Origin of the sequence: Pseudomonas sp. 57B-090624 (assembly GCF_003234055.1) — a bacterium.
Taxonomy (GTDB): domain Bacteria; phylum Pseudomonadota; class Gammaproteobacteria; order Pseudomonadales; family Pseudomonadaceae; genus Metapseudomonas; species Metapseudomonas tohonis.
Map to the genome: position 1 here is coordinate 1 of NZ_QKRU01000026.1, position 87652 is coordinate 87652.

At 65.4% G+C, this 87652-nt stretch carries 91 protein-coding genes; 45 read left to right on the top strand and 46 right to left on the bottom strand.

All coding sequences use genetic code 11. From position 1 onward, the window contains the following. The 3 genes from DMX10_RS13900 to DMX10_RS13910 form a co-directional block, all read right to left on the bottom strand. Positions 1-316, bottom strand: a 316-nt coding sequence (locus tag DMX10_RS13900; protein WP_146603012.1) for a helix-turn-helix domain-containing protein, incomplete at its 3' end; no start/stop codon positions are given. Continuing rightward, positions 316-738, bottom strand: coding sequence for a phage regulatory CII family protein (locus DMX10_RS13905; RefSeq protein ID WP_111261619.1), 423 nt, complete (start codon positions 736-738; stop codon positions 316-318). The genes DMX10_RS13900 and DMX10_RS13905, both read right to left, overlap by 1 nt. A gap of 73 nt (positions 739-811) precedes the next feature. Next, positions 812-1021: a Cro/CI family transcriptional regulator gene (locus DMX10_RS13910; protein WP_111261620.1), complete on the bottom strand. Its 210-nt coding sequence runs from the start codon at positions 1019-1021 to the stop codon at positions 812-814. 88 nt (positions 1022-1109) lie between these two features. On the opposite strand from DMX10_RS13910, the gene DMX10_RS13915 reads away from it, so the two are divergent. Both DMX10_RS13915 and DMX10_RS13920 read left to right on the top strand, forming a co-directional pair. Beyond that, the gene (locus DMX10_RS13915) at positions 1110-1955 is read left to right on the top strand and encodes a LexA family transcriptional regulator (protein WP_111261702.1); all 846 of its coding nucleotides are present in this window, start codon (positions 1110-1112) and stop codon (positions 1953-1955) included. 259 nt (positions 1956-2214) lie between these two features. After that, positions 2215-2784 carry a hypothetical protein gene (locus tag DMX10_RS13920; RefSeq protein ID WP_111261621.1) on the top strand — a complete coding sequence of 190 codons (570 nt, stop codon included), beginning with the start codon at positions 2215-2217 and terminating at the stop codon, positions 2782-2784. A 22-nt stretch (positions 2785-2806) separates the two neighbouring features. Here the strand turns inward: DMX10_RS13920 and DMX10_RS13925 are convergent, their stop codons facing one another. Beyond that, the gene (locus DMX10_RS13925; protein WP_111261622.1) at positions 2807-3151 is read right to left on the bottom strand and encodes a DUF1654 domain-containing protein; all 345 of its coding nucleotides are present in this window, start codon (positions 3149-3151) and stop codon (positions 2807-2809) included. 344 nt (positions 3152-3495) lie between these two features. On the opposite strand from DMX10_RS13925, the gene DMX10_RS13930 reads away from it, so the two are divergent. The 8 genes from DMX10_RS13930 (at position 3496) to DMX10_RS13960 (ending at position 7709) form a co-directional block, all read left to right on the top strand. Then, positions 3496-3978, top strand: a complete 483-nt coding sequence (locus DMX10_RS13930) for a hypothetical protein (protein ID WP_111261623.1) — start codon at positions 3496-3498, stop codon at positions 3976-3978. 30 nt (positions 3979-4008) lie between these two features. Further along, complete coding sequence (locus tag DMX10_RS13935; protein ID WP_256604802.1) at positions 4009-4581, top strand: DUF1566 domain-containing protein; 573 nt, start codon at positions 4009-4011, stop codon at positions 4579-4581. A 39-nt stretch (positions 4582-4620) separates the two neighbouring features. Next, on the top strand, positions 4621-4977 hold the full coding sequence (locus DMX10_RS13940; RefSeq protein ID WP_111261624.1) for a four helix bundle protein: 357 nt from the start codon (positions 4621-4623) through the stop codon (positions 4975-4977). A 269-nt stretch (positions 4978-5246) separates the two neighbouring features. Then, the gene (locus tag DMX10_RS13945; protein ID WP_218281322.1) at positions 5247-6362 is read left to right on the top strand and encodes an RNA-directed DNA polymerase; all 1116 of its coding nucleotides are present in this window, start codon (positions 5247-5249) and stop codon (positions 6360-6362) included. A 152-nt stretch (positions 6363-6514) separates the two neighbouring features. After that, the gene (locus DMX10_RS13950; protein WP_111261626.1) at positions 6515-6751 is read left to right on the top strand and encodes a hypothetical protein; all 237 of its coding nucleotides are present in this window, start codon (positions 6515-6517) and stop codon (positions 6749-6751) included. Between the two features lies 1 nt (position 6752). Then, complete coding sequence (locus tag DMX10_RS32955) at positions 6753-6926, top strand: hypothetical protein (protein ID WP_021217109.1); 174 nt, start codon at positions 6753-6755, stop codon at positions 6924-6926. A gap of 94 nt (positions 6927-7020) precedes the next feature. Further along, positions 7021-7389 (top strand): hypothetical protein, encoded by a 369-nt coding sequence (locus tag DMX10_RS13955; protein WP_146603013.1) that lies wholly within the window; start codon positions 7021-7023, stop codon positions 7387-7389. 2 nt (positions 7390-7391) lie between these two features. Then, complete coding sequence (locus DMX10_RS13960; protein ID WP_111261628.1) at positions 7392-7709, top strand: hypothetical protein; 318 nt, start codon at positions 7392-7394, stop codon at positions 7707-7709. A 1-nt stretch (position 7710) separates the two neighbouring features. Here DMX10_RS13960 and DMX10_RS13965 read toward each other — a convergent pair whose 3' ends face one another. Then, positions 7711-7941: a hypothetical protein gene (locus DMX10_RS13965; RefSeq protein ID WP_111261629.1), complete on the bottom strand. Its 231-nt coding sequence runs from the start codon at positions 7939-7941 to the stop codon at positions 7711-7713. 97 nt (positions 7942-8038) lie between these two features. On the opposite strand from DMX10_RS13965, the gene DMX10_RS13970 reads away from it, so the two are divergent. From DMX10_RS13970 to fdxA, 15 genes are all read left to right on the top strand, one after another. Next, positions 8039-9481, top strand: a complete 1443-nt coding sequence (locus DMX10_RS13970) for a DNA cytosine methyltransferase (RefSeq protein WP_111261630.1) — start codon at positions 8039-8041, stop codon at positions 9479-9481. Positions 9482-9531: 50 nt separating this feature from the next. Further along, on the top strand, positions 9532-9858 hold the full coding sequence (locus DMX10_RS13975; protein WP_111261631.1) for a DUF4406 domain-containing protein: 327 nt from the start codon (positions 9532-9534) through the stop codon (positions 9856-9858). Further along, positions 9855-10289 carry a hypothetical protein gene (locus tag DMX10_RS13980; protein WP_111261632.1) on the top strand — a complete coding sequence of 145 codons (435 nt, stop codon included), beginning with the start codon at positions 9855-9857 and terminating at the stop codon, positions 10287-10289. Before DMX10_RS13975 ends, DMX10_RS13980 begins: the two co-directional genes overlap by 4 nt. Then, the gene (locus tag DMX10_RS13985; protein ID WP_256604803.1) at positions 10286-10660 is read left to right on the top strand and encodes a phage protein NinX family protein; all 375 of its coding nucleotides are present in this window, start codon (positions 10286-10288) and stop codon (positions 10658-10660) included. Before DMX10_RS13980 ends, DMX10_RS13985 begins: the two co-directional genes overlap by 4 nt. Then, positions 10657-11334 (top strand): hypothetical protein, encoded by a 678-nt coding sequence (locus DMX10_RS13990; RefSeq protein WP_111261633.1) that lies wholly within the window; start codon positions 10657-10659, stop codon positions 11332-11334. The genes DMX10_RS13985 and DMX10_RS13990 overlap by 4 nt, the downstream gene beginning before the upstream one ends. Next, positions 11331-11513, top strand: a complete 183-nt coding sequence (locus DMX10_RS13995) for a hypothetical protein (protein WP_111261634.1) — start codon at positions 11331-11333, stop codon at positions 11511-11513. The genes DMX10_RS13990 and DMX10_RS13995 overlap by 4 nt, the downstream gene beginning before the upstream one ends. A gap of 3 nt (positions 11514-11516) precedes the next feature. Further along, the gene (locus tag DMX10_RS14000) at positions 11517-11720 is read left to right on the top strand and encodes a hypothetical protein (RefSeq protein ID WP_111261635.1); all 204 of its coding nucleotides are present in this window, start codon (positions 11517-11519) and stop codon (positions 11718-11720) included. Beyond that, complete coding sequence (locus tag DMX10_RS14005) at positions 11717-12667, top strand: hypothetical protein (protein ID WP_111261636.1); 951 nt, start codon at positions 11717-11719, stop codon at positions 12665-12667. Before DMX10_RS14000 ends, DMX10_RS14005 begins: the two co-directional genes overlap by 4 nt. Next, positions 12664-12849: a hypothetical protein gene (locus DMX10_RS14010; protein WP_111261637.1), complete on the top strand. Its 186-nt coding sequence runs from the start codon at positions 12664-12666 to the stop codon at positions 12847-12849. Before DMX10_RS14005 ends, DMX10_RS14010 begins: the two co-directional genes overlap by 4 nt. Beyond that, complete coding sequence (locus tag DMX10_RS14015; RefSeq protein WP_111261638.1) at positions 12846-13595, top strand: hypothetical protein; 750 nt, start codon at positions 12846-12848, stop codon at positions 13593-13595. The genes DMX10_RS14010 and DMX10_RS14015 overlap by 4 nt, the downstream gene beginning before the upstream one ends. Beyond that, entirely contained in the window at positions 13595-13885 is a 291-nt protein-coding gene (locus DMX10_RS14020) for a hypothetical protein (RefSeq protein ID WP_111261639.1), read from the top strand. Before DMX10_RS14015 ends, DMX10_RS14020 begins: the two co-directional genes overlap by 1 nt. 51 nt (positions 13886-13936) lie before the next feature. After that, positions 13937-14140, top strand: coding sequence for a DUF4224 domain-containing protein (locus DMX10_RS14025; RefSeq protein WP_111261640.1), 204 nt, complete (start codon positions 13937-13939; stop codon positions 14138-14140). Between the two features lie 9 nt (positions 14141-14149). Next, positions 14150-15130 carry a tyrosine-type recombinase/integrase gene (locus DMX10_RS14030; RefSeq protein ID WP_111261641.1) on the top strand — a complete coding sequence of 327 codons (981 nt, stop codon included), beginning with the start codon at positions 14150-14152 and terminating at the stop codon, positions 15128-15130. Between the two features lie 19 nt (positions 15131-15149). Beyond that, entirely contained in the window at positions 15150-17750 is a 2601-nt protein-coding gene (gene mutS, locus DMX10_RS14035) for a DNA mismatch repair protein MutS (RefSeq protein WP_111261642.1), read from the top strand. Positions 17751-17888: 138 nt separating this feature from the next. Then, positions 17889-18212 (top strand): ferredoxin FdxA, encoded by a 324-nt coding sequence (fdxA, locus tag DMX10_RS14040; protein ID WP_111261643.1) that lies wholly within the window; start codon positions 17889-17891, stop codon positions 18210-18212. Between the two features lie 474 nt (positions 18213-18686). Here fdxA and rpoS read toward each other — a convergent pair whose 3' ends face one another. From rpoS to DMX10_RS14080, 8 genes are all read right to left on the bottom strand, one after another. Further along, positions 18687-19691, bottom strand: coding sequence for an RNA polymerase sigma factor RpoS (rpoS, locus tag DMX10_RS14045; RefSeq protein WP_111261644.1), 1005 nt, complete (start codon positions 19689-19691; stop codon positions 18687-18689). 103 nt (positions 19692-19794) lie between these two features. Continuing rightward, a complete protein-coding gene (locus DMX10_RS14050; RefSeq protein ID WP_111261645.1) occupies positions 19795-20661 on the bottom strand; it encodes a peptidoglycan DD-metalloendopeptidase family protein in 867 nt (288 codons plus the stop codon). 207 nt (positions 20662-20868) lie between these two features. Beyond that, a complete protein-coding gene (locus tag DMX10_RS14055) occupies positions 20869-21504 on the bottom strand; it encodes a protein-L-isoaspartate(D-aspartate) O-methyltransferase (protein WP_178082955.1) in 636 nt (211 codons plus the stop codon). A 41-nt stretch (positions 21505-21545) separates the two neighbouring features. Then, positions 21546-22295 carry a 5'/3'-nucleotidase SurE gene (surE, locus tag DMX10_RS14060; RefSeq protein ID WP_111261647.1) on the bottom strand — a complete coding sequence of 250 codons (750 nt, stop codon included), beginning with the start codon at positions 22293-22295 and terminating at the stop codon, positions 21546-21548. Beyond that, positions 22283-23341, bottom strand: coding sequence for a tRNA pseudouridine(13) synthase TruD (gene truD / locus DMX10_RS14065; protein WP_111261648.1), 1059 nt, complete (start codon positions 23339-23341; stop codon positions 22283-22285). Before truD ends, surE begins: the two co-directional genes overlap by 13 nt. Next, on the bottom strand, positions 23338-23811 hold the full coding sequence (gene ispF, locus DMX10_RS14070) for a 2-C-methyl-D-erythritol 2,4-cyclodiphosphate synthase (protein ID WP_111261649.1): 474 nt from the start codon (positions 23809-23811) through the stop codon (positions 23338-23340). The genes truD and ispF overlap by 4 nt, the downstream gene beginning before the upstream one ends. Positions 23812-23918: 107 nt before the next feature. Further along, positions 23919-24764 carry an S-formylglutathione hydrolase gene (gene fghA / locus DMX10_RS14075; RefSeq protein ID WP_111261650.1) on the bottom strand — a complete coding sequence of 282 codons (846 nt, stop codon included), beginning with the start codon at positions 24762-24764 and terminating at the stop codon, positions 23919-23921. A gap of 81 nt (positions 24765-24845) precedes the next feature. After that, positions 24846-25958 (bottom strand): S-(hydroxymethyl)glutathione dehydrogenase/class III alcohol dehydrogenase, encoded by a 1113-nt coding sequence (locus DMX10_RS14080; protein WP_111261651.1) that lies wholly within the window; start codon positions 25956-25958, stop codon positions 24846-24848. A gap of 104 nt (positions 25959-26062) precedes the next feature. On the opposite strand from DMX10_RS14080, the gene DMX10_RS14085 reads away from it, so the two are divergent. Further along, the gene (locus DMX10_RS14085; RefSeq protein WP_111261652.1) at positions 26063-26974 is read left to right on the top strand and encodes a LysR substrate-binding domain-containing protein; all 912 of its coding nucleotides are present in this window, start codon (positions 26063-26065) and stop codon (positions 26972-26974) included. On the opposite strand, the gene ispD is transcribed toward DMX10_RS14085, so the two are convergent. From ispD to rpsB, 23 genes are all read right to left on the bottom strand, one after another. Continuing rightward, positions 26950-27660 carry a 2-C-methyl-D-erythritol 4-phosphate cytidylyltransferase gene (gene ispD, locus DMX10_RS14090; protein ID WP_111261653.1) on the bottom strand — a complete coding sequence of 237 codons (711 nt, stop codon included), beginning with the start codon at positions 27658-27660 and terminating at the stop codon, positions 26950-26952. The genes DMX10_RS14085 and ispD overlap by 25 nt on opposite strands. Continuing rightward, positions 27657-27938: a cell division protein FtsB gene (gene ftsB / locus DMX10_RS14095; protein ID WP_111261654.1), complete on the bottom strand. Its 282-nt coding sequence runs from the start codon at positions 27936-27938 to the stop codon at positions 27657-27659. Before ftsB ends, ispD begins: the two co-directional genes overlap by 4 nt. Positions 27939-27998: 60 nt before the next feature. Continuing rightward, the gene (gene eno, locus DMX10_RS14100) at positions 27999-29288 is read right to left on the bottom strand and encodes a phosphopyruvate hydratase (protein ID WP_111261655.1); all 1290 of its coding nucleotides are present in this window, start codon (positions 29286-29288) and stop codon (positions 27999-28001) included. Between the two features lie 147 nt (positions 29289-29435). Then, complete coding sequence (gene kdsA, locus DMX10_RS14105) at positions 29436-30281, bottom strand: 3-deoxy-8-phosphooctulonate synthase (protein WP_111261656.1); 846 nt, start codon at positions 30279-30281, stop codon at positions 29436-29438. Between the two features lie 3 nt (positions 30282-30284). Next, positions 30285-31916 carry a CTP synthase gene (locus DMX10_RS14110; RefSeq protein WP_111261657.1) on the bottom strand — a complete coding sequence of 544 codons (1632 nt, stop codon included), beginning with the start codon at positions 31914-31916 and terminating at the stop codon, positions 30285-30287. Positions 31917-32081: 165 nt separating this feature from the next. Continuing rightward, the gene (gene tilS / locus DMX10_RS14115; protein WP_111261705.1) at positions 32082-33395 is read right to left on the bottom strand and encodes a tRNA lysidine(34) synthetase TilS; all 1314 of its coding nucleotides are present in this window, start codon (positions 33393-33395) and stop codon (positions 32082-32084) included. Positions 33396-33441: 46 nt separating this feature from the next. After that, positions 33442-34392, bottom strand: a complete 951-nt coding sequence (gene accA, locus DMX10_RS14120; RefSeq protein WP_111261658.1) for an acetyl-CoA carboxylase carboxyl transferase subunit alpha — start codon at positions 34390-34392, stop codon at positions 33442-33444. A 109-nt stretch (positions 34393-34501) separates the two neighbouring features. Then, entirely contained in the window at positions 34502-38026 is a 3525-nt protein-coding gene (gene dnaE / locus DMX10_RS14125; RefSeq protein ID WP_111261659.1) for a DNA polymerase III subunit alpha, read from the bottom strand. 141 nt (positions 38027-38167) lie between these two features. Then, a complete protein-coding gene (gene rnhB / locus DMX10_RS14130; RefSeq protein ID WP_111261660.1) occupies positions 38168-38770 on the bottom strand; it encodes a ribonuclease HII in 603 nt (200 codons plus the stop codon). Further along, positions 38770-39903 carry a lipid-A-disaccharide synthase gene (lpxB, locus tag DMX10_RS14135; protein WP_111261661.1) on the bottom strand — a complete coding sequence of 378 codons (1134 nt, stop codon included), beginning with the start codon at positions 39901-39903 and terminating at the stop codon, positions 38770-38772. The genes rnhB and lpxB overlap by 1 nt, the downstream gene beginning before the upstream one ends. Positions 39904-39907: 4 nt before the next feature. Then, complete coding sequence (lpxA, locus tag DMX10_RS14140; protein ID WP_111261662.1) at positions 39908-40684, bottom strand: acyl-ACP--UDP-N-acetylglucosamine O-acyltransferase; 777 nt, start codon at positions 40682-40684, stop codon at positions 39908-39910. Then, positions 40681-41121 carry a 3-hydroxyacyl-ACP dehydratase FabZ gene (gene fabZ, locus DMX10_RS14145; protein ID WP_031287666.1) on the bottom strand — a complete coding sequence of 147 codons (441 nt, stop codon included), beginning with the start codon at positions 41119-41121 and terminating at the stop codon, positions 40681-40683. The genes lpxA and fabZ overlap by 4 nt, the downstream gene beginning before the upstream one ends. A 48-nt stretch (positions 41122-41169) precedes the next feature. Then, positions 41170-42228 carry a UDP-3-O-(3-hydroxymyristoyl)glucosamine N-acyltransferase gene (gene lpxD, locus DMX10_RS14150; protein WP_111261663.1) on the bottom strand — a complete coding sequence of 353 codons (1059 nt, stop codon included), beginning with the start codon at positions 42226-42228 and terminating at the stop codon, positions 41170-41172. Position 42229: 1 nt separating this feature from the next. Continuing rightward, on the bottom strand, positions 42230-42733 hold the full coding sequence (locus DMX10_RS14155; RefSeq protein WP_031287668.1) for an OmpH family outer membrane protein: 504 nt from the start codon (positions 42731-42733) through the stop codon (positions 42230-42232). 43 nt (positions 42734-42776) lie between these two features. After that, a complete protein-coding gene (gene bamA, locus DMX10_RS14160; protein ID WP_111261664.1) occupies positions 42777-45128 on the bottom strand; it encodes an outer membrane protein assembly factor BamA in 2352 nt (783 codons plus the stop codon). 74 nt (positions 45129-45202) lie between these two features. Further along, the gene (rseP, locus tag DMX10_RS14165; RefSeq protein WP_111261665.1) at positions 45203-46552 is read right to left on the bottom strand and encodes an RIP metalloprotease RseP; all 1350 of its coding nucleotides are present in this window, start codon (positions 46550-46552) and stop codon (positions 45203-45205) included. A gap of 15 nt (positions 46553-46567) precedes the next feature. Then, complete coding sequence (gene ispC, locus DMX10_RS14170; RefSeq protein WP_111261666.1) at positions 46568-47758, bottom strand: 1-deoxy-D-xylulose-5-phosphate reductoisomerase; 1191 nt, start codon at positions 47756-47758, stop codon at positions 46568-46570. Beyond that, positions 47755-48570: a phosphatidate cytidylyltransferase gene (locus tag DMX10_RS14175; RefSeq protein ID WP_111261667.1), complete on the bottom strand. Its 816-nt coding sequence runs from the start codon at positions 48568-48570 to the stop codon at positions 47755-47757. Before DMX10_RS14175 ends, ispC begins: the two co-directional genes overlap by 4 nt. Before the next feature lie 2 nt (positions 48571-48572). Next, a complete protein-coding gene (gene uppS, locus DMX10_RS14180; RefSeq protein WP_111261668.1) occupies positions 48573-49319 on the bottom strand; it encodes a polyprenyl diphosphate synthase in 747 nt (248 codons plus the stop codon). A gap of 11 nt (positions 49320-49330) precedes the next feature. Further along, positions 49331-49888, bottom strand: coding sequence for a ribosome recycling factor (frr, locus tag DMX10_RS14185; protein WP_111261669.1), 558 nt, complete (start codon positions 49886-49888; stop codon positions 49331-49333). Further along, complete coding sequence (gene pyrH / locus DMX10_RS14190; RefSeq protein WP_111261670.1) at positions 49885-50628, bottom strand: UMP kinase; 744 nt, start codon at positions 50626-50628, stop codon at positions 49885-49887. The genes frr and pyrH overlap by 4 nt, the downstream gene beginning before the upstream one ends. A 201-nt stretch (positions 50629-50829) precedes the next feature. Beyond that, entirely contained in the window at positions 50830-51699 is an 870-nt protein-coding gene (tsf, locus tag DMX10_RS14195; RefSeq protein ID WP_111261671.1) for a translation elongation factor Ts, read from the bottom strand. A 126-nt stretch (positions 51700-51825) separates the two neighbouring features. Continuing rightward, complete coding sequence (gene rpsB, locus DMX10_RS14200) at positions 51826-52569, bottom strand: 30S ribosomal protein S2 (protein ID WP_111261672.1); 744 nt, start codon at positions 52567-52569, stop codon at positions 51826-51828. Positions 52570-52837: 268 nt separating this feature from the next. On the opposite strand from rpsB, the gene map reads away from it, so the two are divergent. The 7 genes from map (at position 52838) to DMX10_RS14235 (ending at position 60906) form a co-directional block, all read left to right on the top strand. Next, complete coding sequence (gene map, locus DMX10_RS14205) at positions 52838-53620, top strand: type I methionyl aminopeptidase (protein ID WP_111261673.1); 783 nt, start codon at positions 52838-52840, stop codon at positions 53618-53620. Between the two features lie 38 nt (positions 53621-53658). Continuing rightward, the gene (locus DMX10_RS14210; RefSeq protein ID WP_111261674.1) at positions 53659-56361 is read left to right on the top strand and encodes a [protein-PII] uridylyltransferase; all 2703 of its coding nucleotides are present in this window, start codon (positions 53659-53661) and stop codon (positions 56359-56361) included. Between the two features lie 40 nt (positions 56362-56401). Continuing rightward, entirely contained in the window at positions 56402-57595 is a 1194-nt protein-coding gene (gene dapC / locus DMX10_RS14215; protein ID WP_111261675.1) for a succinyldiaminopimelate transaminase, read from the top strand. A gap of 146 nt (positions 57596-57741) precedes the next feature. Beyond that, entirely contained in the window at positions 57742-58089 is a 348-nt protein-coding gene (locus tag DMX10_RS14220; RefSeq protein ID WP_111261676.1) for an ArsC family reductase, read from the top strand. Between the two features lie 78 nt (positions 58090-58167). Then, positions 58168-59202, top strand: coding sequence for a 2,3,4,5-tetrahydropyridine-2,6-dicarboxylate N-succinyltransferase (gene dapD, locus DMX10_RS14225; protein WP_111261677.1), 1035 nt, complete (start codon positions 58168-58170; stop codon positions 59200-59202). Between the two features lie 100 nt (positions 59203-59302). Continuing rightward, positions 59303-60505 (top strand): aminotransferase class V-fold PLP-dependent enzyme, encoded by a 1203-nt coding sequence (locus DMX10_RS14230; RefSeq protein WP_111261678.1) that lies wholly within the window; start codon positions 59303-59305, stop codon positions 60503-60505. Then, positions 60502-60906 carry a SufE family protein gene (locus DMX10_RS14235; RefSeq protein WP_111261679.1) on the top strand — a complete coding sequence of 135 codons (405 nt, stop codon included), beginning with the start codon at positions 60502-60504 and terminating at the stop codon, positions 60904-60906. Before DMX10_RS14230 ends, DMX10_RS14235 begins: the two co-directional genes overlap by 4 nt. A gap of 209 nt (positions 60907-61115) precedes the next feature. Here the strand turns inward: DMX10_RS14235 and tcdA are convergent, their stop codons facing one another. Beyond that, entirely contained in the window at positions 61116-61919 is an 804-nt protein-coding gene (gene tcdA, locus DMX10_RS14240; RefSeq protein ID WP_111261680.1) for a tRNA cyclic N6-threonylcarbamoyladenosine(37) synthase TcdA, read from the bottom strand. 153 nt (positions 61920-62072) lie between these two features. On the opposite strand from tcdA, the gene DMX10_RS14245 reads away from it, so the two are divergent. The 5 genes from DMX10_RS14245 (at position 62073) to DMX10_RS14265 (ending at position 68456) form a co-directional block, all read left to right on the top strand. After that, the gene (locus DMX10_RS14245; RefSeq protein ID WP_111261681.1) at positions 62073-63221 is read left to right on the top strand and encodes an iron-containing alcohol dehydrogenase; all 1149 of its coding nucleotides are present in this window, start codon (positions 62073-62075) and stop codon (positions 63219-63221) included. 222 nt (positions 63222-63443) lie between these two features. Next, a complete protein-coding gene (locus tag DMX10_RS14250) occupies positions 63444-66035 on the top strand; it encodes a glycosyltransferase (protein ID WP_111261682.1) in 2592 nt (863 codons plus the stop codon). Between the two features lie 94 nt (positions 66036-66129). After that, positions 66130-67269 carry a succinyl-diaminopimelate desuccinylase gene (gene dapE, locus DMX10_RS14255; RefSeq protein WP_111261683.1) on the top strand — a complete coding sequence of 380 codons (1140 nt, stop codon included), beginning with the start codon at positions 66130-66132 and terminating at the stop codon, positions 67267-67269. Between the two features lie 2 nt (positions 67270-67271). Further along, on the top strand, positions 67272-68075 hold the full coding sequence (locus DMX10_RS14260; protein ID WP_111261684.1) for a putative RNA methyltransferase: 804 nt from the start codon (positions 67272-67274) through the stop codon (positions 68073-68075). 9 nt (positions 68076-68084) lie between these two features. After that, entirely contained in the window at positions 68085-68456 is a 372-nt protein-coding gene (locus DMX10_RS14265) for a hypothetical protein (RefSeq protein WP_111261685.1), read from the top strand. Between the two features lie 69 nt (positions 68457-68525). Here the strand turns inward: DMX10_RS14265 and DMX10_RS14270 are convergent, their stop codons facing one another. From DMX10_RS14270 to DMX10_RS14290, 5 genes are all read right to left on the bottom strand, one after another. After that, a complete protein-coding gene (locus DMX10_RS14270) occupies positions 68526-68735 on the bottom strand; it encodes a cold-shock protein (protein ID WP_111261686.1) in 210 nt (69 codons plus the stop codon). Positions 68736-69064: 329 nt separating this feature from the next. Next, complete coding sequence (locus DMX10_RS14275; protein WP_111261687.1) at positions 69065-70045, bottom strand: DUF4340 domain-containing protein; 981 nt, start codon at positions 70043-70045, stop codon at positions 69065-69067. A gap of 13 nt (positions 70046-70058) precedes the next feature. Further along, complete coding sequence (locus DMX10_RS14280; RefSeq protein ID WP_111261688.1) at positions 70059-71894, bottom strand: Gldg family protein; 1836 nt, start codon at positions 71892-71894, stop codon at positions 70059-70061. Between the two features lies 1 nt (position 71895). Next, positions 71896-72630, bottom strand: coding sequence for an ABC transporter permease subunit (locus DMX10_RS14285; RefSeq protein WP_111261689.1), 735 nt, complete (start codon positions 72628-72630; stop codon positions 71896-71898). After that, positions 72627-73550, bottom strand: a complete 924-nt coding sequence (locus tag DMX10_RS14290; protein WP_111261690.1) for an ABC transporter ATP-binding protein — start codon at positions 73548-73550, stop codon at positions 72627-72629. Before DMX10_RS14290 ends, DMX10_RS14285 begins: the two co-directional genes overlap by 4 nt. 226 nt (positions 73551-73776) lie before the next feature. Here DMX10_RS14290 and plsB point away from each other — a divergent pair, with 226 nt between their 5' ends. From plsB to DMX10_RS14315, 5 genes are all read left to right on the top strand, one after another. Next, positions 73777-76275, top strand: a complete 2499-nt coding sequence (plsB, locus tag DMX10_RS14295) for a glycerol-3-phosphate 1-O-acyltransferase PlsB (RefSeq protein ID WP_111261691.1) — start codon at positions 73777-73779, stop codon at positions 76273-76275. A 161-nt stretch (positions 76276-76436) separates the two neighbouring features. Next, the gene (locus DMX10_RS14300) at positions 76437-76700 is read left to right on the top strand and encodes a hypothetical protein (RefSeq protein ID WP_146603014.1); all 264 of its coding nucleotides are present in this window, start codon (positions 76437-76439) and stop codon (positions 76698-76700) included. Then, complete coding sequence (locus DMX10_RS14305) at positions 76697-77203, top strand: hypothetical protein (RefSeq protein ID WP_111261693.1); 507 nt, start codon at positions 76697-76699, stop codon at positions 77201-77203. Before DMX10_RS14300 ends, DMX10_RS14305 begins: the two co-directional genes overlap by 4 nt. Before the next feature lie 84 nt (positions 77204-77287). Then, complete coding sequence (locus DMX10_RS14310) at positions 77288-77686, top strand: YbaY family lipoprotein (protein ID WP_111261694.1); 399 nt, start codon at positions 77288-77290, stop codon at positions 77684-77686. Between the two features lie 30 nt (positions 77687-77716). Continuing rightward, on the top strand, positions 77717-78394 hold the full coding sequence (locus tag DMX10_RS14315) for a DUF4197 domain-containing protein (protein WP_111261695.1): 678 nt from the start codon (positions 77717-77719) through the stop codon (positions 78392-78394). A 235-nt stretch (positions 78395-78629) separates the two neighbouring features. Here DMX10_RS14315 and DMX10_RS14320 read toward each other — a convergent pair whose 3' ends face one another. Then, positions 78630-79790 carry an aromatic ring-hydroxylating dioxygenase subunit alpha gene (locus DMX10_RS14320; RefSeq protein WP_111261696.1) on the bottom strand — a complete coding sequence of 387 codons (1161 nt, stop codon included), beginning with the start codon at positions 79788-79790 and terminating at the stop codon, positions 78630-78632. An 18-nt stretch (positions 79791-79808) separates the two neighbouring features. Beyond that, positions 79809-80411 (bottom strand): TetR/AcrR family transcriptional regulator, encoded by a 603-nt coding sequence (locus DMX10_RS14325; RefSeq protein ID WP_111261697.1) that lies wholly within the window; start codon positions 80409-80411, stop codon positions 79809-79811. A 102-nt stretch (positions 80412-80513) separates the two neighbouring features. Here DMX10_RS14325 and DMX10_RS14330 point away from each other — a divergent pair, with 102 nt between their 5' ends. Beyond that, positions 80514-81347, top strand: coding sequence for a crotonase/enoyl-CoA hydratase family protein (locus tag DMX10_RS14330; protein ID WP_111261698.1), 834 nt, complete (start codon positions 80514-80516; stop codon positions 81345-81347). Positions 81348-81387: 40 nt separating this feature from the next. After that, positions 81388-83160 carry a long-chain fatty acid--CoA ligase gene (locus DMX10_RS14335; protein WP_111261699.1) on the top strand — a complete coding sequence of 591 codons (1773 nt, stop codon included), beginning with the start codon at positions 81388-81390 and terminating at the stop codon, positions 83158-83160. A 148-nt stretch (positions 83161-83308) separates the two neighbouring features. Here DMX10_RS14335 and DMX10_RS14340 read toward each other — a convergent pair whose 3' ends face one another. Further along, the gene (locus DMX10_RS14340; RefSeq protein ID WP_111261700.1) at positions 83309-86380 is read right to left on the bottom strand and encodes an efflux RND transporter permease subunit; all 3072 of its coding nucleotides are present in this window, start codon (positions 86378-86380) and stop codon (positions 83309-83311) included. 6 nt (positions 86381-86386) lie between these two features. Beyond that, entirely contained in the window at positions 86387-87490 is a 1104-nt protein-coding gene (locus DMX10_RS14345) for an efflux RND transporter periplasmic adaptor subunit (RefSeq protein WP_111261701.1), read from the bottom strand. Positions 87491-87652 lie beyond the last annotated feature (162 nt).

Sequence of the window (87652 nt, forward strand, 5' to 3'; positions counted from 1 at the left end):
GACCCGCACCATCTGCGGGGGTGCATTTGCTGCGGGGGTGCAGCTCCTGCGGGGGTGCATATGCTTCGGGGGTCACCGTGTACACGGTGGAGCGACCGGTGCGGTCACTGGTGGCCAGGGCCCCAACACTGCACAGCCACTTGATAGCGCCCTGCACTGCACGCTCCGACAGGCAGGTGCGCAGCGAGATGTTCGATACCGACGGCCAGCACACGCCCTCGTCGTTGGCGTTGTCCGCCAGCGAGATCAACACGGCTTTCTGGGTGGCCGTCATTCCCTGGAGCGGCCAGCAGGCCGACATGATCACGGTGCTCATCAGGCCACCTTCACCGAGGCTTCCAAGACATCCAGCGCCTCACGGGCACCAGTGATCTCCCGGTGGATCATCTTCTTCTCCATCTCGGTCACACGGTTGTCGGCCAGAGCATCAGCCACGGCGCGAGTAACGTCCGCTACCTCGGCATGCATGCCCAGTACCGCGCTCGACAGCGCCTTAGCTTCGGCCTCCTCCTTCTGCACCAGCCGGAATCCGAACTCGTCGGCAAGCGCCGCCAGAGCCCGGAAGTCCTGCGTGTGCAGCAGCATCGTGTAGAGGTGGTTGATCGTGAGGCGGTGGGCGTCGTTGTCGGGGTTGGCGCGCTGCAGCAGGCTGACATGGGGCAGGCCCATCTGGGCCGCCAGCTGCTTCGCGTCGTTGTCCTTCACCGTGTCGTGGCAAGACCGCAGAAACCTGTCCATCGTAAAACCTCGCTCTTCTTTCCGTGGCGGCGCGCTACGTGGCACGCCATCCTGTATTCGTGGATGGCGCCAGTCAGGCGACCTTGGATGACTTCTCGCGAGCACAGAGCTCCTTGGCGGTCACAAGCCCTCCCGTAACCTCCTCAGCCTTGAACGCATGCTCGGCGCTGATGGAATGGATGCCAGACAGCCAGTACGAGACTGCTGCTTGAGAGACGCCCAGAGCCTGAGCTGTCTTGGTTTGGCCGCCGAAGTGATCGACCAGCCTTTGGATAGCGGTCATTCGCTGCCCCTCAAAATAAGCGTGCTTATAATGTATGAATAAGGAATCTTATTTGCAAGCGTATAAGTGCACTTATAGATTGGCGCGCATGAGCTATCTCAAAGATCGGATAAAACAGGCGCGCGAGTTCGGCGGCATGACTCAGAGGCAACTCGCGGAGCGGGTGGGCGTTTCTCAGCCCGTGATTTCCCAGCTCGAGCGCGGCGACAACCTACAGAGCGTGCACCTGCTGAAGATCGCGGAGGTGTGCGGCGTTGATCCGTCCTGGCTTTCTAGCGGAAGCGGAGAAGGCCCGGGGGCAGACATTGAGCGGGCGAACACTGCTGTAGCAGGAGCAGGAAAGACCCCTGCTGACCTGGTCCGAGCCATGCTCGCCACCAAGGCCGGCAAAGCTCTATCGAAGGAAGCCCGGGAGCGCCTGCTGGGCGCCGCCGAAGAGCCTGTGGACGGCGTGGTAGAACCGAGCGGTAACGTCATCAGGGCCGACTTCTCCAGGCGACCCATACGAGGCGACGAAATCAGCATCGCTCACTACGACGTCCGCGGCGCCATGGGTAGCGGCAAACTCGTGCGCGAATATCCCGAGATGCTCCGCGACGTCATCGTCAGCCAGGAGCACCTGCGCGAGCTTGGTGTGAAGTACCAGGACCCAGCGCACCTCAAAATGATCACCGGCGATGGGGAATCGATGGCGCCCACCATCAAGCACCTCGACCCTCTCATCGTCGACGCCAGCATCCGCGAATTCACCGGCGACGGCATCTACGCCTTCACCTACCAGGGCCTGTTCTACATCAAGCGACTACAGTTGAAGGGCGCCGAGCATTTCAAAATGCTCTCCGACAACCCGCTGCACCCTCCGGAGGACATCCGGATCGAGGAGACCTACATACAGGCTCGGGTGCTATTGGTGTGGAATGCTAGGCGGGTGTAGCAAAGCGAGTATGAAGAAGAATTTGGTGTTCCGCGGCTACCTGGATGTGCGTAACGGGGACCGCTTGGCGTAAAAATAGCAAGAAGGAGCTATGCTGATGAGCGACAAGAAAGATGCCCCAACCCCGCAGCCACCGACGCGACCTCAGCCGAATCGCGAAACCCCAACCCAAGACGGCTGGGGGGAGAAAAGACTACGGCGGGGGATCCTCCACCATCCAGGAGAGCAGGCCGGTTCCTAGGCCTCCGAGACCTAAGCCATGACCGAAGCCAACGATGTAGAGACGAAGCGCCACGAGATCTGCTTCTACTTGCAGCGAAACATTCGCTACAACGCCAGGAGAGCTGCTTTCTTCCTCAGATGGGGACGCTTCACCTCCTTCGTTGGCCTTTTCCTCGGCTCCAGTTCCGCAGTCAGCTTCATTTCCGGGCTTCCCTCAAGCGTCAGCGTCGCCTGCGGTATGACCGTTGCGTTTTTCTCGGCACTGGATCTCATCGTCGGCACTGGGCAGCGGTTCTCTCTTCATTGCGATTTGCGTAAGCGATTCCTTGAGCTTGAAGAGCGGCTCGAGCGAGAGGCACAACCCTCGGACAAGACCTTCCGAGAGATGTGGAGTGCAGTGCGCAGAATTGAAGCCGATGAGCCGCCTCATCTTCGTGCGCTGGAGCTGATGGTTCGTAATGAGGTTATGGCCTCGATGTACGACCGAGACGAGTTGCTCGAGCACTACATCCCATTGCCATGGCCGGTTCGAGCCACCGCTCAATGGATAGACTGGGATACAACATCCGCCCAGCCTGAACCGATGAAAGCCCAGCCCCTCACTTGAGGGGCTTTTCATTTAATGGTGCTCAGAATGGCGCCGGCTTCTCTGTCGAATCCCTCCACAGCACCTTCACCTCGTCATCCGCCCATCCATCGCTCGGCAACGGCTCACCCTCCTCCTCCTGCTGCGCCCACTGCAGCGTCACGGTGCCGTCGTCGTTGAAGGTCATCTCCAGGCCATCCGTTTCGCCGAGCAGCTCCAGCACCTCCTCCCACGCCTGATCCTCGTCCGTGTCCAGGCGGTGGATCGTCACGCGCCGGTTCAGCTGCGCGGAAGGCGAATTGATCATCTCCGACACCCTCAATCCCAGGCGCTCGCGGCTGGTCATCACGCGGCGTTCGGTCTGCTTCTGCTGGTTCTGCTTGGCCATTGGCTTACTCCTTTGTACTGGATATTCGTACAGTAATTCGGCCAATCGCCATCATCAACGGCATTTCAAAAATATAAGATTGCTTATTGACTGAATAAAATAAGCTGACTTATATTTGCTTCACGCCAGCAGAACACCGCCGGCCAGCCCGAAAGGGCGCCGCTCTTTAACAACCAGCAGAGATCCACAGGTGCCAGACGGCGTTTGAACCCTGTGGACGTCACCGAAATACGCAATGCGTCCGCCACCGGTTACCGGCGCGGAGGTTTGCGGGAAAGCATCACTGAGCAGCCTTCTTGCGAGGGCTGCTTGGGATGTAGACCACCACCGACAAGGAAACCGCAATGACCATCACCGCAATCAAAGCAGCAGACCTTCCCGCCATTGGCCAGAGCCTGGCTGACGGCATCTTCTACTCGCGCACCTGGCTCAACGGTGTGGAGTACGCCTATGTCGCCATGGGCAAGGAGCACGAGTTCACCGGCGAGTGGGGGAAGTACGGCCAGAACGTCTCCGGCGCCACCAGCTACCGCGACGGCGCTGCGAACACCACCGCCATGGCCGAGGCTGGCAGCCCCATCGCCGCTCGCGTCCTGGAGATCGCGGAGGGCGCGTTCATCCCGTCCGCCCTGGAGCTGGCCACCCTGTACGCCGCCAAGCAGGCCGGTGAGATCGATGGTTTCGAAGATGACTGGTATTGGTCGAGTTCGCAGTACTCGTCCGGCTACGCCTTCGACACGACCTTTACCGTCGGCTACACGGGCCTCAACGGCAAGTACGGCGAGTTTCGCGTCCGCGCCGTCCGCAAGATTCCCATCATTCAGTAATCCGCTCCTTCATTCCTTTTTGGAGTTGCCATGATCCTCATTACCATCAACGCAAACGGAACCACCATCACCACCAGCGACCATCAGTTCGCCACGTATGCGATGGCCCTTCTCGAAGACCAGCAAGACCAGTCCACTCCCTCCGATGTGCCGCCGCTCGGCGCCGAGTGGCCCGGACAAGGCGGGATCAACGGCGGCCTGTTCCGAGGGCGTGACGGTCATCCGGACTACTACCTCATCTGGGCCAAGGAAGACGCCAAGGACATCAAGTGGGGTGGCTACGGCGACGAGTCCAAGGCCACCAGCAAGTGGGATGGCCTGGCCAACACCAAGGCCTTGCTCGAAGAAGGTAGCCACTCCGCTGCCGAGTACGCGGCCTCCGTCGAGGCCGATGGGCATGCCGACTTCTACCTGCCCTCCCAAGCCGAACTGATGATGGCCTGGGCGAATGTGCCGGAGCTGTTCAGCGCTACGTGGTACTGGAGCAGCTCGCAGTTCTCGTCCCTCAGCGCCTTCCTCACGGGCTTTACCGACGGCGGCACGGACTACTACGCCAAGGACGTCGAGTTTCGCGTCCGCGCCGTCCGCAGATTCATTCGCTAATCCATTCATTTGGTCAGGAACGACCACGAGGAGGCCAGGATGGCCATGCACACCGAACTGCAGATCCACAAAGCGGCCGAAGAACTGCTCGGCCTTACCCTTGATCTCGTGCGCAACATCCCGCGAGACCTGAAACAGGTCATTGGCTCGAAGCTACGTGATGAGGCTCTGCAGATCATGGTGCTGATCGGGCGCGCCAACATGGCGAAGGACAAGGTGCCGCACCTGAACCAGTTGCTGGAGAGCATCTGTATGGTGAACTACCTGCTTCGCGCCTTGGCCAATCGGCGCTTCATCAGCCTCAAGCAGCACGCTGCAGCCATGCAGCTCACCGCGTCAATAGGAAAACAGGCCAACGCCTGGAAAGGGAAATTCGCAACCGCGCCCGCTGCGTGATGGCTACGGCCGCCAAGCCTGAGCGCTGAATCTGGTCTTGCCGCTGCCCATCGGGCACCGCCATGCGCATCACGGATACCGCCAGGCCGCCTGGTAGGTCCGGCGCAGTTTCTCGGCTGAGCAATCGGCTGGGCGACGTAGATAGCAAGGCATGTCGCAGTACTCGTCCAACAACGCCTTCAACACGAACTTTACCGACGGCAACACGAACAACAACGACAAGAACAACGAGTTTCGCGTCCGCGCCGTCCGCAGATGCAGGTGTTGCGATGTTTCCTTTCGAAGAATTGGTCCAGGCCTATTACGACTGCCGCCGGCACAAGAGCAACACCGCCAGCGCGCTGAAGTTCGCAGAAAGCCTGGAAGAGAACCTGCTGACCCTCTACGAGGATTTGCAGGTAGGCACCTACGCTCCCGGCAAGTCGATCTGCTTCGTTGTCGCCAGGCCAAAAGCCCGGGAGGTATGGGCAGCAGATTTCCGGGACCGCATCGTGCACCACCTGCTGTACAACCGCATCGGTCCCGGGATCGAACGCAGTTTCGTAGCGGACAGCTGTGCCTGCATACCCGGGCGCGGGACGCTCTACGCCGCAAAGCGCCTTGAGCAGAAGATCCGAAGTGCCACCCAGAACTGGTCGAAACCGGTTCACTACCTGAAGTGCGACCTGGCCAACTTCTTCGTCAGCATCGACAAGCGCGTGCTGGCCGGCCAGCTGGCGAAGAGGGTTGCTGATCCGTGGTGGAAACAACTCGCCCTGCAGGTGCTGATGCACGATCCGCGCGAGAACTACGAGGTGCGCAGCCCGCGCCACCTCTTCGCGAGGGTGCCGCAGCACAAGCGCCTGGTTACTCAGCCCGCTCACCTGGGGCTGCCCATCGGCAACCTGTCGTCACAGTTCTTCGCCAACGTCTTCCTGGATGCCCTCGACCAGTTCGCGAAGCACCAGCTCAAGGCTCGGCACTACATCCGCTACGTCGACGACTTCATCTTGCTGCACGAGTCACCACGGCAACTGAACGACTGGCTGGCGCAGATAGAAGCCTTCCTGCCCACCCTGGGCGTGAAGCTGAACCCGAAGAAAACCATCCTGCAGCCGGTAGATCGTGGCGTCGACTTCGTTGGGCACGTGATCAAGCCCTGGCGCAGAACCACGCGGAAGAAATCGGTTGCTCAAGCGTTGCGCCGAGTAGCACAGGCGCCAGAAGAAGAGCTGCTGGAAACCGCCAACAGCTACTTCGGATTGCTCAGGCAGGCCGGCAGCAGCAAGAAGGATCGAGCCGCCTTGGCGCGCATCCTGCTCAAGCGTGGCCGCGTCGTGGACGGCCACCTCACCAAGACGTACCGGAAAGCTTTCGCAGGCGAGTCCGGGGCCAGGAATGGCTAGTCCAGATGCAAGCAGGGAAGCGCCTGCCGCCTGCACCTAACCCCGAACCGACACGGGGCGCCACCGCGCAACGCATGACGCCGCGCGCGGCAACGACCGGCTGGCCACCGGGGCATCCGGCCTCCCAGTCAATCCACATCCAGGAGAGCGACGTGCTGACCGCAACCTCGATCATGAACCCCGTTTTCCTGGCCAAGGTGCGCGCCGCCATGGCCCAGGCATTCCGCGACAGGAAGCCGGTGCGCGTGCGCAACCGCCACGGCCTCACCGTGCTCTGCATCGAGTGGTCCGCCGGAACCTGGCGGGCCTGGGCCGACTTCGGCCGCGAGGTAACCAACTCCCTTCGCAACGCCTTCCACTTCACACACCTGCTTCGCCAAGGAGAATGACATGCAGCAGCGCCAGCACCCCGCCGCCGACATCGAAGAGTTCGCCGGCAAGAACATGCGCGACACCGCCGCCCTCGCCCGCCGCTTCGGCTACACCCAGCCCGAGCACATCTCGCTTCGCTCAGGACTGTGCGTCATGCGTTTCAAGCGCCATCCGGCGCAGCAGGTGGCGTGATGCTCTCCACCGGCTGCATCCGCAGCCACGAGCAGCAGGTGGCCATGCTGGGGAGCGCCGCCGGGATCGGTTCCCCAGGCGCTACGCCAAGCTGATGGCCCGAAAAGGAAAGACGCTCGACATCGAGATCATGAGCCGGCGGCAGATCCAGGCAGTGCAGGACGAAGAGAAGATGACCCGGGTGCGGGAGCTGGCGAAGACCCACTGCATCACCGAGGTCGAAAAGCTGACCGGCATCAGCAGGAAGCGCCTAGTGTCTCTGGCCGAGGAGCACGAGATCACCTTCCCCGAAGGCCGTGGCCGCGCCCACCTGGCACGCTATGAGGTCCACGCCGCCAAGCTTCGCGCATACCTGGCCATCGGGCTGACGCGGCGGGAAGCCATCAAGGCGAGCGAGCTGGACCCGCGAATCTTCAAGAAGGTCTGCCAGCAGTTCGAAATCCAGTTCCCGGAGACACGCTGAACATGGCCAAGACCAGCCAGCAACGATCAGCCGACGCAGCAGCGCGGCGCAAGGAGCGCGGCGAGGTTGAGCTCCGGCACCGCGTGCGACCAGGCATCCTGGCGATGCTCCGTGACCTCATGAACTGGGGCGCCATCAGCGAGATCGCCGAGTGCATCCAGCTGCTGATCATGAACATCCATGCTCTCGGGCCAGAGGGCGCCAAGCGCTTCCTTGCCGTGCCGCGCCACGAAATAACGATATCGGAAAGCGTGGCGCGAAAGCTCATTCAATCAGGCGCAGATGAAGCTGCTCGAATCGACGCAGATGAAGCTGCCTGATCTACCAGAGGTTGTTGGCGGAGTTGATCATCGGCCTTAGATGCCCTTGCGCGCGCTCTTCAGCCAGCCACTCGCGACTCTTCGCCAGGTTAAATACGCGAAGATCCTTCAGGAGCATCGATACGGCGGTGCCTGATATCGCGTACTCGCCGCAGTCCGGGCAGTTGATGTTTTCGCCGTCGCCAGTCTTTTGCGCTTCTACAGCCTGCGTCTCGCAGATGTAACACCTCATCACCATCTCCTTGTGCCGGCCCCTCGCCGGAATCCAAAACCTACCCCACACCATCCATCCGCACCAGCGGAAAGGATGCGATCGACCTGGAGAAAGCATGAAGCTCACATACGGATCGGTGTGCAGCGGCATCGAGGCCGCGAGCGTGGCCTGGCACCCGCTGGGGATGAGGGCCGCCTGGTTCGCCGAGATCGAGAAATTCCCCAGCGCCGTCCTGGCTCATCGCTGGCCGGAGGTGCAGAACCTGGGCGACATGACCCAGCTCGCGCGACAGGTGCTGCTGGAGCAGATACCCGCGCCGCCAGTGCTGGTAGGCGGCACGCCCTGCCAGGACTTTAGCGTTGCAGGTATGCGCGCCGGCCTGGCCGGCAAGCGAGGCGCCCTCACCATCAAATTCGTGGAGCTTGCAGATGCAATTGACCATGTTCGCCCCGCCGGAGACGAATGCGTTGTCGTCTGGGAAAACGTCCCCGGTGTCCTCTCCGACAAAGCCAACGCCTTCGGCTGCTTCCTCGGCGCCCTGGTGGGCGAATCCGATGCGCTCCAGCCGTCAGGGGGAAAATGGACGAACGCTGGTTGTGTGTATGGACCCCGCAGAACAGCCGCATGGCGGGTGCTGGATGCCCAATATTTCGGACTGGCCCAACGACGCCGCCGTGTGTTCGTTGTCGCAAGTGCTCGAAGAGGGTTCGATCCCGCCGCGGTACTTTTTGAGCCAGAAGGCGTGCGCCGGGATACTCCGCCGCGCCGAGGCGAGGGGCAAGACCTTGCCGGACGCGCTCCTTTCGGCCCTGCGCTCCAGTGCGGATGCGGAACCATCCTCGAGTTGAGTGTCGGCCCGTGGGGCTGCCCCAACTGCGAGGGCGATGAAGGGCCGGCCGTCGAGGTGACAGCGGGCATACCTGCCTTCGGCGGCGAGAACCAGAGCGGCAGCCTGTTCCAGGCCGGCGCACTGAACGCCCATGGTCTGCGCAACGACTTCGCCACCGAAACCTTCTGCGTAGCCCCCACCATCACCGGCGGCGGCAGGAAGGGTGGTGGTTACAGCTGCGATGACATCCCGCTGACTGCCGCAACTCTTGACGCTTCCTACGGGCGACTCCAGGGATGCAGCGGGCAAGACCTGAACCACGGCCATAGCCACCTAATCGCAGTGCACGGCACCCAAGATCCATGCGTGCAGATCGACCAGGCGCACACACTGGGCAGGAACAACGGCCAGGAGAACGCTGTGCTGGCTTTCCACGAGAACCAGCGCGCCGAGGTAACGACCCACGACGTTGCCTGTACTTTGAAGGGGCACGGCGGAAAGCCTGGCCAAGGCTATGCGGCTGCGATGATTGGCCCAGCAGTTCGCCGGCTCACCCCACGCGAGTGCGAGCGCCTGCAGGGCTTCCCCGACGATTACACGCTGATCCCCTGGCGCGGGAAGCCGGCGGACGAATGCCCAGACGGTCCGCGCTACAAGGCCATCGGCAACAGCAAGGCGGTTCCAGTCGTGCGCTGGATCGGCCAGCGCCTCCTGCAACAGCTCCAGTAACCCCACCCCATCCCCAACCCACTCTGCGCGCAGCGCTGGAGGGATACACCATGCGCCGAATCTACCTGGCAGGCCCGATGACTGGGCTCCCCGAGCTGAATTTCCCCGCCTTCCACGCAGAGGCTGCACGCTTGCGGGCCCTTGGCTTCGACGTGGTCAACCCTGCCGAGATCAACCCCGAACCGAACGCCTGCTGGCGCGACTGCATGAAGGCTGACATCCGGGAGCTCGTGACCTGCGACACCATCGCCCTGCTGCCGAACTGGAGCAAATCGCGCGGCGCGAAGCTCGAGCACCACATCGCCTGCGGGCTCGGAATCATCCGCATCAACGCAGCTGACATCCGGGAACCTGCCCGGGAGGCGGTGCCGGCATGAGCCAGTCGAAGAGCCTCACAGCGAAGCAGCAGCGCGCTGAGCAAGTGAACCAGGCCATCCGGATCATCTCCGAGCATGGCCGCCAGTTCTTCCGCTGCAGACACACCGGCAACGTCTCCCGCATGGAAGTCGATGCGCGCGGCAGGGTCTGGTTCCACGACTACTACACCAGGAAGCGCATCTACACCCACCCAACTTCCTTCGGGAATGAGTGGTACGGCTTCACCAGCGGCGGGACGCTTCGAAATCTGGTTGAGCGCTTCCGGGACTACATCAGCACGGGCCAGCCTATCGGGTCGAACCTGCTCGGGCCGCAGCGCTTCAACGACACCAACATCTGGGGCTACGAAGAGGACGCAATGGCCAGGGTTCGCACTCTAGCCGGCGCCCTCCCCGTCTTCCGCCAGCTGGATGAGGAGCAAGCAGCATGACCCAGATGAAAACTGTACGTACAGCCGAGCTGATTGGCGCGGCGCTGGATTGGGCTGTCGGCATTGCGGTCGGAGAGCACATCACAAGGATCGTCGGAGATCACCCACACGTCCTCATCAATGGTCAGATCGCTGGCCGCTATCTCCCCTCCACTGACTGGAGCCAGGGCGGCCCACTGATTGAGAAGTGCATGGTGCGCACTCAGTACGCAGCTGATACAGAAAAGCGCGCCGACGCCGGATGCTTGGCGCAGGTATGGCGCCCATATGCGATGGCGCACGGTGACACGCTGCTAATCGCCGCCTGCCGCGCCATCGTGGCCGCCAACCTCGGCGACGAAGTCCAGATCCCCGCGGAGCTGCTGCCATGACCGCCCTTCAGCGCAAAGATCGCCCGATCATCTTCAGCGGCCCCATGGTCCGCGCCATCTTGGAAGGCCGGAAGACGGTAACGCGGCGTGTGATCAAGCCGCAGCCCTACATCGATACCAGCGGCAACTTCTGCTGGAACGGGAGCAACTACGGCCAGAACGAGAACGGCCCACGTAGCGCCGCACTGGCATCTCCAATCCCGTGCAGCAAGACCAAGCGCGTGGCGTGCCCATATGGGAAACCTGGCGACCGGCTGTGGGTGCGCGAGACCCACTTCATCAACGACTTCCGCGGCGCCAACGTGCCAGAGGATGACCGCGCCGAAGCCGAGATCGTGTACCGCGCTGACCCACTGCCATGCTGGGAGGGCGAGGAGTCCGAGATACCTTGGCGCCCCAGCATCCACATGCCCCGCTGGGCCTCCCGCATCCTGCTGGAGATCACCGACGTGCGCGTGGAGCGGTTGCAGGCGATCAGCGAGGAGCAGGCTCTGGCCGAGGGCGTGAAGGGTGAACCCTGCGACCATGCACGGCAGGCCTGTACCGATATCGGCTGCTGGGGCGACACCGCCAAGGGCGCGTTCGGTTTCCTGTGGGAGTCGATCAACGGAACCGGCAGCTGGCACGCCAACCCCTGGGTTTGGGCGATCAGCTTCCGGAGGATTCAGCCATGACCGGTCTCTCCGAATCAGCCACACAGCGGCGCAGGGATGCTTTCGAGCGGCAGGCAAGAAAGCGCGGCCTGCCGATTTCGTACAAGGACGGTCGCTACCAGAGCGAGCGCACCAATCGGGCGTGGCTCTTCTTCCACACGATCTACTTGCTGGTTGAGCAAACCAACTCGGAGGGCTGAGCCATGTTCACCGACGGCGCCAGAAAGCTCCAGACCGATGCCCTAGCCCGGGGCGCACCTCGCTACCTGCACATCCCCACTCGCCACCGCTATCTGGTCATCGCCGACGACGGCCAGCAGTGCGAGCTCCAGGGCATCGACATGAAATCCACCTACGCCAGCCACGAGGCGCTGGCTGACAAGAACGTATGGGAGCGTATTCCATGAGCAGCTGGACCAACCAGAAACCGACCGTTCCCGGTGCCTACTACATCAGGGGATTCCGTCTCGGAGAAGAAGATAGCCGCCCGGCACTCGTCGAGATCGACACGGATGGCGATGAGCTGATCTGCAACCTGCATTGCAGCAATAGCGAGGACGAATTCAGCCGCTGGGATGCTCTGGCCGTCTTCTCGGGCGACTTCGAATGGCTTGGCCCGCTGCTTTCCACCCCTCCCGCCGCGCAGGTGCAGGGGGAGCAGCCGGAGGTGGTGGCGTGGCGCTCGGAGAATGGCAGCTATACGGAGGACCGGCAGGTAGCTGAACAAAGAAATGCGCATAGGGAAGACCCGTATCTGCCCCTGATGACCGTCGCCCAGCACGAGCGCATGGCGGCCGCCATGGTCGAGCACTACCGCGCACAGTTTTCCGAGTTGCACGTCGCTAGGAATCTACTGTCGCGCCTGTCTCGGGCTGGGATCGAGCTGGGCGACGACCCCGCTAGCAGCATTATCGCCGCGCTCTCCGCCCCGCCTGCTGCTGGGGTGCTGGAGCAGATGTCCGAGGAGGCCCGCTCAACCCTGGTCGGCATGGTCGAGTTCTGCCTGGAGCGGCGCTACTGCATGGGCATGGATGAAGGCTTCGCATCGTTCGAACCGGAGACAGAGCACGGCTTCGTGAAAGAGCTGCGAGCTTTCGTCGAAGGCGCCCCCACCCCGCCTGCATCCGAACAGCAGCAGGCTGTCCAGCAACCGCACACAGTTGAGTTTGTGGGCAAAACGTGTCAGCGCGTGCTCATGGCTGAAGGGAAGCCCTATCCGCGTACCTGCGCCGTTTGCGGACTCTCCGGTCCGTGCAAATCATTTCCTCGGGAGAGCGACCTGCGCCTGAACCCGCACCTGGCAGGTGTAAACCAGGGGGTTACAACTGAGGCGGGGAATGGGGGTGATGCATGAGCGAGAAGATCAAGCCGTGCCACTGCGGATACGAAGGCGAGCTGATGGGACTGCAGCACTCCGTGTTCCTGAGCCTCATCTGCCCGAAGTGCAACCGCACCGTGGAGGCCTTCACTACCGAAGGCCTGGCCCAGGCCTGGAACAAGCCTGCTCCCACCCCGCCCCAGGAGAACGACCGATGAGCTTTAATCCGTTGCTTAGCCTGGCGCGCAATGCCAAGCGCCAGAAGATGGACATGCAGTGCGACCCGCAGTGGGTACTGGATCTGGCCGCCGAGCGCGACCAGCTCCGCGAGGAACGCGACAGCCTGGAATCTGAATGCAGCCGCGTGACTGGTCAGAACGCCCGACTGCATGACCAGATCGTCGAGCTGTACCAAGACCGCGACCAGCTCCGCGCCGAGTTGATCAAGGCCAACGACCGCTATCAGCGAGACGTTTACGGCCTGAACAACGAGGGTGATCCAATCGGCGGCGAACCTCCCGGAGGGTATGCCAACGACAATGCCAAGCTCCGCGCCGAGCTCGACGCGATCAGGGGGCAGAAGCCGGTGGCGTGGCAATCACGCTTCACCGACGAGGAGTGGGCCAAATGCAGCCGCGGCCACTTCGATTGGGTGAAGCGGGAGCCAGAAGCATTCCCCGGAGGCTACGAAGCCCGAGAACTCTACGCCCTTCCACCCCAACAGCTCGGCGCAGAGGAACGTGATGTTCCGCTTCATGCAGCCATCAACCGGGCCTGCGGGGAGCTGCCTGATGGGTGGTCTATCGAGGTGAACGCAGAACGAGACGGCGCCTGGGTCGCTCTTCTGAATGCCGAACTGGAGGTAGTCGAATTCCCAACCAACAACGAGCGCCTCGATTACACGGTGAACGACGCTGTCGAGTTCGCCATCCTCTCCACCCGCCAGGCTGAGGAGGGGGAGTGATGCGAGAACTCAGTCTTGCACAGCGCGTCGCGCGAGCTGACGACCCGATCAAAGAGCTCGTCAGCGATGAGGATCTTGAGGCCGCCTGGGGTCACGCCAACTTCGGCGGGATGGACAGGCGCGACGTGATTCGATTCGCCGTCCTGAAATGCGCCAGCGGATGGCACCAGGGCCACACCTCGCAGACCATATGCAGGGAGCTTGGCCTGATCTACCGCAGTCGATACGGCCTCACCAAGAAGGGCCGGCTGTATCTCTGGGAAGCCTTCGGGCGCGACAGCAACTTCTAACCCCCTACCCCACCACAGCCTGCCGGCAATGACCGGCGGGGAGGTATCGTCATGTTCATGACCCAGCAGGAAGTGGCCGACCTCACGGGTCGGTCCCGCGCCAGCGCGCAAATACGCTGGCTCGATGATCATCGTTTCGGATACGTGATAGGCGCGGATGGGCGCCCGAAGGTTCTTCGGGACGTAGTGCTTGCCCGGCTGGGGGCTTCCCAGCAGCAGAAGAAGGAGCCCCGGCTGCGTCTGACGGGGTCGTGAGGAGGGGACATGCGTCCAAGGAAGAAGGATCGGCACCTGCCGGCTTGCATGTACCACAAGCACGGCGCGTACTACCTGGTGAAGGGTGGGAAGTGGCTGCGCCTGGGCGAGGACTACCAGGCGTCATTGCTTGAGTATGCCCGGAAGACCTCACAGGCAGCGCTTGGCGGCATGCCGGAGCTCATCGACAGAGCCCTGGCGCACCACTTCAAGGTCAAGCGCCTGGCCGCCAACACGGTGGCCCAGTATGAAGCCGCAGCGGAGAGGCTGAAGGACATATTCGCGGAGTTCGAGCCAAGACAGGTCATGCCGAAGCACATCGCCGCGGTGAAGGTCGATCTTGCCGGCACCCCGAACATGTGCAACCGCATCCTGTCCGTGGCCCGCATCGTGTTCAGCTACGCCCTGGAATGGGGAGAGGTCGATTCCAACCCTTGCGTGGGGGTCCGGCGCCATCAGGAGGCGCGGCGCGACCGGTACATCACCGATGCCGAGTTCTCGGCCATCCTGGCCGCCTGCAGCCCATACGTGCGCAACATCCTGGAAATGGCATACCTCACCGGCCAGCGCATCAGCGACGTGATCAGTATCCACCTGGCGGACATATCGCCGGAGGGCGTGGCGTTCGTGCAGCAGAAGACGGGAGCCAAACTGGTCGTAGCCATGACCCCGGACCTCGAGGAGTTGATCGCCCGCGCCAAGGCCCTGCCGAGGAAAGTGCGCACGCTCACGCTGTTCTGCGCACGCGCCGGAAGGCCAGTGTCGTACCACACAATCAAGGAGGCGTTTGCCAGGGCGAGGGAGAAAGCCGGCGTGGCTGACGTGACCATCCACGACATCCGCGCAAAGTCCCTGACGGATGCTGATGCTGAGGGCAAAAACGCTCAGGCGCTCGGCGGCCATAGCGACCCGAGAATGACCGCACGATATCTGCGCGGGCGGTTGCCGAAGATCGCTCAGGCCCCGACAATGCCTGTCAATGTGCGCTGAGTATTAGACAAACACCCCTATGTCAAAAAGACAGGCCCCCGCCGAAGCCCTAAACAACGAGCTCTCCGACCACACGCCGATGATGCAGCAGTACTGGCGATTGAAGAACCAGCACCCGGACCAGCTGATGTTCTATCGCATGGGTGACTTCTACGAGATCTTCTACGAAGACGCCAAGAAGGCCGCCAAGCTCCTCGACATCACCCTCACCGCCCGCGGCCAATCGGCTGGCAAGGCGATCCCCATGGCAGGCATTCCCTTCCATTCGGTGGAGGGCTACCTGGCCAAGCTGGTGAAGCTCGGCGAGTCGGTGGTCATCTGCGAGCAGATCGGTGATCCGGCCACCAGCAAGGGCCCCGTGGAGCGCCAGGTGGTGCGCATCATCACCCCCGGTACGATCAGCGATGAGGCGCTGCTGGATGAGCGGCGCGACAACCTGATCGGTGCGGTACTCGGTGATGAGCGCCTGTTCGGGCTGGCAGTGCTGGACATCACCAGCGGCCGCTTCAGCGTGCAGGAGATCAAGGGCTGGGAGAACCTGCTGGCAGAACTCGAGCGCATGAATCCCGCGGAGCTGCTGATCCCTGACGACTGGCCCCAGGGCCTGCCGGCCGAGAAGCGCCGTGGCGTACGTCGCCGCGCCCCCTGGGACTTCGACCGTGACTCGGCCCGCAAGAGCCTGTGCCAGCAGTTCGGCGTACAGGATCTCAAGGGCTTCGGTTGCGAGAACCTGACGCTGGCCATCGGAGCGGCCGGCTGCCTGCTCGGCTACGCCAAGGAAACCCAACGCACCGCCCTGCCGCACCTGCGCAGCCTGCGCCATGATCGCCTCGACGACACGGTGATCCTGGACGGTGCCAGCCGCCGTAACCTGGAGCTGGACATCAACCTCGCAGGTGGACGCGACAACACGCTGCAATCGGTAGTCGACCGCTGCCAGACCGCCATGGGCAGCCGCCTGCTGAGCCGATGGCTGAACCGCCCCCTGCGTGATCGCGCCGTACTGGAGGCACGCCAGGACTCCATCAGTTGCCTGCTGGAGCGCTACCGCTTCGAAGGCCTGCAGCCACAGTTGAAGGAAATCGGCGACGTAGAGCGCATTCTCGCCCGCATCGGCCTGCGCAACGCCCGCCCCCGCGACCTGGCCCGTCTGCGCGACGCCCTGGCGGCACTGCCCGAGCTGCAGAGCGCCATGACCGATCTGGAGGCACCGCATCTGGGAACCCTGGCCACCAGCATCCGCACCTATCCGGAGCTGGCGGACCTGCTGGCCCGCGCCATCGTCGAGACACCGCCTGCGGTGATCCGTGACGGTGGTGTGATCAAGACCGGCTACGACGCCGAACTGGACGAGCTGCAGGCGCTGAGCGAAAACGCCGGCCAGTACCTGATGGACCTCGAAACACGCGAGAAGGCACGCACCGGCCTGCCCAACCTCAAGGTCGGCTACAACCGTATTCACGGCTACTACATCGAACTGCCCCGCGTGCAAGCCGAGCAGGCGCCCGCCGACTACATCCGCCGCCAGACCCTCAAGGGCGCAGAGCGCTTCATCACCCCCGAGCTCAAGGCATTCGAGGACAAGGCCCTCTCCGCGAAGAGCCGCGCCCTGGCCCGGGAGAAAATGCTCTATGAGGACCTGCTGGAACAACTGATCGAGCAACTGGCGCCCCTGCAGGACACTGCGGCCGCCCTGGCCGAACTGGACGTACTGAGCAACCTCGCCGAGCGCGCCCTGAACCTGGACCTGAACCGTCCCCGCTTCGTGGAAGAGCCCTGCATGCGCATCGTGCAAGGTCGCCACCCGGTGGTGGAGCAGGTGCTGGAAACCCCGTTCGTGGCAAACGACCTGTCTCTGGACGATGCCACCCGCATGCTGATCATCACCGGCCCGAACATGGGCGGTAAATCGACCTATATGCGCCAGACAGCCCTGATCGTCCTGCTGGCGCACATCGGCAGCTTCGTGCCGGCGGCCAGTTGCGAACTGTCGCCCGTGGACCGCATCTTCACCCGCATCGGCTCCAGCGACGATCTGGCCGGCGGCCGCTCCACCTTCATGGTGGAAATGAGCGAAACCGCCAACATCCTGCACAACGCCACCGACAGCAGCCTGGTGCTGATGGACGAAGTGGGCCGTGGCACCAGTACCTTCGACGGCCTGTCGCTGGCGTGGGCTGCTGCTGAGCACCTGGCACGCCTGCGCGCCTATACGCTGTTCGCCACTCACTACTTCGAGCTCACCGTGCTGCCGGAAAGCGAGCCGGTGGTGGCCAACGTGCACCTCAATGCCACCGAGCACAACGAGCGCATCGTCTTCCTGCATCACGTCCTGCCCGGCCCGGCGAGCCAGAGCTACGGCCTCGCTGTGGCACAACTGGCCGGCGTCCCGGCAGACGTGATCCTCCGAGCACGCGAGCATCTGGCGCGACTGGAAACCACCAGCCTGCCCCATGAAGCACCGAAAGCCGCACCCGGCCAGCCGGTACCGCCCATGCAGAGCGACATGTTCGCAAGCCTGCCGCACCCGGTGCTCGACGAGTTGGCGAAGTTGCAACCGGACGACCTGACCCCACGCCGCGCGCTGGAGTTGTTATATACATTCAAGGCTCGAATCTAACGCCATCGCGCACAAGCTGTTAGAATCCCGCGCGCTCTGGACGAGCTCCGGCCGCCAGCCTGAGTCGGGGACGCCATCCAGAGCCGGGAAACCTCTATAGCCGGGGTTTCCGAGCCGCCGCTGAGGAGAGAACTAGAAATGACCTTCGTCGTCACCGACAACTGCATCAAATGCAAATACACCGACTGTGTGGAAGTCTGTCCGGTGGACTGCTTCTACGAAGGCCCGAACTTCCTGGTCATTCACCCGGACGAGTGCATCGACTGCGCACTCTGCGAACCCGAGTGCCCGGCCCAAGCCATCTTCTCCGAAGATGAAGTGCCGGAAGACATGCAGGAGTTCATCGAGCTCAACCGCGATCTGGCGGAAGTCTGGCCGAACATCACCGAAAAGAAGGAAGCTCTGGCAGACGCCGAAGAGTGGGATGGCGTGAAAGGCAAGCTCCCCCAGCTGGAGCGCTGATCGCGCATCAAGCAAAAGGCCCGCAATTGCGGGCCTTTGTTTTTTGCGGACAAAAAAAGGGGCGGTTGCCCGCCCACTCTTTTGTCCCTATCCCTTCAATTCCCTTTCATCATCCTGATGAGCCACATCCAGTGGCGCTCCCAACCGATTTCCTATCGGCCCGCAACATTCCGTGTTGCATGGGGCTGATGATAGCGATTCCCGGCCTGCCAACAAGGGCACCTGCCGGAGCGGGTCTTGGTGAATTCAATCAGCAATTAAAATAAAAACCTTAAAAATCAATAATATAAAAAATCAGCTCACGCACCTTGGCCCTGATTTCCACTCACTTTTGACCTTTAACGCTTACAGCAAATGTAAGCAAATACTTACACGACCCTTTTTGAACAAAGACATAGCGCTTCGCTTTTCCGGCTTAAGAAGTTCCAAAACGAAGAAACCCGGCCTTAGCCGGGTTTCCCTTAACGACCTCCCTTACTGAAACAGCGCGTCGCTCGACAAGCCGTTCTTCTCCAGGATTTCCCGAAGCCGTTTCAAGGCTTCCACCTGGATCTGCCGCACCCGTTCCCGGGTCAGGCCTATTTCCTGGCCGACTTCCTCGAGTGTGCAGCTTTCATGGCCACGCAGACCGAAGCGACGCACCACCACTTCACGCTGCTTGTCCGTTAGCTCCGACAACCACTGGTCGATGCTCTGCGACAGATCGTCGTCCTGCAGCAACTCGCAGGGATCGGTCGGACGGTCGTCGGTGAGCGTGTCCAGCAGCGTCTTGTCCGAATCCGGACCAAGGGAAACGTCCACCGAAGTGACCCGTTCGTTCAAACCGAGCATCCGCTTCACCTCGTCCACCGGCTTCTCGAGCAGGTTGGCGATTTCTTCCGCAGAAGGCTCGTGATCGAGCTTGTGGGTCAGCTCCCGCGCAGCGCGCAGGTAGACGTTGAGTTCCTTGACGACGTGGATCGGCAGCCGGATGGTCCGGGTCTGATTCATGATCGCGCGTTCGATGGTCTGGCGGATCCACCAAGTAGCGTAGGTGGAGAAGCGGAAGCCCCGCTCCGGGTCGAACTTTTCGACCGCCCTGATCAGCCCGAGGTTGCCCTCTTCGATCAGATCCAGCAGGGAGAGCCCCCGGTTTACATAACGACGGGCGATCTTGACCACCAGTCGCAGGTTGCTCTCGATCATGCGTTTGCGTCCGGCGGGATCACCTCGCTGCGCCAGGCGCGCGAAATGTACTTCTTCTTCCGGAGTCAGGAGGGGGGAAAAGCCGATTTCGTTGAGGTATAGCTGAGTCGCGTCGAGGGCGCGGGTGTAGTCGATGTACTTGTGCTGTTTGAGTGAGCTTGACTGCTTGGACCTGCTGCTCGGGGCAGGTGCTTCCTGCTCCTCGGACAGCGAATCGTCCATGCCGACGCCCGGCTCCAAAAGGAGCAATTCGTCGTCGACGTCAAACTCCGGCGCTTCTTTATTGAGTGCCATTGTTGTTGTCCCTTGCTGAGTTCGACAACAAGCTCTGACGACGCCATTTCCCTGGCTACGCCTGAGCCCGTCCATCCCACGAGGGTGACGGGCTGACGTTGGATCAACGACGGGGCAGATATTGCAGGGGATCTACAGGCTTACCTTGGCGGCGAATTTCAAAGTGAAGCTTCACCCGGTCAGTACCCGTTGAGCCCATCTCTGCAATGGTCTGTCCGACCTTGACCTGCTGTCCTTCCCGTACCAGCAACCTGCGGTTGTGGCCGTAGGCGCTTACGTAGGTATCGCTGTGTTTGATGATTACCAATTCGCCGTAGCCCCGTAATCCACTTCCGGCGTATACAACCGAACCATCCGACGCAGCTAAAACAGGCTGGCCTAATTCACCTGCTATATCAATCCCTTTATTCAAACTACCGTTTGAGGAAAAACGACCGATCATCGCGCCGTTCGCAGGCCACGCCCAGCCAGTCGCAGAGCGGTTTACAGGCAGGGTCGGCGTCGTTGCCGGCGTGGTCGCGACAGGGGGTTGGGCCGGAGTGACGGGCTTGGCCGGCTGGCCCTGCACCGGTTGGCTGGCGGCCGGTTGCCGGTTCGGCGGCGCGGTGACGACCGGAGCCGTAGCGACGGTACGCACCGGTGCGGAATTGGACTGGCCATCGAAACGGATGGTCTGCCCCGGACGGATCACGTAGGGCGCGGGAATGTTGTTTCGCGCGGCCAGGGCCTTCCAGTCCCAGCCGAAGCGGAAAGCGATGGAATAAAGAGTGTCACCGCGCTGTACCCGGTATTGGCCAGTGGTCACCGGTTGACGTTGCTGGGTGCTCACGGCGCGGCCATTGCGATCGACCACCTGGACACCGCCGGGCGGTGAGCTCGCGCAGCCCGCCAGCAACAAGCCAACGGCCACGACGGACAGCAGTCCATGCGCGCTTCCCATGCTGATCCTCTGCCGAATGGCCAGGCTCATTCCTGTCCCCTTTCCCCAATGCCCCAAGGTCGTGCGTATTGTGCCGATTATATCGTTCAGGACCAGTTACCCATTGCTCATCTCGGGTTGCCCGCCAGGGCACGAGGCCATGGCAACGTATCGCCGTGCCTGCCAATCAGAAAGTCGATCGGCGTACAGGTTCCCCGCGGCCAAGTGGATGGTGCGCCGACGACGCGTCCGCCCTGCTCAGGCCAGCGGCCCATTGAGCAGCGGAACGAAACGGACGGCGTCCAGCACATGGTGCGAGAAGCCGTGCTCCTCGCGGATGATCAGCATCAGTTGCTGGACATCGCCCGCGCCGACCGGGATCACCAGGCGCCCGCCCGGGGCCAGTTGATCCAGCAACGCCTGCGGCACTTCGGCAGCACCGGCGGTGACGATGATGCCGTTGTAGGGGGCCAGCGCCGACCAGCCTTCCCAGCCGTCTCCCCAGCGGAACACGACGTTGCGCAGGTTGAGTTCGACCAGGCGCTCCTTGGCGCGGTCCTGCAGGCTCTGGATACGCTCGACGGAGAACACCCTCTCCACCAACTGCGCCAGGATGGCGGTCTGGTAGCCGGAGCCCGTGCCGATCTCCAGCACCTTGTCCAGCGGCCCGGCAGCGAGCAGCAGCTCGCTCATCCGCGCCACCATGTAGGGCTGGGAAATGGTCTGGTTGTGGCCGATGGGCAGTGCCGTGTCTTCATAGGCGCGATGCGCCAGCGCCTCGTCGACGAACAGGTGCCGCGGCGTACGACGGATGGTTTCCAGCACATGGGCGTTGGACAGCCCCTCTTCATAGAGGCGCTGGATCAGGCGCTCACGGGTGCGCTGGGAGGTCATGCCGATGCCCCGGCGCAGCAGGTCGTCCTGTTCGCGTGCCATCAGAACAGCCTCCCCAGCCAGCCCTCGAGGCTGTCGAGCCCCTGGGTGAAGGTGCGGTCCAGCTGCAACGGCGTGATCGAGACGTAGCCCTGCATCACGGCATGGAAATCGGTACCCGGGCCACCATCCTCGGCATCGCCGGCCACGGCGATCCAGTAGCCCTCCTTGCCACGCGGGTTGACCACCTTGACCGGCGCCGCAGCCCGGGCGCGATGGCCCAGGCGGGTCACCTGCACGCCACGGATATGGTCCAGCGGCAGGTTGGGGATGTTCACGTTGAGCACGGTGCGCGGCGGCAGGTCGAGCTGCGCATGGCCTTCGACCAACTTGCGAGCGAAATGCGCAGCGGTGGCGAGGTTGTCCGACTGGCGCGAAAGCAGCGAGAAGGCGAATGCCGGCAGATCGAGGAAGCGCCCTTCCAGCGCAGCCGCAACGGTCCCCGAATACAACACGTCGTCGCCGAGATTGGCGCCGAGGTTGATGCCGGACACCACCATGTCGGGCGTCTGCTCCAGCAGGCCGTTGAGCCCCAGGTGGACGCAATCGGTGGGCGTGCCGTTGATGCTGATATAGCCGTTGTCCAGGCGATGCGGGCACAGCGGACGATCCAGGGTCAGCGAGCTGCTCGCGCCGCTCTTGTCCTGGTCGGGGGCGATGACCACGCACTCGGCATAATCCTCGAGCGCAGCATGCAGGGCGGCGATGCCGGGTGCATTCACCCCGTCGTCGTTGGAAATCAGAATACGCATGGGTTGTCCGTCTGCCCCGCCGGCACCAGATCGACAAGCTCGCGAACCACTGCGGTAGCGAAGCATCCAGCCGGCAGGACGAATTCCAGTTGCAGAACGTCAGGCTCGGGATAATGCCACGTAAGGCCGCCGATGGGGAGGCGGAGGATGCGCCGTTCGTGCGCCATGCCCGCATCCGCGAGCCAGTCGCGCAGCGCCGGCTCGGCATCGGCCAGCGCCTGCTCCAGGGCCCCCGTGGCGCCGCCGGCAGGGGACGGCCCGGAACCCCACAGGGCACCGGTCGGATGCAGGTCGAGAATCTCCAGGCGGGGGTCGCGACACTCCTCCTCGCCCGCCATGAAGAAGCTGCGCTTGTCGGTGAAGGCCAGCAGGTCGCCGACCTCGGCACGGTTCCAGTTGCCCTTGGCCACCCGCTCGGCGAGCACCTGGTTGAACAGGTAGCTGCGCCCGGCCGATAGCAGCCGAGAGCGGACGTTGCGCTGTTCCGGCAATTCACGACGGCTGGCGAAAGCGCGGGCATCGACGACATTGCCGCCGTCATGGCCGAAGCGCTGCGAGCCGAAGTAATTGGGCACACCGCTGGCCGCCATCGCCTTGAGCCGGGCATCGAGCGCCTGGTGGTCGGCGACCAGGCGCGTGAGGCGCAGGGTGAAGCCATTGGCCGAATGCGCACCCCGTTGCAGCTTGCGCTTGTGGCGTACGCTCCTGAGGATGCGCAGGCTGGGGTTCTCGGCGGCGGAGAGGTCCGGATCGGCCTTGCCCGGCAGGTGCAGGCTGAACCACTGGCGGGTCAGCGCCTGGCGGTCCTTCAGGCCGGCATAGCTGATGGTCCGGACCGGCACGCCGGCTGCACGGGCCAGGCGCCGGGCGGCTTCCTCGGTATTCAGCTCACGCTTCTCCACCCACAGCCAGAGGTGCTCGCCTTCGCCGGCGAGTGGGATGTCCAGCACTTCGTCGACCTGGAAGTCCTCGGCGATCGCCTTGAGCACGGCCTGGCCGAGTGCCTCCCCGTAGGCACGGGGCCCCAGCAGTTCGAACTCGTTCATGCGCTCAGCAACAGGGCGACCGCATGCACGGCGATGCCCTCCTCCCGGCCGGTGAAGCCGAGCTTCTCGGTGGTGGTGGCCTTGACGTTGACCTGGTCCAGCTCGACGCCGAGGTCCTCGGCGATCGATGCACGCATGGACTCGATGTGCGGGGCCATCTTCGGCGCCTGTGCGACGATGGTGGCGTCCACGTTGCCGACCTTCCAGCCCTTGTTACGCACCTGCACCAGCACATGGCGCAACAGCGCGCGGCTGTCGGCGCCCTTGAACTGCGGGTCGGTATCCGGGAAGTGCTTGCCGATGTCGCCCAGCGCAGCGGCACCCAGCAGCGCGTCGGAGAGCGCGTGCAGCAGCACGTCACCGTCGGAGTGGGCGATGAGCCCGAACTTGTGGGGGATGCGCACGCCGCCCAGGGTGATGAAGTCCCCCTCGCCGAAACGATGCACGTCGTAACCGTGGCCAATTCGCATAGTCAGAAAAACGCCCTGAAAAGTCAGGGCGCGATTCTAACTGAAAGCGAAAGCTGGAAGCTGGAAGCCATACCGGCTTCCAGCCCTCAGGTCACTGCGCAGGCTCATCAGCCTTTCAACGCAGCGGCGTGGTGCCGCAGGTGGTCGTCAATGAAGCTGGCGATGAAGTAATAGCTGTGGTCATAGCCCGGCTGCAGGCGCAGTGTCAGCGGATGCTCGGCGGCCTTGGCGGCCGCCTGCAGCGCTTCGGGCTTGAGCTGGTTGACCAGGAAATCGTCACGATCGCCCTGGTCCACCAGGATCGGCAAACGCTCGCTGGCATCGGCGATAAGCGCACAGGCATCCCACTCGCGCCAGCGCGAGCGGTCCTCGCCCAGATAGCGGGACAGCGCCTTCTCGCCCCAGGGGCAGGCCATCGGGTTGACGATGGGCGCGAAGGCCGACAGCGACTGGTAGCGCCCCGGGTTGCGCAGCGCACAGACCAGCGCACCGTGGCCGCCCATGGAGTGCCCGCTGATGCCACGCTTGTCCGAGACCGGGAAATTGGCCTCGATCAGCGCCGGCAACTCCTGCACCACGTAGTCGTGCATGCGGTAGTTGCGCGCCCAGGGCTCCTGGGTGGCGTTGACGTAGAAGCCGGCGCCCAGCCCGAAGTCCCAGGCACCGTCAGGATCCCCCGGCACATCGGCACCGCGCGGGCTGGTATCCGGGGCGACGATGATCAACCCGAGCTCGGCGGCCAGCCGATGGGCACCGGCCTTCTGCATGAAGTTCTCGTCGGTGCAGGTCAGCCCCGACAGCCAGTAGAGCACCGGCAACTTCGCCCCCTGCTCCGCCTGGGGAGGCAGGTAGACGGCGAAGACCATGTCGCAGTTGAGCGTGTTCGAGCGATGGCGATAGCGCTTGTGCCAACCGCCGAAGCTCTTGTTGCTGGAAACGATTTCAAGGGTCATGGGGCCCTCCGGGCAGCCACAAGCCGCAAAGCACAAGCGGCAAGAGAAGACTTGCAGCTTGCAACTTGCGGCTTGCGCTTATCAGTAATGAATGACGGTACGGATGCTCTTGCCTTCGTGCATCAGGTCGAAGGCTTCGTTGATGCGGTCCAGCCCCATGGTGTGGGTGATGAAGGTGTCCAGCGGGATCTCGCCCTTCTCGGCCTTCTCCACATAGCTCGGCAGCTCGGTACGGCCTTTCACACCGCCGAAGGCCGACCCGCGCCATACGCGGCCGGTCACCAGCTGGAAGGGACGGGTGCTGATCTCCTGGCCGGCACCGGCGACGCCGATGATCACCGACTCGCCCCAGCCCTTGTGCGCACATTCGAGGGCCGCGCGCATCAGTTGCACGTTGCCCACGCATTCGAAGGAGTAGTCGACGCCTCCGTCGGTCAGCTCGATCACCACGTCCTGGATCGGCTTGTCGTGATCCTTCGGATTGATGAAGTCGGTCGCACCCAGCTCACGGGCCACGTCGAACTTGGCCGGGTTGATGTCGATGGCGATGATGCGCGAGGCCTTGGCCATCTTGGCGCCGATGATCGCCGCCAGGCCGATGCCGCCGAGGCCGAAGATCGCCACGGTGGCGCCCTCCTCCACCTTGGCCGTGTTGAGTACGGCACCGATACCGGTGGTGACACCGCAGCCCAGCAGGCAGACCTTCTCCAGCGGCGCTTCCTTGGGAATCTTCGCCAGGGAGATTTCCGGCACCACGGTGTACTCGGAGAAGGTCGAGGTACCCATGTAGTGGTAGATCGGCTGACCGTTGTAGGAGAAGCGGCTGGTGCCGTCGGGCATCAGGCCCTTGCCCTGGGTGGCGCGCACCTTCTGGCACAGGTTGGTCTTGCCGGACTTGCAAAACTTGCACTCGCGGCATTCGGCCGTATAGAGCGGGATCACGTGGTCGCCTACGGCAAGGGACGTTACGCCCTCGCCCACCGCTTCGACGATGCCCCCGCCCTCATGGCCGAGGATGCAAGGGAAGACACCCTCGGAGTCAGCGCCGGAAAGGGTGTAGGCATCGGTATGGCAGACACCGGTGGCGACGATACGTACCAGCACCTCGCCGGCTTTCGGCGGCGCGACGTCCACTTCGACGATCTGCAGGGGTTTGCCGGCCTCGAAGGCAACGGCGGCGCGCGACTTGATCATGGTGACTCTCCAGCGGATTTGACGATGGCCGAGAGTGTAGTTGAGCCACCAATGGTAAATAATCAGCCACAAAGCAAAACTTTATTGCTACACAGGGATAATCCATGAGCCGTTGGGAAGGGTTGGACGAATTCGTCGCCGTGGCCGAAACCGGCCGCTTCACCGCTGCCGCCGAACGCCTGGGGCTGTCGTCGTCCCACGTAAGCCGCCAGGTGGCGCGACTGGAGGAGCGGCTGCAGACGCGCCTCTTCTACCGCAGCACGCGCAGGGTGGCACTGACCGAGGCCGGGCAGACCTTCCTGCAACACTGCCAGCGCCTGGTGGACGCGCGCGACGAAGCCCTGCGCGCAGTCAACGACCTCACCGGCGAGCCCAAGGGACTGCTGCGCATGACCTGCGCCGTCGCCTATGGCGAACGTTTCATCGTGCCGCTGGTGAACCAGTTCATGGCCCGCCATCCGCAGCTGCGGGTGGAGATCGAACTGAGCAACCGGCCGCTCGACCTGGTCCACGAGGGGCTGGACCTGGCCATCCGCCTCGGTCGCCTGCAGGACTCTCGACTGGTCGCCACCCGGCTGGCCCCTCGGGTCATGTACCTGTGCGCCGCCCCCTCCTATCTCGAGCGTTACGGTCGCCCCCACAGCCTCTCGGAGCTCGGCCGGCACAATTGCCTGATCGGCAGTTCGGACCAGTGGGGCTTCCTCGCGGAGGGCCGGGAACAGACGGTACGGGTACAGGGCAACTGGCGGTGCAACAGTGGCGAGGCGGTGCTGGATGCGGCGCTGCGCGGCTTCGGCCTCTGCCAGTTGCCGGACTACTACGTGCTGGAACACCTGCAGGGCGGCAGGCTGGTTTCCCTGCTGGAACAGCACCAGCCGCCGAATACTGCGGTCTGGGCGATCTATCCACAGCAGCGCCACCTGTCACCCAAGGTGCGCCAGTTGGTGGACCTGTTGAAGGAAGGCCTGGCGGAGCACCCGGCCTATCGTGATCAGTGCCTGCCGGCCCAGCGCTGACGTAGCCAGTCGAGGTCTTCGGGGCGGGTGACCTTGAGGTTGTCGGCGCGCCCTTCGACCAGGCGTGGTGCCTGCCCCGACCACTCGATGGCCGATGCCTCGTCGGTGATGGCGACGCCCGAGACCAGGGCATCGGCCACGGAGCGATGCAAGGCGCCGAAGCGGAACATCTGCGGCGTGTAGGCCTGCCAGATGACGCTGCGGTCGACCGTCTCGGCCACCCGCCCATCGGGCCCGGCGCGCTTCAGCGTGTCGCGTGCGGGCACCGCCAGCAGGCCGCCGACGCTGTCATCGGCCAATTCGGCCAGGAGCAGGTCGAGGTCGGTGCGGGCAAGGTTGGGCCGCGCCGCGTCGTGCACCAGCACCCAGTCGTTCGGGCGCGCGCCCAGCTCATCCAGGCGCAGCAGGGCCTTGAGCACGGTGTCAGCGCGCTCCTTGCCGCCGTCCACGCGCTCGATGCGCGGATCTCCCGCGCAATCCAGCGCAGGCCAGTAAGGATCGTCGACTGAGAGACCGACCACCACGCGTCTGAGGCTGGGGTGATCGAGAAAGCAGGCGAGGCTGTGTTCGAGGATGGTCCGCCCGGCCAGCTCCAGGTATTGCTTGGGGCGGTCGGCACGCATGCGGGCACCGACACCGGCGGCCGGGATCACGGCCCAGAAGGCGGGAAGTTCAGGTGTGTTCATTCGGCCAACTGATAGAGGGTCTCGCCCTCTTTGACCATGCCCAGTTCGTGGCGCGCACGCTCTTCCACGGTTTCCATGCCCTTCTTCAGCTCGGAAACCTCGGCTTCGAGGATACGGTTGCGTTCCAGCAGGCGTTCGTTCTCGCCCTTCTGGTCGGCGATCTGCCGCTCGAGATCCGTCACCTGCGCGAGGCTGCCGTCACCCACCCACAGGCGATACTGCAACCCAGCCAGGGCCAGGATCAGCACGACGAACAACCAGTAAGGGGATTTGGCCATCGAAAGAGAAGTTTCCATACGAAAAGGGCAGCTTTCGCTGCCCTTTTTATCATCCCCGGCTTAGCCGCGGAACTCGGCACGACCACGGTAAGGCGCCTTTCCGCCCAGCTGCTCTTCGATACGCAGCAGCTGGTTGTACTTGGACACGCGGTCGGAACGGCACAGGGAGCCGGTCTTGATCTGGCCGGCGGCGGTGCCAACGGCCAGGTCGGCGATGGTGCTGTCCTCGGTCTCACCGGAACGGTGGGAAATCACCGCGGTGAAGCCGGCGGCCTTGGCCATCTGGATGGCTTCGAGGGTCTCGGTCAGCGAGCCGATCTGGTTGAACTTGATCAGGATCGAGTTGCCGATGCCTTTCTCGATGCCTTCCTTGAGGATCTTGGTGTTGGTCACGAACAGGTCGTCACCTACCAGCTGGATCTTCTCGCCGATCTTGTCGGTGAGGATTTTCCAGCCGGCCCAGTCGGACTCGTCCAGGCCGTCTTCGATCGAGATGATCGGGAAGCGCTCGGTCAGGCCTTTGAGGTAGTCGGCGAAGCCTTCGGCGTCGAACGACTTGCCTTCGCCGGACAGGTTGTACTTGCCGTCTTCGAAGAATTCGCTGGCAGCGCAGTCCAGGGCCAGGGTCACGTCGGTGCCCAGCTTGTAGCCGGCATTGGCGACGGCTTCGGCGATGGCGGCCAGGGCGTCTTCGTTGGAGGTCAGGTTCGGCGCGAAGCCGCCTTCGTCACCCACGGCGGTGTTCAGGCCACGGGCCTTCAGCACGGCCTTGAGGTGATGGAAGATCTCGGTGCCCATGCGCAGGCCATCGGAGAAGGTCTTGGCGCCAACCGGCTGGACCATGAACTCCTGGATGTCGACGTTGTTATCGGCATGCTCGCCACCGTTGATGATGTTCATCATCGGGACCGGCATGGAGTACTGGCCGGGGGTGCCATTGAGGTTGGCGATGTGCGCGTACAGCGGCAGGTCCTGGTCCTGGGCGGCGGCCTTGGCGGCGGCGAGGGACACGGCGAGGATGGCGTTGGCACCCAGCTTGGCTTTGTTGTCGGTACCGTCGAGGGCGATCATCGCGTGGTCGAGCGCCTTCTGGTCAACCGGGTCCTTGCCCAGCAGCAGGTCGCGGATCGGGCCGTTGATGTTGGCGACGGCCTTCAGCACACCCTTGCCCATGTAGCGGCTCTTGTCGCCATCGCGCAGCTCGAGGGCTTCGCGGGAACCGGTGGAGGCACCGGACGGCGCGCACGCGCTGCCAACGATACCGTTGTCCAGGATCACATCCGCCTCGACGGTGGGGTTACCGCGGGAATCCAGGACTTCACGGCCCTTGATGTCGACGATCTTTGCCATTGTTGTTAGCACTCCAAAGTTGACGATGACGCTGCAGCGGAATTAGAGGGGCGGCGCGGGCAGACGTTCGATTCGGCAGGTCTCACCACAAGCCTGACTGCTCGGTCAGATTACGCGCGCCCGGCACTTTACCGGAGATTTGCCTGTTCAGGCAGTCTCGATCGGCGGAAAACTCTTGACCAGGTCGTCCAGCTGCTTGAGCTGGGCGAGGAACGGTTCCAGCTTGTCCAGGCGCAGGGCACAAGGGCCGTCGCACTTGGCGTTGTCCGGGTCCGGATGCGCCTCCAGGAACAGGCCGGCGAGGCCCTGGCTCATGCCTGCCTTGGCCAGGTCGGTGACCTGGGCGCGGCGGCCACCGGCGGAATCGGCACGCCCGCCCGGCATCTGCAGGGCGTGGGTGACGTCGAAGAACACCGGGTACTGGAACTGCTTCATGATGCCGAAGCCGAGCATGTCCACCACCAGGTTGTTGTAACCGAAGGAGGAACCACGCTCGCAGAGGATCAGCTGGTCATTACCGGCTTCCTCGCACTTGGTCAGGATGTGTTTCATCTCCTGGGGCGCGAGGAACTGGGCTTTCTTGATGTTGATCACCGCACCGGTCTTCGCCATCGCCACGACCAGGTCGGTCTGGCGGGAGAGGAAGGCCGGCAGCTGGATGATGTCGCAGACCTCGGCTACCGGGGCAGCCTGGTGCGGCTCGTGCACGTCGGTGATGACCGGCACGCCGAAGGCCTTCTTCACGTCCTCGAAGATCTTCATGCCCTCTTCCAGGCCCGGGCCGCGGAAGGAGTTGATGGAGGAGCGGTTGGCCTTGTCGAAGCTGGCCTTGAACACGTAGGGGATGCCGAGCTTGTCGGTGACCTTGACGTATTCCTCGCACACCTTCATCGCCAGGTCACGGGACTCCAGCACGTTCATGCCGCCGAACAGCACGAAGGGCTTGTCGTTGGCGATCTCGATGTCGCCAACGCGGATGATCTTCTGTGCCATGGGTCAGGCCTTCTTCGCTTTCTGCGCCAGGGCGGCGTTGACGAAGCCGCTGAACAGCGGATGACCGTAACGCGGCGTGGAGGTGAACTCCGGGTGGAACTGGCAGGCGACGAACCACGGATGGTCAGGGGACTCGACCACCTCGACCAGCGCGCCGTCGCCGGAGCGACCGGTGATCTTAAGGCCGGCTTCCTGAAGTTGCGGCAGCAGGTTGTTGTTCACCTCATAGCGATGGCGGTGACGCTCGACGATCTCGTCCTTGCCATAGCAGGCGTGTACCAGGGAGCCCGGCTCCAGCTGGCAGGCCTGGGCGCCCAGGCGCATGGTGCCGCCGAGGTCGGAGGCTTCGGTGCGGATTTCGGTGGCGCCGGTGGCGTCTTCCCACTCGGTGATCAGGCCCACGACCGGATGGCCGCTGGCCTTGTCGAACTCGGTGGAGTTGGCGTCGGTCCAGCCCAGCACGTTGCGAGCGAACTCGATCACGGCCACCTGCATGCCGAGGCAGATGCCGAGGTAGGGGATCTTGTTCTCGCGGGCGTATTTGACGGTGGCGATCTTGCCTTCCACGCCACGCAGGCCGAAGCCGCCCGGAACCAGGATGGCATCGACGCCTTCCAGCAGGCTGGTGCCCTGGTTCTCGATGTCTTCAGAGTCGATGTAGCGCAGGTTCACCTTGGTGCGGTTCTGGATGCCGGCGTGGCTCATCGCCTCGATCAGCGACTTGTACGCGTCCAGCAGCTCCATGTACTTGCCGACCATGGCGATGGTGACGTCCTTCTCCGGGTTCAGCTTGGCATCGACGACGCGATCCCATTCGGAGAGGTCGGCACCGCCGCACTGCAGGCCGAAACGCTCGACGACGAAGTCGTCCAGGCCCTGGGCGTGCAGCACGGAAGGGATGCGGTAGATGGTGTCGACGTCCTGCAGGGCGATGACCGCGCGCTCTTCCACGTTGGTGAACAGCGCGATCTTGCGGCGTGAGGACAGGTCGACTTCATGGTCGGAACGGCAGATCAGCACATCGGGCTGCAGGCCGATGGAACGCAGCTCCTTCACCGAGTGCTGGGTCGGCTTGGTCTTGGTCTCGCCAGCGGTGGCGATGTAGGGGACCAGGGTCAGGTGCATCAGCATGGCGCGCTTGGCGCCCACTTCCACGCGCAGTTGGCGAATGGCCTCGAGGAAGGGCTGGGACTCGATGTCGCCCACGGTACCGCCGATCTCGACCATCGCCACGTCGGCGTCGCCGGCACCCTTGATGATGCGGCGCTTGATCTCGTCGGTGATGTGCGGGATGACCTGGATCGTGGCACCCAGGTAGTCACCACGGCGCTCCTTGCGCAGCACGTCCTCGTAGACGCGGCCGGTGGTGAAGTTGTTGTTCTGGGTCATGGTGGTGCGCACGAAGCGCTCGTAGTGGCCCAGGTCGAGGTCGGTCTCTGCGCCGTCCTCGGTGACGAACACTTCACCGTGCTGGAAGGGACTCATGGTGCCGGGATCGACGTTGATGTACGGATCCAGCTTGAGCATGGTGACCTTCAGCCCCCGCGCTTCCAGAATGGCGGCCAAGGATGCCGAGGCGATGCCTTTCCCCAATGAAGAAACAACACCACCCGTGACGAAGATGTAGCGCGTCATGAAAAACCCTAGAAGTCTGCGTTTAGGCGGAAGGCCGCCGGGGAGAGCGAAGTAAGGCCGAAGCCTGCAATCTGGAACAGTGCCAAAACGGCAAACTCCCGCCGACTCCGAAGGAATCGGCAAGAGCTCTGTAAGACGGGAGCGTAGTCTACCGGAAAGACCCTTTCAGCTCAAACCTTGGTCATTCGTCGGCGGTGTCCAGCGCAGTCGCCAGCGCGCATCCACAGGCCCGGCAAGGCCTGGGAGGTTGGCCACGGCGAGCAGTTCCGAGCCGCGATAGAGCAGCGGCAGACGCCCGCGCACGAAGGCCGGCAGGCCACTCTCGTTGAGCAGCCGCTTGAGCTCGCGACGCCCACGCCCCGGCACGTCCAGCACCTCACCACCCTGGCGGTAGCGCACCTCCAGCGGGCCTTCCGGCGGCTCGCCGGCGAGTTGCAAACGGCCATTGCCGGGCAGTTCGAGCGCCTGCCCGGGCTCAGCCCAGCGCACGCTGCCCGCCCCGGGGCCCGGCCATTGGCCGGGCAGCCACCACAGCCGTCCGTCGGCGCGTCGCAGGTCGCCACCCGCCAGCCTCCATACGGGGTTCGCGCTGGCGCCGGCATCGCGCAGGTCGTCCCAGCCAGCCCAGCGGTCGCTGTCCGGCATCGCGGTGAAGCCGGCCATCCAGTGGCGCAGGGCATTGCGCTGGCGGGCCGGCGACAACCCCATCAGCGGGGCCAGCGCCAGGGATGGCAGCCGCAGCCAGGGAAAGGCGCTGTCGGTCCGCGCGGCCTGCAAGTCCAGTTGCGCCAGTTCGCCGAGCAAGGCCTCGGCCTCGGCCAGGTGCTCGGCGCTGCGGGTGATGCTTTCAACGGCCCGGGGCCATCGCTCGGTGAGCGCCGGCATGATCCGGCGACGCAGGTAGTTGCGAGAGAAATCGGTGTCGCCGTTGGACGGGTCCTCGACCCACTCCACACCCAGCTCGCGGGCGCAGGCCTCGAGCTCAGCGCGGAACACCCGCAACAGCGGGCGCAGCAGGACGCCCTCGCCCAGCGCCCGACTGGCGGGCATGCCAGCCAGGCCACGCACCCCGGCACCCCGCAGCAGGCGGAACAGCAGGGTTTCCGCCTGGTCGTCACGATGCTGGGCGCTCATCAGCACCTCGCCCGCGCCAAGCCGTGCAACGAAGGCAGCGTAGCGGGCATCACGCGCGGCGCGCTCCAGGCTGTTGCCAGGAGCCACCTGCACCCGCGCCACCTGCAAGGGCACGCCGAGGCTGTCACAGATCCGCTGGCAATGCACAGGCCAGCCTTCGGCAGCGGGCTGCAGGCCGTGGTGAACATGAATGGCGGACAAGGGCGGCAGGCTCTCGCGCTGGGCGAGGCGCGCCAGGAGGTGCAGCAGGACGGTGGAATCCAGGCCTCCGGAGAAGGCCACCCGCCAGGCAGGTGCCGCGCGCCACGGAGCGACGGCGGCCAGCAAGGCGGATTCGAGCTTCAGGACGAGCGCGCGACCCGGTCCGGCCACACGCCCGCCCTCATGGCCATCAGGCCACGCCATAGCTCATCAGGCGCTCGTAGCGGCGAGCCAGCAGGTCGTCGGTATCGAGCTTGCCGAGGGCCTGCAGTTGCGAGGTCAGCTCGGCACGGATCGACGCAGCGGCGACGGCCGGATCGCGATGGGCACCACCCAGCGGCTCGGCGATCACCTTGTCGACGATGCCCAGGCCTTTCAGGCGCTCGGCGGTGATGCCCATGGCCTCGGCGGCATCCGGCGCCTTCTCGGCGGTTTTCCACAGGATGGAAGCGCAGCCTTCCGGCGAGATCACCGAATAGGTGGAGTACTGCAGCATGTTCAGACGGTCGCAGACGCCGATGGCCAGCGCACCGCCGGAACCGCCCTCGCCGATGACGGTGGCGATGATCGGGGTTTTCAGGCGCGCCATGACGCGCAGGTTCCAGGCGATCGCCTCGCTCTGGCCACGCTCCTCGGCATCGATGCCCGGGTAAGCACCGGGGGTGTCGATGAAGGTGAGGATCGGCATCTTGAAGCGCTCGGCCATCTCCATCAGGCGGCAGGCCTTGCGATAGCCCTCGGGGCGCGGCATGCCGAAGTTGCGACGGACCTTCTCGCGCACTTCACGGCCTTTCTGGTGGCCGATGACCATCACCGGCTGGTCGTCCAGGCGAGCGACGCCGCCGACCAGGGCCGCGTCGTCGGAGAAGTGGCGGTCGCCATGCAGCTCGTCGAACTCGGTGAAGATGTGCTCGATGTAGTCGAGGGTGTAGGGGCGGCGCGGATGGCGTGCCAGTTGGGCGATCTGCCAGCTGGTCAGGTTGCCGAAGATGCTTTCGGTGAGCGCGCTGCTCTTCTCCTGCAGGCGGGAGATCTCGTCGGTGATGTTCAGCGCATTGTCGTTGCCGACCAGGCGCAGCTCCTCGATCTTGGCTTGCAGGTCAGCGATCGGCTGTTCGAAATCCAGAAAATTCGGGTTCATAGGCTTCCGTCGTGCGCGTGGGGCCAGGCGGCTGGTTCCATTTTGCGCCCTACCTTAAAGGAAGGGCGCGTGTCGGTCGAGAAACGGGAGCGACCATGCGCTCCTCGCTTCAGCGGTAGTGCAGGAAGACGTTGTCGCGCCCGAACTGGTCACGCAATGCCTGAATCAAAGCGTCGGCGGGGTCGATCCGCCACTGCTCGCCGAACTGCAGCAACGCCTTGGCACTCGCTCCACTGTAGTCCAGCGTGATCGGGCAGGAACCGCGATGGCGGTTGCACAAATCGGCCAGCCAGCGCAGGCGGTCACCCTGAAGAGCGCTGTGGTCGACCTTCATGCGCAGGCTTTCGGCCAGGCCGGTGCGGGCCTCTTCCAGGCTCATCACGCGCTTGGCACGCAGGCGCAGGCCGCCGGAGAAGTCGTCGTGGCTGACCTCACCCTCGACCACCACCAGCGCATCGGTCTGCAGCAGTGCACTGGCGGAGTTGAAGGCATCGGCGAACAGCGACGCCTCGATGCGCCCGGAGCGGTCGTCGAGGGTGATGAAGCCCATCTTGTCGCCCTTCTTGTTCTTCATGACCCGCAGGTTGACGATCAGGCCGGCGATGGTCTGGGTGTCACGCGCGGGCTTCAGTTCGACGATGCGCTGGCGGGCGAAGCGACGTACCTCGCCCTCGTACTCGTCGATCGGGTGCCCGGTGAGGTAGATCCCCAGGGCGTCCTTCTCGCCCTTGAGCCGCTCCTTGAGGGACAGCTCCTTGGCGTTGCGGTGGTTGGCGTACATGTCCGCCTCGGGTTCGGCGAACAGCCCGCCGAACAGGTCCATGTGGCCGCTGTCGTGGCTGCGCGCAGTCTGCTCGGCGGCCTGGATGGCTTCCTCCATGGACGCCAGGAGCACCGCCCGGTTGCGGTCGATACCGGCCTGGTAGGCCTTGGGCTCTTCGCTGAAGAACGGGCCCAGGCGATCCAGCGCACCACCGCGGATCAGGGCATCCAGGGTGCGCTTGTTGACGCGCTTGAGGTCGATGCGGTTGCAGAAATCGAAGAGGTCCTTGAACGGGCCGCCTTCGGCGCGGCATTCGGTGATCGCCTCCACGGGGCCCTCGCCCACGCCCTTGATCGCACCGAGGCCGTAGATGATCTGTCCGGCGTCGTCGACGGTGAAGCGGTATTCGGAGTTGTTCACGTCCGGCGCCACGATCCGCAGCTTCATGTTCCGGCACTCTTCGATCAGCGTCACCACCTTGTCGGTGTTGTGCATGTCCGCGGTGAGCACCGCAGCCATGAAGGGCGACGGGAAGTGTGCCTTGAGCCAGGCGGTCTGGTAGGAGACCCAGCCGTAGGCGGCGGAGTGGGATTTGTTGAAGCCGTAGCCGGCGAACTTTTCCACCAGGTCGAAGATGTTGCCCGACAGGTTCGGGTCGATGCCGTTGCTGGAGCAGCCTTCGATGAAGCCGCCACGCTGCTTGGCCATCTCCTCGGGTTTCTTCTTGCCCATGGCACGACGCAGCATGTCCGCGCCGCCGAGGGTGTAGCCCGCCATCACCTGGGCGATCTGCATCACCTGTTCCTGGTACAGGATGATGCCGTAGGTGGGCTTGAGCACCGGCTCGAGGCCGGCGTACTGGTAGTCCGGGTGCGGGTAGGAGAGCTCGGCACGGCCGTGCTTGCGGTTGATGAAGTCGTCCACCATGCCCGATTGCAGCGGGCCGGGACGGAACAGCGCCACGAGGGCGATCATGTCCTCCAGGCAGTCGGGCTTGAGCTTCTTGATCAGCTCCTTCATGCCGCGGGATTCGAGCTGGAAGACCGCGGTGGTCTCCGCCTTCTGCAGCATGTCGTAGGTTTTCTTGTCATCCAGCGGGATGCGGTCGATGTCCACCGGCGGCAGGCCTTTCTTCTCCTGCTCGCGGTTGATCATCTCCATGGCCCACTTGATGATCGTCAGCGTCCGCAGGCCGAGGAAGTCGAACTTCACCAGGCCGGCCGCCTCCACGTCATCCTTGTCGAACTGGGTCACCAGGCCACCGCCCTCCTCGTCGCACGCGATCGGCGAGAAGTCGGTGAGCTTGGTCGGGGCGATCACCACGCCGCCGGCGTGCTTGCCGGTACCACGGGTGATGCCTTCGAGCTTCAGGGCCATGTCCCAGATTTCCTGGGCTTCCTCGTCGGCCTTGAGGAAGTCGCGCAGCGCCTCCTCCTGGTTGTAGGCCGCCTCCAGGGTCATGCCCACTTCGAACGGGATCATTTTCGACAGGCGATCGGCCAGGCCGTAGGACTTGCCCTGCACGCGAGCCACGTCGCGCACCACCGCCTTCGCCGCCATGGAGCCGAAGGTGATGATCTGGCTCACCGCATTGCGCCCGTACTTGTCGGCCACGTAGTCGATCACGCGGTCACGGCCGTCCATGCAGAAGTCGACGTCGAAGTCGGGCATGGAGACCCGTTCGGGGTTGAGGAAGCGCTCGAACAGCAGGTCGTAGGCCAGCGGGTCGAGGTCGGTGATCTTCAGCACGTAGGCGACCAGCGAACCGGCGCCCGAGCCCCGCCCCGGGCCCACCGGCACACCGTTGTTCTTCGCCCACTGGATGAAGTCGGCAACGATCAGGAAGTAACCGGGGAAGCCCATCTGGATGATGGTGCCCAGCTCGAACTCCAGGCGGTCGATGTAGAGCTGGCGCTTCTCCTCGTAGTCCGGGGTCGTCTCCTTCGGCCAGAGCACCGCCAGGCGTTCCTCCAGGCCTTCATAGGAAGCGTGGCGCAGGTAGTCATCGATCCCCATGCCGTTGGGCGTCGGGAAGTCGGGCAGGAAGTGCTTGCCCAGCTGGACTTCGATGTTGCAGCGCTTGGCGATCTCGACGGTGTTCTGCAGCGCCTCGGGGATGTCGGCGAACAGCTCGGCCATCTCCTCGGGGGTTTTCAGGTACTGCTGGTCGGAGAAGGTGCGCGGGCGGCGCGGGTCGTCGAGGACACGGCCCTCGCCGATGCATACGCGGGTCTCGTGGGCTTCGAAATCGCCGGGCTTGATGAAGCGCACGTCGTTGGTGGCCACCAGTGCCGCACCGCAACGATCGGCCAGGGCGACGGCGGCATGCACGTGTTCCTCGTCGTTGACCCGGGCGGTACGCTGCAGCTCCAGGTAGAAGCGATCCGGGAAGACGGCCTGCCACTCGGCCAGCAGCGCCTCGGCGCCGGCCTGGTCGCCGCTGAGCAGGGCCATGCCGATCTCGCCTTCCTTGGAGCCCGACAGGGCGATCAGGCCCTCGGCAGCCTCCTTCACCCACTCGCGCTGGATGATCACCAGGTCATTGCTCTGGCCTTCGGACCAGCCCCGGGACACCAGCTCGGTGAGGTTGCGGTAGCCCTTGGCATTCATCACCAGCAGGGTCATGCGCGTCAGCGGCCCGTCCTCATAGGGGCTGGCAAGCCAGATGTCGGCACCGCAGATGGGTTTGACGCCCCCGCCCATGGCGGCCTTGTAGAACTTCACCAGCGAGCACATGTTGCTCTGGTCGGTGATCGCCACGGCGGGCATCCCGGCGCTCGCCACGGCCTTGATCAGCGGCTTGACCCGCACCAGGCCGTCGACGAGTGAATATTCGGAATGCAGACGGAGATGGACGAAGGCGACAGTCATGGCGGTCCTATAGAAAACGCAAAAACGGCAAGGCCGGGATTGTACAGCGGAAGCGGCAGCTGGCTTCAAGTCGGGAACGGCCGGTCGCCGGCACGAACGCCGGCAGGCCGATGAAACGGTGCCCGGGAGGGCCGGAAGGAATCAGTCGACGCCTTCGATCACCGCCCGAACAGGGGCGAAGGAGCGCCTGTGGATGGGCGTCGCGCCCAGGCGACGCAAGGCTTCCAGGTGCACAGGCGTCGGGTAGCCCTTGTGCCCGCCCATGCCGTAGCCCGGGTAGAGCGCGTCGAGCGCCTGCATCTCGCGGTCGCGGCTGACCTTGGCCAGGATCGACGCAGCGGCGATGGCCGGCACCTTGGCGTCACCCTGGATCACCGGCGCGCTGGGCACCGCCAGTTTCGGGCAGCGGTTGCCGTCGATCAGCGCCAGCTTCGGGGTGACACTGAGGCCTTCCACCGCGCGCTGCATGGCCAGCATGGTGGCATGGAGAATGTTGAGGCGGTCGATCTCCTCCACCTCGGCACGGGCGATGCACCAGGCGAGGGCCTTCTCGCGGATCTCGTCGAACAGCGCCTCGCGGCGCGCTTCGCTGAGCTTCTTGGAATCGTTGAGACCGAGGATGGGGCGGGCCGGATCGAGGATCACCGCGGCGGTGACCACCGGACCACAGAGCGGGCCGCGACCGACTTCGTCGACGCCGGCCACTAGCTCCTCCACCAGGGTGAAATCCAGTCCGAGCTGCATCAGCGAGTCCCTATCAGGTCGAGCACCGCGCCCGCGGCTTCCTTGGAAGCATCGAGACGCAAGGTACGGTGGATGCGATCGAAGCCCTCGGTCTGCACGTCCCCGCCGTCGAGCAGCGGCACCAGGGTCTGGGCCAGCGCCTCGGGCGTCGCGGCGTCCTGCAGCAGCTCGGGCACCAGCAGGCGCTGGGCCAGCAGGTTGGGCAAGGACACGTAGGGGCTCTTCACCAGGCGCTTGAGAATCCGATACGTCATGGGTGCGACCTTGTAGGCCACCACCATGGGGCGCTTGTACAGCAGCGCTTCCAGGGTCGCCGTGCCCGAGGCGATCAACACCGCGTCGCAGGCCGCCAGGGCCTGGTGCGAGCGGCCGTCCAGCAGGGTCAGCGGCAGGTCGCGGCCGGCGAGCATCTGCTCCAGTTGCTGGCGCCGCGCGGGGCTGGCACAGGGCAGCACGAAATGCAGGCCCGGACGCATCGAGCGCATGCGCTCGGCGGCGTCGAGGAACAGGCTGCCGAGACGACCGACCTCGCCACCACGGCTGCCGGGCATCAGCGCCACCAGCGCGGCACCTTCCGGCACCCCGATGGCGGTGCGAGCCGCCGCGCGGTCGGCTTCCAGCGGAATGGTGTCCGCCAGCGGATGACCGACGAAGCGCACCGGCACCTGGTGGGCCTCATAGAACTGCGCCTCGAAGGGGAACAGGGTGAGCATCAGGTCGCAGCCTTCGCGGATCTTCAGCACGCGCTTCTGCCGCCAGGCCCAGACGGAGGGGCTGACGTAATGCACGGTGCGGATACCGGCGCGGCGCAGCTTGAGTTCGACGCCCAGGTTGAAATCCGGGGCGTCGATGCCGATGAAGACGTCCGGGCGGGCGTCGATCAGGGTGGCGATCAGGCGCTTGCGGCGACTCAGCAGTTCGGGCAGGCGGCCGAGCACTTCGACCAGCCCCATCACCGCAAGACGCTCCATGGGGAAATAGGAAGCCAGGCCCTCCGCTTCCATCAGCGGGCCACCCACACCGATGAACTCGGCATCGGGATGACGGGCCTTGAGGGCTTGCATGAGGCCGGAGCCGAGGATGTCGCCGGACGCCTCGCCGGCGACCAGCGCGATGCGCAATGGACGGGTCATGAGATCAGCGAGTGATGCCGCGGGTCGAGGACTGGATCGAGTCGCGGAACACCGCGACCTCGGGGAATTGCGCGGAAGACTCGGCGAGTTCGGCAAGTGCCTGCTCGACGGTCAGGCCCTGGCGGTAGACGACCTTGTAGGCCCGACGCAGGGCCTGGATCGCCTCGGCGGAAAAACCACGGCGGCGCATGCCTTCGAAGTTCATGCTGCGCGCCTCGGCCGGGTTGCCGAAGACGGTCACGTAGGCAGGTACGTCCTTGCCGATGGCGGTACCCATGCCGGAGAAGCTGTGGGCGCCGATGCGGCAGAACTGGTGCACCAGGGTGAAGCCGGAGAGGATCGCCCAGTCGTCCACGTGTACATGGCCCGCCAGCGCCGTGTTGTTGACCAGAATGCAGTGGTTGGCGATGACGCTGTCATGACCGATATGCACGTAGGCCATGAGCAGGTTGTGGTCGCCGATGGTGGTCTCGGAGCGGTCCTGGACGGTGCCGCGGTGGATGGTCACACCTTCGCGGATCACATTGTGGTCACCGATGACCAGGCGGGTGGGCTCACCCTTGTACTTCAGGTCAGGCGTGTCCTCACCTACCGAGGAGAACTGGTAGATGCGGTTGTGCCTGCCGATGCGCGTGGGGCCCTTGATGACCACATGGGGGCCGACCACGCTACCCTCGCCGATTTCCACATCGGGTCCGATGATCGACCAGGGGCCGACCTGGACGTCATCCGCCAGCCGGGCTGACGGATCGATGATGGCGCGAGGGTCGATCAAACTCATAATTTGCGTTCCGCACAGATGATTTCAGCCGAGCAGACTTCCTTGCCATCGACGCTGGCCTGGCACTCGAACTTCCAGATGCTGCGCTTTACGCTGCGGAAGCTGGCTTCGAGGATCAACTGGTCGCCCGGCAGCACAGGCTGGCGGAAGCGCAGCTTGTCCGAGCCGACGAAGTAGTACAGGGTGCCGTCGGCAGGCTTCACGTCGAGCATCTTGAAGCCGAGGATGCCGGCGGCCTGGGCCATCGCCTCGATGATCAGCACACCCGGCATGATCGGGTGCTCGGGGAAGTGGCCGTTGAAGAATGGCTCGTTGATGCTGACATTCTTGTAGGCGCGAATGCGCTTGCCCTCGATATCCAGATCCACGACCCGATCCACAAGAAGGAAAGGGTAGCGGTGCGGCAGGTATTCGCGAATCTCGTTGATGTCCATCATTTTCCTGGAGCCTTAAAAGGGGATTGGGGATGCGCGGCGCTGCGCAGGTCACGCATCAGATGAAGCATCCCCGCCCGGGGTCACTGACGCCAGGCGCTTTTCCAGCTGCTGCAGACGACGCGCCATGTCATCCAGCTGGCGAATCCTGGCTGCGCTCTTCTTCCATTCCGCCGCAGGTTGCATGGCGGTACCGGAGGAATAGGCACCAGGCTCGGTAATGGAACGGGTCACCATGGTCATGCCGGTGACGAACACGCCATCGCAGACCTCGATATGCCCGACCATGCCGACACCGCCTGCAATCATGCAGTTGCGGCCGATCTTGGTACTGCCGGAAATACCCACGCAGCCGGCCATGGCGGTGTTGTCACCGACCTGGACGTTGTGGGCGATCATGATCTGGTTGTCCAGCTTCACGCCGTTGCCGATCAGGGTGTCGGCCAGGGCGCCACGGTCGATGGTGGTGTTGGCACCGACCTCGACATCGTCGCCCAGGGTGACGCCGCCGATCTGCGCGATCTTCTGCCAGACCCCCTTCTCGTTGGCGAAGCCAAAGCCCTCACCCCCGATCACGGCACCCGACTGGATGACCACGCGCTTGCCGATACGCACGTCGTGGTAGAGCGTCACGCGCGGCGCCAGCCAGCCAGCCTCGCCTATCACGCTGCGTGCGCCCACGACGCTGTACGCGCCGATGGTGACACCGGCGCCGATCTGCGCACCGGACTCGATCACCACGCCGGGCCCGATGCTTGCCGACGGATCGACCTTGGCATCGGGGGCGACCACTGCACTCGGATGGATGCCAGGTGCGGCGACGGGCTTGGGATCGAACAGGTGGGACAGCCGGGCATAGGCCAGGTAGGGGTTGGGCACCAGCAGCGCGTCACCGGCGAAGCCTTCGGCATCGGCCGGAGTCAGCAGTACGGCGGCGGCACGGGTATCGGCGAGGAACTTGCGGTACTGCGGGTTGGCCAGGAAGGTCAACTGGTCGGGACCAGCGTCCTGCAGAGTAGCCAACCCGGAGACAACCCTGGTCTCGTCGCCACGCAGGGTGGCGTCGAGACGCTCGGCCAACTGGCCGAGGGTGAAGGTCGCGACGGTCATATCAGCGCAGTTGGTTCATGCGCTCGATGACCTGGCGAGTGATGTCGTACTGAGGTTTGACATCGATCACCGCACCGCGCTCCAGCACCAGGTCGTAGCTGCCCTTCTTCAGGACTTCTTCGACGGCCTGGTCCAGCTTCGGCTTCAGTTGCTTGAGCATTTCACGGTCGGCAACGGCCTTGGCTTCGTTCAGTTCCTTGGACTGGAACTGGAAGTCACGGGCTTTCTGCTTGAACTCGAGCTCCAGGCGTTCACGCTCGGCCTGCTGCATCTTCTCGCCTTCCTTGACCAGGCGATCCTGGATGCGCTTGGCATCGCTTTCCAGGGTCTTCAGCTTGGTCAGCTGGGGGCCGAACTTCTTCTCGGCATCCACGGCGTACTTCTTCGCCGAGTCCGATTCAAGGAGCGCCATCTGATAGTTCAGTACCGCAACTTTCATCTCGGCAAAAGCCGGAGAGGCCATCAGGGCCGCGGCAACCAGAACGATTTGAGTCAACTTACGCACGATGCACTCCTGCAACAAACACTGTTGTCTTCTTGATCAGCAATTAGAAAGTCTGGCCCAGGGAGAACTGGAATACCTGGGTGTCGGCATTGTCCGGCTTCTTCACCGGCATGCCCAGGCTGAAGCTCAACGGCCCCAGCGCGGTGATCCAGGTCAGCCCCACACCCACGGAGCTGGCGAGATCGCCTGCGTTGATGCTGCTGCAGTTGGTCGCGGTGGACGAGCAACTGGTGTCGAACACGTTACCCACATCCCAGAACAGCACGGTACGCAGCTGGCGCTGGTCCTTGACGAAGGGCAGCGGGAACAGCAGCTCCACGCCGCCCTGCACCAGAACGTTGCCGCCGAAGGGCAGCGGGTCCTGGTCCGGGTCGGCGATGGTGCCGGGGTTGCGACCGGTACTCGGGGTACTGCGCGGGCCGAGGCTGCTGTCCTCGAAGCCACGCACCGAGTTGAAGCCGCCGGCGAAGTAGTGCTCGTAGAACGGCAGCTCGGAGGTGGAGCCGTAGCTGTCGCCGTAGCCCAGCTCGGTGTGCCAGCGCAGCGCGGTGCTCTGGCTCAGCGGGGTGAACAGCTGGGCACGGTAGTCGAGCTTGAAGAACGACAGGTCGCTGCCCGGCAGCGTGCTTTCCAGCACCAGGCTCTGGGAATGGCCACGGTTGGCCAGCACGCCACGGTTCAGGGTCGATTCGGACCAGCCGATGGAGCCCTTGAAGTTCAGGTACTTGTCGCCTTCCTGGCGGATGAAGTCGAAGATCTCGTCGACGGTGTAGCGGCCGGTGCCGATCTCGTCCTGCTGCACGGTCAGGCCGAAGGTCAGGCGCGAGGTCTCGTTGATCGGATAGCCGACGCTGACGCCGCCACCGAGGCTGTCCACCGAATAGCTGGATACGTCGACATCGAGGTCGTCGTAGTCGGTGGTGCGGTAGAAGGCGTTGTAGCCCAGGCTCACGCCGTCGACGGTCCAGTAGGGATCGACGAAGCCGAAGTTGTAGCGGGTCTGGTACTCGGAACGGGTCAGGCCGATGCTGACCTTGTTACCGGTGCCGAGGAAGTTGTTCTGGCTGATCGAGCCACCGAGGATCAGGCCCGCGCTCTGAGCGAAGCCGACACTGGCGGTGATGGAGCCGGAAGGCTGCTCTTCGACGCTGTAGTTGACGTCGACCTGGTCGTCCGTGCCCGGCACCTGCGGGGTCTCGACGTTGACTTCCTTGAAGAAGCCCAGGCGTTCCAGGCGGGTCTTGGACTGGTCGATCAGGTAGGTCGAGGCCCAGCCACCTTCCATCTGGCGCATCTCGCGGCGCAGCACTTCGTCCTCGGACTTGGTGTTGCCACGGAAGTTGATGCGGTTGACGTAGGCACGCTTGCCCGGATCGACGGCGAAGGTCACGGAGACGGTGTGATCCTCGTCGTGAGCCTGTGGCACGCCGTTGACGTTGGCGAAGGTGTAGCCCTCGTTACCCAGGCGGCGGGTGATCAGCTCGGAGGTGGTGGTCATGATCTTGCGGGAGAAGACCTGGCCTTCCTTCACCAGCAGCAGCGACTTGACCTCTTCTTCCGGCACCTTCAGGTCGCCGGAGAGCTTCACGTCGCGGATGGTGTACTTCTCGCCCTCGTCGACGTTGACGGTGACGTAGACGTGCTTCTTGTCCGGGGTGATGGATACCTGGGTGGAAGAGATATCCATGTTGATGTAGCCGCGGTCCAGGTAGTAGGAGCGCAGGCGCTCCAGGTCACCGGAAAGCTTCTCGCGGGCGTACTTGTCGTCGTTCTTGAAGAACGACAGCCAGTTGGTGGTCTTCAACTCGAAGAGGCCGATCAGGTCCTCATCGGGGAATACGGTGTTGCCCACCACGTTGATGTGCTGGATGGCAGCGACCGTGCCTTCGTTGATGTTGATCTTCAGCGCGACGCGGTTGCGCGGCTGCGGGATCACCTCGGCTTCGATCTCGGCGGAGTAGCGGCCCTGAGCCACGTACTGGCGCTGCAGCTCGTTACGCACGCCTTCGAGGGTCGCGCGCTGGAAGATCTCGCCTTCGGAGAGGCCGGACTGCTTCAGGCCCTTGAGCAGGTCTTCGCTGGTGATGGCCTTGTTGCCTTCGATCTCGATGCTGGAAATCGACGGGCGCTCGACCACACTGATCACCAGGACCCCACCATCGCGGCCGAGCTGGATGTCCTGGAAGAAACCGGTCTTGAACAGGGCGCGAGTGGCTTCAACCAAGCGGCGGTCATCCGCCTGATCGCCGACGTTGAGCGGCAGAGCACCGAACACGCTGCCGGCGGATACCCGCTGCAGGCCGTTTACGCGGATGTCGGAGATGGTGAAGGACTCGGCGTGAACTTCGCCGATCATGAGTGCGGCGAGCACCGCAGTTAGCAACAGGCGTTTCATGAAGTCCTTTTTTATTCCAACTGATAATAAGGAATCTGCCGCGAAGGGCGGCAGATCCGGAATTCAGCGACGCGTTACAGACGGCCCAGATCGTTCACCAAGGCCAATAGCATGACCCCGACGACAAGACTGATGCCGATCTGTACCCCCCAAGCTTGCACCCGCTCTGACAGTGGTCGTCCACGCGCCCATTCGATCAGGTAGAACAGCAGGTGCCCCCCGTCCAGGACGGGAATTGGCAACAGATTGAGAACCCCCAGGCTTATGCTCAGGTAGGCCAGGAAATTCAGGAAATCCCCCACGCCGGACTGGGCTGAAGCGCCCGCCACTTTAGCAATGGTTATCGGCCCGCTCAAGTTTTTTACCGAGAGCTCGCCGAGCAACATTTTCTTTAGGGAATCCAGAGTTAGCAGGCTCATGGACCAGGTCCGCGCCGCTGCCTCGCCGACCGCATCGAGCGGGCCGAAGCTCACCTCGCGCAGCATCTCCGCCGGCCACTCACCCGCCTTGACGCCGGCGCCGAGGAAGCCGCTGCGGGCGTCACCCTCGCCACGCGCACCAAGAGTGACAGGCATTTCGGCGACCTGTCCGTCACGCTCGTAGCTCACCGTGATGCGCTGGCCCGGGCGGCTGCGGACGAAATCCACCAGCTGCTGCCAGTCATCCATCGCTTGCCCGTCGAGGGCGCGGATGCGATCACCCGGGCGCAGCCCGGCAGCCTGGGCCGGGCCTTCCGGCACTTCGTCCAGCACCGGCGGCATGGCCGGACGCCACGGCCGGATGCCCAGCGAACCGATGGGGTCAGGCTCGTCAGCCCCTTTCAGCCAGTCGTTCAGCTGCAGGCGCAGCGGGGTCTCGGCAGTCGAGCCCTGGCTGCGCACCACCAGGTTCAGGTCGCCGCTCTCGCCGAGACGACGCACCAGCTGCAGGTTGACGCCGCCCCAGCCGGTGACGGCCTTGCCATCGACGGAAAGGATTTCCTGCCCGACCTGCAGGCCGGCCTGCGCGGCGATGCTGTCGACGGCGACGGAGCCCACCACCGGGCGCACCTGCTGGGCGCCCAGCATGGCCAGGACCCAGAAGAACAGCAGCGCAAGAAGGAAGTTGGCAATGGGCCCGGCGGCGACGATTGCGATGCGCTGCCCCACGGGCTTGCGATTGAACGAACGGTCGAGCTCCGCAGCGGGCACTTCGGCCTCGCGCTCGTCGAGCATCTTCACGTAGCCGCCCAGGGGAATGGCGGCGATCACGAACTCGGTGCCATGGCGGTCATGCCAGCGGACCAGCGGGGTACCGAAGCCGACGGAGAACCGCAGCACCTTGACACCGCAGCGACGAGCGACCCAGAAGTGGCCGAACTCGTGGAAGGTGACCAGCACTCCCAGTGCCACCAGGGTGCCCAAGACCATGTATAGCGCGCTCATCGAGAACCTCCGGGCTCAACGCCCGTGACGGGCCAACCAATCCTGCGCCGCAGCGCGTGCTCGGGCGTCCGCGAGCAGCACGGCGTCCAGCGTTTCGACCGCCAGCACCGATTCGCGGTTCAGCACCTCGTCGATGATACTCGCGATCTCCGTGAAGCGAATGCGCCGCTCGAGGAAGGCCGCGACAGCCACCTCGTTGGCGGCGTTGAGCATCGCCGGGGCACTGCCCCCCGCCTCCGCCGCCTGTCGCGCCAGGCGCAGACAGGGGAACCGCGTCTCGTCGGGCTTCTGGAAATCCAGCCGACCGATACGGAAAAGGTCCAGCGCAGAGACACCCGAATCGATGCGCTCCGGCCAGGCCAGGGCATGGGCGATCGGCGTACGCATGTCGGGGTTGCCCAGCTGGGCGAGCACCGAGCCATCGACGTAATCGACCAGGGAATGAATGACGCTCTGGGGGTGGATCACCACCTCGACCTGGCACGGGCTCGCATCGAACAGCCAGCAGGCTTCGATCAGCTCGAGCCCCTTGTTCATCATGCTCGCCGAATCCACGGAGATCTTCCGCCCCATGGACCAGTTGGGATGGGCACAGGCCTGTTCGGGGCTCACCTCATGCAGCACATCCAGCGATGTTTCGCGGAACGGACCGCCGGATGCCGTGAGGAGGATGCGCCGCACGCCGACCTGCGCAAGGCCACGAGAATAGTCCCCCGGCAGGCACTGGAAGATCGCGTTGTGCTCGCTGTCGATGGGCAGCAATACGGCACCACTGTGGCGCACCGCCTGGATGAACAGGGCCCCGGACATCACCAGGGCTTCCTTGTTGGCCAGCAGCACGCGCTTTCCCGCCTCGACGGCCGCCAGGGTCGGCTTGAGGCCGGCCGCGCCGACGATGGCGGCCATGACCGCATCGACCTCGGGATGGGACGCGACCTCGCAGAGCCCGGCCTCCCCCACCAAAACCTCCGTGGTCAGGCCGGCGCCCTGGAGCCCGGCCTGCAGGCGGCGAGCGGACTCCTGGTCAGGCACCACGGCATAACGCGGACGGTGCCGCAGGCACAGGGCTTGCAACTCGGACAGGCGGGAGAAACCGCTCAGGGCGAAAGCTTCATAGCGCAGAGGATGGCGCGCGATGACATCCAGGGTGCTGAGACCGATGGAACCGGTGGCCCCCAGCACGGTGATGCGTTGCGGACGGCTCACAGACTGCCCCAGCCGGCGACCCACAGCAGCGCGGCGAACATCGGGATGGCGGCGGTGAGGCTGTCGATACGGTCCAGCACGCCACCATGGCCGGGCAGCAGGTTGCTGCTGTCCTTGATGCCGGACTGGCGCTTGAACATGCTTTCGGTGAGATCACCCACCACCGAGATCAGCACCACCAGCGCGGCGCCGAGCAGGCCGGCGAGCAGCGCGCCACCGTCCCAGCCGCGGTAGATGCCCACGCCCAGGGTGATCAGCAGGCTGGTGCACAGGCCGCCGACCAGGCCTTCCCAGCTCTTGCCGGGACTGACCGCAGGGGCCAGCTTGCGCTTGCCGAAGGCCTTGCCGGAAAAATAGGCACCGATGTCAGCGGCCCAGACCAGCACCATCACGGCGAGGATCAGCCAGTTGGCCAGCGGCCACTGCTTGAACAGCACCAGACCCTGCCAGGCCGGCAGGAGGATCAGCAGGCCGATCACCAGCTTGCCGGCGGGACCACCCCAGTAGCGGCTGGAGCCTGGATAGCCGAGCACCAGCAAGGTCGCGGCCACCCACCAGAGGATGCCGACAGCCAGGACCCAGGGCGCCAGGACCGGGGCCTGGTAGAGAACGAACAGCAGGGCCGCGACCAGCGCGGCGTAGCCGATACGGGCGGGCTGGGCGTCGAAGCCGGCGAGGCGCGCCCATTCCCAGCCCCCAAGGCTGACCACCAGGCCGATGAACAGCGCGAAAACGCCACCATCGAGCAGGAAGAAGCCTCCCAGCGCGATGGGCAGGAGCACCAGCGCGGTGATGATTCGTTGTTTGAGCATCGTTAACGGGCCTCGGCTTCTATCTGTTCGCTGGTCTTGCCGAAGCGGCGTTGGCGCGTGGCGTAGTCACCCAGGGCCTTGCGCATGGCTTCGTGCTTGAAGTCGGGCCAGAACAGATCGGAGAAATACAGCTCGGCGTAGGCCAGCTGCCAGAGCAGGAAGTTGCTGATGCGATGCTCGCCCCCGGTGCGGATGCACAGATCGGGCAGCGGCAGGTCGCCAGTGGCCAGGCAGTTCTGCAACAGCCCGGGCGTGATCTCGTCCACCTGCAGGTGCCCGGCCTGGACCTCACGGGCCAGGCGCTGGGCAGCCTGGGTGATGTCCCACTGGCCACCGTAGTTGGCAGCGATCTGCAGGGTGAAGCGGTGTTCGCCAGCGGTCAGCAACTCGGCTTCGCGCATGGCGGCCTGCAACTCGGGATGGAACCGCGAACGGTCGCCAATGATGCGCAGGCGAATCTGGTTGTCATTCAGGCGCCGCGCCTCCCGGCGCAGGGCCGAGAGGAACAGCTCCATCAGCGCGCCGACCTCCTCGGCCGGACGCTGCCAGTTCTCACTGGAGAAAGCGAAGAGCGTGAGCACCTCGACACCTGCCTCGGCACACACCTCGATCACTGCACGGACGGCATCGACGCCGGCCTTGTGACCGGCGACGCCCGGCAGCAGGCGCTTCTTGGCCCAGCGATTGTTGCCATCCATGATGATCGCCACATGACGCGGGATCGCTGGAGAAACGCCTTTCTTGTCCATATGGGGTGCCGTCAGACAGCCATCAGGTCGTTTTCTTTGGCTTCCAGGCCCTTGTCGACCTCAGCGACGAACTTGTCGGTCAGCTTCTGCACATCATCGGCAGCGCGACGCTCGTCGTCTTCGCTGATTTCCTTTTCCTTCACCAGGTCCTTTAGTTGCGCCAGGGCATCGCGGCGGATGTTGCGCACGGCGATACGGGCGTTCTCGGCTTCGGCGCGGGCCTGCTTGGTGTAGCCCTTGCGGGTTTCCTCGGTCAGGGCCGGCATCGGCACGCGGATGGTGGTACCGGCGGTGGCCGGGTTGAGGCCGAGGTCGGAGGTCATGATGGCCTTCTCGACCGCCTGGATCATGCTCTTGTCGAACACGGTCAGGGCCAGGGTGCGGGAATCCTCGGCAGTCACGTTGGCCACCTGGCGCAGCGGGGTATCGACGCCGTAGTAGGACACCATCACGCTGTCCAGGATGCTCGGATGCGCACGCCCGGTACGGATCTTGGCGAAGGCATGGCCCAGGGACTCCAGGGTCTTGGTCATGCGCTCCTGCGCGTCCTTCTTGATCTCGTTGATCATTGTTCGCCCTCCTCGATCAGGGTTCCTTCGGCGCCACCCACAACGATGTTCAGCAGGGCACCGGGTTTGTTCATGTTGAAGACCCGCAGCGGCATCTTCTGGTCACGGCACAGGCAAATCGCCGTCAAGTCCATCACGCCCAGCTTGCGATCCAGCACCTCGTCATAGGTGAGGTGCTCGAACTTCTCGGCGTTCGGGTCCTTGAAGGGGTCGGCAGTGTACACGCCATCCACCTTGGTGGCTTTCAATACCACGTCGGCATCGATCTCGATCGCACGCAGGCAGGCGGCCGAGTCGGTGGTGAAGAACGGGTTGCCGGTACCGGCGGAGAAGATCACCACTTCGCCGCTCTTGAGGTGGCGCATGGCCTTGCGGCGGTCGTAGTGATCGGTCACGCCGACCATGGAAATGGCCGACATCACCAGCGCGGGGATGTTGGAACGCTCGAGGGCGTCGCGCATGGCCAGGCCGTTCATCACGGTGGCCAGCATCCCCATGTGGTCGCCGGTGACCCGATCCATGCCGGCCGCGCTGAGGGCCGCGCCACGGAACAGGTTGCCGCCGCCGATGACCAGGCCGACCTGGACGCCGATGCCGACCAGCTGACCGATTTCCAGAGCCATGCGATCCAGGACCTTCGGGTCGATCCCGAACTCCTCGGACCCCATCAGGGCTTCGCCGCTGAGTTTGAGCAGAATGCGTTTATAGCGAGGTTGGCGACCACTCACCTGCTGAGCCATTACGAGTTCTCCTGCGGCGCATTGAATTCATGGAGCACGGGGCTCCGCTGTCCTGGAGCGTAGCTTCGACTACGCACGTGGCACTTGGTGCCCGCCTGGCGGACATGGCCACGGAAACCGCCCCGAAAGGGTTCCCCAGTTTGACGAAGAGGCCGCGCGCGTTAGCGGGCAGCCTCTTGCGGGGCGACAGCCTAGGCCGTCTTACTGCTTGGTTGCAGCGACTTGTGCAGCAACTTCGGCAGCGAAGTCCACTTCGACCTTCTCGATGCCTTCGCCTACTTCGTAGCGAACGAAGGAAACGATCTCGGCACCGGCTTTCTTGGCCAGGTCACCGACCTTGACTTCCGGATCCTTGACGAACGGCTGCTCGACCAGGCTGGCTTCGGCGAGGAACTTGGCGATACGGCCCTTGACCATGTTCTCGACGATGTTCTCCGGCTTGCCGGCGATCTTGTCGGCGTTCAGGGCCAGGAAGATTTCCTTTTCCTTGGCAACGGCTTCTTCGGAAACCTGGGAAGCGTTGAGGAACTGCGGGTTGCTGGCAGCCACGTGCATGGCGATGTCGCGAGCCAGTTCGACGCTGCCGCCTTTCAGGCTGACCAGTACGCCGATGCGGTGGCCGTGCAGGTAGGCACCCACGACATCACCCTCGACGCGGGTCAGGCGACGGATGTTGACGTTTTCGCCGGTCTTGGAAACCAGGGCCAGGCGAGCTTCTTCGCGGGAGGCAACCAGCGGCGCGGCGTCGGTCAGCTTCTCTTCGAAAGCCTGCTCGATGGTGGCGGCGACGAAGCTCTTGAAGTCGTCCTGCAGAGCCAGGAAGTCGGTCTGGGAGTTGACTTCGATGATCACGGCGGCCTTGTTGTCGGCAGCGACCTTGACGGCGATCGCGCCTTCGGCGGCGATGTTGCCGGACTTCTTGGCGGCCTTGATGGCACCAGCGGCGCGCATGTCGTCGATGGCCTTCTCGATGTCGCCATCGGCGGCGGTCAGGGCCTTCTTGCAATCCATCATGCCCAGGCCGGTACGCTCGCGCAGTTCTTTAACCAGGGCTGCAGTAATCTCTGCCATGTTCGCAATCCTCTTGAATAGGTTTTCAACCATTCAGCCCGGCATTCCGGGCAGACAATATCGGAGGTGGCAAAAAGGGGGCCTAGCCCCCTTCTTGCGCACCGGGTAACGCTAAGCGCGCTGGCCTCAGCCTTCGGCAGCCTCGGAAGCGGCAGCTTCTTCGACGAACTCGTCAGCACCGCCGTTGGCGTTCTGACGGCCACGCAGCACGGCGTCGGCCATGGCACCCAGGTACAGCTGAACGGCGCGGATGGCGTCGTCGTTACCCGGGATGATGTAGTCAACGCCTTCCGGGCTGCTGTTGGTATCGACAACGCCGATGACCGGGATGCCCAGCTTGTTGGCTTCGGTGATAGCGATGCGCTCGTGGTCGACGTCGATCACGAACAGAGCGTCCGGCAGGCCGCCCATGTCCTTGATGCCACCCAGGCTGCGTTCCAGTTTTTCCAGATCGCGGGTGCGCATCAGCGCTTCTTTCTTGGTCAGCTTGGTGAAAGTGCCGTCCTGAGCCTGGGTTTCCAGGTCGCGCAGGCGCTTGATCGACTGACGGATGGTCTTGTAGTTGGTCAGCATGCCGCCGAGCCAGCGGTGATCGACGTACGGGGAGCCGCAACGAGCTGCTTCTTCGCGGACGATCTTGCCAGCGGAACGCTTGGTGCCGACGAACAGAACCTTGTTCTTGCCTGCAGCCAGTTTCTCAACGAAGGACAGGGCCTCGTTGAACATCGGCAGGGTTTTTTCCAGGTTGATGATGTGGATCTTGTTACGCGCGCCGAAAATGAACTTGCCCATTTTCGGGTTCCAGTAACGGGTCTGGTGGCCGAAGTGCACACCGGCCTTCAGCATATCGCGCATGTTGACTTGGGACATGATAGTTCCTTGATAAGTCGGGTTAGGCCTCCACGTATCCCAATCTCCAACCCTTGCGGGCACCCAGGAAATCGTGTCGATACGTGTGTGGGTTTGAGCCTTGCGGGCAGAGTGCCCGTAAAGCGGCGCGTTTTATAGCACAAAAAACTATTCGAAGCTATAAGCTCAAAACCCGAAGCGAGACCCGCCGAGCGCTCTTCCAGCTTCAAGCTTCGGGCTTCCAGCTGTTAAGATTGCGCTCTTTATATAGAAACGCTCGAGAACCGCCATGACCGTGACCATCAAGACGCCCGCAGAAATCGAAAAGATGCGCGTGGCAGGCCGCCTGGCCGCCGAAGTCCTGGAGATGATCGGCGAGCACGTCAAACCCGGTGTCACCACCGAAGAGCTCGACCGCATCTGCCACGACTACATCGTCAACGTGCAGAAGGCGATTCCCGCCCCGCTCAACTACAAGGGCTTCCCCAAGTCCATCTGCACCTCGATCAACCACGTGGTCTGCCACGGCATCCCCAACGAGAAGCCGCTGAAGGATGGCGACACCCTGAACATCGACGTGACCGTCATCAAGGACGGCTACCACGGCGACACCAGCCGCATGTTCCATGTCGGCAAGGTGCCGGTCTGGGCCGAGCGCTTGTCCCAGGTGACCCAGGAGTGCATGTACAAGGCCATCCAGCTGGTCAGGCCGGGCTGCCGCCTGGGCGATATCGGCGAAGTGATCCAGAAGCATGCCGAGAAGAACGGCTTCTCGGTGGTCCGCGAATTCTGCGGCCACGGCATCGGCGCGGTGTTCCATGAAGAGCCGCAGATCCTCCACTACGGTCGCGCCGGCACCGGGATGGAACTCAAGGCCGGGATGACCTTCACCATCGAGCCGATGATCAACCAGGGCCGTGCCGAGACCAAGGTGCTGGGGGACGGCTGGACCGCCATCACCAAGGACCGCAAGCTCTCCGCGCAGTGGGAACACACGCTGATGGTGACCGAGACCGGCTACGAGATCTTCACCCTGCGCAGCGACGACACCATTCCCCGGGTTTCCGCCTGAGTCCCGACAACGCCCCACAGCTATAAGGAAGGCGACCGATGCCGCAGGTGGATCCCGAACTGTTCGACCGCGGCCAGTTCCAGGCCGAACTGGCGCTGAAATCCAGCCCCATCGCCGCCTTCAAGAAAGCCATCCGCCAGGCCAAGGATGTCCTCGACACCCGCTTCGCCAATGGCCGCGACATCCGCCGCCTGGTCGAGGACCGCGCCTGGTTCGTCGACCAGATCCTGCGCGCCGCCTGGGAGCGCTTCGACTGGAGCGAGGACGCCGACATCGCCCTGCTGGCGGTCGGCGGCTACGGCCGCGGCGAGTTGCACCCCTACTCGGACATCGACCTGCTGATCCTGCTGGACAGCGCCGACCACGAGACCTTCCGCGAATCCATCGAAGGCTTCCTCACCCTGCTCTGGGACATCGGCCTGGAAGTCGGGCAGAGCGTGCGCTCGGTGGACGAGTGCGCCGAGGAGGCCCGCGCCGACCTGACGGTGGTCACCAATCTGATGGAAAGCCGCACCATCGCCGGCCCGGAAAGCCTGCGCAGGCGCATGCAGGACGTCACCAGCCCCGAACGCATGTGGCCGAGCAAGGAATTCTTCCTCGCCAAGCGCCAGGAGCAGAAGGCCCGCCACGCCAAGTACAACGACACCGAATACAACCTGGAACCCAACGTGAAGGGATCCCCCGGCGGCCTGCGCGACATCCAGACCATCCTCTGGGTCGCCCGCCGCCAGTTCGGCAGCCTCAACCTGCACGCCCTGGTCAAGGAAGGCTTCCTCGTGGAGAGCGAATGCAGCGTGCTCGCCTCCAGCCAGGAGTTCCTCTGGAAGGTGCGTTACGCCCTGCACATGCTCGCCGGTCGCGCCGAGGACCGCCTGCTGTTCGACCACCAGCGCAAGCTGGCCGGCCTGCTGGGCTTCCAGGGCGACGACGCCAAGCAGGCCATCGAGCACTTCATGCAGAAGTACTACCGCGTGGTGATGGGCGTCGCCGAGCTCAGCGACCTGATCAACCAGCACTTCGAGGAAGTCATCCTGCGCAGCGCCGGCTCCTCGCCCGCGCAACCGCTGAACAGCCGCTTCCAGCTGCGCGACGGCTACATCGAAGTCACCCATCCCAACGTCTTCAAGCGCACCCCCTTCGCCTTGCTGGAGATCTTCGTGCTGATGGCCCAGCACCCGGAGATCAAGGGCGTGCGCGCCGACACCATCCGCCTGCTGCGCGACAGCCGCCACCTCATCGACGACGACTTCCGCAGCGACATCCGCAACACCAGCCTGTTCATCGAGCTGTTCAAGTCGTCCCAGGGCATCCACCGCAACCTGCGTCGCATGAACCGCTACGGCATCCTCGGTCGCTACCTGCCGGAGTTCGGCCACATCATCGGGCAGATGCAGCACGACCTGTTCCACATCTATACGGTCGACGCCCACACGCTCAACCTGATCAAGCACCTGCGCAAGCTGAAGTGGCCGGAGCTGGCGGAGAAGTTCCCGCTCGCCAGCAAGGTCATCGACAAGCTGCCCAAGCCCGAGCTGATCTACATCGCCGGCCTCTACCACGACATCGGCAAGGGCCGCGGCGGCGACCATTCCGAGCTCGGCGCCGTCGACGCCGAAGCCTTCTGCGCCCGCCACCAGTTGCCGGCCTGGGATTCGCGCCTGGTCACCTGGCTGGTGCAGAACCACCTGGTGATGTCCACCACCGCCCAGCGCAAGGACCTCTCCGACCCGCAGGTGATCTTCGATTTCGCCCAACTGGTCGGCGACCAGACCCACCTCGACTACCTCTACGTGCTCACCGTGGCCGACATCAACGCCACCAACCCGAGCCTGTGGAACTCCTGGCGCGCCAGCCTGCTGCGCCAGCTCTACACCGAGACCAAGCGCGCCCTGCGCCGCGGCCTGGAGAACCCGCTGGACCGCGAAGAGCAGATCCGCCAGACCCAGACCGCCGCCATCGACATCCTCGTGCGCAACGGCATCGACCAGGACGACGCCGAGCAGCTCTGGTCCCAGCTCGGCGACGACTACTTCCTGCGCCATACCGCCAACGACGTCGCCTGGCACACCGAGGCCATCCTCCAGCACCCGGCCGGCAACGACCCACTGGTGCTGATCAAGGAAACCGCCCAGCGCGAGTTCGAGGGTGCCACCCAGATCTTCATCTACGCCCCCGACCAGCACGACTTCTTCGCCGTGACCGTGGCCGCGATGAGCCAGCTCAACCTCAACATCCACGACGCGCGGATCATCACCTCCACCAGCCAGTTCACCCTCGACACCTACATCGTGCTCGACACCGCCGGCGGCTCCATCGGCGACAACCCGACCCGGGTCAAGGAAATCCGCGAGGGCCTGATCGAAGCGCTGAAGAACCCCGACGAGTACCCGGCCATCATCCAGCGCCGCGTACCGCGCCAGCTCAAGCACTTCGCCTTCGCGCCCCAGGTGACCATCTCCAACGATGCCCAGCGCCCGGTCACCGTGCTGGAAGTGATCGCACCCGACCGCCCCGGCCTGCTGGCGCGCATCGGGCGCATCTTCCTCGACTTCGACCTGTCGCTGCAGAACGCCAAGATCGCCACCCTCGGCGAGCGGGTGGAAGACGTGTTCTTCGTCACCGACGCCGACAACCAGCCACTGGCCGACCCCGAACTCTGCCAGCGCCTGCAGGCGGCCATCGTCTCGCAGCTGTCCGAAGCCAACGCCCAGGGCGTTGACCCCACCCGAATCAGTATCTGAGCGCGCCCGTGCAGCCGCTCGCAGTAGCCAGGAACGACGCATGAACGACGCTCTGAACCACCTGCAGCCCTACCCCTTCGAAAAGCTCCGCGCCCTGCTCGGCGGCGTGCAACCGGCCGACAAGAAGGCCATAGCCCTGTCCATCGGCGAACCCAAGCACCGCTCGCCGAACTTCGTCGCCAAGGCCCTGGCCGACAGCCTCGACCAGATGGCCGTGTACCCCACCACCCTGGGCATCCCCGCCCTGCGCGAAGCCATCGCCGCCTGGTGCGAGCGCCGCTTCAAGGTGCCGGCCGGCTGGCTCGACGCCGCCCGCCACGTGCTGCCGGTGAACGGCACCCGCGAGGCGCTGTTCGCCTTCACCCAGACCGTGGTCAACCGCGCCGACCAGGGCCTGGTCGTCAGCCCGAACCCCTTCTATCAGATCTACGAAGGTGCGGCCCTGCTGGCCGGCGCCGAGCCCCACTACCTGCCGTGCCTGGCGGAGAACGGCTTCAATCCCGACTTCGACGCCGTGCCGGTCGAGGTCTGGCAGCGCTGCCAGATCCTCTTCCTCTGCTCCCCGGGCAACCCCACCGGTGCCCTGGTCCCGGTGGAACAACTGAAGAAACTGATCGCCCTGGCCGACGAACACGACTTCGTCATCGCCGCCGACGAGTGCTACAGCGAGCTGTACTTCGACGAAGCCAACCCGCCGGCCGGGCTGCTCACCGCCTGCGCCGAACTGGGCCGCAGCGACTTCGCCCGCTGCGTGGTCTTCCACAGCCTGTCCAAGCGCTCCAACCTGCCGGGCCTGCGCTCCGGCTTCGTCGCCGGTGACGCCGCCATCCTCAAGGCCTTCCTGCTGTACCGCACCTACCACGGCTGCGCCATGCCCGTGCAGACCCAGCTGGCCAGCATCGCCGCCTGGAACGACGAAGCCCACGTGCGCGCCAACCGCGACCTGTACCGCGAGAAATACGACGCCGTGCTCGACATCCTCGGCGGCGTGCTCGACGTGCAACGCCCGGACGGCGGCTTCTACCTGTGGGCCAAGACCCCGGTGGACGATACGACCTTCACCCGCGACCTGTTCGCCCGCGAGCACGTCACCGTGGTACCCGGCTCCTACCTCTCCCGCGAAGTGAACGGCTTCAACCCCGGTGCCGGCCGCGTGCGCATGGCCCTCGTCGCACCGCTCGCCGAGTGCATCGAAGCCGCCGAGCGCATCCGCGACTTCGTCCGCGGCCTCTGAGCCCCGCCCAGCGGGCCTTCCCGCCGTAACGAGACGGGGCGCCGCAACGGCGCCCCACCGGGCAATCCCGCGTGGCATAATCGCTGACCGACGTCGCGTGGCCCCTGGCTGCGCGGCCCTTGCCTCACGTGAATCCGAGCTGCCCCATGACCATCACCCTCTACGGCATCAAGGCCTGCGACACCATGAAGAAAGCCCGTACCTGGCTCGACGAGCAGGGCGTGAGCTATGCCTTCCACGACTACAAGACCGCCGCCATCGACCGCGCCAATCTGCAGAAATGGTGTGCCGAACACGGTTGGGAAACCGTCCTCAACCGTGCCGGCACCACCTTCCGCAAGCTCGATGACGCGCAGAAGGCCGATCTCGACCAGGCCAAGGCCATCGAACTGATGCTCGCCCAGCCGTCGATGATCAAGCGCCCGGTGCTCGACCTGGGCAACCGCACCCTGGTCGGCTTCAAGCCCGATCTCTACGCCGCCGCGTTCAATTGAGCGACCCCGGACGCGGCACAGCCCGGCAAGCCATCGACCGGACCGCCTGATCCACCCTATTCAGCAAGAGGAATTCCCATGTCCACCCAACTCTTCAGCGTCGCTTTCGGCGTCGGCACCCAGAACCGCCAGGGCAACTGGCTGGAAGTCTTCTACGCCCAGCCCCTGCTCAAGCCCGCCGCGCAACTGGTCGAGGCCATCACCCCGATCCTCGGCTACAGCGCCGGCAACCAGGCCATCGCCTTCACCAACGCCCAGGCCGCCGACCTGGCCACCGCCCTGAAGGAAATCGACCCGGCCCAATCCGCCCTGCTGACCCGCCTGGCCGAGAGCCAGAAGCCGCTGGTCGCCACCCTGCTGGCCGAAGACGCCGCCCTGACCTCCACCCCCGAGGCCTACCTCAAGCTGCACCTGCTGTCCCACCGCCTGGCCAGGCCCCACGGCCTGAACCTGACCGGCATCTTCCCGCTGCTGCCCAACGTCGCCTGGACCAGCCACGGCGCCGTCGACCTCGCCGAGCTGGCCGAGCGCCAGCTGGAAGCGCGCCTGAAGGGCGAGCTGCTGGAAGTCTTCTCCGTGGACAAGTTCCCGAAGATGACCGACTACGTGGTCCCCGCCGGCGTGCGCATCGCCGACAGCGCCCGCGTGCGCCTGGGCGCCTATGTGGGTGAAGGCACCACCGTGATGCACGAGGGCTTCATCAATTTCAACGCCGGCACCGAAGGTCCGGGCATGATCGAAGGCCGCGTCTCCGCAGGCGTCTTCGTCGGCAAGGGTTCGGACCTGGGCGGCGGCTGCTCCACCATGGGTACCCTCTCCGGTGGCGGCAACATCGTCATCGCCGTCGGCGAAGGCTGCCTGATCGGCGCCAACGCCGGCATCGGCATCCCGCTGGGCGACCGCAACATCGTCGAAGCCGGCCTGTACATCACCGCCGGCACCAAGGTCGCCCTGCTGGACGACCAGAACGCCCTGGTGAAAGTGGTCAAGGCCCGCGACCTGGCCGGCCAGCCCGACCTGCTGTTCCGCCGCAACTCGCAGAACGGTGCCGTCGAGTGCAAGACCAACAAGACCGCCATCGAGCTGAACGAAGCGCTGCACGCGCATAACTAAAGGCAGCTTGAGGCTGAAAGCCTGAAGCCGGAAGTGACCTCGAGAACTTCCGGCTTCCAGCTTCTGGCTTCCAGCACCTGCCGGTCCCAGGCTCATCGCTATGCTTCCGTCCCCTTGGCGCTCCGACTTCCCCGCCCTCTCGGCCCTCGATGCCGAGGGGCAGACCTACCTCGACAGCGCCGCCACCTCGCAGAAGCCCCAGGTGGTGCTCGACGCCCTGCTCGGCTACTACGCCAGCGGAGCGGCCAACGTCCACCGCGCCCAGCACCTGCCGGGAGAGCGGGCGACGAGGGCCTTCGAAGGCAGCCGTACGCGCGTCGCCCACTGGCTGAACGCCGCCCATCCGGCGCAGATCGTCTTCACCCGGGGCGCCACCGAGGCGTTCAACCTGCTGGCCTATGGGCTGGAGCGGCAGTTCGCACCTGGCGAGCGCCTCGTCATCAGCGCCCTGGAACACCACGCCAACCTGCTGCCCTGGCAGCAACTGGCGCGCCGCAGCCAGCTCGAGCTGGTGGTGCTGCCCCTGGATGCACGCGGTGACATCGACCTCGACCAGGCACGCCAGTTGATCGACTCGCGCACCCGCCTGCTGGCCGTCAGCCAGCTGTCCAACGTGCTCGGTCGCTGGCAACCCCTCGGCGAACTGCTGGCCATGGCCCGCCAGCAAGGCGCGCTGACCGTGGTGGATGGCGCGCAGGGCGTGGTCCATGGCCGCCATGACGTGCAGGCCCTGGGCTGCGACTTCTACGTGTTCTCCGGTCACAAGCTCTACGGGCCGGAAGGCGTCGGCGTGCTCTACGGCAAGGCGGACGCCCTCGCCCGCCTCGATCACTGGCAGTTCGGCGGCGAGATGGTCCATCGCGCCGATTACCACGACGCCGACTTCCATGGCGCCCCGCTCGGCTTCGAGGCCGGCACCCCGGCCATCGCCCCGGTGATCGGGCTCGGCGCCGCGCTCGACTACCTCGGCAGCCTCGACGCCGCCGCCGTCACCGCCCACGAGACCGTGCTCCACGCCAAACTCATGGCCGGCCTCGCCGCCCGCGACGGCGTACGCCTGGTGGGCGATCCCCAGGTGGCGCTCGCCTGCTTCGGCGTCGAGGGCGTGCACAATGCCGACCTCGCCCACCTGCTCACCGAACAGGGCATCGCCGTGCGCGCCGGGCATCACTGCGCCATGCCGCTGTACCAGGGACTCGGCCTCGGCGGCGCGATCCGCGTCTCGCTCGGCCTCTACAACGACAGCGCCGACCTGGAGCGCCTCTTCGTTGCCCTCGACAAGGCCCTGGAGCTGCTGCGATGAGCCTGCCACCCACCGCCGCCGATGCCCTTGCCGCCTTCGCCGGCGCAGGCAGCTGGGAACAGCGCGCCCGCCTGCTGATGCAATGGGGCGAACGCCTGGAGCCGCTGGCGGACGCAGAGCGCAGCGAAGCCAACCGCGTGCACGGCTGCGAGAGCCAGGTCTGGCTGGTGGATGAAATGAAGGATGGCCAGCGCCACTTCCGCGCCGCCAGCGATGCGCGGCTGATCCGCGGCCTGCTCGCCGTGCTGCTGGTGCGCGTCCAGGGCCTGCCGGCGGAAGAGCTGGCTACCCTCGACCTTGCCGACTGGTTCACCCAGCTCGGCCTCGCCCGGCAGCTCTCCCCCTCCCGCAGCAACGGCCTCAACGCCGTGCTCGACAGGATGCGCAAGGCCGCACCGTGAAGGCCGGAGCTTGAATTCCTTGCTACGGGTTTCGCGCCTGTAGGAACGAGCTCTGCGCGAAGCCTTTGGCCCGGTTGCCCGGGCTCACCCCACCATCGAAGCCACCGGCAACCCCGTTGGTGGATGGAAGAGCGCCATCCACCCTACGCAGCGACGGCCCTCCGCGTGGGAGCGAGTTCATCCGCGAAAAAAGCCCCGGTGCAACTGTGCTAGCCCGCAGCCCGTTCCGACGGCCGCCGCGCACCGGCCACCAGCTTGTCCACGGTTCTGGCAGCCGCCGCCATGCCGAAGCTGGCGGTGACCATCATCACCGCGCCGAAGCCGCCGGCGCAGTCCAGCTTCACACCCTCGCCGACGAAGCTCTTCTGCTGGCACACCGAGCCATCGGGCTTGGGGTAGCGCAGCTGCTCGGTGGAGAACACGCAGGGCACGCTGTAGGTGCGCCCCGGCGTGCGGGAGAAGTTGTAGTCGCGGCGCAGCATGGAGCGCACCTTGGCCGCCAGCGGATCGTTGAAGGTCTTGTTCAGGTCGGTGACCTGGATCTGCGTCGGGTCCACCTGGCCTCCCGCGCCGCCAGTGGTGACGATCTGGATCTTGCGCCGCTTGCACCAGGCGATCAGCGCCGCCTTGGCCGCCACGCTGTCGATGCAGTCGATCACTGCATCCAGCTCCGGGGTGATGTACTCGGCCATGGTCTCGCGGGTGACGAAGTCCGCCACCGCGTGCACCACGCAGGCCGGGTTGATGGCACGGATGCGTTCGGCCATCACCTCCACCTTGGCCCGCCCCACGGCGCCCTCGATGGCGTGCACCTGGCGGTTGGTGTTGGTGATGCAGACATCGTCCAGGTCGAACAGCGAGATCTCGCCCACGCCGGACCGCGCCAGCGCCTCCGCCGCCCAGGAGCCGACGCCGCCGATGCCGACCACCGCCACGTGCGCCGCCTGCAGGCGCGCCGCGCCCTCCAGCCCATAGAGGCGGGCGATGCCACCGAAACGTTCGTCTGTACTCATGCCTAGCTCCCAACTCGCCAGCCACCTGGCCGGGCGCGCATTATAGGAAGCGTCGACCGCCATCCCAAGCCCGACACCGCTGAATGGCGGGCCATAGATCGCCCCGCAGCCCTCCAGCGCTATAGTCGGCCGATAACAAAAAGGGAGCCCAGCATGCGCAACTTCAGCTTCTACAACCCCACCCGCATCCACTTCGGCGAAGGCCAGATCGACAAGCTGGCCCGTGAAATCCCCGCCGGCAGCCGGGTGCTGGTCACCCACGGCGGCGGCAGCATCTTCCAGAACGGCGTCTGGCAGCAGGTGGAACAGGCCCTGGCCGGCTATGCCCTCACCCGCTTCGCCGGCATCGAGGCCAACCCGCAGTTCGACACCCTGGTCAAGGCCGTGGAACTGGCCCGCCGCGAAGGCTGCGACTTCATCCTCGCCGTGGGTGGGGGCTCGGTGATCGACGGCAGCAAGTTCATCGCCGCCGCCCTGTGCCACGAGGGCGACCCGCTCGACCTGCTCACCGGCACCCGGGCCAAGGCGGCCCTGCCCCTGGGCTGCGTGCTGACCCTCGCCGCCACCGGTTCGGAGAGCAACCCCCACGGCGTGGTCACCCATGTCGCCCGACAGGAGAAACTGCCCTTCTCCAGCCCACTGCTGTACCCGCGCTTCGCCATCCTCGACCCGTGCACCACCTTCAGCCTGCCGGCCCGACAGATCGGCAACGGCGTGGTCGATGCCTTCGTCCACACCCTGGAGCAGTACCTCACCTACCCCGCCGACGCGCCGCTGCAGGATCGCCAGGCCGAAGGCCTGCTGCTCACCCTTATAGAGGAAGGCCCCAGGGCCCTCGCCAACCCCGAGGACTACACGGCGCGCGCCAACCTCATGTGGTGCGCCACCCAGGCCCTCAACGGCCTGCTCGGCTGCGGCGTGCCCCAGGACTGGGCGACCCACATGATCGGCCATGAACTCACCGCCCTCTACCACCTCGACCACGCCCAGACCCTGGCCGTGGTGCTGCCGGCGCTGCTGGCGGAGCGCCGTGAACCCAAGCGCGCCAAGCTGATCCAGTACGCCGAGCGTGTCTGGGGCATCGAGGGCGACGAGGACACGAAGATCGACGGCGCCATCGCCGCCACCCGCGACTTCTTCCAGGCCCTGGGCGTGCCCACCCGCCTCGCCGACCACGGGCTGGATGCCGAGGTCATCCCCCAGGTGCTGGCGCAGCTGGAGCGCCATGGCATGACCGCCCTCAGCGAACGCCGCGACCTCGACCTGGAAGCCAGCGAGCGCATCCTGCTGCGAGCGCTGTAGTCCGCTTCGTATCGGGCCCGACACCAAGCCCTCCGGCGGGCCCGGCAAATCCCCGCGAACTTCTCCGCCCCCCCAGGGACAAAGCCTGTGTGCAATGGCCGGTGGGCACGGCTATCGTTCGTACACAATCTATACAGTCGCCGGACGCCGGAGTAGCATGCGCGCCGACCAGCGCTCGCTGGCGCTATCTCCCCGTTCCACGCTTCGGAACCTGAAATCCCTATGCCATCGCGTAAATTTGGACTCAACCTGGTGGTCTTCGTGGCGGTCGCTGCGTTGTTCACCGGAATCTGGGCGCTCTACAACCGTCCCGTCAGCGCCCCGGACTGGCCGGAGCAGATCTCCGGCTACTCCTACTCGCCGTTCCGTGTGGACCAGAACCCGCAGCAGGATCGCTACCCCACCGACGAGCAGATCCGTGAAGACCTCGAGCTGCTGAGCAAGCAGACCGACAACATCCGCACCTACTCGGTGGACGGGACCCTCGCCGACATCCCCCGCATCGCCGAGGAATTCGGCCTGCGCGTGACCCTCGGCATCTGGATCAGCCCGGACGAGGCGCGCAACGAGCGCGAGATCACCAAGGCCATCGAGATCGCCAACACCTCGCGCAGCGTCGTCCGCGTGGTGGTGGGCAACGAAGCGCTGTTCCGCCGCGAGATCAGCCGCAAGGACCTCTCCGTCTACCTCGACCGCGTGCGCGCCGCCGTGAAGGTGCCGGTGACCACCTCCGAGCAGTGGCACATCTGGCTGAAGTACCCGGAGCTGGCCAAGCACGTCGACCTGATCGCCGCCCACGTCCTGCCCTACTGGGAGTTCATCCCCATGCAGGACTCCACCCAGTTCGTGCTGGAGCGCGCCAAGGACCTGAAGAAGACCTTCCCGAAGAAGCCGCTGCTGCTGTCCGAAGTGGGCTGGCCGAGCAACGGTCGCATGCGCGGCGGCGCCGACGCCTCCCAGGCCGACCAGGCCATCTACCTGCGCACCCTGGTCAACGCCCTCAACGCCCAGGGCTACAACTACTTCGTGATCGAAGCCTTCGACCAGCCGTGGAAGGCCAGTGACGAAGGCTCGGTGGGCGCCTACTGGGGCGTCTACAACCTGGAGCGCCAGCCCAAGTTCAACTTCGAAGGCCCGGTGATCGCCATCCCGCAGTGGCGCATGCTCGCCGTCGCCTCGGTGGTCATGGCCCTGCTGGCCCTGGCCCTGATGCTCATCGACGGCAGCGCCCTGCGCCAGCGCGGCCGTACCTTCCTCACCTTCGTCGCCTTCGCCGGCGGCTCGGTGCTGGTGTGGATCGCCTACGACTACAGCCAGCAGTACAGCACCTGGTTCAGCCTCACGGTCGGCGTGCTACTGGGCATCGGCGCCCTGGGCGTGTTCATCGTGCTGCTCACCGAAGCCCACGAACTGGCCGAGGCGGTCTGGGTACGCTCGCGCCGCCGGCCGTTCCTGCCGGTCATCGGCGACTCGGCCTACCGGCCCAAGGTGTCGATCCACGTGCCCTGCTACAACGAGCCGCCGGAGATGGTCAAGCAGACCCTCGACGCCCTCGCCGCACTCGACTATCCGGACTACGAAGTCCTGATCATCGACAACAACACCAAGGACCCGGCGGTCTGGGAGCCGGTGCAGGCCTACTGCGAACAGCTCGGCCCGCGCTTCCGCTTCTTCCACGTGGCCCCGCTCGCCGGCTTCAAGGGCGGCGCGCTGAACTACATCCTGCCGCACACCGCGCCCGACGCCGAAGTCGTGGCGGTGATCGACTCCGACTACTGCGTGAACCCCAACTGGCTCAAGCACATGGTCCCGCACTTCGCCGATCCGTCGATCGCCGTGGTGCAGTCGCCGCAGGACTACCGCGACGGCAAGGAAAACACCTTCAAGAAGCTCTGCTACGCCGAGTACAAGGGCTTCTTCCACATCGGCATGGTGACCCGCAACGACCGCAACGCGATCATCCAGCACGGCACCATGACCATGATCCGCCGCACCGTGATGGACGAACTGCAATGGGCCGACTGGACCATCTGCGAGGACGCCGAACTGGGCCTGCGCGTGTTCGAGAAGGGCTACGCCGCCGCCTACGCCCATGACAGCTTCGGCCAGGGCCTGATGCCCGACACCTTCATCGACTACAAGAAGCAGCGCTTCCGCTGGGCCTACGGCGCCATCCAGATCATGAAGGGGCACGCCCGCAGCCTGTTCCTGGGCAAGGACTCCGAGCTCAAGCGTGGCCAGCGCTACCACTTCATCGCCGGCTGGCTGCCGTGGATCGCCGACGGCCTGAACATCTTCTTCACCATCGGTGCGCTGCTCTGGTCGGCCGCGATGATCATCGTGCCGCAGCGGGTCGACCCGCCGCTGCTGATCTTCGCCATCCCGCCGCTGGCGCTGTTCTTCTTCAAGGTGGCGAAGATCGTGTTCCTCTACCAGCGCGCCGTCGGCGTCAACCTGAAGGACGCGTTCTGCGCCGCGGTGGCGGGCCTGGCCCTGTCGCACACCATCGCCAAGGCGGTGCTGTACGGCTTCTTCACCACCAGCATCCCGTTCTTCCGCACGCCGAAGATGCGCAGCAACCACGGCCTGATGATGGCCCTGGCCGAAGCCCGCGAAGAGGTCTTCGTGATGCTCCTGCTGTGGGGCGCTGCCATCGGCATCGGCATCGTCCAGGGCCTGCCTAGCGCCGACGTGAAGTTCTGGGTGGCCATGCTGCTGGTGCAGTCGCTGCCCTACCTCGCCGCGCTGATCATGGCGCTGCTCTCCTCGGCGCCCAAGCCGCTGGAGCACCCCCACCAGGAAGCTGCGGCCTGACCCGCAGCGGGTGACCTAAACGGCGGCCAATGGCCGCCGTTTATGTTTTAAGATGTCGTCCTTTTCACGCCTTGCCGCCTTTCCGGAGTCCCGCATGACCGCCCTGTCCCCCACCCTCGAGCTCGCCTGCGACCTCATCCGCCGCCCCTCGGTCACACCGGTCGATGAAGGCTGCCAGGAGCTGATGATGCGCCGCCTGGAGGCCGTCGGCTTCCGCATCGAGCGCATGCGCATCGAGGACGTGGAGAACTTCTGGGCCATCCGTGGCGGCGAAGGCCCCGTGCTGTGCTTCGCCGGCCATACCGATGTGGTCCCCACCGGCCCGCTGCAGGCCTGGCAGCACCAGCCCTTCGACGCCCAGATCGACGAACACGGCATGCTCTGCGGCCGTGGCGCCGCCGACATGAAGGGCAGCCTGGCGTCGATGATCATCGCCGTCGAGCGCTTCGTCGCCGCGCACCCGGAGCACAAAGGGGCCATCGCCTTCCTCATCACCAGCGACGAGGAAGGCCCCGCGCACCACGGCACCAAGGCCGTGGTCGAGCGCCTGGCCGCCCGTGGCGAGCGCCTGGACTGGTGCATCGTCGGCGAACCCTCCAGCACCACCCTGGTGGGTGACGTGGTGAAGAACGGTCGCCGCGGCTCCCTCGGCGCCACCCTCACCGTGCGCGGCGTGCAAGGACACGTGGCCTACCCGCACCTGGCGAAGAACCCGATCCACCTGGCCGCCCCGGCCCTGGCGGAACTCGCCGCCGAGCACTGGGACGACGGCAACGCCTTCTTCCCGCCGACCAGCTTCCAGGTCTCCAACCTCAATGCCGGCACCGGCGCCACCAACGTGATCCCCGGCGAGCTGGTGGCGGTGTTCAACTTCCGCTTCTCCACCGAATCCACGGTCGAAGGCCTGCAACAGCGGGTCAACGCCATCCTCGACAAGCACGGCCTGGACTACCACGTGGAATGGGCCCTCTCCGGCCTGCCGTTCCTCACCGAACCGGGCGAACTGCTCGACGCGGTGGCCGCCAGCATCAAGGCGGTGACCGGCCGCGAGACCACGCCCTCCACCAGCGGCGGCACCTCCGACGGACGCTTCATCGCCACCATGGGCACCCAGGTGGTGGAACTCGGCCCGGTCAACGCCACCATCCACCAGGTCAACGAGCGGGTGCTGGCCAGCGACCTCGACCTGCTGAGCGACATCTACGAACAGACCCTCGTGCGACTGCTGGCCTGATCATGCTCACCTGCCCCATCTGCCAGGCGCCGCTGTCCGCCCAGGACAACGGCGTCGCCTGCCCGGCCAACCACCGCTTCGACCGTGCCCGCCAGGGTTACCTGAACCTGCTGCCGGTGCAGCACAAGAACAGCCGTGACCCGGGCGACAATGCCGCCATGGTCGAGGCGCGCCGGCGCTTCCTCGAAGGCGGCCACTACGCGCCCCTGGCCGCGCGCCTGGCCCTGCTGGCGGCCGAGCGCAGCCCGGCACGCTGGCTGGATATCGGCTGTGGCGAGGGCTACTACACCGCGCAGATCGCCGATGCCCTGCCCGCCGCCGATGGCTATGGCCTGGACATCTCCCGCGAGGCGGTGAAGCGCGCCTGCCGCCGCGCCCCCGGCCTGACCTGGCTGGTGGCGAGCATGGCCCGCGTGCCCCTGGCCGACGCCAGCTGCCAACTGCTGGCCAGCGTCTTCAGCCCGCTGGACTGGCAGGAAGCCCGCCGCCTGCTCGCCCCCGGCGGTGGCCTGCTGCGCATGGGCCCGACCCGCGGCCACCTGATGCAGCTGCGCGAACGCCTCTATGACGAGGTGCGCGACTACGACGACGAGAAACACCTGTCGCTGATCCCCGAGGGCATGACGCTGGCCCACAGCGAAACCCTCGAGTTCGACCTGCACCTGGCCAGCAGCGAGGCCCGTGCCGACCTCCTCGCCATGACGCCCCACGGCTGGCGCGCCAGCGCCGAACGCCGTGCCGCCGTGATCAAGGACGCCTTCGAAGTGACGGTCTCCATACGCTACGATTGGATCGTCAGAAACTAGGACCCCGCCATGCGCCAACCCGATATCGAGATCTACCTGAAGGACGCCGACCAGGATGCCGTCGCCACCTGGCTGGCGCAGGCCCTGGGCCCCTGCTCGCCCTGGCAGCAGAAGGGGCAGACCTTCAAATGCGACGCCGGTGGCGTTCCCGTGACCTGGCTGCCACGCGCCGTGGGCAAGTGGCACAGCCTGCTGCTGGAGAGCGACACGACGCCCTGGGAGGACGACCTCGGCTGCGCACTGGCGGCCTTCGCCGCACTGGGTGTGGAAATCCGCTGCGCACCGGGCGGCTGGCAGGAAGAGGAAGGCGAGGAAGATGCGGATCGCTGGATCAAGGTCAACGCCGCAGGCGCCAACGAGTTCATCTGGCGCACCGAATAGGCGCATCACTCGGCGCGGTATCGCAGAAAACAAAAGGCCCGTCATCGACGGGCCTTTTGTCTGGAGTCGTCAGACTCTGGAGACGTCTTCCGCCTGCAGGCCTTTCTGCCCCTGGATCACCGCGAATTCCACTTTCTGGCCTTCGACCAGGGAGCGGTGCCCCTCGCCGCGGATAGCACGGTAGTGAACGAATACATCCGGACCGCTTTCGCGCTGAATGAATCCATAGCCTTTAGCGTCATTGAACCACTTGACGGTTCCGACCTCACGATCAGCCATTACTACTCTCTCCAAACTCGCAATTTTTGTTGTTTGCCTCTTATTCAAGAGGCTTGGACGGTTAGGCAAGGACGTTCTTCTTCTTATATCCGACCGCAGTCCAGAGAGGCGTGGGCGGGTATTACGAATGGCGTTCTTTTAACCACCGCGACCGGAGTATACGACAGGAAATGCTACAGAAAAGCACTTTTTTCCGGCACCGTGAAAGGGCCGGCTGGCAGGGCTTTCACGCCCTTTTATGGGTCTTGCGGGTCACATATTGGGGCACTCCCGGAGCCGACGAAAAGCAACTTGCAAACGCCTGTCGCCCACTCCGGTAGTTGCCTTGGTCACTTGGCCGAAATGAGGTCTTCGAGTGTCTTGGCCAACGCCTGGTATTGGAACGCCTCGATGCGATAAGCCCAGTCGAGGCGACCCGCTACTTGTTCGCCGTCGAACTTTTCCTTGCGCTTCAACTGCATCCAGTACTGCTCGCCCTGCGCCAGGATGACGCCCTCGAGCTGGCCCCCGGCGAAGCTCTGCAGGCTGAACTGCAGCAGCGGCCGGTCCTTGAACTGCACCTGGTCCAGCGGCGCGGCATCGGCGAAATCCAGGCTGGCGAACAGCGTCGCCATGCCGTTGGCCGCTGCCTCGTAGGCCAGCTTGCGACCGGCCGGCAATTGGCGGACCTTGAGGTTCGGCTCGCCCGCTGCGTCGCGATGGACCGTCAGCGCCTTGCCCTGGCGAGTGGTCACCTCCACCTGGCGCACGCTGTCGAACGGGATGCGGGTGATACGCCGATCCAGCCAGCCTAGCTCGGTCTCCGGCATCAGGATGCGCCGGTCGACCAGCCAGCTCTGTGCCTGGTCGGCCAGGCGTACCAGCTGTCCCTTGCCCTGCTGGCCGGGCTTGCCCACCAGCACCACCTGCTCGGGCAGGTGTTCGCCCTGGAGCGTCACGCGGATGCCCTGGCCTTCGCCTTTGTCCGCCAGGCCGAGCTGGCCATGCAGCTCGGCCCTGGCGGTGCGCGCCTCCACCTCGCGGGCCTCGCCCAGCGCCCTCAGCAGGTCGGCGACCGGCTTGGCCGCCGCCGGATAGCCGGCCTTGTCGGGCAACGTCCAGACACCGTCCTGGCGTGCCAGGCGCAGCACCGGCTGGCCGGGGCGCTGCACCTCGATGCGCTCCACCTCGGCGAGCCGGCCCTGCAGGGCCGGCAGCAGCGGCGACGGCCCCTTGGCCGCCAGGGGCTCGGGGGTCCGGTGCAGGCCGACATAGGCCAGCACCAGTGCAACGGCCACGAGGGCCAGGAACAACAGGGCCTTGCGTCCCATCAGGCTTCTCTCCTCAGGCCCGGCGGCGACGCCAGAACCACAGCAGCAGTACGCCCAGGGTCAGTACCAGCGGCACCAGGGCGATGTTGATGAACTTGAGGGTACGGCCGAGCTTCTCGATATCGGCGTTGAGCTGGTAGTTGACCTCGCGCAGCTCCTTGCGGATGCGCACCTTCTCCTGCATGAACTGCTGCAGGGTGGCCTGCTGTTCGGGGGTCAGCTCCAGGGCCTTGGTCGGGTCCTGGTTCTTCTGCAGGCTGGCCAGCTTCTGCTCGGTGTCGGCCAGGCGCTGCTGCAGCACCTGCTCCTGCTCGCGGAAGCGGGTTTCCGCCTCGCGCTGCAGCGACTCGACCACGGTGAAGGGCCGGGTGAAGCGGCCACGGGAGCGCACGCTGATCAGCGCCTCGGAACCGGCGAGGTTGTCCAGGGCGTTGATGGCGAAGCCGGAGTTGTCGGCCCAGGGTTGCGGCACGCGCTGGCCGAAGAAGTCCTGCACCTGCACCCACATGCGGTCGCTGAGCATGTCGGTGTCGGCGACCACGATGACGTTGATGTTGTCCGCCGACTTGAGCCCGTCCTTGCGGCCCTCGATGCCATCGGGGAAGGCGCTTTGCGCCGGCCCGCCGATCCGTGCGGCGATGGCGTAGCGATCACCGCTGGGCTTGAGTTCGCGCATCAGCACGTCGGGGTTGCGCAGCATGGCGAAACGCTCGGCGTCGAAGGGCATGGCGTACTCCGAGCTCTGGATCAGCGGCGCGAAGTGGGTCTTCGCACCCTCCAGCGGGCGCAGGATGCCGGCCGTGGCGACGGTGACCGTCTCCAGGTTCGCGGTGGCGATGTCGCTGGCGTCCAGGGCCTTCTTCGGCAGGCTCAGCCAACCGACGTGACGCGCCGGACGCTGGCCCTCGCCCATGCTCACCGACATGGCGTAGGCACCATCGCCCACCACCTTGCCGGGCACCATCTCCAGGCCCCAGGCCTTGAACAGCTCGGGGAGGTCGGAGGCCTTGTCCTCGCCGGGCATCTCGCCGGGCATCTGCATGCCGTGGTCGGCTTCGCTGTAGGGGTCGACGAAGACCAGCAGCTTGCCGCCACGCAGGACGAACTGGTCGATGGCGTACCGGGTCTGCTGCGGCAGGTTCTTCGGGTGCACCAGCAACAGCACCGAGACCTTGTCGGGAATCTGGTCGACGCTGGGCTTGACGCTCTCGATCTGGAACAGCTGGCGGATCTCCTCCATCACCATCCAGGGCTGGCTCGGCTGGCGGGTCTGCATGTCGAAGCCCCCGTTGATGGGCAGCCCCGACATCACCCCGACCACGGGTCGCTGCGGCTTGGCCAGGCTCTGCACCAGGCGGCTGATCTCGTACTCGAGGAACTCCTCCTGGTCGAGCGGGAAGAACGGGATGATCTGCCGGTCATCGACCGCGTTGGTGCCGGCCAGGCCGAAGTAGATCGAGTCGCCGCCCTGCTGCAACGGGATCGCCTGCAGGCCGAATTCGGCGGCCTTGTCCTCGTCCTCGGAGAAGGGCTCGGGATCGACGATGTGCAGCTTGATCTTGCCGTCCGCCGCCTGGGCGTAGGCCTTGAGCATCTCCTCCACGCGCTTGGCGTAGTTGCGCAGCACGACCAGGTCCTTGGCGGACTTGTCGGAGTAGAAGAAGTACAGGTTGATGGGCTCGTCCAGCTCCCCGAGGATCTGCCGGGTGCCGTCGGAGATGGTGTAGAGCTTCTGCTCGGTGAGGTCGAGGCGGGCGTTGGTCAGCGCCAGCCCGGAGACCATGTTGAACGCCAGGAAGGCCAGGGCGATGAGCAGCAGGCCGGCGCTGGAATACATCAGTTTCTTCATGTCAGTCGGCCTTCTTCAGATCGACCACCACGGCGGTGGCGGCCAGCCACGCGGCGATCAGGGTGACGAAATAGAGCAGGTCGCGCGCATCGATCACGCCCTTGCTGATGGCCTCGAAGCGGGTCAGGAAGCTCAGCGAGGCGACCGCGTCCAGCAGCCATTGCGGGGCCCAGGCGCTGAAGGCGTCGAGCACCAGCGGGAAGCCGCTGACGATGAACAGGAAGCACATGACCACGGCGAGGATGAAGGCGATCACCTGGTTCTTGGCCAGGGCCGACATGCACGAGCCGATGGCCAGGTACGCCCCCGCCAGCAGCCAGCTGCCGATGTAGCCGGTGACGATGGCGCCGTTGTCCGGCTCGCCCAGGTAGTTGACGGTGACGACCATGGGGAAGGTCAGCAGCAGCGCCAGGCCGGCGAAGGCCCAGGCGGCGAGGAACTTGCCGGTGACCGCCTCGAAGCGGGTGATCGGCAGGGTCATCAGCAGCTCGATGGAGCCGGACTTGCGCTCCTCCGCCCACAGGCGCATGGCGATGGCGGGCACCAGGAACAGGTAGAGCCAGGGGTGGAAGTTGAAGAAGGGCGCCAGGCTCGCCTGGCCGCTCTCGAAGAACCCGCCCAGGTAGAAGGTGAAGACCCCGGACAGCACCAGGAAGATCACGATGAACACATAGGCCAGCGGGGTGGCGAAGTAGCTCGCCAGCTCGCGCTTGAATATGACCGGCAACTGCTTCATGCCGCTTCTCCCCGGGTCAGGCTGCGGAACACTTCATCCAGGCGGCCGCGCTCGACATCCAGTTCCCGGACCTTCCAGCCACGCTGGTGGATCAGCTGGTTGACCTGCGGGAAGATCACCTCGCCGGGCTTGGCCAGCACCGTCAGGCCGCCGCCCAGGGGGTTCTCCTCGACACCGGCGACACCCGGCAGTACCGCCAGGGCCAGCGCATCCAGGGGCTCGTCGGCCACCAGGGTCACCGCCTGGTGGTAGCGCGAACGGCTCTCCAGCTCGTACGGCGTGCCATCGGCCACCAGCTTGCCGGCGGCGATCACCACCGCGCGGGTGCACACCGCCGCCACCTCTTCGAGGATGTGGGTGGAGATGATCACGATCTTGTCCTGCGCCAGGCTCTGGATCAGCTGTCGCACCTGGTGCTTCTGGTTGGGGTCGAGGCCGTCGGTGGGCTCGTCGAGGATCAGCACGCGCGGATCGTGGAGGATGGCCTGGGCCAGCCCCACGCGGCGCTTGAAGCCCTTGGACAGGGTCTCGATGGACTGCCCCAGGACCTTGTCCAGCTCCACCAGGCCGGCGGCGCGGGACACCCGCTCCCTCTTCTCGGCACCGCGGAAGCCGCGCACCTCGGCGATGAATTCGAGGAAGCCGCGCACCGTCATGTCGCCGTAGCAGGGCGCGCCCTCGGGCAGGTAGCCGATCTGCCGCTGGGCCTTGAGGGTCTGGGTCTGGACGTCGAAGCCGAGGACGCTCGCGGTGCCGGAGGTCGGCGCGAGGAACCCGGTGAGCATCTTCATGGTGGTGGACTTGCCGGCGCCGTTCGGGCCGAGGAAGCCGAGCACTTCCCCCGGTTCGACGCCGAAGGACAGGCCGTCGACGACGGTGTGCTGTGCGAAACGCTTGGTCAGTTGTTTTATTTCGATCATGGCCTCTACCCCAAAGGGAAAAGCCCCCGGCCATGCGGGCCGCGGGGGCCTTGCAAACGCCGGCGGAATATAAGGAGTCCTCCGGCGGCAATGCAAGACAGCAGAAGATTCCGCAAGTTCGCGACCCACCCCTCCATTTCGGACGGTCAGAGGCTTTTTGCGGCCCGGTGGCGAATACGGCAAACTAGCCGCCCCGAGCATTCGCTCGTTCGACTACAGACTCCGTATGACCCGCTCGCCCTTCCGCCGCCTGGCCTTCGGTACCCTGCGCCGCCTTCTCTACCTGTGGGTGCGCTCGGAAACCATCAACCAGTCCGCCTTCACCCTCAAGCTCGACCGCAGCAAGCCGGTGCTCTATGTGCTCCAGCAGCCCTCGGCCAGCGATCTGGCGGTGGTGGACCGGGAATGCACCAAGGCCGGCCTGCCCCGCCCGGTGCTGCCGGTGGCGGTAGGCGACACCCTGGAGCCCGCGGCCTTCTTCTACCTGACCCCCGAGCCCGGCTGGTTCGGCGGCCAGGACAAGCGCGGCACCTCGCCCACCCTGGTGCGCGTGCTCGACGCCATCCAGCAGCACGCCGTGGATGACGCGCAGATCATTCCGGTCACCGTGTTCTGGGGCCAGTCCCCGGACCGCGAGACCAGCCCCTGGAAGCTGCTGTTCGCCGACAGCTGGGCCGTCACCGGGCGCCTGCGCAAGCTGGTCAGCATCCTCATCCTCGGGCGCAAGACCCGGGTGCAGTTCTCCGCCCCCATCCACCTGCGCGAGCTGATCGCCCAGGGCAAGGGCCCGGAACGCACCCAGCGCATGGTGCAGCGCATCCTGCGGGTGCACTTCCGCAACCAGAAGACCGCCGTGATCGGCCCGGACCTCTCCCACCGCCGCAACCTGGTGAAGGGGCTGGTGCATTCGGACCTGGTGCGCCAGGCCATAGCCGAGGAAGCCGAGCGCGAGAAGATCAGCCCGGCCAAGGCCGAGGCCCAGGCACTGAAATACGGCAACGAGATCGCCTCGGACTTCGCCTATACCGCCATCCGCTTCCTCGAAGTGGTGCTGAGCTGGTTCTGGAACAAGCTCTACGAGGGCATCAAGGTCAACCACATCGAAGGGGTGCAGGACATCGCCCAGGGCCACGAGGTCATCTACGTGCCCTGCCACCGCAGCCACATCGACTACCTGCTGCTCTCCTACCTGCTATTCCGCAACGGCCTGACCCCGCCGCACATCGCCGCCGGCATCAACCTCAACATGCCGGTGATCGGCGGCCTGCTGCGCCGTGGCGGCGCCTTCTTCATGCGCCGTACCTTCAAGGGCAACCCGCTCTACACCGCAGTGTTCAACGAATACCTGCACACCCTGTTCAGCCGTGGCTTCCCGGTGGAGTACTTCGTCGAGGGCGGGCGTTCGCGCACCGGCCGCATGCTCCACCCCAAGACCGGCATGCTCGCCATCACCCTGCGCAGCTTCCTGCGCTCCTCGCGCCTGCCCGTCGTCTTCGTCCCGGTCTACATCGGCTACGAGCGCGTGCTGGAGGGCCGCACCTACCTGGGCGAGCTGCGCGGCGCGAGCAAGAAGAAGGAATCGATCTTCGACATCTTCAAGGTCATCGGCGCGCTGAAGCTGCGCTTCGGCAGCGTCGCGGTGAACTTCGGCGAGCCGATCAAGCTGGCCGAGTTCCTCGACCAGGAGCAGCCCGACTGGCGTGAGCAGGAGCTGGGCCCGCAATTCCGTCCGCAATGGCTCAACGAGACCACCAACCGCCTGGCCACCCGCGTCGCCCGCCACCTCAACGACGCGGCGGCGATCAACCCGGTCAACCTGGTCGCCCTGGCGCTGCTCTCCACCAGCCGCCTGGCGCTGGACGAACGTGCCCTCACCCGGGTCCTCGACCTCTACCTGGCCCTGCTGCGCGCCGTGCCCTACTCGCCCCACGCCACCCTGCCGGAAGGCGATGGCCAGGCACTGATCCAGTACGTGCAGAGCATGAACCTGCTGGCCGAGCAGAAGGACGCCCTGGGCAAGATCCTCTACCTGGACGAGCAGAACGCCGTCCTGATGACCTACTACCGCAACAACGTGCTGCACATCTTCGCCCTGCCGGCGCTGCTCGCCAGCTTCTTCCAGAGCAGCGGGCGCAGCAGCCGCGAGCAGATCCTGCGCTACACCCGCGCGCTCTACCCCTACCTGCAGGCCGAGCTGTTCATCCGCTGGAACCTGGACGGGCTGGACGCGGTGGTCGACCAGTGGCTGGCCGCCTTCGTCGAGCAGGGGTTGCTGAAGTTCGAGAACGACACCTACGTGCGACCCGCACCCAGCTCGCGCCAGTTCGTGCTGCTGACCCTGCTCTCGCGTGCCATCGCCCAGACCCTGCAGCGCTTCTACATGGCCATCGCCCTGCTGCTCAACGCCGGGCAGAACCAGCTGACCGCCGAAGAGCTCGAGGACCTGTGCACCGTGATGGCCCAGCGCCTGTCCATCCTCCACGGCCTCAACGCCCCGGAGTTCTTCGACAAGAGCCTGTTCCGCCACTTCATCCAGACCCTGCTCGACCAGCGCGTGCTGCGCCAGGACGACGCCGGCAAGCTCAGCTACCACCCGGCCCTTGGCGATCTTGCCGAAGGCGCCGCCAAGCGCGTGCTGCCGGCGGAGATCCGCCTGTCGATCCGCCAGGTCGCCCTGGAGCGCCAGGGCGAAGCCGAGACCGAAGCGCCGGTCGACGCGCCCTGACCCCCGGCCGGCCCCGCCCGGGGCCGGCCCTTCTCCTCCGAACATTTAGGGAACTCGCCTACAAGCCGCTGGGGAGCGTGCCGAGCGGCCTGCTCGTGCCCGCTCAGTACCATGGCCGGCCTGCGCCCAGCAGGACTCCTTCAACGAGGACGATGCCGACCATGCTGCTCAGATCAATCCCCATCCAGAACGCCGAGGGCCAGACGCTCAATGCCGCCATCCTCTGCTGCTTCGGGATCGCCGCCCTGGAGCGCGACTTCCTTCTCTATACCCTCGACGAGCCCCAACCCGGCCGACGCTGCAAGGCCTACATCGCCGAGCTCACCCTCCATACCGAGGGCTACAGCCTGAACGCCATCGAGGACCACCACTGGAGCCAGGTGAAACGGGTGCTCAAGGAGCTGACCCGGGAGCGCTGCTCATGAGCCCCCGCCAGCATGCGCTGGAATTCCACCTGCTGAACCTCAAGGCGCTGCCGCTGATCCAGCCCGTGAAACCGAGCCGCGTGGAAGAGCACCGCACGGTGCTGCTCGACCGCGACGCGCTGGAGCGGCTCATGGCCGTCGCCGGCAAGGCCCACCGCGAGCAGGAGCACGGCACCTGGAATATTGCCGCGGCGCCAGGCAAGGCAGCGCCACCCGCGACATCCGGTCGCGCGGCGCATCTGCAGCGCCTGGAAAGGGACCTCGCCGAGCGCATGGAGCGACTCCAGCAGCAGGCCCGCGAACTGGCCAGGCGCGAAGCGGAACTGGAGCGCCGGGAATCCAGCCTGGCCGAGCGCGAGGCGGCGCAGCGCCAGCGCGGCCGGAGCATGGCGCTGCGACTGGAACAGCTGGTCAGCGCCCAGCGGCGCCTGCAGGAACTCAGCCGCATGTTGCAGGAGCGAGCACCGGTCTCGAAGGCCGACGCCGACGCCGACGGTCGATGATCCGATCCGGGCGCACGGGTGCTGTACCCCCGCGCCCTCGCTTCTATAGTGTGTCTATCGCCGCCAACGGACCACGAGACCCCCATGAAATCGCCCAGCCTGCTGCTCGCCAGCGCCTTGCTCGTCGCCTGCACCACCGTCCAGCCACCGTCCCAGGAGCACCTGAACGGCGAGGTCTACTACCTGCAACGCAGCGCCCTGCCACCGGACGCCACCCTGCGCGTCTCGCTGCAGGACGTCTCGCTGGCCGATGCCCCCGCCCGCGAGCTGGCCTACCAGCAGGGCCGCGTCGAGGGGCAGGTGCCCCTGCCCTTCCAGCTCAGCTACGACCCGGCCAACCTGCAGCCCGGCCACAGCTACGCGGTGAGCGCCCGCATCGAGCGCGACGGCAAGCTGCTGTTCATCAGCACCGAGCGCCACTCGGTTAAACTCGACGGCAGCGACCCGCAGCCCCTGCGTATCAAGGTCGACGCCGTTCCCTGACAACCGCTTTCCCGCCACAAGGATGCCGCCATGTTCCGACTCACCACCCTGGTCGCCGGCCTCGCCCTCTCCGCCAGCGCCTTCGCCCTCTCCCTCAGCGACCTCAGCCAGCAGGACGCCAGCGGCGGCCTCAAGGACGCCCTCACCCAGGGCGCCAAGGTCGCCGTGCAGCAGCTCGGCAAGCCGGGCGGCTTCAGCGAGAACCCCGAGGTGCGCATCGAGCTGCCGGGCAAGCTCGGCAAGGCCGCCAAGACCATGAAGATGATGGGCATGGGCGCCCAGGTCGACCAACTGGAAGCCAGCATGAACAAGGCCGCCGAAGCAGCGGTGCCGGAAGCCCAGGCGCTGCTGGTGGACGCTGTGAAGAAGATGACCGTGCAGGACGCCAAGGGCATCCTCTCCGGCCCCGAGGATTCCGCCACCCAGTACCTGAACAAGACCAGCCGCGAGCAGCTGCGCGCCAGGTTCCTGCCCATCGTCAAGAAGGCGACCGACCAGGTCGGCCTGGCCAAGCAGTACAACAGCTTCGCCGGTCAGGCCGCGAGCTTCGGCGTGGTCGATGCCAAGAGCGCCAACATCGAGAGCTACGTGACCGAAGAAGCCCTCGACGGCCTGTTCAAGATGATCGCCGAGCAGGAGGCCAGCATCCGCAAGAACCCCGCTGCCGCTGCCACCGGCCTGGCGAAGAAGGTCTTCGGCGTGCTCTGAGCCACGCCTGCGCCACGAAAAAGCCCGGCCAAGCGCCGGGCTTTTTCATGTCCAATTTCTCGTAGGCATCCGAGACTGTGTAGTGGCCTGATTCGCGAATGAATTCGCTCCCACGAAGGCAGGCTCATCACCACTGTGTAGGGTGGAGGTCGCTCTTTACCTCCACCAGGCGGAGTCGAACGCGGCACAGGTTCAATCCTGGGCTCCACAGTGAAGGGGTTCACCGCGCTCGCGATCAACCCCGCCGCACCACCTCGACGCGGGAATCCCCCAGCGCCTCGTCCAGGCCCTGGTGGAACCAGCGCAATGCCTGCTCGTAGCGCCCATGCCAGAGGCGGTCGCTGGCCCCCGAGCGGATACCGTTCTGCACCCTCGCGGCCATGACGAAGTCTTCCTCCAGGGCGGCATAGAGGATCGCGTTGTTCTTCTCGAAATAGCGCCGGGCCTTCTCCGTCACCGGTGCCTCGGCCAGCAGCGTGTGGCCAAGCACCCGTGTGGCCAGCGGGCCATCGAGGAACACGGTGGAGAAGTCGATGTGGTCCGGCTCCACCAGCACCAGGGTGTTGGGCCAGAGGAAATACAGCAGGTTGCCGTGGCGGCGCAGGTCCCAGTCGGCCTCGGGCAGCGCCTGCACTTCGCGCAGGTTGCGCTTCACGTAGTAGTTGCGGATGTGCCGGCCGAAGCGCTCGAACAGCCCCAGGTTCGGCCAGAACAGGTGGTCGATGGTGGCCTGGTGCGCCTTGGCCACGTGGTAGTTCTCCAGGAAGGTGTCGATGGTCAGCTTCCAGTTCACCGGTCGGCGGATGTCGCGCGGGTCGAAGACCACGTGGTCGTCCAGGCCGAAGCTGGCGAAGTCGGCCATCAGCTCGGGGCCGAAGAACGCCGGCATGTCCAATGCCGGGCCCGGCGAGTGCCGCGCCCAGATGGCACCGAAACACTCGGCCACCGGCACCTCGGTGAGGTTCAGGCAGCCCCGGTCGACCCCCTCGAACCCATAGCCGTGGGGAATGCCACGCAGTTGCCCGTCCGGGTTGTAGGCCCAGGCGTGGTAGGGGCAGACGAACACCCGGTTGGCCCCTTCGGGCTCGGCCACCAGTTGCGTACCACGGTGCTTGCAGACGTTGAGAAAGCCGCGCAGCCGCCCCGCCTCGTCACGCACCAGCAGCAGCGGCGCCAACAGGTCGCGGGTGATGAAGCGCCCCGCCGCCACCTCGCTGGAGCGCGCCACCAGCAGGGGCTCGCGGCGCAGCACCTCATCCCGTTCACGCCGATGGCGCGCCTCGTCGAGGTAGCTGTCCACCGCCAGGGACGAGGGCATCTCCAGGCAATCGGAAACCCCCTCTTCGGCCAGCGCCAATGCCTTCCTCAGCAATTCAACCTGGGTCGCGTGCTGCATGCCTGCCTCTTCTTGTCGTCATGTCGGCTGGAGTGGCGCCAGGGCACCACGGATGAAATGCCAGAGCTGGCGCGACAGCTGCTCCGCCGGCGGACGCGGCGAGCGGCCGAGCGCCTCCAGCAGTGCCTGGTGCATGCCGCCGAGGATCATCGCCGAGACCAGCTCCGGGTCGAGGCCCGCGTTCAGCTGCCCGGCGGCCTGGCCCCGGCGGATGTTGTCGGCACCCTGGCGCACGTTCTCGGCGATGCGCCGGGCCTCCAGCGCGGCTACTTCCGGCTCCCGCGCCAGGCTCACCAGCAGCAGCGGTGCCAGGGGCTCGGCGTAGACGAACTGCACCGCGCGGCGCACCCGTTGCTCCTCGCGGCTGCACCAGTCCTCGGCGCCCGGCAGCGGATCGGCCGCCATCACCTCGGCCTGGTAGCGGTCGTGGAAGTCCTCCGCCACCGCGGCCAGCAGCCCCGCGCGCGAGGCGAAGTAGCGGTAGATCAAGCCGACCGAGACACCCGCCCGCTCCGCCACGCGCCCCACCTCAAGGCCGCCACCGAGTTCGAGCAACTCGTCACGGGCGGCGTCCAGCAGGCTGGCGCGGGTTCTCTGGGCCTTGGGGGAAAGATCGGTCATGGGGGTTCTCGATAAAGCGCTGGACAGTAAAAGTGAATTCAGTTTACTTATTTCTCCCGACGCGCCAAGCCCCGATCCAATAAAAACCAACGGAGCATTCCCATGACCGACTCCACCGTCCACTACGCGGTCGACGGCCGCATCGCCACCCTCACCCTGAACAGGCCGGAGCGCCTCAACGCCATCGACGACCGCCTGCCCGCCGACCTGGAAGCCGCCGTGCTGCGCGCCAACGCCGACGACGCCGTGCACGTCATCGTCCTCACCGGTGCCGGGCGGGGCTTCTGCAGCGGCTACGACCTCAAGTTCTTCGCCGAGAACCCGCGCGGCATCTACGGCAGCCAGGAAATGCCCTGGGACCCGATGGTCGACTACGCACTGATGAAGAAGAACACCGAGCACTTCATGAGCCTGTTCCGCAGCTACAAGCCGGTGATCGCCAAGGTGCACGGTCCGGCGGTGGCCGGCGGCAGCGACATCGCCCTGTGCTGCGACCTGATCCTGATGGCCGACGAGGCGGTGATCGGCTACCCGCCGGCACGGGTCTGGGGCTGCCCGACCACGGCGATGTGGGTCTACCGCCTTGGCCCGGAGAAGGCCAAGCGCATGCTGCTGACCGGCGATCTCATCGACGGTCGCGAGGCCCAACGCCTGGGCCTGGTCTACCAGAGCGTGCCGTTGGCCGAGCTGGACGCGGCGGTGCAAGCGCTCACCGCGCGCATGCAGGGCATCCCCCGCAACCAACTGATGATGCAGAAGCTGATGATCAACCAGGCCTTCCACAACATGGGCCTGGAAACCACGCAGATGTTCGCCACACTCTTCGACGGCATCACCCGCCACAGCCCGGAGGGCGTGCGTTTCAAGGCACGTTGCGAGGAGGTCGGGTTCGCCCAGGCGGTGAAGGAGCGCGACTCGGGCCAGCCGATTCCCTGAGCCGTTCCCGCCCGTCCAATCCGAGTACAGGAGGTGTTCGATGACGACGCAGCAACCGCCGGCCGATCTTCCCAGCATCCCCGCCCTGCTCGCCTGGCGCGCCGAGCGCACGCCCGACTGGCCCGCCGCCCAGGTGCGGGCACACGACGCCTGGCGCAGCCTCGATTGGGGCGAAGTGGCCCGCCGCAGCGAAGCCCTGGCCAGGGCCCTGGTCGCCGCCGGCGTCGAGCCCGGCGATCGCGTGGCGATCTGGAGCCGCACCCGCCTGGAATGGAGCCTGCTGGATTTCGCCACCCTCATGGCCGGCGCCACCAGCGTCGGCCTCTACCCGAGCCTCACCCCGGCCCAGGCGATCCAGCAGTTGCAGCGTGCCGGCTGCCGGCTGCTGTTCGTCGAGCGGCCGGGACAGGCACAGGGCCTGGCCTTGCCGGGCCTGCGCATCGTCGCCATCGACGGCGACGGGCCCGCAGGCCTGGACGCCTTCATCGCCGAAGGCAGCGACGTGCCGGCCGACGAGGTTCGTCGACGCTGGCAGGCACTCGACCGCACGTCCCTGGCCAACCTGGTGTTCACCTCCGGCACCACGGGCGAGCCCAAGGCGGCCATGCTCAGCCACGGCAACCTCCTCGCCGCCGTCGCTGCCTACCAGTTGCCGCCGCAGCGCTACACCGGGCTCGCCTTCCTGCCCATGGCCCATGTCGGCGAGCGGGTGATCGGCCAGTACCAGCGCCTCTGGTGCGGCGCCCAGGCCGCCTACGTGCCGGACATCAACGACGTGCCCCGGGCCCTCGCCGAGGTGCAGCCGGACTTCTTCGGCAGCGTGCCCCGGCTCTTCGAGAAGCTGCACGGGGCGGTCATGGCCCAGCGTGAAACCCTGTCGCCCGGCAAACGCCGCGTGCTCGACTGGGCGCTGCGCACCGGCGCCCGCCAGCGCGGCGGCCTGCGCCTGCTGCTGGCCCGGCGCCTGGTGCTGGACGGCCTGCGCCAGCGCCTGTTCGGTGCGCGCATCCGCGCCCTGGTCAGCGGCGGCGCGCCACTCGATGCCGAACTGGTGGCCTTCTTCACCGCCCTCGGCGTGCCGCTCTGCGAAGGCTGGGGCATGTCCGAGTCCACCGCCTTCCTCACCAGCAACGAAGCCGGGTTGGCCAAGGCCGGCTCGGTGGGCCGCCCCCTGCCAGGCGTCGAGGTACGCATCGCCGATGACGGCGAGGTACTGGTACGCGGGCCGCAGGTGTTCAAGGGCTACTTCCAGCAACCGGAGAAGACCGCCGAGGCCTTCACCCTCGACGGCTGGCTGCGCACCGGCGACCTGGGCCGGCTGGACGCCGCCGGCCACCTCTGGCTGACCGGGCGCAAGAAGGAGCTGATCATCACCGCCGGCGGCAAGAACATCGCACCGACCCCCATCGAGGCACGCCTCAGGCAGCACCCACTGGTGGAGCAGGCCCTGGTCCACGGCGACCGGCGCAAGCACCTCAGCGCCCTCCTCGCCCTCGACCCACAGAGCCTGGCCATCTGGGCGAAACGCCAGGGGCTGGCGGGGGACGCCGATACCTGGCTGCAGGCACCGGCGCTGCTGGCGGAGCTGCAGGGGCACGTCGATACGATCAACGCCGAGCTGTCCCAGGTGGAACGGATCAAGGCCTGGGCGCTGCTGCCGCGCCTGCTCAGCCAGGAGCAGGACGAACTGACGCCAACGCAGAAGCTCAAGCGCCCGGTGGTGGAGCGCAACTTCGCGTTGCTGCTGGATGGGATGTATGAGGAGAGCCCCGGCGGGGCGCTGTCCAGTGGGTCCCCGCCTTCACGGGGATGACGGTGACATGAACGCATGGATTGAAGCCCAACGAGCGGTGCCGGGGCTGGCATCGCAACGTTGGGCTTCGTACCTCGGCGCAACCTACGGCCCGTCGGAACCGTAGGATGGGTAGAGCGCAGCGAACCCCATGCGGATGGCCTTGCCGTCAGGCCCTGGGCACTTCCTTGACCCGGAACCAGGCCGCGTAGAGCGCCGGCAGGAACAGCAGGGTCAGCGCGGTGGCGACGATCAGGCCGCCCATGATGGCCACCGCCATGGGGCCGAAGAACACGCTGCGCGACAGCGGGATCATCGCCAGTACCGCCGCCAGGGCGGTGAGCACGATGGGTCGGAAACGACGCACCGTGGCTTCGATGATCGCGTGCCACTTGTCCAGGCCGGCGTCGATGTCCTGCTCGATCTGGTCCACCAGGATCACCGAGTTGCGCATGATCATCCCCGCCAGGGCGATGGTGCCGAGCATGGCCACGAAGCCGAACGGCTGGCGGAACACCAGGAGGAACAAGGTCACCCCGATCAGCCCCAGGGGCGCGGTGAGGAACACCATCGCCGAGCGCGAGAAGCTTTTCAGTTGCAGCATCAGCAGCGTCAGCACCACGACGATGAACAGCGGCACACCGGCATTCACCGACTTCTGCCCGCGCGCGGAGTCCTCCACCGTGCCGCCCACGTCCAGCAGGTAGCCATCGGGCAGTTCGGCGCGGATCGGCTCCAGGGTCGGCATGATCTGCGTCACCAGGCTGGCCGGCAGCGACTTGTCGTAGATGTCGGCGCGCACGGTCACCGTCGGCAAGCGGTTGCGGTGCCAGATGATGCCTTCCTCGAAGCCGTACTCCAGGGTGGCGATCTGCGACAGGGGCACGCTCTTGCCGCTGTCGGTGGGCACCGCCAGGCTCGGCAGCAGCGCCAGCTCCTGGCGCTCGCGCGGGGTGCCGCGCAGGAGGATGTCGATCAGCTCGTTGTCCTCGCGGAACTGGCTGACCGTGGAGCCGGTGAGCGAGCTCTGCAGGAAGCGCGACAGGTCGGCGGTGCTCACGCCCAGGGCACGGGCGCGGTCCTGGTCGATGTTCAGGCGCACCACCTTGCTCGGCTCTTCCCAGTCCAGGTGCACGTTCACCACGTGGGGGTTCTCGCGCACCTTGTCGGCCACCTTGCGCGCGTAGGCGCGGACCTCGTCGATGTGCTCGCCGGACACGCGGAACTGCACCGGATAGCCCACGGGCGGGCCGTTCTCCAGGCGCGAGACACGGGTACGCAGGCTGGGGAACTCGTCGTTGAGGGTCTGGATCAGCCAGCTGCGCAGGGCCTCGCGGTCCTCGATGGTCTTGGCCAGAACCACGAACTGGGCGAAGCTCGCCGCCGGCAGTTGCTGGTCCAGCGGCAGGTAGAAGCGCGGCGAACCGGTGCCCACGTAGGCCACGTAGTTATCCACGCCCGGGTGTTCCTTGATCAGCTTCTCCAGGCGCGTCACCTCGGCCTCGGTGTTGCTCAGCGAGGAGCCCTCGCCCAGCTTGAGGTCGACCATCAGCTCCAGGCGCCCGGAAGCCGGGAAGAACTGCTGGGGCACGAAGCGGAACAGGGCGATGGCGGCGACGAAGGCCACCAGGGTGAGGACGATCACCGTCTTGCGCCGGCGCACGCACCACTCCACCACGCGCCGCACGCGCTGGTAGAAGGGCGTCGCGTAGGGGTCGTGGGCGCCGCTGCCGCCGTGTTTCTCGGCGTGGCGCTTGGCCAGGTCCGGCAGCAGGCGGTCACCCAGGTAGGGCACGAAGACCACGGCGGCGACCCAGGACACCAGCAGGGCGATGGTCACCACCTGGAAGATCGAACGGGTGTACTCGCCGGTGCCCGATTGCGCGGTGGCGATGGGGAGGAAGCCGGCGGCGGTGATCAGGGTGCCGGTGAGCATGGGGAAGGCCGTGCTGGTCCAGGCGTAGCTGGCCGCCTTGAGCCGGTCGTAGCCCTGCTCCATCTTGATGGCCATCATCTCCACCGCGATGATCGCATCGTCCACCAGGAGGCCCAGGGCGAGCACCAGCGCGCCGAGGGAAATCTTGTGCAGGCCGATGCCCAGGTAGTACATGGCGGCGAAGGTCATCGCCAGCACCAGCGGGATCGACAGCGCCACCACCAGGCCGGTGCGCAGGCCCAGGGAGAAGAAGCTCACCAGCAGCACGATGATCAGCGCCTCGGTGAGCACGCGGACGAACTCGCCCACGCCGGTCTTCACCGCCGCCGGCTGGTCGGAGACCTTGCGCAGCTGCATGCCGGCCGGGAGGGTTTCCTGCAGGCGGGCGAACTCGCCCTCCAGGGCCTGGCCGAGGATCAGGATGTCGCCACCCGCCTTCATCGAGACCGCGAGGCCGATGGCGTTCTCGCCCATGAAGCGCATGCGCGGCGCGGGCGGGTCGTTGAAGCCGCGGTGCACGTCGGCGACATCGCCGATGCGGAAGGTGCGGTCACCCACGCGGATGGGGAAGTCGCGGATCTCCTTCACCGAGTCGAAGCGCCCGCTGACGCGAAGCTGCACGCGGTCGCTGGCCGTCTCGAAGAAGCCGGCGGCAGCCACCGCGTTCTGCTCCTCCAGCGCCTGCTGCACGGCGGCCAGCGGCAGGCCGAGGGTAGCGGCCTTGGTGTTGGAGAGTTCGATCCAGATCTTCTCGTCCTGCAGGCCGAGCAGCTCGACCTTGCCCACGTCCTTGACCCGCTGCAGTTGCAGCTGGATGCGGTCGGCGTAGTCCTTGAGCACGGCGTAGTCGAAGCCCTCGCCGGTCAGCGCATAGATGTTGCCGAAGGTGGTGCCGAACTCGTCGTTGAAGAACGGCCCCTGGATGCCCTGGGGCAAGGTATGGCGGATGTCGCTGACCTTCTTGCGCACCTGGTACCAGAGCTCGGGGATCTCGTTGGAGTGCATCGAGTCCCGCGCGAGGAAGGTCACCTGGGATTCGCCGGGGCGGGAGAAGGAAATGATCTTGTCGTACTCGCCGGTCTCCATGAGCTTCTTCTCGATGCGCTCGGTGACCTGGCGGGAAACCTCCTCGGCGCTGGCGCCGGGCCAGTTGGTGCGGATCACCATGGCCTTGAAGGTGAAGGGCGGGTCTTCGCTCTGCCCCAGCTTGGTGTAGGAGATGGCGCCGACTATGCCCAGCAGCAGCATGATGTAGAGGACGATCTGACGGTTCTTCAGCGCCCAGGCGGAAAGGTTGAAGTTCACTCGGCCCTACTCCTTGGCGATCAGCTTCACCGCGCGGTTGGCGCGGTCCACGGGGCGGACTTCCTGGCCTTCACGCAGCACCTGGACACCGGCGGCGACCACCCAGTCCTCGGGCTTCAGGCCTTCGAGCACCGGAACACGATCCTCGCCGTAGGGGCCGACGCGCACGGGGCGTCGTTCGATCTTCGAGCTGTCCGGGTTCACCACCCAGACGTAGGGTTCACCGGCTTCGGCGGTCAGCGCCGAGAGCGGCACCGAGAGCGGCACCTCGCCGTTGGCCTGGATGTAGACGCGGGCGCTCTGGCCCAGCTCGGCGGGCACCTCACCGGCGGTGAAGGCGATGCGCGCGGCGAAGGTGCGCGACTGCTGGTCGGCGGCCGGCGAGAGTTCACGGATGCGCCCGGGGAAGCGCTTGTCGGGCTGCGACCAGAGTTCGACGGCCACCTGCTGGCCGATCTTGAAGCGGTCGATGGCGTGTTCCGGCAGGCTGATCAGCACTTCGCGCTCGCCGTCGGCCGCCAGGGTGAAGACCGTCTGCCCGGCCGCCACCACCTGGCCCACCTCGGCGCGGCGGGTGGCGATCACGCCGTTCTGCGAAGCGCGCAGCACGGCGTAGCCCGCCTGGTTGCTGGCCACGTTGTATTCGGCCTGGATCTGTTTCAGCCGCGCTTCGCCTGAGCGGTACTGGTTCTCGACGTTGTCGAACTGCGAGGGGCTGATCAGCTTGCGGTCCAGCAGCGTCTTGTAGCGGTCGCGCTCGGCACGCACCAGCTTGAGGTTGGCCTCGGCGGCGGCGACCTGGGCGCGGGAGGCCTCCAGTTGCAGACGCACGTCCTGCGGGTCGAGCTCGGCCAGGGGCTGCTCGGCCTTGACCCGGTCGCCCACCTCCACCAGGCGGCGGGTGATCTTGCCGCCGATGCGGAAGGCCAGTTCCGGCTCCAGCCTGGCGCGCACTTCGCCCGGGTAGGTCACCATCGCGTCGCCGGCGGGCTGCGGTTGCACCACCATGGCCGGGCGTATCGATTGCTGGACGGTCTCGTCATTGCCGCAGGCACCGACGAGCAAAGAGAGTGTCAGAGGCAGAGCGAGGGGCAGGACATGGCGGAACATGGTGTATGACCTTTCGCGAAGTGCTGTTGGAATATTGGGTATTCGGAATAGCCGGTTGATGAAGGGAACTTCTAACCGGCTTCCGAAGGCGGTGTAGTGATGTTGATGGGAGGCTCCAAGAAGCGCTCCAAGAGCTTCCCTATAGGCACCCCCATGTCCACC

Excerpts from the sequence above, each read along its gene's own strand:
- DMX10_RS13980 (WP_111261632.1), top strand. The coding sequence starts at position 9,855 with ATGAGCCAGTCGAAGAGCCTCACAGCGAAGCAGCAGCGCGCTGAGCAA.
- pyrH (WP_111261670.1), bottom strand. The coding sequence starts at position 50,628 with ATGGCTCAGCAGGTGAGTGGTCGCCAACCTCGCTATAAACGCATTCTG.
- tsf (WP_111261671.1), bottom strand. The coding sequence starts at position 51,699 with ATGGCAGAGATTACTGCAGCCCTGGTTAAAGAACTGCGCGAGCGTACC.
- DMX10_RS13930 (WP_111261623.1), top strand. The coding sequence starts at position 3,496 with ATGACCATCACCGCAATCAAAGCAGCAGACCTTCCCGCCATTGGCCAG.
- fabZ (WP_031287666.1), bottom strand. The coding sequence starts at position 41,121 with ATGATGGACATCAACGAGATTCGCGAATACCTGCCGCACCGCTACCCT.
- rpsB (WP_111261672.1), bottom strand. The coding sequence starts at position 52,569 with ATGTCCCAAGTCAACATGCGCGATATGCTGAAGGCCGGTGTGCACTTC.
- DMX10_RS14025 (WP_111261640.1), top strand. The coding sequence starts at position 13,937 with ATGTTCATGACCCAGCAGGAAGTGGCCGACCTCACGGGTCGGTCCCGC.
- rseP (WP_111261665.1), bottom strand. The coding sequence starts at position 46,552 with ATGAGCGCGCTATACATGGTCTTGGGCACCCTGGTGGCACTGGGAGTG.
- map (WP_111261673.1), top strand. The coding sequence starts at position 52,838 with ATGACCGTGACCATCAAGACGCCCGCAGAAATCGAAAAGATGCGCGTG.
- lpxB (WP_111261661.1), bottom strand. The coding sequence starts at position 39,903 with ATGACCCGTCCATTGCGCATCGCGCTGGTCGCCGGCGAGGCGTCCGGC.
- dapD (WP_111261677.1), top strand. The coding sequence starts at position 58,168 with ATGTCCACCCAACTCTTCAGCGTCGCTTTCGGCGTCGGCACCCAGAAC.
- DMX10_RS13915 (WP_111261702.1), top strand. The coding sequence starts at position 1,110 with ATGAGCTATCTCAAAGATCGGATAAAACAGGCGCGCGAGTTCGGCGGC.
- kdsA (WP_111261656.1), bottom strand. The coding sequence starts at position 30,281 with ATGGCACAGAAGATCATCCGCGTTGGCGACATCGAGATCGCCAACGAC.
- DMX10_RS14000 (WP_111261635.1), top strand. The coding sequence starts at position 11,517 with ATGTTCACCGACGGCGCCAGAAAGCTCCAGACCGATGCCCTAGCCCGG.
- DMX10_RS14270 (WP_111261686.1), bottom strand. The coding sequence starts at position 68,735 with ATGGCTGATCGTGAGGTCGGAACCGTCAAGTGGTTCAATGACGCTAAA.
- DMX10_RS14345 (WP_111261701.1), bottom strand. The coding sequence starts at position 87,490 with ATGTTCCGCCATGTCCTGCCCCTCGCTCTGCCTCTGACACTCTCTTTG.
- DMX10_RS14300 (WP_146603014.1), top strand. The coding sequence starts at position 76,437 with ATGCTGCTCAGATCAATCCCCATCCAGAACGCCGAGGGCCAGACGCTC.
- DMX10_RS14310 (WP_111261694.1), top strand. The coding sequence starts at position 77,288 with ATGAAATCGCCCAGCCTGCTGCTCGCCAGCGCCTTGCTCGTCGCCTGC.
- DMX10_RS13920 (WP_111261621.1), top strand. The coding sequence starts at position 2,215 with ATGACCGAAGCCAACGATGTAGAGACGAAGCGCCACGAGATCTGCTTC.
- DMX10_RS14330 (WP_111261698.1), top strand. The coding sequence starts at position 80,514 with ATGACCGACTCCACCGTCCACTACGCGGTCGACGGCCGCATCGCCACC.
- bamA (WP_111261664.1), bottom strand. The coding sequence starts at position 45,128 with ATGAAACGCCTGTTGCTAACTGCGGTGCTCGCCGCACTCATGATCGGC.
- DMX10_RS13965 (WP_111261629.1), bottom strand. The coding sequence starts at position 7,941 with ATGAGGTGTTACATCTGCGAGACGCAGGCTGTAGAAGCGCAAAAGACT.
- DMX10_RS14220 (WP_111261676.1), top strand. The coding sequence starts at position 57,742 with ATGACCATCACCCTCTACGGCATCAAGGCCTGCGACACCATGAAGAAA.
- ispD (WP_111261653.1), bottom strand. The coding sequence starts at position 27,660 with ATGAACACACCTGAACTTCCCGCCTTCTGGGCCGTGATCCCGGCCGCC.
- DMX10_RS14305 (WP_111261693.1), top strand. The coding sequence starts at position 76,697 with ATGAGCCCCCGCCAGCATGCGCTGGAATTCCACCTGCTGAACCTCAAG.
- DMX10_RS14320 (WP_111261696.1), bottom strand. The coding sequence starts at position 79,790 with ATGCAGCACGCGACCCAGGTTGAATTGCTGAGGAAGGCATTGGCGCTG.
- DMX10_RS14275 (WP_111261687.1), bottom strand. The coding sequence starts at position 70,045 with ATGGGACGCAAGGCCCTGTTGTTCCTGGCCCTCGTGGCCGTTGCACTG.
- DMX10_RS14250 (WP_111261682.1), top strand. The coding sequence starts at position 63,444 with ATGCCATCGCGTAAATTTGGACTCAACCTGGTGGTCTTCGTGGCGGTC.
- ftsB (WP_111261654.1), bottom strand. The coding sequence starts at position 27,938 with ATGGCCAAATCCCCTTACTGGTTGTTCGTCGTGCTGATCCTGGCCCTG.
- DMX10_RS14015 (WP_111261638.1), top strand. The coding sequence starts at position 12,846 with ATGAGCTTTAATCCGTTGCTTAGCCTGGCGCGCAATGCCAAGCGCCAG.
- accA (WP_111261658.1), bottom strand. The coding sequence starts at position 34,392 with ATGAACCCGAATTTTCTGGATTTCGAACAGCCGATCGCTGACCTGCAA.
- DMX10_RS14245 (WP_111261681.1), top strand. The coding sequence starts at position 62,073 with ATGCGCAACTTCAGCTTCTACAACCCCACCCGCATCCACTTCGGCGAA.
- DMX10_RS13975 (WP_111261631.1), top strand. The coding sequence starts at position 9,532 with ATGCGCCGAATCTACCTGGCAGGCCCGATGACTGGGCTCCCCGAGCTG.
- DMX10_RS13990 (WP_111261633.1), top strand. The coding sequence starts at position 10,657 with ATGACCGCCCTTCAGCGCAAAGATCGCCCGATCATCTTCAGCGGCCCC.
- DMX10_RS14030 (WP_111261641.1), top strand. The coding sequence starts at position 14,150 with ATGCGTCCAAGGAAGAAGGATCGGCACCTGCCGGCTTGCATGTACCAC.
- rpoS (WP_111261644.1), bottom strand. The coding sequence starts at position 19,691 with ATGGCACTCAATAAAGAAGCGCCGGAGTTTGACGTCGACGACGAATTG.
- DMX10_RS14020 (WP_111261639.1), top strand. The coding sequence starts at position 13,595 with ATGCGAGAACTCAGTCTTGCACAGCGCGTCGCGCGAGCTGACGACCCG.
- DMX10_RS14055 (WP_178082955.1), bottom strand. The coding sequence starts at position 21,504 with ATGACCTCCCAGCGCACCCGTGAGCGCCTGATCCAGCGCCTCTATGAA.
- DMX10_RS14260 (WP_111261684.1), top strand. The coding sequence starts at position 67,272 with ATGCTCACCTGCCCCATCTGCCAGGCGCCGCTGTCCGCCCAGGACAAC.
- DMX10_RS13970 (WP_111261630.1), top strand. The coding sequence starts at position 8,039 with ATGAAGCTCACATACGGATCGGTGTGCAGCGGCATCGAGGCCGCGAGC.
- DMX10_RS14335 (WP_111261699.1), top strand. The coding sequence starts at position 81,388 with ATGACGACGCAGCAACCGCCGGCCGATCTTCCCAGCATCCCCGCCCTG.
- DMX10_RS14290 (WP_111261690.1), bottom strand. The coding sequence starts at position 73,550 with ATGATCGAAATAAAACAACTGACCAAGCGTTTCGCACAGCACACCGTC.
- DMX10_RS14085 (WP_111261652.1), top strand. The coding sequence starts at position 26,063 with ATGAGCCGTTGGGAAGGGTTGGACGAATTCGTCGCCGTGGCCGAAACC.
- plsB (WP_111261691.1), top strand. The coding sequence starts at position 73,777 with ATGACCCGCTCGCCCTTCCGCCGCCTGGCCTTCGGTACCCTGCGCCGC.
- truD (WP_111261648.1), bottom strand. The coding sequence starts at position 23,341 with ATGAACGAGTTCGAACTGCTGGGGCCCCGTGCCTACGGGGAGGCACTC.
- DMX10_RS14280 (WP_111261688.1), bottom strand. The coding sequence starts at position 71,894 with ATGAAGAAACTGATGTATTCCAGCGCCGGCCTGCTGCTCATCGCCCTG.
- dapE (WP_111261683.1), top strand. The coding sequence starts at position 66,130 with ATGACCGCCCTGTCCCCCACCCTCGAGCTCGCCTGCGACCTCATCCGC.
- DMX10_RS13945 (WP_218281322.1), top strand. The coding sequence starts at position 5,247 with ATGTTTCCTTTCGAAGAATTGGTCCAGGCCTATTACGACTGCCGCCGG.
- surE (WP_111261647.1), bottom strand. The coding sequence starts at position 22,295 with ATGCGTATTCTGATTTCCAACGACGACGGGGTGAATGCACCCGGCATC.
- DMX10_RS14005 (WP_111261636.1), top strand. The coding sequence starts at position 11,717 with ATGAGCAGCTGGACCAACCAGAAACCGACCGTTCCCGGTGCCTACTAC.
- DMX10_RS13995 (WP_111261634.1), top strand. The coding sequence starts at position 11,331 with ATGACCGGTCTCTCCGAATCAGCCACACAGCGGCGCAGGGATGCTTTC.
- DMX10_RS13940 (WP_111261624.1), top strand. The coding sequence starts at position 4,621 with ATGGCCATGCACACCGAACTGCAGATCCACAAAGCGGCCGAAGAACTG.
- DMX10_RS13925 (WP_111261622.1), bottom strand. The coding sequence starts at position 3,151 with ATGGCCAAGCAGAACCAGCAGAAGCAGACCGAACGCCGCGTGATGACC.
- lpxA (WP_111261662.1), bottom strand. The coding sequence starts at position 40,684 with ATGAGTTTGATCGACCCTCGCGCCATCATCGATCCGTCAGCCCGGCTG.
- DMX10_RS14210 (WP_111261674.1), top strand. The coding sequence starts at position 53,659 with ATGCCGCAGGTGGATCCCGAACTGTTCGACCGCGGCCAGTTCCAGGCC.
- dnaE (WP_111261659.1), bottom strand. The coding sequence starts at position 38,026 with ATGACTGTCGCCTTCGTCCATCTCCGTCTGCATTCCGAATATTCACTC.
- DMX10_RS14010 (WP_111261637.1), top strand. The coding sequence starts at position 12,664 with ATGAGCGAGAAGATCAAGCCGTGCCACTGCGGATACGAAGGCGAGCTG.
- fghA (WP_111261650.1), bottom strand. The coding sequence starts at position 24,764 with ATGACCCTTGAAATCGTTTCCAGCAACAAGAGCTTCGGCGGTTGGCAC.
- mutS (WP_111261642.1), top strand. The coding sequence starts at position 15,150 with ATGTCAAAAAGACAGGCCCCCGCCGAAGCCCTAAACAACGAGCTCTCC.
- DMX10_RS14325 (WP_111261697.1), bottom strand. The coding sequence starts at position 80,411 with ATGACCGATCTTTCCCCCAAGGCCCAGAGAACCCGCGCCAGCCTGCTG.
- DMX10_RS14080 (WP_111261651.1), bottom strand. The coding sequence starts at position 25,958 with ATGATCAAGTCGCGCGCCGCCGTTGCCTTCGAGGCCGGCAAACCCCTG.
- DMX10_RS14285 (WP_111261689.1), bottom strand. The coding sequence starts at position 72,630 with ATGAAGCAGTTGCCGGTCATATTCAAGCGCGAGCTGGCGAGCTACTTC.
- ispF (WP_111261649.1), bottom strand. The coding sequence starts at position 23,811 with ATGCGAATTGGCCACGGTTACGACGTGCATCGTTTCGGCGAGGGGGAC.
- DMX10_RS14110 (WP_111261657.1), bottom strand. The coding sequence starts at position 31,916 with ATGACGCGCTACATCTTCGTCACGGGTGGTGTTGTTTCTTCATTGGGG.
- DMX10_RS14315 (WP_111261695.1), top strand. The coding sequence starts at position 77,717 with ATGTTCCGACTCACCACCCTGGTCGCCGGCCTCGCCCTCTCCGCCAGC.
- fdxA (WP_111261643.1), top strand. The coding sequence starts at position 17,889 with ATGACCTTCGTCGTCACCGACAACTGCATCAAATGCAAATACACCGAC.
- DMX10_RS13955 (WP_146603013.1), top strand. The coding sequence starts at position 7,021 with ATGGCCCGAAAAGGAAAGACGCTCGACATCGAGATCATGAGCCGGCGG.
- DMX10_RS14175 (WP_111261667.1), bottom strand. The coding sequence starts at position 48,570 with ATGCTCAAACAACGAATCATCACCGCGCTGGTGCTCCTGCCCATCGCG.
- DMX10_RS13960 (WP_111261628.1), top strand. The coding sequence starts at position 7,392 with ATGGCCAAGACCAGCCAGCAACGATCAGCCGACGCAGCAGCGCGGCGC.
- lpxD (WP_111261663.1), bottom strand. The coding sequence starts at position 42,228 with ATGACCGTCGCGACCTTCACCCTCGGCCAGTTGGCCGAGCGTCTCGAC.
- eno (WP_111261655.1), bottom strand. The coding sequence starts at position 29,288 with ATGGCAAAGATCGTCGACATCAAGGGCCGTGAAGTCCTGGATTCCCGC.
- DMX10_RS14050 (WP_111261645.1), bottom strand. The coding sequence starts at position 20,661 with ATGAGCCTGGCCATTCGGCAGAGGATCAGCATGGGAAGCGCGCATGGA.
- DMX10_RS14265 (WP_111261685.1), top strand. The coding sequence starts at position 68,085 with ATGCGCCAACCCGATATCGAGATCTACCTGAAGGACGCCGACCAGGAT.
- tcdA (WP_111261680.1), bottom strand. The coding sequence starts at position 61,919 with ATGAGTACAGACGAACGTTTCGGTGGCATCGCCCGCCTCTATGGGCTG.
- DMX10_RS13910 (WP_111261620.1), bottom strand. The coding sequence starts at position 1,021 with ATGACCGCTATCCAAAGGCTGGTCGATCACTTCGGCGGCCAAACCAAG.
- DMX10_RS13905 (WP_111261619.1), bottom strand. The coding sequence starts at position 738 with ATGGACAGGTTTCTGCGGTCTTGCCACGACACGGTGAAGGACAACGAC.
- DMX10_RS13985 (WP_256604803.1), top strand. The coding sequence starts at position 10,286 with ATGACCCAGATGAAAACTGTACGTACAGCCGAGCTGATTGGCGCGGCG.
- DMX10_RS14230 (WP_111261678.1), top strand. The coding sequence starts at position 59,303 with ATGCTTCCGTCCCCTTGGCGCTCCGACTTCCCCGCCCTCTCGGCCCTC.
- frr (WP_111261669.1), bottom strand. The coding sequence starts at position 49,888 with ATGATCAACGAGATCAAGAAGGACGCGCAGGAGCGCATGACCAAGACC.
- DMX10_RS32955 (WP_021217109.1), top strand. The coding sequence starts at position 6,753 with ATGCAGCAGCGCCAGCACCCCGCCGCCGACATCGAAGAGTTCGCCGGC.
- dapC (WP_111261675.1), top strand. The coding sequence starts at position 56,402 with ATGAACGACGCTCTGAACCACCTGCAGCCCTACCCCTTCGAAAAGCTC.
- DMX10_RS14235 (WP_111261679.1), top strand. The coding sequence starts at position 60,502 with ATGAGCCTGCCACCCACCGCCGCCGATGCCCTTGCCGCCTTCGCCGGC.
- uppS (WP_111261668.1), bottom strand. The coding sequence starts at position 49,319 with ATGGACAAGAAAGGCGTTTCTCCAGCGATCCCGCGTCATGTGGCGATC.
- rnhB (WP_111261660.1), bottom strand. The coding sequence starts at position 38,770 with ATGCAGCTCGGACTGGATTTCACCCTGGTGGAGGAGCTAGTGGCCGGC.
- DMX10_RS13935 (WP_256604802.1), top strand. The coding sequence starts at position 4,009 with ATGATCCTCATTACCATCAACGCAAACGGAACCACCATCACCACCAGC.